Origin of the sequence: Pseudomonas sp. BN414, assembly GCF_029871275.1 — a bacterium.
GTDB lineage: Bacteria > Pseudomonadota > Gammaproteobacteria > Pseudomonadales > Pseudomonadaceae > Metapseudomonas > Metapseudomonas resinovorans_C.
Genome location: NZ_SSOL01000065.1, coordinates 57,672 through 168,256 on the forward strand (window position 1 = coordinate 57,672; position 110,585 = coordinate 168,256).

The following is a 110,585-nucleotide window of genomic DNA, read 5'->3' on the forward strand; positions in this document are numbered from 1 at the left end:
GGTAGGCGCAGCGCACCACGCCGCCGGTGGTGCCACGACGGCTTTCCAGCAGGCGGTTGCCGCGGTGCTGGCAGACGTTGTGGAAGGCGCGAATCTCGCCCTTCATGCTGCGCGCCACCACCACGCTCTGGTCGAACAGGTCCACGACCACGTACTGGCCCGGCTCGCGGAACTCGCTCTTGTGCCCGGCCACGTGCCAGGAGCGCATGAAGATGCGGTCACGCTCGGCCTTGAACAGGCTCTCATCGATGAAGTAGCGCGACGGCAGGGTGAAGGCGGTTTCGGGGTCCTGTTCGGCCCAGCCTTCGATGGAGGTTTGCAGTTTGATGGCTTCGACGGATTGCATGATCGGTACTCCTCCCAGGTGTTGTTCGTGCGGCTCGGCGGCCTGCTTTGGGAGCCAATCTAGGGGAGCGAAAATGGGCGGAATTGACGTCAAGCGACGAGTTGCCAGCGCAAAATATCAACACCCTCCCCCGCCGTTCCTGGCTGCGGCAGAAGATGTCGTTTCCCATCAAGTCGCCGGTTTTACCCCTCCTATCCTCGGGCAGGCGAAGGGGCCTGAAGAGCCCCACAGCATCCCGCTGACTTCTGCCGTAGCCGCCCGATAGGAGCGTCAACCATGTCGAAGAAAGTCCTGTGCCTGCTCGCTGCATCCCTGCTCACCAGCCACTCGCTCAGCGCCCTGGCGGCCGAGCCCGCCAGCTGCAAGACCGTGCGCATGGCGGAGGTCGGCTGGGCCGATATCTCCGCCACCACTGGCCTGGCCAGCACCTTGCTCAAGGGGCTGGGCTACAAGCCGCAGACCCAGCTGGCGTCCATTCCCATGGCCTACATGGGCATGGAGAAGAACAACATCGATGTCTATCTGGGCGCCTGGATGCCCTCGATGGAAGTGATCGCCAAGCCCTTCCTGGAGAAAGGCAGTGTGGAGAAAGTGCGCACCAATCTGCTAGGCGCCAAGTACACGCTGGCGGTGCCGGAATACACCTTCGATGCCGGGCTGAAGGACTTCAAGGACATCGGCCGCTTCCGCCAGCAACTGGAGGGGCACATCTACGGCATCGAACCCGGCAATGACGGCAACCTGCTGATTCAGGGGTTGATCGACAAGGGCCAGTTCGGCCTCAACGGCTTCAAGCTGGTGGAGTCCAGCGAGGCCGGCATGCTGGTGCAGGTACGCCGCGCCATGCAGGCACAGAAGCCCGTGGTGTTCCTGGCCTGGGAGCCGCACCCGATGAACACGAAGTTCGCCATTCGCTACCTCAGCGGCGGTGACGCCAGCTTCGGCCCCAACTTCGGCAGCGCAGTAGTGGATACCCACACGCGCAAGGGCTACAGCGCGGAGTGCGGCAATGTCGGCGCCCTGCTGAAGAACCTGGAGTTCAGCCTGGCCATGGAGAACCAGATCATGGGTGCCATCCTCGACGACAAGGAACAACCCGAAGCGGCGGCCAAGGCCTGGTTGAAGGCCAATCCGCAGGTGCTGGAACAGTGGCTGGCGGGGGTGACGACCTATGACGGGGCGGCGGCGCTGCCGGCGGTGAAAGGAAGTCTCGGGTTGTAGGTAGGACTCCGTAGGTTGGGCTGAGCGCAGCGAAGCCCAATAATCCGAGCACCGTTGGGCTTCGCGTAGCTCAGCCACAACCTACAGGTTCGCCCCGCCTGTGCCCGCGCCGCCGTCTAGACTGCTTCCATTCCCACCGAAAGGAAGCGCCATGCCTGACGCCACGGAAGTCCTGCTCGATTTCGCCAGCGCCCTTGCCGTCGGCTTGTTGATAGGCGCCGAGCGCGGCTGGCGCGAGCGCAACAAGGAAGCGCTGCGACTGGTTGCCGGCATCCGCTCGTTCGGCCTCACCGGGCTGCTCGGCGGATTCGCCTCCTTCCTTGGCGAGCAGTTCGGCACGGCGGTGTGGGTGGCGATCTTCGCCTGCTTCGCCGTGCTGGTCATCGCCTCCTACTTTGGCGAGCTGGTGTATATCGGCGACCTCGGGCTCTCCACCGAACTGGCGTTGCTGATCACCTTCCTCCTCGGCAGCCTGGCGGTTGCCGGCCACCACGTGCTGTCCGGCGCCGGTGCCGTAGTGGTCGCGCTGTTGCTGAGTCTCAAGGACGCCCTGAACCACGCCCTGCAACGGCTCAGTGAGGAGGAGCTGCTGGCCGCCCTCAAGCTGCTGTTCATCTCGGTGGTGCTGCTGCCGATCCTGCCCAACAAGGGTTACGGCCCGTGGGAGGTGTTCAATCCCTACGCCACCTGGTGGATGGTGGTGCTGATCGCCGCACTGGGCTTCGCCGCCTACTTCGCCATCCGCCTGGTGGGCACCCAGCGCGGGTTGCTGCTGACCGCCTTGCTCGGCGGCACCGTGTCCTCCACCGCCATGACCATCACCCTGTCCCACCTGCAGGAACACCGTGCCCTGCGCCCGCTGCTGGCGGCGGGCCTTCTGGCGACATCGGCGCTGATGTTTCCCCGCGTACTGCTTGAGGTAGGGCTGGTGAACCCGGCCCTGCTGTCGCGCCTGGCCTGGCCGCTGGGTATCGCGGCGCTGGTCTATGCAGCGGGGGCACTGTTTTTCTGGCGAGTCGCGGCCAACCGCGAATCGCCCAACGCCGAGCCGCCGCTGAAGAACCCCTTCGAGTTGGGCCCTGCCCTGCGCTTCGCTGCCCTGCTGGCGCTGATCCTGCTTCTAGTGGAGGCCGCCCGGCGTTACCTGGGAGACGTGGGCGTCTACCTGGTCTCGCTGCTCTCGGGCCTGACGGACGTCGACGCCATCACCCTGTCCCTGGCACGGGGCGCCAACCGTGAACTGGGGGCGGAAGTGGCCGTGCGCGGCATCTTCCTGGCGGTGCTGAGCAACAGCCTGGTCAAGGCCGGATTGATTGCGGTGATCGGCGGCAAAGGGCTGGCGCTGCGCACCTTCCCCTTCATCGGTGGCGGCCTGCTGGCGGGTACGGTGGCCTTGCTGATGGTTTAGGGATTCAGCGCTTCAGGAAGCCCTTCAGCAGCTCGCCAACACGCTCGCCCAGTTCCTGGTTGGCCGAGAGTTGCAGCCCTCGCGCCAGCTCGCTGTCCACCACCTGCTCCACCAACGGACGCAGCGCCAGCAATTGGCGATTGAGTTCGTCCAGTTCGCTTACATGGGGCAGGCTGTTGGAGAGCAGCGGGTTGACCAGGTGCTCGACGATCATCCGCACGATGCCGGCGGACACCGGCTCCACCTGGCGACGGATAGCGACGAATTGGACCAGCAGCACGTCCAGCGGAATCCCGGAGCGGTAGAGCTGCACACCCGCGCCGAACACCCGTGGATTGAGCACCCGCAAGTGATCACCGGCGAACTCGATCAGGCCCAGCTCGCGAGCGCGGTCCATGTTGTCGTCGGTGAGGTCGGCGCCGAACAGCGCCTGCACTTCGTCGAAGCCCAGCCGCGTGGGCTCCACCAGGTTCCAGGCGCCGACTATGGCCTGCTCCAGTCCCAGCACGTGAGCTAGGTCCTGGCCCTGCTCCCAGGCGTCCAGCAGCTCGCGGATGCTGGCGATGCTGTAGCCGCGCTCCAGCAACTGGCCGATCAGCCGCAGCCGGGCGAGGTGCTCGCCGTTGTAGATGCCCACCCTTCCACGCCGCTCCGGTGGCGGCAGCAGGCCGCGGTCCTGATAGGCGCGCAGGTTGCGTACCGTGGTTCCGGCCTCAAGGGCCAGTTCGTCCACCGTGTATTCGGCGTCCGGCACTACCGGAGGCTCGCCGGCCTGGTTGAGGAGTTTGCTGAGAAAGGAGGGGACATTTTTCATGGGCCGGATCATATCGCCGCCCCTCTTCCCCCAACAACAGCGTCCGGAATGGCCCAACCATTGGCTGGACTTGCCATGCCGAACTGCGCCGCATAGCGCCATAACCCTCCCGAAACCGCTCTGATCCGGGCATCTCCAGCATCAGGTAACGCGGTAACAGCCCTTTCGATGACTGCGGCCAGTCTCTGGCCAGGGGCGGATTGGCTGTTCAAGAATTACCGTGACATCAAGTGATGTAACAGTCATGACACGGAGACCCCCATGCCAGTCCTCATTGCCCAAGACCGCGCCGAGCCCTTCTGGCAGGTGACCCTATGAATGCCCCATTGCTGGAGCCCCAACGCTTCACCGTAATGGGCGACGGCGTTGAACTGGCCGCTTACCGCTGGGGCAATGCCAGCGGCCCGACCCTGCTGCTGGTGCATGGCTACCCCGACAATCATGCCGTCTGGTTGCCGCTGATCCGCGAGTTGGCAGTGGATCACCAGATCATCGCCTATGACGTGCGCGGCGCCGGTGCCTCGGACATCCCGCGCAAGACCCGGGACTATCGACTGGCCAGGCTGGCCAATGACCTGGAGGCCGTCGTCAGGGTCGCCAGCCCGGATCGCCCGGTGCACCTCGTGGCCCATGACTGGGGCTCGATCCAGTCCTGGGAAGCGGTGACCGAACCTCGTATCCAGCCGCTGCTGGCTTCCTACACGACCATCTCCGGCCCTTGCCTCGACCATGTCGGCCACTGGATGCGTGCACGCTTGAAAGAGCGGCGCGTGAGTGCGCTCGGCCGGGTGATCGGGCAACTGGTCAGCTCCTGGTACATCGGTTTCTTCCACACCCCGCTGGTACCGGAACTGCTCTGGCGCGCCGGACTCGCCCGCGCCTGGCCGACACTGCTGCAGCGGCTGGAAGGGGTGCGCGAATCGCGCCCCAATCCGACCCAGGCGTCCGATGGGCAGCATGGGGTCAAGCTCTACCGCGCCAACTTCATCACCAGCCTGTTCCGCCCGCGCCTGCGTCGCACCGATCTGCCGGTGCAACTGATCGTGCCCACCCGCGACCGTTTCGTGCGCCCGCAGCTCTTCCAGGACCTGCAGCATTGGGCGCCCCGGTTGTGGCGTCGCGAAGTGGCCGCCGGGCACTGGCAACTGATGGCCGACCCCACTCGCCTGGCAGGTTGGCTCCGTGAATTCGTCAGCCACCTGGAAAGTGGTGACACCAGCCGCGTCGTGCAGCTGGGCCTGCCCGCCTGAGGAGCCGTCCGTGAACCCACCGCATCATCGCCTCGAACAGCGCAAGGTGCGCTTCGATTTCGTCGACACGCCGCTGCACTGGGTGCCGAACGAGCCGGAGGCCTCGCACATCATGAACACCCTGCACCTGATCCTTCCGGCGGGGGAGTTCTGGTTCTGCCGGGTCTACAACAAGGCCCTGCCGCTGATTACCGATGAGCAGCTACGCGAGGACGTGCGCGGCTTCGTGCGCCAGGAAGCGCAGCACGCCCGCGCCCACGACAGTGCGCTGGCGCCTTATCTGGAACGCCACGGCATCGACCCAACGCCCTTCACCCGAGGCATCTACTGGCTGTTCGAGAAGGTGCTGTGCGATTACCCCCTGGGCGAAAACGCCATCACCCGCTGGCTGCAACCCTGGTGGCTGCGCCAACGGGTCGGACTGATTGCCGCGGTGGAACATTTCACCTGCGTGCTGGGCAACTGGATCATCACCACCCGCAGCCTGGATGCTGCCGACCCGGTGATGCTCGACCTGTTGCGCTGGCACGGCGCCGAGGAAGTGGAGCACCGCTGCGTGGCCCACGACCTGCACGTGCATCTCGAGGGCAGCCTGCTGATGCGCTGGTTCTACATGCTGGTGGCCAGCGGCGCGCTGATCTTCCTGTTCAGCCGCTCCATGCGCACGCTGATGCGCCAGGACCCGACCACTCGCAACCACCGCGGCTTCCTGCGTCTCTGGCGCAGCCTGGGCAAGCGCGACATGCTGCCGCCGATGGGCAGCATCGGCGTGGCGGTGCTGCGCTACTTCCGGCCGGACTTCCACCCCCGCACCGAAGGGGACCTGCAGGTGGCGCTGGATTACCTGGCGAGTTCGACGGCGGCGCGAAGGGCGGCGGCGGAGGCGGGTTGAACTTGTGGGAAGTTCCGTGTGGGAATCCACTACCCTCTCCCCCGGCCCCTCTCCCTGAAGAGGAGAGGGGTGACTCGCTCTGGCAGCTCAGTGCCATCCGGCAGACACCTTTCCTGTGGGAGCGAATTCATTCGCGAATCGTAGGTTGTGGCTGAGCTACGCGAAGCCCAACAGTCGGGCCCCGTGAGGTCTCACCCCTCGAACTGCTCATCCAGCAACGGCAAACCGGCCGCCCTTTCCAGCAGATCATTGGGAATGCTCTTGCTGGCGCGGGCGCCGAGCAGCTTGAGGTTTTCCACGCGGCTGATCAGGTTGCCGCGGCCATCCACCAGCTTGTTGCGCGCATTGGCGTAAGCCTTGTCGAGCTGTTGCAGGCGGCTGCCCATTTCGTCCAGGTCCTGGACGAAGGCGACGAACTTGTCATACAGCGCCCCTGCGCGCTCGGCGATCTCGCGGGCGTTCTGGCTTTGCCGCTCCTGGCGCCACAGGCTGTCGATCACCCGCAGGGTGGCCAGCAAGGTGGTCGGGCTGACAATCACGATGTGTTGCTCGAAGGCTTCCTGGAACAGGCCCGGATCAGCCTGCAAGGCGGCGGCGAAGGCCGCTTCGATGGGCACGAATAGCAGCACGAAGTCGAGGCTGTGCAGGCCCTCCAGGCGCTGGTAATCCTTCACCGACAAACCTTTCAGGTGACTGCGCAAAGACAGCACGTGCTGCTTCAGCGCCAGGCTGCGGGTCGCTTCGTCTTCGGCGGCGATCAGGGCCTGGTAGGCAGTCAGGCTGACTTTCGCGTCCACGACGACCTGCTTGTCCCCCGGCAGCTGGATCAACACGTCGGGCTGGAAGCGTTCGCCCTCGGCGCTCTTCAGGCTGACCTGGGTCTGGTACTCACGTCCCTTCTCCAGGCCGGCGTGTTCCAGCACCCGTTCCAGCACCAGTTCGCCCCAGTTGCCCTGGGTCTTCTGGCCCTTAAGGGCGCGGGTGAGGTTGGTGGCTTCATCGCCCAGGCGCTGGTTGAGCTGTTGCAGGCGCTCCAGTTCCTTGCCAAGGGAGAATCGCTCTCGGGCCTCCTGTTGATAGCTTTCTTCCACCCGCTTCTCGAAGGCCTGGATGCGCTCCTTGAGTGGATCGAGCAACTGGCCGAGACGCTGCTGGCTGGTTTCGGCGAAACGCTGTTCGCGTTCGTCGAAGATCTTCCCGGCCAGTTCCGCGAACTGTGCGCGCAGGTCGTCGCGAGCCGCCTGCAAGTCGCCAAGGCGCTGCTCATGGGCTTCGCGCTGTTCGCGCAGTTCGGCCTCCAGGCCCGCGCGGTCGGCATCCAGGCGACGCAACTCGGCATCTTTGCGTTCGCGCTCCTGGTTCCAGGCCAGCAGCGCTTCCCGGGCACTCTGGCGTTCCACACCGAGCAATTCGGCCTCTCGCCGCAGCGCCGCCAGCTCGGCCTGCTGGGCGGCATTCAGGTGGTTGAGCTCGCGGTTCTCGTCGCGACTGTCATCCAGTTGCACGGCGAGGCCATCCTGGGCCAGTTGGGCATTGGCCAGGCGCTCTTCAAGCAGCGTCTGCTCGGTTTGCAGGGCAGTGAGCTTGCGTTGTTGCTGCCAGACCAGGCCCAGCAGGGGCACGGCGGCAGCCAACAGGCCGATCAACAGGTTGGGGATATCTAGGGGCATGAGCGGCTCCGCGCTGGAATGCCGGGAGTATACCCAGCGGCGCGGGGCGCGATCAGGGCAGTGCGATCAGGGTTAAAGCGAGAGGCTGCCGAGCAGGCGTTTGGCTTCGTGGGAACCCTGGGCGGCGGCCTGTTCCAGCCAGTGGCGGGCCTGTTCCGGCTCGTTGATGCGTGGCTGGCTGCACAGGCGACCCAGTTCGAGTTGCGCGCGGCGGTCACCGGCGCGGGCGGCCTGGCGCAGCAGGTCCAGGCCGATGCGGCGGTCACGCTGGTTGCCGCAATCGCGGCAGAGCATCTGTCCCAGACGGCTCTGCGCCGCGACCACGCCTTCTCGTGCCGGTTGCTTGAGCAGGTTGCCGGCGATGCGTTTCACGCTTGGTGCCTGGCCCAGGCGCGGGCTGTCCAGCAACCAGAGGGCGACGCGGGTCGGCAGGGTTTGCTGGTTGGAAACGGTTTGGGCGGGGACGCGGTACTTCATGAAACGGGGCAGGGTGGCCGGAAAGGCGCGCAACTCTACTCCTTTTTTTTGGCAGGTAAAGTCTTGCAATTGCCGCAGGTCGCGTTCTAGAGCAACTGCTCGGGACAATCCACAGAACCTGTGGATAACTCTGTGAAGAAGATGCTCGAAACGTCACCAAGTGCTCATGGATCGTGGGCTCCGTTCAAACTGATGATTTTTTCACCAATTATAAAATTCCTTATTTTTCATGTAGTTACGAATAGATCACTGAGAATCAAGCGCTTACGGAGCTTTTCGAGTGGGTTTTGCGAGGCTGCTTCCCGACTGTGCACAACTTGAACCTGTCAATACCTGGCTTGCCCCGTTGCGGGGCATTTCCGTCTGAAATGCGCCTGGAGCCGGTGTTGCACGGGCGTTCCAGGCAGCGACGAATGGCACGAAAAAGGGTCTGTGGGGCCCCTTTCCCAAGCTGGTACGGACGTACTTCTGCGCCAACTCTGTGCACAAGTTCGTCCCTGACTTGTACGGACCCTTTCCCGCAGCCCCATGAAGGCTCTTAGAATGCTCAGCCTCCCCTTCGAACGCGCCTGCCCATGGACAAGATCCGCATTCACCGTCTGATCCTCGACAAGCTCGCCGTCGACCTGCAGCTGCTGCAACGCGCGGCGCAGGCCGCCTACGAGGCGGCGACCCACGAGGAAAACATCGCCGAGAACAAGTACGACACCCTCGGCCTCGAGGCTTCCTACCTGGCCACCGGGCAGGCGCGCCGTGCCGCCGAGATCAAACAGGCGCTGGGCCTGTTCGAGAACCTCAGCCTGCGCCCGTTCGACCCAGCGCGCGGTATCCAGCTCAGCGCCCTCGTGCTGCTGGCTGCGGAGGACGGGAGCGAGCAACGGCTGTTCCTCGGTCCCGAGGCGGCGGGCCTGAAGGTGGTGGACGCGGGCGAGGAAATCACGGTGATCAGTCCACGCTCTCCGCTGGGACAGGCCTTGCTGGGCAAGGTCGAAGGCGCGGAGGTGACCCTGACCATCGGCAATAGCCAGCAGACCTTCGAGGTGCTGGAGGTACACTGATTCCTGCCGCCCAACGCTTCGGAGGCTCCATGTCTCGCCCACGTCGCATCCTGCGCATCAGTTTCAATCCGCTGGTCCTGACCCTCAGTGTCGCCCTTGGCGTCTGGCTCGGTTTCATCGCAATCGGCCTGACCACCTACCTGGGCTACCAGCTCTACATGGCCGATAACGAGGCCCCGGCAGCCCAGGTGTTCACGCCGCCGCCCGCCCCGCCGCAACCTGCCCCCGAACCTGCGCCAGTGCCGCAAGGCTCGGGTGAAGAGCGCCTGCAGAAGTACGAGGAGAACTACAACGCCACCCAGCGCGCGGACAACGAGCGCCTGGAACGGCTGGAGGAGCAGCGCCGGCTGAACGACGCCAAGTGCCAGTTCTGGACCGAGCAGTACCGCAACGCACCGACCGCCAAGGCCAAGCGCAACATGGACCAGGAGTGCGGGTAGGCGTCTCGTCCGGTTCCCGGGTTCAAGCCGACCAAAGGCAGCCTGGTTCAAGCGGCCGTCACATTGGCCCGGCTAGACTCAGGGCGTGCGCTCTCCACTTTGGCGCCAGAGGCGGTTTGCAATGGGTCCCGAAATCTTCATAGCCCTGATGATCATGGGTTGGCTGCTGGCAGCGGTCGCGCTGCTGTGGGCCATGCTCAGAATTTCCCACCATCACCACCACCATCACATCCGGCCTTCGCCGCCCCACTCCACCCGCTCGTTCCGACGGCAGAAGGCGAAGCACACGCCGGTTACTCCGCACTGAACTTCTTGCAACGCCAAGGGGGCGCAACGCGCCCTTGGCGAATGAATTCGCCCCTACAAAATCCACCAATGCGTCGGTATTTTCTGCGAATTGAGCGTTTGTAGGATGGGTTGAGCTTGCGATACCCATCGCCTTTCCCCGGTGGGAGCGATTTCAATCGCGAATGAATTCGCCCCCACAAAAGAATGGCCTGCAGAACACCCCGTTGTAGGGGCGATTTCAATCGCCATGGGCAGCGCAGCTGCCCCAAAGAGGTCAAGGCCGGACCTGCGGCCCGGTTGGCGAATGAATTCGCCCCTACAGAAAAGCGGCGACCTCGATGGTCAGCTCAAAGGCAAATCGCTCCCACAGAAATGTTCGGGATCAGGCAGCGATCTGCATCGATCTAGTGAAAATCCCGACTCCTGATATCGAGCCCGCTGAGCAAGGGGGTCAGGTCGCTCAGGCGACGGGCGATGAGGTGGCGAACGCCGTCCACCGATTCCAGCCGGCCTTCCACCTGCAGGAGTTGCGAGCTCAGCAGCACCCGGCGCTGGCGCTCGGCGAGGTCGTGCCAGACCACCACATTGACCATGCCGAACTCGTCTTCCAGGGTCACGAAGATCACCCCGCTGGCGGTCTGCGGACGCTGGCGTCCGACCGCCAGACCGGCAACGCGGGTGTTCCGTCCATGCTCCAGCGCCAGCAGCTCCCGCGAGCTGCGGCAACGTCGTTTGCGCAGTTCGCCCCGTAGCAGGGCCATGGGGTGCGGTCCGAGGGTGGTGCCCAGCGTGGCGTAGTCGGTCAGCATGTCTTCACCGACGCTGGGCAGCGGCAAGGGCACCTGGGTTTCCTCCTGCTCCGGCAGATCGGCGAAGAGCGGCGCCTGCACCTCCACCCCGGCTACCGCCCAGCGCGCCCGATGGCGGTGTCCGGCCAGGCCGCACAGAGCACCGGAATCGGCCAGCAGTTCGCGGGCGCGGGCATCCAGACGGACGCGCTGGATAAGGTCGCCCACGCTGATGAACGCCCTCGCCTGCCGCACCTCTTCGATACGCCGCGCATCGTCTTCACGAAAACCACGCACCATCCGCAGGCCGAGGCGAATGGCCAGTTCGCTCCCCTGCCCCGTGGGCTCCAGGGAACAATCCCAATCGGAATGCCGCACATCCACCGGGCGCACTTCGAGGCCATGGCGGCGGGCGTCCTGCAGCACCTGGTCCGGGCTGTAGAAACCCATGGGCCAGCTGTTGATCAGGGCACAGGCATAGGCGGCCGGCTCATGGCATTTCAACCAGCAACTGGCGTAGGTGAGCAGCGCGAAGCTGGCGGCGTGGGACTCGGGGAAGCCATAGCTGCCAAAGCCTTTGATCTGCTCGAAGATCTGATCGATGAACGCCTGTTCATAGCCCTTGGCGCGCATCCGCGACGTCAGCCGCTGGCGATGGTGCTCCAGGCCGCCGTGACGCTTCCAGGCGGCCATGTTGCGGCGCAGCTCATCCGCCTCGCCGGGGCTGTAGTCGGCGGCGACCATGGCCAGTTGCATCACCTGCTCCTGGAACAGCGGCACGCCCAGGGTTCGCTCGAAAACGGGGATGAGTTCCTCCTTGGGATAGGTCACCTTTTCCTCGCCCTTCCGCCTGCGCAGGTAGGGATGGACCATGTTGCCCTGGATGGGCCCCGGCCGGACGATGGCGACCTGGATCACCAGGTCATAGAAGGTCTCGGGTTTCAGGCGCGGCAGCATGGACATCTGTGCCCGCGACTCGATCTGGAATACACCGATGGTGTCGGCGCGGCCGATCATCTCGTAGGTGGCCGGGTCTTCCTTGGGCAAGGTGGCCAGGGTCCAGCGGGTGCCGCGGTAGTGCTCGATCAGGCCGAAGCAACGACGCAGGGCACTGAGCATGCCGAGGGCCAGCACATCCACCTTGAGCAGGCCCACCAGGTCGAGGTCATCCTTGTCCCACTGGATGACGGTGCGCTCGGCCATGGTGGCATTCTCCACGGGCACCAGGCTGGCCAGCGGCGCTTCGGATATCACGAAGCCGCCGGGGTGCTGCGAGAGGTGACGGGGAAAGCCAATCAGCTCGTTGGTCAACGCCACCACCCGGAGCAGCACCGGGCTCTCCGGATCGAAGCCGACCTCTCGCAGGCGCTCCGCCGACGGAGGCTTGTCGCTCCAGCCGCCACAACAGTCAGCCAGCGCGTTGACCTGGTCCGGTGGCAGGCCGAGGGCCTTGGCCACATCACGCACGGCGCCCGCGCCGTGGTAGGTGTTGACCACGGCGGTGAGCGCCGCCCTGCCCCGGCCATAGCGGTTGAACAGGTACTGGATGACTTCTTCGCGACGCTCGTGTTCGAAGTCGACGTCGATATCCGGAGGCTCGTTGCGCTCCCGTGACATGAAGCGCTCGAACAGGAGTTCGGTGAAGACGCAGAGGTCCAGTTCGGTTATCCCCAGGGCGAAGCACACCACCGAGTTGGCCGCTGAGCCCCGGCCCTGGCAGAGGATGTGCCGGCTGCGAGCGAACTCGACGATGTCGTACACCGTGAGGAAGTAGCTCTCGTAACCCAGCTCGACAATCAGTGCGAGTTCCTTCTCCACCAGCGTTCGCGCCTTCTGCGGGACACCGTCCGGCCAGCGCCTGAGCATGCCCTTCTCCGTTTCCGCGCGAAGCCAACTGCCTGGGCTGTGGCCTTCCGGCACCAGCTCGCGGGGGTACTGGTAATTCAGTTGCCCGAGGTTGAACACGCAGCGACGGGCGATGCGTATCGACTCGGCCAGCAGGGGGTCCGGGTAGAGGCCGGCCAGCACGTTGCGAGGACGCAGGTGCCGCTCGCCATTGGGAAACAACCGGTACCCGGCCTCCGCCACCGTGCAGTGGTGGCGCACGGCGGTCATGCAATCCTGCAGGGCTCGGCGACCACGGGCATGCATGTGCACATCGCCCGTCGCCACGGGCGGAATACCGAGACGCTCGGCCAGGGCCAACAGGTTCGTCAGGCGGTTAGCGTCGTCCGCGCCCTGGTGCAGTTCCACCGCCAGCCACAGCCGGTCGGGGAAGCACTGCTGCAACCAGAGTCCATCGCGATCATCGTTTTCACGTTCGGGTATCCAAAGGGCCAGCAGACCGTCCATGGGTTCGGCCAGGTCATCCCGCAGCAGGCGGTATTCCCCCTTCTTCGCCCGTCGCCGGGCCTGGGTGATGAGACGACAGAGGTGCTGGTAACCCGTCAGGTCTTCCACCAGCAGCACCAGCCTGGGGCCGCCGTCGACGCGCATTTCGCTGCCGATCACCAGGGGCACTCCGGTTTCCTTCGAGGCCTGCCAGGCCCGGACGATGCCGGCCAGGGTGCATTCGTCGGTGATCGCCAATGCCTCGTAGCCATGCTTCTTGGCGCGCTGGAACAGCTCACTGGCGCTGGAGGCCCCGCGCTGGAAGCTGAAGTTGGACAGGCAGTGCAGCTCGGCATAGGCGCTCATGCGAACCAGCCCTGCAACAGCAGCGGCCCCTCCCCGTTCACCCTGCGGAAGGCCCAGCCGCGCTGGCCGTTGCGGGTTTCCACCAGGTAGTAGTCGCGGCGCACATCGCCACCATCCCACCAGCCGGATTCGATCCGCTCGGGACCGGCGAGAATACGCACGGACGACTCCCGCAGGACCTGCGGTTCGCGCAGCAGCCAGCCGGGGCGCGGCGGACTGGACGGTAGCGACGTCGACAGCACGTCGGCATCCAGTTGCCAGGCGCATTCGGGACGGTGATCGGCGCGGGCCGCCAGGCTATGCACCGCATCGTCCCCGAGACGTGCCCGCAGGCGTTCACGCAGTTGTTCCCAAGGCAGGGATTGCTGCGGGCGCTCGTCGAACAGCTCACGCCGTTCCGGCACGAAAGCCGGCAAGTCCCGCGCCTGCAGGCGGAAGGCGCGCACCGGGGCCGGCACCTGCAACTGCTCCAGGCGTCCACGTGCCAGCTCGAAGAGCATGGCCGCCTCACGCTCGGCACTGAGCAACCCCACCGGCACCAGGGTATCGGCGAGATCACGGTGCTCCAGGGAGAGCGTGAATCGCTGCACACCGCTGTCGCGCCCGGCGAGGAAGGCGGCCAGGTCAGCGGTGAGACGGCGCAGGGGGAAGAGCAGCGCCTGATGGGACTCCACTTCGAAGTTCAGCTCGATGCGCAGGTCGAACTCATCCGGCGGCCGGTAGTACTCCAGCGCCAGCGGACGCTCGCCGAGCAGGGTGTCGAGGTGCTGCAGCACGTCTCCCGGGAAGCGGCGGGCCACCGTATCCCGTGGCAGCGCCAGCACCTGTTCCAGGTTGCGCAGCCCCATGCGGGAAAAGGCGGTGGAGGTCTCCCGCGCCAGCCCGGCGCGATCCACCGGCATGCGCCCAAGCGCCTCGCGCAGATCATCCTGGCTCGTCACCGCCAGGCCATCGTAGGCATTGGCCAGCATCCGCGCCGCCGCCGGATTGGGCGCAGCGACGATGCGATGGCGAAAACCAAGCGCCGCCAGCTCCCGTCGCAGCCGTGCCTCGAAGCGTGGCCAGGGACCGAACAGGGCGAAGCTGGATTCCACCTCCAGCAGCAGGCAGCGCGGGTAGCGCAGGCTGACCTGGGAACTGAAGCGATAGGCCCAGGCGGCGAGCAACTGTTGCCAGCGCTCGACCTCTGCCGGGTCGTACTCGACCAGGGTGAAATCGCGGGTCAGGGCATGGGCGGCGGTGAGTGACTGGCCAGGGCGCAAACCCAGTGCCCTGGCCTTGAGATTGAGGGCGCGCAGCACGCGACGCTGCGGGGTGCCGGTCACCAGCGCCAGGGGCGCTTCGGGGTCGGGGTGGCCGCGCAGTACGCCATCCAGCGCCAACTGCGGCAGCAATATGCAAGCCCAGCGCATGCGTCATCGGGCCAGGGCGATGGGGGCCGCGGGTGGCAGGCCGCCCCGGCACTTGAGCACCCGCAATTGCGCCGGCCATCCATCGACGGCGATGCGCACGGCCGCCGGCGACGGGTTCAGGGCGGCTTCCAGAGGACGATAGGCGAAGGCCAGTGTCTGCCCGGTTTCCGCGGCCACCTGCAAACGGCGCAGGGCGCGATCATCGACCTGCTGCGGCCAGCAGAGCACCGCGCCGCAGCTGCCGGAACGCAGGCATTGCTCGGCCGCCCAGAGGGCATCGCGACCGTTCGCCTCCACCAGCGCCAGCCAGCGCAGGTCCACCCCAGCCGCCTGCCAGGCCTGGGGATAAGGGATATGCGGCGGCGCCACCAGCACCACGCGCTCGGCGCTGGCGGTCAGCCGCGCCAGGGTGGGCCAGAGCAGGCGCAGTTCACCCAGGCCCGTGGCTGGGGTGAGGATTTCGCTGAGTGCGGCTTCGGGCCAGCCACCGCCGGGCAAGACCCGGTCCAGGGCGGCCAGGCCAGTGGGTTGCTCGCTGCTGGACGGCAATGCGCCGGGCTGGCCTTTCCAGACCCGCCGCTCATTGAGCAGGGCATCGAGGGCAACGACAGCGCCCATCAGTCCCGCTCACTGCCAGAAGAGAAAAACGGCAGCCCCGGGGCGGGGCTGCCGAAAGGGCCAGGAACAATCATCAAGGCCATTGGGGGAAATCCTACGAATACTGTATTTATATACAGTAAATCGCAGAGATTTCCCACGGTCAATTCAGATAAGACAGAAGGCCTGCGAAAGCACGAATGTCCCGCAGGCCAGACGCCTCTCCGTCATTTCACGTAGTGATTACCCCAGCGCTCGGCCTGGCGCACCGACTGCTGACGCAGGGTGGTAGCGCCTTTCGCCTGTTCGGCGGCCGCAGCGATCTCGTCGTCGATGATCTTCGTCGACAGCGACAGCCAGCTGGTGGCGAACGCCATGGCGTCGCCATTGATCTCCAGGGCGTTCAGGTCGATGTTGGCGGTGGTGTCGCAGCCCTGGTGGTAGCACGGGTCGAAGGGTTGGCCGGCAGCGCCGCCATACCTTTGTGCCTGCTCCTCGCTCTTGATGTCTTCGGCGCCCGTGAACAGGCCACCGAAGGGAATGCCCACCTCGAAGAACTGCGCATAGTCGGAACGGAAGTCGATCTGGGTACCTTCGAACGGCTCGCTGCGAAGCGTGAAGTAGGCTTCGAACAGGCGCTCGATGGCAGCCGAACCGGCCGGGCCCTGCAGGCCAAAGGAAGAGCCGTCACCGTCATAGATGAAGTTGCCGAAGTTCGGCGAACCGATCATGTCGAAGTTCAGGTACGCCTTGATCTTCTTCCGTTCCTCATCGCTCAGGCTGTTGACGTAGAAGGTCGAGCCCACCAGCCCCGATTCTTCAGCGCCCCACCAGGCGAAGCGCACCTTGTTCTGCGGGTGCGCCTTGCGTAGGAGTACGGCCATTTCCAGCAAGGCCGCGCTGCCCGAGCCGTTGTCGTTGATGCCCGGCCCTTCGAATACCGAGTCCAGGTGAGCGCCGGCCATCACCACGTTCTTCGGATCGCCACGCCGGGTCTCCGCCACGAGGTTGAAGGTCTGCGTCTTCTCGCGAATCACATCCGCCACCATGTGCAGCTGCAGTCCAGGGGTCTGGGACCAGGCCACGCCGTTGTCATAGGTGGCGAACAGCACCGGAATGCCACCCTCGTACGTGTCGCCCAGGGTGACGTTCTCCAGGCCCTTGCGGTCCTCGGTGTTGCCCTGGTTGAAGATGATCACGCCCGCTGCACCCGCGGCGGCGGCGTTCTCCGCCTTCACTTCGAAGCTGCAGCTGCCACGCTGGACCAGGGCGATGGCGCCACTGGGGAAGCCGGCGAAATCTTCCACCTCGCAGCCGCTGGTGGAGGTGTTGCCGGCCCCGAGGGACAGGTCAACCGGCACGACCTGGGCGCTAATGTCACCGGGGTCCGTCTGCGACAGGTAGTTGAAGTCCTCCTCCCAGACGTAGTCGATCGGCTGCGGCGCCAGGGCTTGCAGGGTGCCCGGTCCCTTGGGGAAGAAGGCAGTGAAGGGGAAGGGTTGAACCTGAACCTGGTAGCCGGCGCGCTCCAGGGTCTTTTTCACGTAGTCGACCGACGCCTGGTAGCCCGGCAGGCCGGCGGCGCGGTTGCCATCGTTCAAGGTGGCGAGGTCCTGCAGCTCCTGCAGGCGGTGCATCACATTGCCCGCCTCCAGGCACCGCGGCAGGCCCAGGGGCGTGCCGACCAGCAACGGCGATTTGCAAATGGCGGGGTTGGGTTTACCGGGACTCCAGAACTCGCCAAAGGCGTCGCCATCAGACGCCGGCGCAGCAAGAGTGGAGGTGGAAGCAGCAAGAACGAGGGAACCAACAACACGTCTGACGTTGTACTTGTGGGTCATGACTTCAATCCTTGTGAAGTGGTTGTAGGTGGCCTGCCATGGCGTTGCGCCACTGTCCTGTACGGCTTCCTCTGGGGCAGACCTAGGAGAACAGACTGGTGCAAGGTCATTCGGTTCTTACTGTTTCGTGCCGAAAACGTGCACTTTGTCGCCTTTTTAACGAAAGATCGCCGGAGATAGGCCATCACTTGGCCACTAGATCGCCATCCACCTCACATCACCCGCGCCATAGAGAGCTCCCCACAACCTCTATGCTGTAACCAGTTCGAGCACAGGACCCCGCCATGTGTGGACGCTATGTCAGCCCTTCCGAGCGCGCCATCGAAGACTATTGGCACATCGGCGCCCGGGACTCAGGGCGCTGGATCCAGAGCTTCAACGTGGCCCCTACCACCCGCGTGCCGGTACTGCGGTTCGACAGGCAGGGCGAACTGGAGCTGATAGATGCCCGCTGGGGGTTGATACCGTCCTGGTGGAAAGAGGAAAAGCCACCGCTTCATGCCTTCTTCGCCCGCAGTGAAGAAGCCGCCGGCAAGCCACTGTGGCGCCAGGCCCTGCGCAGCCAGCGCTGCCTGATGCCCGCCCAGGGCTGGTATGAATGGAACCCGCAAGAGCAGGTACGCAATGCGAGCGGTCGCCTGGTCCATCAGCCCTACTACCTCTACAGCCCGAATGACCCGGTGCTGGCGATCGCCGCCATCTGGGCCTCCTGGATAGGGCCGGATGGTCAGGAAGTCACCTCCTGCGCCCTCCTCACCCGAGACGCCGCGCCCTCCATCAGCGCCATCCACCACCGCATGCCCGTGATACTCCCCCCGGAACAATTCAGGTCGTGGCTCGCGCCCGGCACAGCGCAAGAACAGGTGCAGCACGCCATCGGCCAGGCGCGGGGAGACTTCACCGGGCACGCGGTTTCCACACGCGTGAACAGTGCCCAGAACGATGATGATGAGGGATTGATCGAGGCGATTACCGAGCCGGAGTCCTGAGGGGGCGTTATTCGCCAACCACCAGGCGCAATCGCGCGGGCTCCGCTGTTCGGCTGTCGATGTATGAATAGAGTGTCGCGTATGCGCTGATCGCAATACGTTCGCACAGAATGAGCCGCTCGAATTCCACCATCTGGTCATCCGACCAAGGGACTACGGCTTCTTCCAGGAAGGCCACCATGGCGATGTGCGCGGCAGATACGTTGAGCGAGAGCTGACGTAGCTCCGTCCAGTAAACCGGTTCGATCACGAATCGCTCCTGGTGCATCACATAATCAGATGCACTTGATTAGCAATAGCGCAGCTGGCACCGATGTGCCAGGAAGCCGGCGAAATTCTGACGGAGCGTCACGTCCTTCAAAATCACACGCTTTCCCTCCGTCGCCCAAGGAAAAACGGGAATACACTTATCCGGGACAGGCAGTGGCCACCTGGGCGAAGGATGCCCTCTCCTGTCGTGGCCTCCGCTCCAGGCGCCCTGCCTATACGGCCAGCCAGCAACGCGCCGACTGGCCAATTGCACCAGCCTGGAGCAACAGCCATGAACCACACATCCCCTGGTTTCTGTTCAGCATCCATTCGTAGCGGCAGCATCCTGATACTTTCCACCCTGCTGATTGCAACAGGCTGTAGCACTCACAACCCCGACATCAGATCCAGCCGAGACGGAACCTCCGGCGTCACCAGCAAGGCGAGCCCCGACTACCTGAACTGTGTGAAAGGCGAAATCCGAACGGACGCCCAAACCTTCACGTCGGAAGAAAACGGCAAGACTCTGCTGTTTGTAGGCAACACCGACCCCGCCAAAGCCTCCGGCCTGGTCGAACTCTCCAGTGGCCAGGGCCAGAACCAGTACTCCGTCTTCCAGCGCAATGCCTGGCAGGACAAAGGCCGGCTGATCAACGCCGCGCGCATGTGCTCCAGTGCGTGACGGCGTTTTTTCAAGAGCAAAAGCAGAAGCCCCGCAGGCCAGAGGTCTGCGGGTTTTTTATTTATGGGGCTACAACTGCCAGAGCGGGTCGTTCGCCATCAATGCCGCCGCCCAGTCGGCGAATGCCCGCACCCGGGCCGACAGATGCCGTGAGTAGGGATACACGAGACTGATCGGCATGCTGCCCAGTGCCCAGCCAGGCAGCACCTCGACCAACCTTCCTGCCTGAAGGTGGGCACTGGCTTCCGCAAGCGGCACTGAAACGATGCCAAGCCCTGCCAATCCCGCCGTCCGGTACGCACCTCCATGGTTGAAACGCATCGCCGGCAACTGCTCGACCGTGAAGCTTTCGTCGCCCCGCCGAAGGACAGGGGTCATTTGCTTGCCCGAGCCTGGGAAGGTGAAACCGAGATACCGGTGCTGCAGCAAATCGACCGGGTCGAGTATCGGCGCCGAGTCGCTCAGGTAATCCGGTGACGCACAAAGGCAGAACCGCATCTGCCCTACGGGGCGGCACACCAGCCCCTGATCGGTGACCGGCCCGCCCCGGAACGCGCAGTCGATGCCTTCCTGCACGAGGTCGATCACGCGCTCGCTGCAACCGATGTCCAGCTGGATCTGTGGATGCAGCGTGGCGAAGTCCGGCAGCGACGGGATGATGAGAGACGTACCGACCGGCGAAGGCATCTCCACCCTCACCCTCCCCCGCGCCACGCTCCGGCTCTGCGCAACCGAGGCTTCCAAGTCGTCGAGGTCATCCAGAACCACACGCGCGCGCTCATAGTAGGCGGCGCCATCGGTGGTCGGCGCCACCCTTCTGGTGGTTCTGTGCAGGAGCTTCACGCCCAGAAGCGATTCGAGTCCCTGGATCTGCCCGGAAATCGTCGTCTTCGCCACGCTCAGCGACTCCGCTGCGCCCGTGAAGCTTCCCACTTCGACGATGCGGCAGAACGCGCGCATCGCCTCCAATCGATCAAACGCCATAACTGTCCGACTTTCCGCACAATGAAAACGATATTGACCAGTTTATCCAGGCAATATCCGCCAATAAAGTCACTCCAACACCGAAGTCCTTCGGTCACCTGGAGAATGAAAAATGAGCTCGAAACGCCTCAACTATTACCAAGCCGCTCCTCAAGCCATGAAAGCCATGATGGGCCTGGAGAAAGCTGCTTCCGAATCCATCCTCCCGCGCTCCTTGCGCGAGCTTGTGCGTATCCGGGCCTCGCAAATCAACGGCTGCGCCTACTGCGTCGACATGCACACCACTGACGCAAGCAAGGAGGGAGAAACCCTTCGGCGCCTGATGGCAGTGAGCACCTGGAAGGAAACGCCGTTCTTCGACGAGCGCGAGCGTGCCGCCCTGCTGTGGACCGAGACGTTGACCCTGGTTGCAACCGCCCATGCACCGGATGAGATCTACGAAGAAGTGGCCGCCGTGTTCAGTGACCAGGAGTTGGCGGAACTGACTTTCGTCATCGCCGCAATCAATGCCTGGAACCGTTTTGGTGTGGGTTTCGCAATGCAGCCGGAGTCTTGAAGCGGGGCTTTGGTTGGCTGAGCTAGCGCCCCAATCAACAGCTCGCAAGCGTTCGAGACAGGCAAAAAAGAAAAAGCCCCGCAGGCATTCGACTGCGGGGCTTTTCTGGATATGGCGGAAGATAGGGATTTGAATCATCCCGAGGGCTGGCAGTACGTCGCAGCCCAGCTCAATTCGGGGTTTCCAGCCATCTGCCCGTGTCGATTTTCGACAGTTTGTGGCTGTGATTTCGACAGTTCTTCGACACCTGCCGTCAAAACCAAGTGCTAAGATGGTTTGGCAAATTTTGCCAAAAGGTGGGTTCCCATGAGCACCATGAACATCTCCCTGCCCGACGCCCTCAAGAGCTTTGTCGATGACCAGGTCAGCCAGCGCGGCTACGGCACCAGTAGCGAGTATGTCCGCGAACTGATCCGCAAGGACCAGGACCGTCAGCGCCTGCGCAATCTGCTCCTGGAAGGCGCCGCCTCCTCCCCTGCCGCCCCGGCCGATGACAACTACTTCGAAGCACTGCGCAACCGGGTACGGAACGCCAAGGCATGAAGGCCAAGCCCATCATCCCCCGGGCACTGACCAATCAGGATATCAACGACACCATCAGCTACTACCTGAGCGAGGCAACCGAGCAAGCCGCTCTCGGCTTCATCGACGCCCTGGAGCGAGCCTATAAGCACATCAGCCGGCATCCTGAATCAGGGTCATCGCGATATGCCCATGAGCTCGATCTGCCGGGACTGCGCTCCTGGACGTTGAAGCGCTATCCCTACCAGGTCTTCTATATCGAGCGTGATGATCACATTGATGTGTGGCGCGTATTGCATGGGATGAGGGATATCCCGGTTTGGATGCAAGAGTGACAAAAAATAACCCGTCTACAAATAAATCCGTCCCCCTTCTCTAAATAGTCCCCTTCTCTAGTCCTTTTCTATGCATGCGCAGGCAGACCGGGAGAGGCCTGCAGCAGGTCGACGGTGCCTGCGCAGCCGAGGATGACGCCCAGGCGCTCCAGCTGGCGCACCCGCTCCAGACCGGGCGAGGGATAAGGTCGGCTCGTCGAGCGGAATGACCTGCAGCACCCGGGCCCCGCCCTAAGTGTCATCCTGGCGCGGGATCTATACTGCCTTGACCCCTCCGGGGGCCTCCGTATACGGATCCCAGCTTGCAGCCTGCATAGGTAGCCGTCGCCTCCGCTGCATCCAGTCCGCTTCCCCGGAGGCAGCAATGGCCGCTATGCAAGGAGGAAAAGACGTGATGCCCACCAACCACCAACGGTTCGAGAATGCGATGGCCGACATGGATGCGGTCGAGATCAAGGTCACGATACGTCCCGATCAGGAACTGCTCGCGGAGCGGGCGATGGCACTCAACGAAGACACTGCGGAAGTCCGAGAGCTTTACTTTTACGATACCCCCCAGCTCGATCTGTTCGAGGCCGGGGTTGCGTTGCGCACCCGCCTCGTCAAGGGGGACGCCGATGATTCCACCGTCAAGTTCCGGGAGGTGGAGGCCACGAACATCGCCGAGTACTGGAAGCAACAGCCGGGCTTCAAACTGGAGGCCGATTGTGTCGGCGACCGGGTGGTCTGCTCGGCATCGCTTACGGTTCGGCAGAAACGTGACGAAATAGATGCTGTCGCGAAGGGCAAGCGGCCAATCGAGAAGCTCTTCTCCAAGGAGCAGGAACGGCTCCTCGGCGAACTCTATAAAGGCACAGTTGACTTCGGTGCTCTGCGCGTTCTCGGTCCGATTCGCGTGTTGCGTTGGAAGCTCAAGGAAAAGGGCTTTGCCTACGAATTGACACTTGAGGAATGGCGGCTCCCGAATGGCGAAGATCTTGTCGAGGTTTCGATCAAGACGCCGCCGGGAGAGGCACTCCAGGCCAGGATGGCCTTCGAGCAGCACTTGCGCGAACTCGGCCTCGATCCGATGGGGGCGCAGGAGACCAAGACGCGCACTGCCCTGAACTACTTTGCCAAGGCGCAGGGCTAAGCGAAATGGCAGCACGCACCTCGTGACGAGCCGCGCATCCGCCGCGCCCGTAGCGACAGGACCAGGACTTGAGAGCAGGATTCTACGATGACCACGATCATTCCACGCTGGGAGTGGCGAACTTTCGGTCGCCGGTTCGGCATTGCGGAGACCCGGTTCGCCGGACTGCAACCGACGGCTGTCCAGGACAGCGACGAGCTTTATCTGCTCGCCGGAAGCGCCGACAACGTCAAGATCCGGGACGCCTTGATGGACATCAAGGTGCTGCGCGAGGTCGCCCCGAATGGTCTGGAGCGCTGGGAGCCGGTGATGAAGCAGGGCTTCCCGCTGGCGGCGGCCGACATGCGAAACGTGATCGCCGCACTCAATCTTCCAGCGTCCCCGCTCGAGCGAGATGCCTATACGCTCGACCAGTTCCTCGCCGAACTGGTCGTGCCAAGCGGCGCGCTGCGCCCGCTGACCGTCCACAAGCACCGGGTGCGCTATAAGGTCGGCGGCTGTACTGCGGAAGTCACCGAGATCACGGCGGAGGGCAAGGCCACGCGGTCAATTGCAATCGAGTCGGAGGATGCCGCCGCGGTCATCGCGGCGGTCGCATCGGTCGGTCTAGCCGATTACTGCAACATGAGCTACACCCGCGGCTTGCGGGCCTTGCTGGATGCGGCGCCAGAGCGCTATGCGGTGATCGACGCAGGCACGAACTCGATCAAGTTCCACATCGCCGAGCGTGCTGCCGACGGCAGCATGCGCACGGTGGTCGATCGGGCCGAAATGACGCGCCTCGGTGAGGGGCTCGAGGAACGTGGCGAGATCGGGCACGACGCAATCGAGCGAACCGTGAGAGCGATTGAGCAGATGGTTGAGGAGGCGAAGCAGAACGGCGTCCTGGCAATCGCGGCCGTGGGCACAGCCGGTTTGCGCATGGCGCGCAACGGGGCCGCCGTGATCGCGACGATCCGCGCGCGCACCGGGGTAGCGATCGAAGTCATCTCCGGTGAGGAGGAAGGTCGCCTGGCCTATCTTGCCGTAAAGGCTGGGCTGGACCTTCCCGAGGGCTCGCTGGTCGTGTTCGACACCGGCGGTGGCAGTTCGCAGTTCACTTTCGGCCGTGGGGCGCGCGTCGACGAGCGCTTCAGCGTCGACGTGGGAGCGGTTCGTTACACCGAACGCTTCGGGCTCGACAACGTCGTCTCCCCCGAGGTGCTCGGTGACGCACTTGCCGCCATCGCCGCGGATCTGGCGCGAATCGAGGGGCGGCCGGCGCCCGACCTGCTCGTGGCGATGGGTGGCGCGATCACCAACCTCGCCGCAGTGAAGCACGCTCTGAAGACCTACGACCCTGATATCGTGCAGGGCACTGTCCTCGATCGCGCCGAGATCGATCGCCAGATCGAACTGTACCGCTCCCGCAGTGCGGCGGAGCGTCGTACGATCGTCGGCCTTCAGCCGAAACGCGCGGATGTCATCTTGGCTGGTGCCTGCATCGTCAGGACCGTGATGGACAAGCTCCGCCAGAACGCACTGCGGGTCAGCGATCGCGGCCTGCGACATGGCCTGCTCGTCGAGCGTTTCGGCAATTGACCTCCCGCCTCGGCGCGGATGGCTGGCGGCTCCTCGAGTCTCGGGCGTGCGGGCAAAAACGGGACAGATTTATTTTCTCTACTCTAGAACCGGCTGAGCGATCTGGATTAGAGCAATTAAATAAATCTGTTCCCTTTTCTAATTTTTCAACCTTGCTCAGTTCAGGCTTTCCAGCGATTCGTCCGTGTCGATTTCGACAGTTCATGCCTGTGATTTCGGCACTTTCTTCGACACTCTCGTCGCTCTCGTAGGGCTAGCCAACATCGAAAACAGAGCTTCGATACCCGCCTGAAGCACACTGCTAAATATCAGAATAGAAACCATAGTTTCGTTTTACGGAGAAAAAGAGTGTTGTTCTCCAGAAGTGAAACCATGGTTTCGATTCGGCTTGACTGCGCCTTGCTGCTTCCTACAATCGAAACCATAGCTTCGAAACGGACATTCCAAATGGATCAGCACTCGTACGTCCCCGTTTGCACACCGGAAGATCTCGGAAAGGTCGTTCGCGAGGCACGGAAAAAGCAGCACATTCGCCAGGAGGACATGGCAATGCTGCTTGGTAAAAGCCACGTGCATTTGCGTGATATCGAAAAGGGCAAGCCAACAGTCTCCCTCGGGAGCGTTCTGCAACTGCTCGATGAGTTGGGCATTCGGGTTTATCTGGACGTACCGAAGCCATGAGGGGGTTGGAAGTCACCATAAACAACGAGCATGTCGGCAGCCTGATCGACCAGAACGGTGTATGGGCGCTCGAGTATTCATCTGACTGGCTGAATAACCCCCGATCATTCGACCTCTCACCCACACTTCCCCGCTCTGCAGGGCGGGTCGTGGATGGCTCTACGGAACGTCCTGTTCAGTGGTTCTTCGACAACCTGCTGCCAGAAGAGCAAGCCCGTCAGTTGCTGGCCAGCGACGCGAAAATCGAGTTTGCAGATGCCTTCGGTCTCCTCGGTTACTACGGTGCTGAATCGGCAGGAGCCATCACGCTTCTACCAGGACTCGAACCGATACCCGATGGCGGACTCCAGCCACTCCCTGACGACGTACTCAGCCAGCGAATCAGGAACCTCCCCCGGGTATCGCTGACCACCGGAGCACCCAAGCGAATGTCGCTTGCAGGCGCCCAACACAAGTTGCCTGTCGTGGTCCTGGACGGCGTGTTGTACGAGCCAATCGGCAGCCGGCCATCAACTCACATCCTCAAGCCGAACCACCCGGAAACAGATCAGTACGACAACAGCGTGGCCAATGAATGGTTTGTTATGTCTGTCGCCCAAATGGCCAGGCTAAACACTGCTCCCGTCGCTATTCACCGCGTCCCAGAGCCGGTTTATCTGATTGAGCGTTTTGACAGGCAAGTAATCGATGGCCAACTGAAACGCCTGCATGTCCTGGACGGCTGCCAGTTACTGGGACTGGATCGCCAGTTCAAATACCAACAGGCCTCGATGAAGACGCTTCAGCACATCGTCAGTCTCTGTCGTCGGAAAGCCGAGGCACGAATCCAGCTATTCAATTGGCTGGTTTTCAACATCCTGGTCGGCAACAACGACGCCCACCTGAAGAACCTCTCTTTTTACGTCACATCGGACGGCGTTGACCTTGCGCCTCACTACGACCTGCTCTGCACAGCGATATATACCGCAAGCAAGGAATCGGCCCCCTGGCTGGATGCTGAGCTGGTCTGGAAGGTGGAAGGCATGCGAACACACGCCGAAGTGACCAGGGAGCATGTGCTCCTCATGGGCAGCCACCTCGGACTACCGAACAGGATTGCCGCCAAGCTGATGGATGAGCTTGTGAAGGCAACCCTGGAGGCTGCGGATCATCTCCTGCAGAGCCTGCCAGAGCACTTCCTTCCCGGAGAGAGATACCTGCTGCGTCGAATTGTGCATGGCGTTATGCGAGACATGGCTGCAAAGCTGCGTACGCCCTGACTCACGAGGAACGCCAAGGCATGAAGACCTAGCCCGTTATCCCCCGAGCTCTGGCCCACCTGAGTGAAGCGACTGAGCAAGCCGTACTGGGGTTTTCGACTCTCTGGAGCGAGCCCAAAAGCAAAAACCCCCGAAACTCTAAGAATTTCAGGGGTTTAGGCTATTGAATATGGCGGGAAGATAGGGATTTGAACCCTAGGTGCCATTGCTGACACAACGGATTTCGAATCCGTCCCGTTCGGCCACTCCGGCATCTTCCCGAACGGCGCGCATGATACCAGCTGATTGGCCATTGGCGAAGCCCATGGCGCGTTTTTTTCGCGTGGTTTCAGATGGTTGCGATGCCAGTGGGATCGCTACGCGATCTTTGGCGAATGAATTCGCCCCTACAAGGTGAGGGGCGAGTTCGGGCAAAGCAGGTCAGGAAGTCAGCTTGGTCAGGGCTTCGCGGTACTTGTCGGCGGTTTTCTGGGCGACGTCCGCAGGTACGGCCGGGGCCGGCGGTTCCTTGTTCCAGCCGGTAGATTCCAGCCAGTCGCGCACGAACTGTTTGTCAAAGCTCGGCGGGTTCTTGCCTTCGACGTAGCTTTCCACCGGCCAGAAACGGCTGGAGTCGGGGGTCAGCACCTCGTCCATCAGGGTCAGGGTGCCGTCTTCGTCGATGCCGAACTCGAACTTGGTGTCGGCGATGATGATGCCGCGGGTGGCGGCGTACTCGACGGCGGTGCTGTACAGGGCGATGGCGGTGTCGCGGACCTTGGCGGCCAGTTCCTTGCCGATGATGGCTTCGCACTGTTCGAAGGAGATGTTCTCGTCGTGGTCGCCGACAGCGGCCTTGGTCGAGGGGGTGAAGATGGGTTGCGGCAGCTTGGAGGCTTCCTTCAGGCCGGCCGGCAGCTGGATGCCGCAGACGGTGCCGGTCTTCTGGTATTCCTTCCAGCCCGAGCCGACGATGTAGCCACGCACGATGGCTTCCACAGCGACGGGTTTGAGGCGCTTGGCGACTACGGCACGGCCTTCCACCAGGGGCAGTTCAGCGGCGGGAACGACATCTTCCACCTTGTCGCCGGTGAAGTGGTTGGGGACGACGTCGGACAACTTGTCGAACCAGAAGTTGGAGATGGCGGTCAGGATCTTGCCCTTCTCCGGAATCGGCTGGTCTAGGATCACGTCGAACGCGGAAAGGCGGTCAGTAGCGACCATCAGCATGCGCTTGTCGTCGATTTCGTAGAGGTCGCGAACCTTCCCCGAGTAGATCTTCTTCAGGCTGAGGGTGGTGGGTGTGCTCATGTCGTTTTCCGCCTTTATCAAACGAAACAGGCGAAACCCGGGGGTTTCGCCTTGTTGTTTCCACGATCCGCCGCCGGGCGGCGTACCTCTTGCTCTTAGCCGAGGTTTTCCTGGATCAGGGTCAACACGCGGCGCGCCACATCGGCGGGGGCCACGGTGTTGATGTCCTTCTCCACGGTCACCTGAACGGTATCGCCAACGCGGGTCAGGCGGACCTGGTAGCGTTCGGCACGGGCTTCGATTTCTTCTGCACTGGAGTCGCTGCCCCAGAGGCTGCTGAAGAAGCCGGGTTTCTCGTCTTTCTTCTCGGCGCCTTCGGCGAGGTTGATGTAGTACACACCCAGACTGCGGTTGATGTCGTCGACGCGGACATCACCGGTTTCCAGGGCGCGACCGACGCTGGACCAGGAACGGTCGAAGTCGGCGCCGAGGCTGAGCATGGGGTTGCCGTTGCCGTCTTCGGAAAGGGTCACACGGCTCGGCGCGTCGAAGTCGCGGGCGGCGAGCAACGACACGGACCCGCCCTGCTCGGAGCTGCGGGCCATGCTGGCAAGCATTTCGTCCAGCAGAGCGGCTTCCAGGCTCGCGTTGTCGGAACGGCTCGGCCAGCCAGTATCGGCGGTGCTGCCAGCCGGACGGCTGACAGTGGTCACGAAGATTTCGCTGGTGTTGCGCTGCACGCCTGGCTCGATACGTACGCGAGCACGGACTTCGCTGTCCGGCTCGACGCCGCTCACGCGGCTACCCAGGCGACGGGCCAGGGAACCGGAAAGCTGGTCGAGACGCTGCCAGTCGGTGCTGAACTCGCCGGTCTGCGGACGCTCGTCGGCAATGCGGAAACCACCGTTCTCGAAGAACTGGCGGGCCACAGGCCAGACCTCAGCCGGGACACGCTGGGCAACCACCCAACGGGAGTCGCCGCTCTTCTGCAGGCTGTAGTCGCTGACTTCACCCTTGCCCTGCAGGGCCTGCGGACGGGGTACTTCGTACTCACCTTCAGCGCGGGTGTCGGCAACGTTCATCGGTACCGGCAGCAGCGGGTCGAGCGGCTTGGCATCAACGTCCGGCGGAAGCTGCATGGGAGCCGTCTGGCGAGATTCCAGGTAATCGCTGCCGCGATCACGGAAATAGCCATCTTTGCCCCAGAGCCAGCCGCAACCGCTGGTGCTGGAAATGATCAGGGCGAGAGCGGAGAGTCCGGCCAGTCGCTTCATGCGGAATGTTTCCTTGGATTAGGCAAGTACGCCGGACTGGCGCATGGCTTGGCGCAGAGGCTCGTGGCAACGCGGGCTGAGCCAGGTCAACGGCAGGCGAATGCCGTCGGGCATCAGGCCCATTTCGTGCAGGGCGAACTTCACCGGAATCGGGTTGGATTCGATGAACAGTGCCTTGTGCAGCGGCATCAGCTTGTCGTTGATGGCGCGAGCGACTTCGGCATCGCCACGCATGGCGGCAGCGCAGAGGTCGGCCATGGCGCGCGGGGCAACGTTGGCGGTAACCGAGATATTGCCCTTGCCGCCCATCAGCATCAGTTCGACGGCAGTGGCGTCGTCACCGGAGTAGACGAGGAAATCCTTGCTGACGCGATTCAGTACTTCCTGGCCGCGCTGCAGGTCGCCAGTGGCTTCCTTGATACCGATGATGTTGCTGATCTTCGACAGGCGCTCAACGGTTTCCGGGAGCATGTCGCAGACGGTGCGGCCCGGTACGTTGTAGAGGATCTGCGGGATGGCGACGGCTTCGGCGATGTGGCGGAAGTGCTGGTACAGGCCTTCCTGGGTCGGCTTGTTGTAGTACGGGGTCACCAGCAGGCAGGCATCGGCGCCGACCTGCTTGGCAGCGGCGGTCAGCTCGACCGACTCACGGGTGGAATTGCCACCGGTGCCGGCGATGACCGGGATGCGGCCATTGACCTGATCGACGACGCGGCGGATCACTTCGACGTGCTCGTTGACGTCAAGCGTGGCGGACTCGCCCGTGGTGCCGACGGCAACTATGGCGTTGGTGCCCTCTTGAAGATGGAAGTCGACGAGTTTGGAGAGGCTGTCCCAGTCCAATTGACCCTGCGCATCCATGGGCGTAACCAGTGCCACCATACTGCCCGCAATCATGCAACCGCTCCTGCCGGAAAAAGAGAGCCGTAATGGTACTGTCGGCTCTGGCCTTGCACAAGGTGAACGCAAGCGCCGTCAGGCGGTTACAGCATTTCCCTCGGCGACGCTTTTCGCTAACCTTCCCCGTTTGAACAGTGTGGCTCCGGCCGCCCTCCCCTCGCTCTAGGAATGCTGCATGTCCACCACCCCGCCCCGCGAACAATTCCTTTTGATCAGTGCCCTCGGCCGCAACCCGATGGAGCTGACCAACGTGCTGTGCCGCGCCAGCCAGGAAAACCGTTGCGCCGTGGTCAGCAGCCGCTTGACCCGCCACGGCGAATTCAGCGCCCTGGTGCTGCAGGTTTCCGGCAGCTGGGACGGTCTCGCGCGCCTGGAGGCGGGAATGGCCGCACTGTCCAAGCGCCACGGCTTCACCGCCAACGTAACCCGCAGCAGCGCCATGGAAACACGCCCGCAGGCGCTACCCTACGTGGCCTATATCAGCGCCGCCTATCGCCCGGACATCCTCAACGAGCTGTGCCAGTTCTTCATCGATCACCGCGTCGAGCTGGAGAACCTCACCTGTGATACCTATCAGGCGCCTCAGACCGGCGGCACCATGCTCAACGCCACGATCACCGTCACCCTGCCCGCCGGCACCCAGATCAGCTGGCTGCGCGACCAGTTCCTGGACTTCGCCGACGCCCTGAACCTCGACGCCCTGATCGAACCCTGGCGCCCGCAACACCCCTGAGGAGCAAGCAGACATGGCCGTTTCCCTGAATCAATCCGTCGCCGATTTCACCGCCCAGGCCACGAGTGGCCTGGAGGTCAGCCTGTCCTCGCTCAAGGGCAAGCAGGTAGTGCTCTATTTCTATCCGAAGGACAGCACCCCCGGCTGCACCACCGAAGGCCAGGGTTTTCGTGACCAGCATGCCGCCTTCCTGGCTGCGAACACCGCCATCTTCGGTGTCTCCCGCGACGGCATGAAGTCCCACGAGAACTTCAAGTGCAAACAGGAGTTCCCCTTCGAGCTCATCTCCGACAAGGATGAATCGCTCTGCCAGCTCTTCGACGTGATCAAGCTGAAGAAGCTCTACGGCAAGGAATACATGGGCGTTGACCGCAGCACCTTCCTTATCGACAAGAACGGGGTACTGCGCCAGGAATGGCGCGGCGTAAAGGTACCCGGCCACGTCGACGCCGTGCTCGCCGCCGCCCAGGCATTGAACAAGGGCTAATCCCGCCCCAATGAAAAAAGGCCGCAATCGCGGCCTTTTTTCATTTATCCCGATCTAGAAATGCGCTGTCCGGACTCATCCTCACTGCACCACGGCATTTCCAGGGCCAGCCCGAGGCCAGGCATCCAGCACGGCCTTGAACAGGGTTGCCAGAGGAATGGCGAAGAACACACCCCAGAAGCCCCAGAGCCCACCGAACAGGAGCACGGCGCAGATGATCGCCACCGGATGCAGGTTCACCGCTTCGGAGAACAGCAGCGGCACGAGCACGTTGCCGTCCAGGGTCTGGATCACGGTGTAGACCACCATCAGGTAGATGAACTGGTCGCTCCAGCCCCACTGGAACAGCGCGATCACGGCGACCGGCACGGTCACCACCACGGCACCGATGTAAGGCACGACCACCGAGAGCCCTACCAGCAGGGCCAGCAGCGCCGCATAGTTCAGGCCGAGCCAGACGAACGCCACGTAGGTCACCGCACCACAGATGACGATTTCGATCACCTTGCCGCGGATGTAGTTGGCGATCTGGATGTTCACTTCGTCCCAGACCTGGGTCATCAAGCCGCGTTCGCTGGGCAGATAACCGCTGATCCAACGCCCAATCAGCACCCGATCCTTGAGGAAGAAGAACACCAGGATCGGCACCAGGACCAGGTAGATCATGATGTTGACCAGTAACGGCAGGCTGGACAGGGAGAAGGTCAGCGCCCACTGGCCGAACTTGGCAACTTCGCTGCGGGTGACCTCGATGGCCTTGAGTACCTGCTCATCGGTCACCAGATGGGGATAGCGCTCGGGCAGGAGCAGCAGCAACGACTGCCATTCGCCAAGCATCCCGGGCAGTTCCTGGAACAGCTTGCTCAGCTGTTGCCAGAGCAACGGCACCAGGACACCGATAATCAGGGCCAGTGCACCGATGAACAGGGCGAAGACGATCCAGACCGCCAGGGACTGTGGCAGTCGCAGGCGCTCCAGCAGGTTGACCAGGCCCTGCATGAGAAAAGCCAGGACCATTCCCGCCAGGACGGGCGCCAGCATGTTGCCGAGGGTAAGGACGACGGTGAAGCCGAGAACGAGGACCACAGCCAGCACAACGGCTTCTTCGTCAGAGAAGTAGCGCTGGACCCAGTCGCGAAGCACCTTGAGCATCAGAATTCCTTGAATGGCCCGCCGGAGCGGGCCAGGGTCAGGCCTTGCGCAACCAGTAGCGGAAGACGCCGTCTTCGACCTCTTCGCGCAGCAACTGGTGCCCGGCCAACTGCGCGAACGCACGGAAATCACGCTGGGACCCGGCGTCGGTAGCGATCACCTTGAGCACTGCGCCACTGGCAAGGCGATTGAGCTCGAGCTTGGCCTTGAGCAGGGGCAAGGGGCAGTTCAGGCCGCTGGCATCCAGCTCGACGTCGAAATCGTCGGTTCGACTGGAGGTGTCAGTCATGGTGAGTCTCCGGGAAGGCGCCTGGCGGGTCGTTCGGGAAGGTCGCGGGGCGGAAATACTTGAGCGGGCGGTTAGGATACCGAAGGCAGAGCGCCGCTGGCCAGCCAGCCGCGCTGGAGGCTACAGTTAGGCCTTTGCCGCCAACGAGCCCAGTGCATGAATCTTCTGCGCCCCACTCTGCTGACGCTTGCCTGTTTTCTCGCTCCACCGCTCATCGCCGATGATCTGCCATCGCTGGGGGATTCCAGCTCTTCCATCGTATCCCCGGAACAGGAACATCAACTGGGTCGCGCCTGGCTGAGCCTGCTCCGCGGCCAGGTGCCGCAACTCAATGACCCGCAATTGAAGGACTACGTGGAGTCCAGCGTCTATCGACTGGCCGAAACCAGCCAATTGCAGGATCGCCGCCTGGAGTTCGTCCTGCTCAACAGCCCGCAATTGAACGCCTTCGCGGCTCCGGGCGGGATCATCGGCGTCAACGGCGGCCTCTTCATCTATGCGCCTACCGAAGCCGAGTACGCCTCGGTACTGGCCCACGAATTGGCGCACTTGTCGCAACGCCACTTCGCGCGTGGCGTAGAAGCCCAGCAGCGCATGCAGATTCCGGTGATGGCAGCGATGCTTGCAGGTATCGTCGCAGCCGCAGCCGGCGCCGGCGATGCGGGCATGGCGGCAATCATGGGCACCCAGGCCGCGGCCATCCAGGAACAGCGCCGCTTCTCCCGGCAGAACGAACAGGAGGCCGACCGCATCGGCCTGCTCAATCTGGAAAAGGCCGGCTACGACCCTCGCGCGATGCCGCGCATGTTCGAGCGCCTGATGCGCCAGTACCGCTATGACGCCAAGCCGCCGGAATTCCTCCTGACTCACCCGGTGACCGAAAACCGTATCGCCGATACCCGCAACCGCGCTGAACAGCTGCCGCCAGGTGGCGTTGAGAACAGCCTGCGCTACCAGCTGATGCGCGCCCGTGTGCAGCTCATGTTCGAGGAGACCCCAGGCATCGCCGCCAAGCGCTTCCGCGCCCAGCTCGAGGAAGATCCGAAGCTGGACGCCGCCCGCTATGGACTGGCGATTGCTCAGATCAAGGGCGGCCAGCTCAACCAGGCGCGTGACAACCTGGCACCGCTCCTGGCCAAGGCGCCCAACGAGATCGTCTACAACCTGGCGCAGGTGGACCTTGACATCACCGCCAATCGCCTGCCCGATGCCCAGCAACGCGTCGACCGCCTGCTCGCCCAGTACCCCAACAACTACCCACTGAAACAGATGCGCAGTGACCTGCTGATCAAGCAGAACAAGGCGAAGGACGCGGAGAAAGTACTCGACGGACTGCTGAAGAGCCGCCCGAACGATCCGGACGTGTGGTACCAGGTGGCGGAGGTACGCGGACTGGCCGGCAACACTATCGGCTTGCACCAGGCCCGTGCCGAGTACTTCGCTCTGGTGGGCGACTACGACCAGGCCATCGAGCAGCTGGACTTCGCCAAACGTCGTGCCGGCGGCAACTTCCCCCTCGCTGCGCGCATCGATGCCCGCCAACAGGAAATGGCCGATCAGCAGAGGATGCTCAAACAGATGATGCGTTGATCGAGGCTGCTCCCTCGATTGGCCCAGACACAAAAAAGCCCGGACAAGTCCGGGCTTTTTCATGGGACGGAATCAGGCGTTACCGGCCTGCTTCATGCGCGCGGCCTGGGTGAAGTCCAGCATGCGCTTCAGCGGCTTGATCGCCTTCGGAATCAGCGCCGGATCGACGAAGATTTCGTTCGTGCCTTCGCGCAGGCACTGCAGGGTGCGTTCCAGGGTGTTCATGGCCATCCACGGGCAGTGGGCGCAACTGCGGCAGGCGGCACCATTGCCGGCGGTCGGGGCCTCGACGAACTGCTTGTCGGGGCACAACTGCTGCATCTTGTAGAAGATGCCGCGATCAGTGGCAACGATGAACATCTTGTTCGGCAGCGTCTGCGCCGCCTTGATCAGTTGGCTGGTGGATCCGACCGCGTCGGCCAGCTCGATCACCGCCTCGGGAGATTCCGGGTGCACCAGCACCGCCGCATCGGGATACAGGGCCTTCATATCCTGCAGCTGCTTGGCCTTGAACTCTTCGTGGACGATGCAGGCACCGTCCCAGAGCAGCATGTCGGCCCCGGTTTCACGCTGGATATATCGGCCCAGGTGCTGATCCGGCGCCCAGATGATCGTTTCGCCGTTGTCCATCAGGCTCTCGACGATTTCCAGTGCGCAACTGGAGGTCACGACCCAGTCGGCACGGGCCTTCACGGCTGCGGAGGTGTTCGCATAGACAACCACGGTGCGCTCCGGATGCTGATCGCAGAACGCCGAGAACTCATCGACGGGGCAACCCAGGTCCAGGGAGCAGGTCGCTTCCAGGGTGGGCATCAGAACGCGTTTTTCCGGATTAAGGATCTTCGCGGTCTCGCCCATGAAGCGCACACCGGCAACGACCACGGTCTTTGCCGGGTGCTGGTTGCCGAAGCGGGCCATCTCCAGGGAATCGGAGACGCAGCCACCGGTTTCCTCTGCCAGCGCCTGGATGACCGAGTCGCAGTAATAGTGCGCGACCAGAACCGCGTCACGGGCCTTCAGCTCAGCAGCGATGGCGGCACGGTAGTGCGCCTCCTCCTCGGCCGTCAGCGGTTTGGGCTGCTTGGCGGCAAGATGGGCCTGGACCAGAAAGCGTTCGGAAAGCTGTGTCATGGGAGCGGGACCTGCGAGCGCAACGGCGCGAAGACGATTATACATCCGCCTCTGTAGCCAGGGGCTTCAGGGGGGGGGCGGATGATAACGCAGATTTGGCGGCGCTGGGACAGGGCTGGCAAGCGCCATCCATCAGGTACGCCCGGGGCATTCCACGAGCGACTCAAGGCCCGGGAACGAAAAAGCCCGCCTTGAAAGGCGGGCTTTTGGAAGTTGGTGGGTCGTGTAGGATTCGAACCTACGACCAATTGGTTAAAAGCCAACTGCTCTACCGACTGAGCTAACGACCCAACGCGAGGCGCATGATACTGATTTTATTCAGGAATTCAACACCCCTCGTAAAAAAAATTACTGATAGCGGGTCGGATCCTTTACTCCGGCAGCACTGAAGCCTGCCGCACGCAGCCGGCAGCTGTCGCACTTGCCGCAAGCGCGGCCGTCATCGTCAGCCTGATAGCAAGACACGGTAAGCCCATAGTCGACGCCATGACTCAGGCCTGCCTGGACGATCTCGGCCTTGCTCAGGTTCTGCAACGGCGCCTGGATACGGAAACCATCCCCTTCCACGCCCGCCTTGGTGGCCAGGTTGGCCATACGCTGGAACGCCTCGACGAACTCGGGGCGGCAATCCGGGTAGCCAGAATAGTCCACCGCGTTGACGCCGATGAAGATATCCCGCGCCCCGAGCACCTCGGCCCAACCCAGGGCCAGGGACAGGAATACGGTGTTCCGCGCCGGCACATAGGTCACTGGAATGCCTTCGGTCGGGCTTTCAGGCACATCTATGGAGGTGTCGGTCAGGGCCGAGCCGCCAATGCCGTCCAGGTTGAGGCCGATCACCTTGTGCTCCACCACACCCAGTTGGCGGGCCACACGCTCGGCGGCGTTCAGCTCGGCGCGATGCCGCTGGCCGTAGTCGAAACTCATGGTGTAGCAGGCATAGCCTTCGGCACGGGCCAGCGCGACTACGGTGGCCGAATCCAGACCGCCGGACAGCAGGATGACCGCTTTCTTCTCGCTCATGGGATACCTCTCGAAATCGGCCTGCCCCGCGCGCAAGTCACGGGGAGGCATGGTGCGCAATCGAGCCGGATCAGTGACCCGGTTCGTCGTTCCAGAGAATTTTGTGCAACTGCAGTTGCAGGCGCACGGGCAGGTTGTCGGCGACGATCCAGTCCGCCAGGTCGCGCGCACTGACCTCCTTGTAGCTAGGAGAGAACAGCACCTCGCCGGCCCGCTGCTCCAGGCGATACTCGATCAGCTTGGACACCGCCCAGTCATAGTCCTCGCGGGAGCAGATGACGAACTTCACCTGGTCATTGGCCGTGAGGTGGGCAATGTTTTCGTAGCGGTTGCGGCCGACTTCCGCCGAGCCTGGAGTCTTGAGATCGACGACTTTGCTCACTCGCAGGTCCACAGCGGACACATCGAGCGCACCACTGGTCTCGATCGACACCTCGTAGCCGGCATCGCACAGGCGTTGCAGCAGCGGGATGCAGTTCGGCTGGGCCAGCGGCTCACCGCCGGTGACGCAGATATAGCGCGGCTTGTAGGCGGCGACGCGCTCGAGGATGGTGTCGAGCGTCATGAGCTCACCGCCACTGAAGGCATAGGCGGTGTCACAGTACTGACAACGCAGGGGGCAGCCGGTCAGGCGCACGAAAACCGTCGGCAGGCCGGCGGTACGTGTTTCCCCCTGCAACGAGTAGAAAATCTCGGTAATTCGCAGGGTTTGATGCATATCAGCCACGGGCGTGACGGCGAAACAGGCCATCCGCCTCCGTTGCGGGAATGAAGGTTGGGGGCGGGGATTCTAACGAAAAAACCCGCGACTGGCGCGGGTTTTCGTGATTCGGAGTTTAGGCCTCAGGGCAGGCGCTGGAGATCGCGCTGGGCCAACTGGGCGGCCGAGCTGCCTGGGAACTGGCTGATGACTTGCTGAAGAATGCTCTTGGCCTTGTCGGTATTGCCAAGGCGCTGCTCGACATCCGCCAGCTTGTACATGGAGTCCGGCACTTTCGGGTGCTGCGGATAGGCCTGGCCCACTCGGGCGAAAGCCTGGCTGGCACCTTGCAGATCGCCCTTCGCGAGGTTCACCTCGCCCAACCAGTACTGCGCATTGCCGGCGTACTGGCTGTTCGGATACTTGCGCAGGAATGCGGTGAAGGCCTGGCTGGCCTTGTCGAAATCCTTTGCCTTGATCAGGTCGAAGGCAGCGTCGTAGTAGAGCTTTTCCTTCGCGGGGTCACCCGGCTCGCTGCTGGCAGCCGGTTGCTGCGCGGGAGCGGCGGGAGCGCCGTTGGCAGCGGGGGCGCCAGCGGCAGGGGAATTCGGGGCTGCCGGTGCACCGGCTGCGGCGCCACCGGAAAGACGGCGATCCAGGTCCTGGTATCGCTCCAGGCTTTCCTGTTTCAGGCGCTGGATTTCGTACTGCTGCTCTTCAAGCATGCCACGCAGGCGAGCGATCTCTTCCTGCATCTGCTGCAGCTGCATGAACAGCTCGCCCTGCGCGGAGACGGGAGCTGCGGGAGCCCCCGTTCCTGCGTAGGCGGCACCAGTCGTGCCGTAACCGGCCGGAGGGTAACTGCCGCCGTAACCGGCGTCGTTATCCACAACGGGAACCTCAGCCAGCGCCACAAACGGCAGGCTGGAGAGGGCCAGGATGGTCAGAGCACGACTGGACTTGCGCATCGCGAATTACTTACGCAGTTCTACGCGGCGGTTTTGCGCCCAGGACTGCTCGTCGTTGCCAGTGGCAACCGGACGCTCTTCGCCGTAGGAAACCAGTTCAGCCTGAGCCGGGGAAACGCCCTGCAGAACCAGGTAGCGCTGAACGGCCTTGGCACGACGCTCGCCCAGAGCCATGTTGTACTCGCGGGTACCGCGCTCGTCGGTGTGGCCTTCCAGGACAACGCGGTTGCCGTTGGCTTTCAGGTCCTTGGCGTGTACGTCCAGAGCGCGCATGGCTTCCGGCTTCAGGTCGGAGCTGTCGTACTCGAAGTAGAAGGTGGTGATAGCGCGCAGAGCGGCTTCTTCGCTCATGCTGCCGTCTACACCGCTGCCACCGGCGTTGTAGCCCGCGTTCGGGTCAACAGCGCCTTCACCGGTGCCTTCGCCGCCTTTGGACGAGCAACCAACAGCTACGGCCATGGCCAGAGCGAGAGCGGCAAACTTGCCGAATTTCAGCATTTCCATCATGTAACTCCTAATGAACCCCAGGTGTGTTTAGCAAAGGTATTTTTTTAAAGACCGCTTCAGTTCAGGTACGGCGACCAGGAAGGTTCGCGAATGTCGCCCTGAACTGTGGGAATCGGGACTCGTACGCGCCCGTTTGTAGACACGAGCATCAGCACGCCGCCCCCCTGCTGGCGAGTTGCGTAGATTAGCATGGTGCCATTAGGCGCAACAGTGGGCGAGTCGTCCAGGGTGGTGCCTGAAAGGATGCGCGGAGCGCTGCCCGAGCGGGTCAGATCCTGTGCAGCCACCTTGAAGTTGGTGAAGCCATCCTGACGATGGATCATCACCAGCATCTTCTCGTCAGCCGAGAGCTTCGGGTTGGCGTTGTAGTTGCCCACGAAGGTCACGCGCTGCGGCTCGCCGCCGTTGATGTTGGCCTTGTAGATCTGCGGCTTGCCGGCGCGATCCGAGGTGAAATAGATGGTCTGGCCATCAGCACCCCAGAACGGCTCGGTGTCGATGGCCATATTGTTGGTCACGCGACGAATCTGGCGGCTGCCCAGGTCCATCACGTAGATCTCCGGGTTGCCATCACGGGACAGCACGAATGCCAGGCGATTGCCTTCCGGCGACCAGGCCGGCGCACCGTTCAGGCCTTCGAAGTTGGTGATCTGTTCGCGGCGGCCGGTATCGATGTGCTGGATGAAGATACGCGGACGGCGTTGCTCGAAGGACACGTAGGCGATGCGGCGGCCATCCGGTGCATAGCGCGGCGACAGGATGGGCTCGCGGGACTGCAGCAGGGTTACCGCGCGCTGACCGTCGTAGTCGGAGCGCTGCAGGGTGTAGCGGGTGTTGTTCACCGAGAAACGTTCGGCGGTCACGTAGAGCATGCGGGAGGAGAACGCACCCTTGATGCCGGTGAGCTTCTCGAACGACTGGTCGGCGATGTAATGCGCCATGTCGCGCAGCTGGTCGGTCGAGCCGCTGACATTGCCAGCCATGACCTGTTGTTCGGTCGTGACGTTGAACAGCGCGAACTGCACCTGCAGACGGCCACCGGACGGAACGACGCTACCGACCAGCACGTACTGGGCGCCCAGGGCTTTCCAGTCGCGGAAGATCACTTCGCTGGCCTGGGTCGGCAGGCTGATCATGTTCTGCCGCGGGATCGGCTCGAAGTAGCCGGAATTGCGCAGGTCATTGCCGACCACTTCGGAGATGTCGGTGGGCAGCACGGTGCCGCCCTGCCAGCCAAAGGGCACCACGGCGATCGGGGTCGCCCGGTCGGTACCGCTGGTGATGACCAGCGGGTCGGCGGCCTGGACGGAGCCGACCAGCATGGCCACTCCGAGCAGGACGATACGAATGAGGGTATTCACAGACCTAAATCCTCCGGTTTGAAGATGATGCGGCGCTGCCTGTACATCTGGTCAAAGGTAGCGCGATCCAGTTGTTGCATCTCTGGGATACGCCCCACGCTGCGCACGGCACTCACGGCCGAGCTGTCGAAGGGCGCATCACCGCTGGAGCGGGTGACACTGGCGTTGGTGATGGTGCCGTCCGGCAGCATCTCGATCATTACCTCTACGCTCATGCCGTTACGTGCCGATGGCGGGCGACGCCACTGCTCGCTGACCAGCTTGATGATCAGGTCGTCGAGACTGCCCGCGACCTGGTCACCGACTTCGTCGGCCAGCGCCTGCTGGTGGCCCACATCCTCGGATAGGAGTTCAGCCAGGGCGGCGGCTTTCTTGTCCTCGGCGGCCTTGCGCTTCGCTTGCTCAGCCGCTTTTTTCTTCGCGGCATCGGCGGCGGCCTTTTTCTTGGCATCCTCGGCAGCTTTCTTCTTCGCAGCTTCAGCAGTCGCCTTCTTCTTCGCCTCTTCAGCGGCCTTTTTCTTGGCCTCCTCAGCGGCTTTCTTCTTCGTCTCTTCGGCCGCCTGCTTCTTGGCTTCCTCTTCGGCTTTCTTCTTGGCGAAATCAGCCTGTTTCTTCTCTTCGACCTTCTTCGCGTCTTCGGCTTTCTTGGCTTCGGCTGCCTGCTTGGCTTCCTCGGCCTTCTTCTCCGCCTGCTCGGCCTTTCGAGCTTCCTCGGCTTTCTTTTGTTCCGATGCCTTGGCCGCAGCCGCTACCTTCTGTTCCTCGGCCTTCTTCTGCTCCAGTTGCTCGGTCTCATACTGAGGAGCAGTGGTCTGCTTCTTCTCACCAGCGATTTTCTGGTTGGTCTGAGTAGTGGCCTGGCTCTGGGATTTGAGCTGGTACAGGGTGGCCTGCACGATCGGTCGGGACGGTGGCAGTTCCGGGGTGAAGGCGAAGCTGACGAACAACATGCCGAACATCAGGACGTGCAGAGACACGGCCCAGACGGTCGGCCAGAAGTAACTTTCCGAGGAGGAGCGTTCGCTCTGCTGCTGCATCAGGGCGCCTCGGTGATCAGCCCGACGTTGGCCACGCCGGCCTTCTGCAGGCCGCCCATCACCGCCATCACGGCGCCGTAGTCGACCGTCTTGTCACCACGGACGAAGACCTGGACCGTCTTACCCTGGCGGCTGTTCTCGGCCATGATGCCGGAGGCTGCCTGGACCAATGCATCCAGGGAGACCGAGGTCTCGCTCTTGCGGGTCTGGTCGGTCTCTACTTCTTCACCCATGTTCCAGTAGTAGGACTTGTCGGCCTTGATCGAGATGGTCAGGACGCGGGCATTGTTGTCCTGCGGCAGGGCCTCGCTGGAAACCTTCGGCAGGTCGACCTTGACGCCCTGGTTGAGCATGGGCGCGGTGACCATGAAGATCACCAGCAGCACGAGCATGACGTCGATGTAAGGCACGACGTTCATCTCGGCGACCGGTTTGCGTTTTTGGCGGATTCTGGCCATGGCTTGAAACCTTTCCTCTCAGGGGCCCGGCGACTTACTCGTCGCTGGTGTGCACTTTGCGGTGCAGGATGGCCTGGAACTCGTCGGCGAAGGTGTAGTAGCGACCGATCAGGGTCTCGCCACGAGCGGAGAAGCGGTTGTAGGCGATGACCGCCGGGATCGCGGCGAACAGGCCGATCGCGGTGGCGATCAGGGCCTCGGCAATACCGGGCGCCACGGTTGCCAGGGTCGCCTGCTGCACCTGGGCCAGGCCGCGGAAGGAGTTCATGATGCCCCACACGGTACCGAACAGGCCGATGTACGGACTGGTGGAACCCACGGTGGCGAGGAATGGCAGGCTCTGCTCGAGCTTCTCTTCCTCACGGGAAATGGCGACGCGCATGGCGCGGGCCACACCTTCCATCACGGCGTCCGGGTCCACACCGGCTTGCTGGCGCAGACGGGAGAATTCCTTGAAGCCGGCGCGGAAGATCTGCTCGACGCCGCAGTCCGGGTCCGGGTTGCTGCCGGCCTGGCGGTACAGCTTGGACAGGTCGATACCCGACCAGAAACGCTCTTCGAAGGTTTCCAGCGACTTCTTGGCGGCGCGCAGCATGTTGCTGCGCTGGAAAATCATGATCCAGGAGGTGACCGATGCGGCCACCAGGATCAGCATGACCAGCTGCACCACGATACTGGCGTTGCTGATCAGGCTCCACATGGAGGTATGGTCGACGACGTTGGCTTCCACGCTTAATCTCCTGCTGGGAATAGACCCGGGTCGGCGGCGAAGGCTTCACGCAGCGCTTCGGGGATCGCCCGGGGTTTCAAACTGTCGGCACGTACACAGGCAATCAGGAACTGCCCTTCGCATAGCAATGCGTTATCGGTGGCTCGCCTGACCTGTTGACGAAAACGCAGGCTGGCACGGTTCAACTCCATGACCTCGGCACTGACGTCCAGTACGTCGTCCAGCTTCGCGGGCGCCAAATAGCGCGCTTCGGCCGAATGAACGACGAACAGCAGGTTCTCCCCGGCCAGCTCGGACTGGGCAAAGCCCAGACTGCGCAGACGCTCGGTTCGAGCCCGCTCCATGAACTTGAGGTAATTGACGTAGTAGACGATGCCGCCGGCGTCGGTGTCTTCGTAATACACACGACAACGATGCTGAAACGGCTGGGCCCCATTTTGCGCGCGCATACTCTAGTGCTTACTCCTAAGGTTGCCAATCCGGCCAGGCAACTGTTTTTTCATGGCTACCCTTTGCCGAGCGCTTCGACCACAAAAGCGCCTATTCGTCACCCGAGCCGAAAAGATCGGCGGTCGGATTGTCCGCCATGCGTTTGGGCAGGTTCAGGCCGAAGTGTAAGTAGGCGTGACGGGTCACCACCCTCCCCCTCGGCGTGCGCATGATGTAGCCCTGCTGGATCAGGTAGGGCTCGAGAACGTCCTCGATCGTGTGGCGTTCTTCGCTGATGGCTGCCGCCAGGTTGTCGATCCCGACCGGTCCGCCATCGAATTTGTCGATCATGGTCAGCAGTAGACGCCGGTCCTGGTGGTCGAAGCCACGCTCGTCGACGTCCAGCAGGTTCAGAGCCTTGTCGGCGATGACGCAGGTGATCTCGCCCTGACCACGCACTTCAGCGAAATCACGCACTCGGCGCAGCAGCCGGTTGGCGATACGCGGGGTGCCTCGCGCACGACGCGCGATCTCGAACGCACCCTCCGGCTCGATATGCAGACCAAGGATGCCGGCGGAACGCGCAACGATGGTGGCCAGGTCCTGGGTGTTGTAGAACTCCAGTCGCTGGACGATACCGAAGCGATCGCGCAGCGGGTTGGTCAGCATGCCGGCCCGCGTGGTGGCGCCGACCAGCGTGAACGGCGGCAGATCCAGCTTGATCGAACGGGCCGCTGGGCCTTCGCCGATCATGATGTCCAGCTGGAAATCTTCCATCGCGGGATAAAGCACTTCTTCCACAATGGGCGAGAGGCGATGGATCTCGTCCACGAAGAGCACGTCGCCCGCCTCCAGGTTGGTCAGCAGCGCTGCCAGATCGCCCGGCCGCTCCAGCACGGGGCCGGACGTACTCTTGATGGCAACGCCCATCTCGCTGGCGATGATGTTCGCCAGGGTAGTCTTGCCAAGGCCAGGCGGGCCGAAGATCAGGGTATGGTCGAGGGCCTCGCTCCGCCCCTTTGCAGCCTGGATGAAGAGCTCCATCTGCTCACGCACGACCGGCTGACCGATGTAGTCGGCAAGCTTCAGCGGGCGAATCGCACGATCCAGCTGCTCGTCGCGATCGCGGCTGCTGGCGGTGATGAGGCGGTCGGCTTCGATCATTCGGACTTACACCATTCCTTTCAGGGCGCGGCGGATCATTTCTTCGCTGGACAGTCCTTCTTCCTTGATCGCGGACACCGCTCGACTGGCCTCTTGAGGCTTGAATCCCAGGGCGATAAGCGCGGCGAGCGCATCATTCTCCGCGCTGGAGACTGCCACGCCAACCCGGGGTTCGACCACCAGGGTAGCGATGGCCGGCATGGTTTCCCAAGCCTTGAAGCGGTCCTTGAGCTCCACCAGCAGGCGCTCGGCGGTTTTCTTGCCCACGCCAGGAATCTTCACCAGCGTGGAGGTGTCCTGGGCCTGTACACAGCGCACCAGCTCATCCACCTCCAGGCCAGACATCAGCGCCAGGGCCAGCTTCGGGCCGACGCCGTTCAAGCGGATCAGCTCACGAAACAGCTCTCGCTCGCGTTTCTCGAAGAAACCATAGAGCAGGTGAGCGTCTTCGCGCACGACCAGATGAGTGTGCAGCGTCACCGGCTCGCCCACCGAAGGCAGGCGATAGAGGGTGGTCATTGGGACTTCCAGCTCGTAACCCACGCCGTTGACGTCGAGGATCAGATGCGGCGGTTGTTTCTCCGCCAGGTTGCCGCGCAAGCGTCCAATCACGAATTGCGTCCTTTGAATTGATTACAGACGAAGACGACCGCCCCGCCGTTTGGCGGTAGCCAGGCCATGGGGAATCAGGCTTTGTCGGTGGTGTGCATGGCACAGGGCGATGGCCAGGGCATCGGATGCGTCGATCTGCGGCTTCTGCACCAGCTTGAGCAGATGCATGACCATCATCTGTACCTGCTGCTTGTCGGCGCCGCCGGTTCCGGCGATAGCCTGCTTGACCTGGCTGGCGGTGTACTCGGCGATTTCCAGTCCAGCCTCGGCGGCAGCGACTATGGCCGCACCACGAGCCTGGCCGAGCTTGAGTGCGGAATCGGCGTTACGCGCCATGAACACCTGCTCGATGCCCATGGTCACCGGCTCGTAGGAGCGGATGACCTCGCTCACGCCGCGAAAGACGATCTGCAGGCGCTCGTGCAACACGCCAGCGCCGGTACGGATGCAGCCCGAGGCAACGTATTCGCAGCCGCGCCCTGTATCGCGAACCACACCGTAACCGGTGATACGCGAACCGGGGTCGATACCAAGAATCAGGGTCATGCCGCCGCAAGCTCCACGGAGCCGACCCAAGGCCGGCACACTGTCTATTTATCCAGCCGCGAGTATACGGAGTGGCCCGCCAACAAAAAAGCCGGAAGCGCGCGGGGCGACTTCCGGCTTCCGGATCACGCAGCACTCGAACCTGGTCACGATCTTGCGAGCTAGAGCCATGCAAGGCAAAAACAGGAGAGGAAGCGGAGTTTACGAGCTGTAAATGAGCATTCCGAGCCTGTTCTTAACGCCGCAGGGCCGACGCGCAGCTGATCGTGATCAGGTTCTCAGCCGAGCTGCTCCATGATCTCGTCCGGGATCTCAGCGTTGTGGTAGACGTTCTGGACGTCGTCCAGGTCTTCCAGCATGTCGATCAACTTCAAGACCTTCTGCGCAGTCTCCAGGTCGGAGATGGGGGCGGCGATCGACGGGATCATCGCCACTTCCGCCTCGTCGCCCTTGAAGCCGGCGGCGGTCAGCGCTTCGTTCACCGAAAGGAAGTCGGCGAACGTGGTGTAGACCTCGACGGACCCGTCTTCTTCAGCCACGACGTCATCGGCGCCCGCTTCCAGGGCCGCTTCCATCAGGGCGTCTTCGTTCACGCCGGGCGCGAAGCTGATCTGGCCCTTGCGGTCGAACATGTAGGCGACCGAACCGTCGGTGCCCAGGTTACCGCCGCACTTGCTGAAGGCATGACGCACTTCGGCCGCGGTGCGGTTGCGGTTGTCGGTCATGGCTTCGATGATGATGGCCACGCCACTCGGCGCATAACCTTCGTAGCTCAGCTCGACCATGTTGTCGGCTTCGTTCGAGCCAGCGCCGCGCGCAATCGCACGATCAATGGTGTCGCGGGTCATGTTCGCAGTCAGCGCCTTGTCTACGGCCAGACGCAAACGCGGGTTGTCCGCCGGGTTGCCACCGCCATGCTTGGCGGCGACAGTCAGCTCACGAATGAGCTTGGTGAAAATCTTGCCGCGCTTGGCGTCCTGACGTTCTTTGCGGTGCTTGATGTTGGCCCATTTGGAATGACCAGCCATAACTCACTCCGTACTTTCTGAACGGACGGCGCCGTCTGGCGCCGCCTCGGGTTGGTTCTGATTACTCGGCCTTGGCCTGCTCGCGCAGACGGATGTTCAGCTCGCGCAGGGCCTTGGCATCCACGGTGCCCGGCGCCTGGGTCATGACGTCGCCGGCGCTCTGGGTTTTCGGGAAGGCGATCACTTCGCGGATCGACGCTGCGCCGGTCATCAGCATCACCAGACGGTCCAGGCCGAAGGCCAGACCACCGTGCGGCGGCGCACCGTACTTGAGCGCATCGAGGAGGAAGCCGAACTTCTCTTCCTGCTCCGCATCGTCGATGCCGAGCACGCGGAACACCGCCTGCTGCATGGACTTGTCGTGGATACGGATGGAACCGCCGCCCAGTTCGGTGCCGTTCAGCACCATGTCATAGGCACGGGACAGGGCGTCGGCCGGGTTGGCCTCCAGCTCCGCCGGGCTGCACTTAGGCGAGGTGAACGGGTGGTGCAGCGAAGTCAGGCTGCCGTCGTCGTTCTCTTCGAACATCGGGAAGTCCACGACCCACATCGGCGCCCACTCCTTGGTGAGCAGCTTGAGATCATGGCCAACCTTGATACGCAGGGCGCCCAGCGCGTCGCAGACGATCTTTGCCTTGTCGGCGCCAAAGAACACGATGTCGCCATCAACCGCGCCGACGCGGTCGAGGATCACATTGAGGTTCTCTTCGGGGATGAATTTGACGATGGGCGACTGCAGGCCCTCAACGCCCTTGGCGCGCTCGTTGACCTTGATGTAGGCCAGGCCCTTGGCACCGTAGATACCGACGAACTTCGTGTAGTCGTCGATCTGGCTGCGCGGCATGGAAGCGGCGCCCGGCACGCGCAGGGCGGCGACGCGGCCTTTCGGATCGTTGGCCGGACCGGAGAAGACTTTGAATTCCACGCCTTTCAGTTGGTCGGCAACGTCAACCAGTTCCAGCGGGATACGCAGGTCGGGCTTGTCGGAGCCGTAACGGCGCATGGCCTCTTCGAACGGCATATGCGGGAATTCGTCGAACTCGACATCCAGCACTTCCTTGAACAGCTGGCGCACCATCTTCTCGGTAATGCCGATGATGTCGCTCTCGTCCAGGAAGCTGGTTTCGATGTCGATCTGGGTGAATTCCGGCTGGCGGTCGGCACGCAGGTCTTCGTCGCGGAAGCACTTGGCGATCTGGTAGTAGCGGTCGAAGCCGGCCACCATCAGCAGTTGCTTGAACAGCTGCGGCGACTGCGGCAGGGCGAAGAAGTGGCCCGGGTAGGTGCGGCTCGGCACCAGGTAGTCGCGGGCGCCTTCCGGAGTCGGGCGACCCAGGATCGGGGTTTCCACGTCGAGGAAGCCGTTCTCGTCCAGGTAGCGACGGATGCTGCTGGTGATGCGCGCACGCAGCTTCAGCTTGGCGGCCATTTCCGGACGACGCAGGTCGATGAAGCGGTAGCGCAGGCGGGTTTCCTCGCCGACGTCGGAGTATTCGTCCAGCGGGAACGGCGGGGTCTCGGCCTGGTTCAGCACTTCCAGCTCGTAGCCCAGCACTTCGATGGCACCCGACGCCATGTTGGAGTTACGCGCGCCTTCCGGACGCAGGCGGACCTTGCCGGTGATCTTGACCACGAACTCGCTGCGGACGCGGTCGGCGCGGGCGAAGGTTTCTTCGCGATCCGGGTCGAATACCACCTGGGCCAGGCCTTCGCGGTCACGGATATCGAGGAAAATGACCCCGCCGTGGTCGCGGCGGCGGTGTACCCAACCGCAGAGGGTGATTTCCTGGCCGTCCAGGCTCTCGTTCAGTTGGCCGCAATAGTGGCTGCGCATCATGGTCGTGTTTCGCTTCTCTTGAGTCGTGAATTCGTCCGTCCGCCAAAGGGCGTCGGAGCATCCGGCGGAGGTGCAACCCCCTGCCGGACAGGCCGGGGTTCGCGGCAAAGAGCGGGATTATATAGCGTAAATTGCTACCGTGCAGCCGCCCTCCCCGCCACCCCGCGAGCCCTGATCGGGAGCGGGTTCCCTTGCTGGGCCACTGGGCAGTGTCTAAGCTCGCCAGCACTCGCCCGACGGACGGACGCGAAGCACACAAGGAAGGAGTGAAGATGCAGTCGCTTGCTGGAAAAGTTGCAGTCATCACGGGCGCGGGTTCCGGCATCGGCCGCGCACTGGCCAGCGAGCTTGCCGCACTGGGTTGCCACCTTGCACTTGCCGATGTCGATGCCGATGGCCTGGAGGCCACGGCCTCGACCCTGCGTCGAGACGGCCTTCAGCTCTCAACCCATAGCCTGGATGTCTCCAACCGGGAAGCCGTGCATGCCTTCGCCGATAGCGTCCTGACCCAACACGGTCAGGCGCACCTGGTGATCAACAATGCCGGCGTCGCCGTTTCGCAAACCATCGCAGAACTTCGCTACGACGACTTCGAATGGCTGATGGGCATCAACTTCTGGGGCGTCGTCCACGGCACCAAGGCCTTTCTTCCCCATCTGCTGGCCCGGGGCGAGGGCCACATCGTCAACGTGTCGAGCATCTTCGGCATCGTCAGCATGCCCACCCAGGGCGCCTACAACGCCAGCAAGTTCGCAGTGAGAGGCTTTACCGAGGCACTGCGCCAGGAGCTTTGCGGCACGGCCATCAAGGTGAGCTGCGTGCATCCCGGCGGTATTCGCACGAACATCGCCCGCTCGGCGCGCTTCTACCAGGGCATCGACGGCAAGACAGATGCTTCGAAGGCGGCAGCCCGCTTCGACAAACTGGCACGTACCTCGGCGGAACAGGCTGCGCAACAGATCATCAAGGGCATACGGACCGGCCAGCCCCGTATCCTGATCGGCGCCGATGCTCGCCTGCTCGACCATATCCAGCGCCTCATGCCCGCCAGCTACCCCCGCCTGCTGGCCAAGTTGTTGAAGAAGGCGTGAACCCTGCGCAGACCAATGATTTCTGAGCATGGCTTTCATTGATAGAAGACAAGACTGCCCCATGACCGCCCCGTGCTAGGCTTTGCCGACCACGTGCCCGGTCCGGGCCGCAAGCTACCGAGAGGAGAACTGGCATGGAAATCAACATCGGAATCGCCGAACAGGATCGCGCAGCCATCGCCGAGGGCCTGTCCCGCCTGCTCGCCGACACCTACACCCTCTATCTCAAGACCCACAACTTCCACTGGAACGTGACAGGGCCGATGTTCAACACCCTGCACCTCATGTTCGAAGGCCAGTACAACGAGCTGGCACTGGCTGTGGACGCCGTAGCCGAACGAATTCGCGCCCTGGGCTTCCCGGCTCCCGGCACCTACGCTGCTTACGCACGACTCTCCTCCATCAAGGAAGAGGAAGGCGTGCCGTCTGCCGAGGACATGATCAAGCAGCTCGTGCAGGGCCAGGAAGCGGTGGTACGCACCGCCCGCGGCATCTTCCCGCTGTTGGACAAGGTCAGCGACGAGCCGACCGCCGACCTGCTGACCCAGCGCATGCAAGTTCACGAAAAGACTGCGTGGATGCTCCGCAGCCTGCTCGCCGCCTGACCTCCAGGCAGATCAAAAAGGCCCGGGAAACCGGGCCTTTCGCTATGCGCGAAAGCCCGCCTGCTCTATGCTCTGGCAATTCGACATCTCCCCACAGTGAAGTGCATGAGCCAGCCTCCGAAATCGCCGTCGCTGCTTGAGCTTTTCCCCGAAGAAACCCGTGAGGCGGCTGACCTGCTGAAGCAGGCGGTACCGCACATGGTGCGCCATGCGATTCCGCCGAATCCGATGCACTACGCGCTCTGGTACACCTACAGCAAGGGTGTGCAGCCGGACCTCAATCGCCGCCTGGACAAGATCACCAAGGACTTCGACGTCTTCCCGCCGGAATCGGCCCTCAAGCTGTTTCGCGAATACATCATTCGTGGCGAACTCGAAGAGGCCCGGCAGGGACAGCAACAGGTCATCGATCTGGTCGACGATATCGAGGGCGATGTCAGCCGCAGTGTCAGCGGCAGCCACGCCTATCAGAACAGCCTGGCAGCAGGCCTGGCTGCGTTGCACGAACCCATAATCGATGACCTGCCCAGCGTCCTGAACCATCTTCAGGAAAGCACCCAGTTGATGCAGGAACAGCAGGAACAGTTCCTCTATCGCCTGCAAGCCGCCCAGGCGGAAATCCAGCAACTGCGCAATCAACTGGAACGCGCCCAGCTGGCCGCCACCCTGGATGGCCTGACCCAGGTATTCAATCGCCAGGCATTCACCCGCCTGCTGGAGCAGTCACTGAAAAGTGACCAGGAAGGCCTGGCGCTGGTCATGCTGGATATCGACCACTTCAAGCAGTTCAACGACCAGTTCGGCCACCCACTGGGAGATCGTGTGCTCCAGCACGTGGGCCAATTGCTTCGGGAACTATTGCCGCCGCGCGCCATGGCGGGCCGTTACGGCGGCGAAGAATTCTGCGTCGTACTGCGCGACTGCAAGGGACTGGATGCTGCGCGCACCTTCGCAGAACAATTGCGCAGCAAGATGCAGGCGCTGCGCGTGAAAGTCCGTCGCACGGACCAGGTGCTCGACACTATTACCGCCAGCTTCGGCCTGGCCCTGGCGGAACCGGGCGATACCCTGGAGAGTCTCATCACCCGAGCTGACGACGCCCTCTACCAGGCCAAACGCAATGGCCGTAATCAAGTGCATCCGCCAGCGTCTGAAGCAGCGCTAACCGCTTGATTTGAGTAGCCCTCTCCTTTGCTGTTAAATACAGCCGGTGCCGCGCGTCGATCCAGAGACCTGCGGCATAGGCCGATGCCCATGCCTTTTTCATCCCGCATGGCCCGGCTCTTCCGTTAGAGATTCCGTTTCCAAGGTGAATCCATTGAACATCCTGAAAATCGTCCATCTGTTGACGGGCGCTGCCGCTTTGCTGCTGTCCTTCATTCCCAGTCTGCGCGCCGAAGCCCTGCCCTACCTGCAACAACCCGAGGCTCTCTACCTGGCCTTCTGCGGCCTGCTCAACCTTCTGCTGGCTCCGGTGGTTCCGGCCTGGGCAAAAGGCCTGCGTAACCAGCTGCAAAGCCTGGTTTCCGCCCTTCTGGTATTGGCGGTCGTCCTGCAAACCCTGATTCTCCTGGCGCCCCTCCCGGTAATCGGCGAGCAACCCGCAATTCTCATCAGCCTCCTGGCTGTGATCGTCGCCGTTGCACTGCACCTCTGCATCAACCTGCGCAAAGTCACCCAGGCACCGCTACTGCCCCAGGACATGTCCAATCGTGAAACCGGAACAGTGAAGTGGTTCAACACTTCCAAGGGCTTCGGTTTCATCTCCCGGGATTCCGGCGATGACATCTTCGTCCACTTCCGCGCCATTCGCGGTGAAGGCCACCGCGTCCTGATCGAGGGTCAACGCGTGGAGTTCTCGGTCATCCAGCGGGACAAGGGCCTGCAGGCCGAAGACGTGATTGCCGCGCTTCCCAGCAGACGCTGAAGCAGAAATGAAAAAGCCCGCCAATTGGCGGGCTTTTTATTGGCTGATCAGTAATGCGGCGGCGGCGCCTCATCTTCACCTGGGCCGTACTGACTGAGCAGCTCTTCCTGGCGTTTGGCCAGTGCCGCTACCTGTAGTTGCAAGCGATCCACCAGTCGCTGCTGCTCAACCAGAACATCGTTCAGCGTCTGGATGGTGTCATCCTGGAAAGCGAGTCGGCTCTCCAGGTCAGCGATGCGCATTTCAAGCGTCATGACTCACTCCCCACGAACTGGAAATCATCCGCCAGGACCAAACGAAGCTTGGCGCGAATGGCCGCTACCTGCTCGGCCGAGTAGGCCACGGCCGGCTGACGCCCCCAGACTGGCGCAGGCCAGGCAGCATCTTCACGACGACGCACGATCACATGCATGTGCAGCTGGCTGACCACATTGCCCAGGGTCGCCACATTCATCTTGTCAGCGCCGAAGGTGTCCTTGAGGGTTTCCGCCAGGAAGGTGGTTTCCTGCCAGAGCTGCCGTTGCTCGTCGACACCGAGCTGGAACAGCTCGCTGACTTCTTCGCGTCGCGGCACGAGGATGAACCAGGGGTACTGTGCATCATTCATCAACAGCAGCCGGCACAGGGGAAAATCACCGATGGGCAGGGTGTCCTGCTGAAGTCTTGGGTCCAGGGCGAACATACTGGCCTCTCCTGTTCGACTGTAGGAAGTTCGAGATTAACACCACGCCCCGGTCAGCGACCGAAACGCGGCCGCGCAGCATAGCCAAGGCTCACGCCGAGCGGAACTCACCCTACCTTCCTGCCTATATAAAGGAAGGGGGCGTCACCACACGCACCATAAGTGCTCACAACCTGCATTTGCGTTACTTCTCGCCACACCCCGGTTACGCCCAACCACTGAAAACAAGGAGCACGCACTCTTCAGCCCAGCGCACAACTGCCTGTCAAGAGCCACCCACCATGCAGAATGCTTCATTTAAGGGCACGTCCTTTTGGTAGCGATCACATAAGGATCAGGGGTTAGCGGAGCTGGAACGAGCGCACCAGCTGGGCGAAGGGATTTTTCTCTCCACCATCTACGTTTTGTGCACGTTTGTTGCTTGTGAGGTGCCAGGTCACACGCGAGGCCGGGAACTACGCCACGGGCGCCCGCTCGCAAAGTGCCCCGGATACATAGGGGATGAAGGGATGCAAGAACGAACCTATAGATATGCGACACAGGTCTTTTCGATTTGCGACAGCACTGTGAAGAAATCGTAAGGACCCGGTTTCAACTATCGCCAATATTGTCGCCGTGCTATAAGTTAGCGCCGACACAAAAAGAAAGAACCGCCTTCAATCAATAAAGAAAGCGGCGAGAATCTTCAAAACCAAAGGAGCAATCACAATGCAAGTGATGAAGTGGAGCGCACTGGCTCTGGCCGTGACCGCCGGTAGCATGCAGTTGGCTTTTGCCAGCGCCCAGGAAGAGTCCAAGGGCTTCGTAGAAGACAGCAACCTGACTCTTCTGAACAAGAACTTCTTCTTCTACCGCGACTTCCGTAACAACCCCAACACCAGCCAGAACTACCGTAAAGAATGGGCCCATGGCATCAGCGCCATGTACGAGTCCGGCTTCACTCAAGGTACCGTTGGCTTCGGTGTTGACGCCCACGGCATGCTGGGTCTGAAACTGGACAGCGGCAACGGCACCAATGGCACCGGCCTGCTGCCGACTGGCTCCGACGGCCGTTCCCAGGATGACTACTCCTACGCTGGCGGCTCCGTTAAAGCCCAGATCTCCAACACCCAGCTGAAGTACGGCAACCTGTTCCCGACCGCTCCGGTATTCGCCACCGGTACCGCTCGCCTGTTCCCGGGCTCCGCTGAAGGCTTCCAGCTGACCAGCAGCGAACTGGAAGGCCTGAACATCGACGCCGGCCACTTCACCTCCATTCGCGACGGCAGCGCCTCCACCAACCGTCACGGTGAAATCACCACTACCTACACCGGTCTGGCCAGCAACAGCGCCGACTACGTAGGCGGCTCCTACTCCTTCACCGACAACGTCAGCGCCAGCCTGTACGGTGCCGAGCTGGAAGACATCTGGCGCCAGTACTACGGCAACCTGAACTGGAACATTCCGTTCACTGACACTCAGGCCCTGAACCTGGACTTCAACGTCTACCGCACCACCGACAAGGGCGACGCCATCGCTGGCGACCTGGATACCACCGCCTGGTCCGCTGCCGCCGCCTACTCCATCGGCGCTCACAAATTCACCCTGGCCTACCAGAAAGTGAACGGCGACGAGCCCTTCGACTACATCTCGATGGACGGCCAGAACTCCGGCGACTCCATCTTCCTGGCCAACTCGGTCCAGTACTCCGACTTCAACGGCCCGAACGAGAAGTCCATCCAGGCTCGCTACGACCTGAACATGGCTGAGTTCGGCATCCCCGGCCTGAGCTTCATGGCTCGCTACATCACCGGTGATGACGTTGACGGCACCAAGGCTGACCCGAACGGCGCCTTCGCTGGTGCAATCGGCGAAGACGGCAAGGAATGGGAACGCGACATCGAAGCCAAGTACGTGGTTCAGGAAGGCGCTGCCAAAGACCTGTCCATCCGCATCCGTCACGCCAGCTGGCGTGCCAACAGCGACATGGCCTTCTTCGGCTCCGCTGGCGGTACCGCGAACGACGAAATCCGCGTAATCACCGAGTACCCGCTGGATATCCTGTAATATCCTCTGCGTACACGTAAGTGATAGAAGAAACCCGGCCTAGGCCGGGTTTCTTTTTTTTGGGTGGAGGAACTTGACTCCGGAGTTGATCAAATCGCCACCAAGCGATTGCTCAAACTTTAATCAAGTAGTGGTAGGGCGTAAGTACCTGTCACGTGAGCGACAAGATCATCTTCCGCGCCCAATGAATAAAGTGACACTTCACACACCGCTTGACGTCGACCAAGTTTAAGTATCCGCGCCTCGGCAAATAGATCCACCGGCCTGGGCCTGGACAGGAAGTTGATGTTCAAGTTGGACGTCACCGCCATTTCAACTTTCCCCAGTCTGCCCAGTACTACTGCGTACATGGCGGCATCAGCCAGCGCCATGATGGTGGGACCGGACAAGGTTCCACCCGGACGCACCAATCTGGACTGGAACGGCACCCTGGCCAACGCTCCCTGATCGTCCATCCGCTCGATCCGCAGATCGATCTCGTCCGCCATCGGCACTCCATTGCGTATCAGCGCCTGGACCTCTGTCGCTGTCAGACTCACTACGTCGCCCTCCTCGCTCAACCGGACCGCAATCCTGTACGCCACTTGATCAGCGCCGTACAATGCCGAGCCATTCAAATCCATCGCAACCGACAAAACGGCCAAACATGCGTACCAGTCAGTACCTGCTGTCTACCCTCAAGGAAACCCCCGCCGATGCCGTGGTGATCAGCCATCAGCTGCTGCTGCGCGCTGGCATGATCCGCAAGCTTGCCTCCGGCCTCTACACCTGGCTGCCAATGGGCCTGCGAGTACTGCGCAAGGTCGAGACGGTGGTGCGCGAAGAGATGAACGCCGCTGGTGCGCTGGAAGTATTGATGCCCGCCGTCCAGCCTGCCGAGCTGTGGCAGGAGTCCGGTCGCTGGCAGCAGTACGGCCCGGAACTGCTGCGCCTGAAGGACCGCCATGAGCGCGACTTCTGCGTCGGCCCGACCCACGAAGAGGTCATCACCGACATGGCGCGCAACGAGCTGAACAGCTACAAGCAGCTGCCGCTCAACTTCTACCAGATCCAGACCAAGTTCCGTGACGAGATCCGTCCGCGCTTCGGCCTGATGCGCGGCCGCGAGTTCATCATGAAGGACGCCTACTCCTTCCACATGAACCAGGAGTCGCTGCAAGAAACCTACGATCGCATGCACCAGGCGTACTGCAATGTGTTCAGCCGCCTGGGCCTGGACTTCCGCCCCGTATTGGCGGACACCGGCTCCATCGGCGGCACCGGCTCCCATGAATTCCATGTGCTGGCCGAATCCGGTGAAGACGACATCGCCTTCAGCGACAGCTCCGATTACGCAGCCAACGTCGAGAAAGCCGAAGCCCTGCCGCGCGAGACCGAACGTCACGCCCCGAGCCAGGAAATGAAGCTGGTCGACACCCCGAATACCAAGACCATCGCCGACCTGGTGGAAAACTTCGACCTGCCGATCGAGAAGACCATCAAGACCCTGGTCGTCCACGGTGCCGAAGAAGGCAAACTGATCGCCCTGATCGTTCGCGGCGACCACGAACTGAACGAAATCAAGGCAGCCAACCTGGCCCAAGTCGCCAGCCCGCTGGTGTTCGCCAGCGAAGCCGAACTGCGCCAGGCCATCGGTGCCGGCGCCGGCTCGCTTGGCCCGCTGAACCTGCCGCTGCCCTGCGTGATCGACCGCTCCGTTGCCCTGATGAGCGACTTCGCCATCGGCGCCAACATCGACGACAAGCACTACTTCGGCGTGAACTGGGAGCGCGACCTGCCGCTGCCGGAAGTCGCTGACCTGCGCAACGTGCTTGTCGGCGACCCGAGCCCGGACGGCAAGGGCACGCTGGTGATCAAGCGCGGCATCGAGGTCGGCCACATCTTCCAGCTGGGTACCAAGTACAGCGAAGCCATGAAGCTGAACGTGCTGAGCGAACAAGGCAAACCGGTGACCCTGATCATGGGCTGCTACGGCATCGGCGTATCCCGCGTGGTGGCTGCCGCCATCGAGCAGAATTACGACGAGCGCGGCATCCTCTGGCCGGAAGCCCTGGCACCGTTCCAGGTCGCCCTGGTGCCGCTCAAGTACGAGACCCCGGCCGTCAAGGAAGCCACTGACAAGCTCTACGCCGAACTGCGCGCAGCGGGCGTCGACGTACTGCTGGATGACCGTGACAAGAAAACCAGCCCCGGCGTCAAATTCGCCGACATGGAGCTGATCGGCATTCCGCACCGCATCGTCGTGAGCGAACGTGGCCTGACCGAAGGCAGCCTGGAATACAAGAACCGCCGTGAAACCGACAACCAGAACGTGCCGGTCTCCGAAGTTCTGTCCTTCATTACCGCCCGCGTGAATCGCTGATCCAAGATATGTCCAAGCGTAGTTCCCATTACCTCGTCGGCGCCGCCCTGTGCGGCGCCCTCTTCGTCAGCGGCTGTGCCAATCACTTGCCACAGCGCAGCGAGCACGAGGAGCGCGTCGAGCGCAAACTGCTCAACCACAGCCTGCAGATCGATGTCGGTGATCCACAGGTACTGGAACTACCGCAGCGACGCATCCGCATCAACGAGCAGAAGACCTTCGAAGTCACCGAATTCGAGGTCAGCCGTCACTACGACCGTTACACGCCCTATCAACCCTGGCGGGAACTCTACGAAGTTCCGCTGGGTGCGGTGGCGGTGGTCGCAGGCGTCGGCGCGAACGTGGTGAACGTGGTGCTGCTCGGCAGCCTGCCGGACACCGCCACCAAGGACTGGATCAGCTACGGCTTCGCCGGCCTCAACCCCGCGATGAACGTCGAGTCCAATGGTCGCTCCGAGCAGAACCTGGCCAGCATCGACGAGAAGCAGCTGGACAAGCGCATGGAGTATTCGAGCCTGCCCTGGGCCGAGCGCCCGGTGCTGGTCAAACTGGGCAACCACACCCATGAGCTGGCGACCGACCGCAACGGAATCCTGCGCCTGAACTTGCTGGATGGGCCATTCGCCGACCAGGACGTAAGCCGCATCGGCAAACTCCAACTGAGCGTCGAAGACCCCCTGGACAACGCCCGTGGCGATACCACCCTGGGCATCAGCCATACCCTGCGCGGCAAGTTGGTGGAAGCCCATGCACTGATCTTCGAAGACCTCGAAGACGACGAAGTCCCGCAGTGGGTCCACCGGGTCAAGCGCCTGTCGGAACTGGGCATGGAAGAAGAAGCCAGCGAACTGGAGCAGAGCCTGATCGAGCTGACCCGCAACGATCCGGAGCTGCAGCAGGAATTTCTCCACTCGCTGATGAAAGATGCCGGTCGACTGGCTGCCGATCCCGGCGATTCGGACTGATTACCTCAGGGAGCGAGCCTGGCTCGCTCCCGCATTGCGGCGTCAACGCCGCACGATGAAGCCGGTGATGCCCTGCACTGGCTGCTGCTGAAGCTCGACGCCAGTCACCTTTGCATCGGCAGGCCCCTGTTCCAGCCAGGCAGCCATCGAGCGAACGGCATCCTCCTCACCCTCAAGCAGCACTTCTACCCGGCCATCCGCCACGTTGCGCACCCAGCCGTCCAGCTCCAGCTGGTCAGCCTGCTCCTGGGTCGACTGGCGGTAATAAACACCCTGCACCTTGCCACTTACGTAGCCGTGCAAACAGATTCGCGCCATTGCCCTAGCCCCCCTTGCGCAGTTCGTCCAGACGCTCGGTCAGGCCTGCAGCGCTCTGCTCACCCAGCAGCCGCTCCCGCATCTTGCCCTGAGCATCGATGATGTAAGTGACCGGCAATGCTTCGCTGCGCGGCAAGTCGTAACGCTTCGAAGGGTCTTCCGCCAGCACGGTGAACTGAATGCCCATTTTTTGCGCGGCATCGCCGAGTTCGTCGCCCTGGAGCCCATCGAAATTGACTCCCAGCACTTTCACGCCCTTGTCCCGCTGCTGTTCAGCGAAGGCGTTCAGCTCGGGGATTTCCGTGCGGCAGGGCGCACACCATTCCGCCCAGTAATTGATGACCAGCCACTGGCCTTCGAGGCGCTCAACCGCTACCTTCTGTCCATGCTGATCGACACCGACGTCGTCTGAGCAACCGGCCAGGAACAGGCCGGCGCCCATCATTGCGAATACCCCTATTACAGCCTGGAGTCGCGATCCCATGCATTCGGTCCTCGTTTACGCGGGGTTGATATGACGCTGGATGCCCTGCGCTTGGAAGTGCCGGACATCCTGGAGGAAAACAGCACTCCACTGGCAAGTGTCCCGACGCTTCTCGCAGAAGCGCGCCAACTCCCTCAGGATAGTGCCCTGCAGCAGGTCCTGGGGCATTTGTTCAGGCTCAACCGCAGCGCACTGACCTTACTCGAAAGGCAACGCGTGCTGCAAAGCTTCAGCGAGGAGTTTCGCCACTACACCCAGGCCTACCACGACCGGACTGCGCCGCCCACGCTGTTCGTCAAGCTATGCGACGAACTGGCCTGCGGTTTCAAGCGCCTGCTGCTGCAGATCCTCCAGGGTCACCAGCCATCGCGCCCGCATCTGGCCTGGTGCCTGTACATGGCCCAGCATTTCCTCGCCCAGACCCAACTGCGTCACTACCAGCTTTACCAGGAGCCGAACCCGCGACTGTGGCGCGACAGCCACCTGCTCTACTGGATAGGAGAGCACCAGGGCTGCCTCGACGAACCGGTTGCAGCGGCATTCCGCCCCACACCTGCCAATACCTTGCGCGGGCTCTACCAGCAGATGCTGCTGCTCGCGCTGAGCAACCCCTTCCATCTGAGCGAAGGCGAATGTCCCCTGCTCTTCGGCGCCCTGGCGCCCCTTGCCAGCCTGGGGAGGCTGTTGCCCTGGGATGAAGAGGACGACAACGGCAGTCCGACCGTGGACCTGACCGAATCCCAACCCTGCCTGCCATTGGACCAGCGCCCGGATGGCGCCAACGGCTATCTGCGCCGCTTCGAGCTGGGCGCCCTGCTGATCGCCGTGCATGAACCCGCGCCCCTGCGTAGCGAAATCGAACGCCAGCTCCTGGAACGGGTTCGCCAGCACTGGCTGGGACGCCAGCAGCGCCGACATCCGCGCACCGAACAATCGGGAAGCTGCCAATTGATCGTGGGCCTGCCCGCGATCCATGCCGATCTGCTGGCACAGCATCCCGGCCGCTGCGATGCACAGCTGCTGGACGCCAGTCCTGGCGGTGCCCGGCTGCTCTGTCACGGCGACCTGGGCAACCAATTGCCGGTGGGGCAACTCGTCCTGGTGCAAAACCAGAGCACGCCGGTTCTCGGCTTGGTGCGCTGGCGCTATCAGAACGGTGAAGGCCTGCACCTCGGCCTGCGTTACCTCAAAGGCTTGCCGCGCCCGGTCTGGCTGCGCCGCGCACCCAGCGCCCAGACCCATCCCGGTGTCCTGCAGAGCACGCCTGAACCCGGCAACGGCTGGCACCACGGCCTGTGGCTGCCCTGCAAGCAGTTCGTCGAAGGGGAAAACCTCTGGCTGCAACTGGCCAGCGTGAACAACCAGGCCATCGTCCCGCTGCCGGAGCCCAACCTCGTTTCGTCCATGGTGGCGCGCTATCCCCTGCGGCTCGCCTGAGTGATCAAACTGCGAGACGGGTCACGCCCAGCGAGGGCCAGGGCGCACAGATCGCAAGGGAATGGCTGCTTATAATCCAGCCCTATCGGTACGAGCGTACCTTTCCAGCCTGGATGCCCCATGCAACAGCAAGACAGCCTGATCGGCCCTGTCCCTGCCCGAGTCGTCGAAGTCGCGCGCTCCACCGTCACGCCGTTCGAAGGCAAGGTGGCGGATTTCAATGTGGCGGCCTGGCTGCATCTGCCTGGGATGACCGATCTGCCCGTCTCACTGCTGGTGAACTACATGGATGGCGACAAGCGCCGCGAGGTGGCGGTGGATCACGGCAGGCTGAACGCCAAGGGCAAGATCCTGCTGGCCGGCATCGCCCGCGTGCCCTTCAAACAGAGAATCGAGCAGATGCAGGTTCGCCTGCGCTCCGCGGTGCCGATCAAGGGATTGCTGGTGGAAGAACTCTTCGTTCAGGCCGTGGAACTGGCCGAACCGGCAAAAAGCCAGGTTCGCGCCTGAGCCGCAACTCAGCCGGGTAACGCCCGGTTGTTCTCCTGGAGCGGCTGCTCCGCGCTTTCCCAATCCTCCTGCACGACTACCGGTGCCAGCGATTCCGGCCAGTGACGGAATTCCAAGCCGGTCACCCGATTGAGTCCTTCCAGCGCCCGTTGCGGTGCGCGCTCGTGCAGGCGGACCAGTTTGTCGTTCTTGCTACCCATCGCTCTCATCCCCTGGCCATCGGCTGATGGCCTCTTCCCTGTCAGTGCCATAAGCATGCCAATCGCACAGGCCCGCATTCGCACGGGCTGCTGTTGCGTCCAGCAGGCGTTCCCTTGCATGTGACTGACAAATTTCGTCAGTCGTTCCCCGGCTTGAGCCACTGCGCCAGGCTGCCGCCAAACAAGGCCTGCTGCTCTTCCTGAAGCAGCTCGAGGGCCTTGCGTAGCGGCGGATACCATTCCTCGTCCAGGTGCGCGGGCAACTGGGCCAGCCGTGGAAGCGGCCAGGGCATATGAACGAGCAATTGATAGAAACTGTAGCCGCCCAGATCACGGCAAAGCACCCAGGTTCCTCCGCTGGCGCGGCAGACCAGGTGCTGGCTTTCCAGCAGTTCCAGCATCTCCAGCCATTCGTCTTCCGGCAGATGCCAACCGGCCCGCTGCACGTCGAGATGCCGCACCGGCATGCCACGCATCTGTCGGTCATGGAACACCCGCAGGATGCCCAGCAGCACCAGCAGGCGCGGCAATGCGCGGCGTCGCCAGTGCCAGGGCGTCGAAAGGTTACACACCAGCTCGGCGCCAAACAGCACGATCACCCAGGACAGATAGATCCACAGCAGAAACAACGGCACTGTGGCGAAGGCGCCATAAATCAATTGGTAGCCGGGGAAGAAGCTGACATAGAGGCCGAACAGCGCCTTGGCGGCCTCGAACAGCAATGCCGTGAAGACACCGCCTGCCAGCGCATGGCGCACAGGCACACGGGCGTTGGGCACCGCAGCGTAGATCAGCGTGAAAGCGGCGATGCTGGAGAGCAGCGGCATGAAGCCCAGCAGCGTCTTGACGCCGATCAGCGCATCCGGACCGGAGATCAGCGAAAGCGATGTGATGTAGGTGCTGACGGCGAAGCCCGCCCCCAGCAGCAACGGGCCAAGGCTGAGAATTGCCCAATAGAGCAGGAAGCTGGATACGCCGCGCCGAGGCTGGCGCACGCGCCAGATGGTGTTGAAGGCCTTTTCGATGGTTACCAGCATCATGAACGCCGTAACCACCAGCAGCCCCACCCCGACCCATGTCAGGTGCCGGGCCTGCACCGTGAAACCACGCAGGTACTCCTGCAGGGTTTCGCCGGTGGACGGAACGAAATTGCGGAAGATGAAGCTCTGGATCTGCTCGCCCGTCCCCTCGAAGGCCGGGATGGCCGAGAGCATGGTGAAGGTCACCGTCATCATCGGCACTACAGCGAACAGGCTGGTGTAGGTAAGGGCCGCAGCGCTGTTGGTGCCGTGATCGGCAATGAACCTCTGCAGCAGGAAGCGCCAGAATTCGACGACGTCGGTAAGGCGTTGGCGCATTCCATCTCCTTGATTCAGATCGATTCGGCCAGGCTCAGCAGACCGCAAGCGCAGCGCACGGTTCAGACCAGCACCACGACGCGGTTAGAATAGCCGCCTCGACCAAGCCCATGCGACCCCCGACATGACCGAATTGACCCTCTACCACAACCCGCGCTGCTCCAAATCCCGCGGTGCCCTGGAGCTGCTGGAAGCTCGTGGCCTCGCGCCGACCATCGTGCGCTACCTGGAAACCCCGCCCAGCGCCGCCGAACTGCGCGACCTGCTGGCCAAGCTGGGGCTCTCTGCCCGCCAGCTGCTGCGCACCGGCGAGGATGAGTACAAGGCCCTCGGTCTGGACGATGCCAGCCTTTCCGAAGAGCAACTGATCGCCGCCATGACCACTCACCCCAAGCTGATCGAGCGCCCCATCCTGATCGCTGGCGACAAGGCCGTGGTAGGCCGTCCGCCGGAGAAGGTCCTGGAGATCCTTCCTTGAGTACGCCCTACATCCTGGTCCTGTACTACAGCCGCCACGGCGCGACCGCCGAAATGGCCAGGCAGATCGCCCGTGGCGTCGAACTGACTGGCCTGGAGGCGCGAATCCGCACCGTGCCGGCAGTGTCCACCGAGTGCGAAGCAGTGGCCCCGGACATTCCAGCCGACGGCGCCCTCTACGCCACCCTGGACGACTTGCGCCATTGCGCCGGACTGGTCCTGGGCAGCCCCACCCGCTTCGGCAACATGGCGGCCCCGCTCAAGTACTTCCTCGATGGCACCAGCAGCCTGTGGCTCACCGGCGAACTGGTTGGCAAGCCGGCGGCGGTGTTCACCTCGACCGCCAGCCTGCACGGCGGCCAGGAAACCACGCTGCTGTCCATGCTGCTGCCGCTGATGCACCACGGCATGCTGGTCACGGGCCTGCCCTACAGCGAACCGGCGCTGCTGGAAACCCGTGGCGGTGGCACCCCCTACGGCGCCAGTCACCATGCTGGCGCCGATGGCAAGCGCCCGCTGGACGAACACGAAATCACCCTCTGCCGCGCCCTGGGCCAACGCCTGGCGCAGACCGCCCAACGCCTGGAGACTCCGCGTGGCTAAGAAACCCAAGACACTGCCGGAACTGGCGTGGCTGACCCCGCGCATGAACGCCAGCCGCGTTGTCAGCCTGGCGAGCTTCATTGCCCTGGCCGTGCTGCTGGCGGTCAACACCCTGTTCTTCGCCGACCTGCATGGCGCCAGGACCTGGGTAGTCCTGGCCATCCTGCTGGTTCCGCTGGCGTTACTCGCCCCCGGCATGATCCTCGGCAACGCTCGCGCCCACGCCTGGGCGTGCTTCGTGGTGAACCTCTACTTCATCCAGGGCGTACTCGCCGCCATCGACCCGGCGCGCAGCCTGTTCGGCTGGCTGGAAGCCGGTCTCAGCCTGTTGCTGTTCTGCGCCGCCCTGCTCTATACCCGCTGGCGCTTCCAGTACAACCGCAAGCTGGCCGGGGAGTGATTCCCGCCCGGCAATGAAAAAGCCCGGATTCAGATCCGGGCTTTTTATTGGGGAGCATCAGGAAGCGCTGGCTACCAGCCGAAGATTTCCTTGAGGAAGGGAATGGTCAGCTTGCGCTGGGCCTGGAGCGAGGCCTGATCGAGGATATCCAGCAGGTCGAACAGCAGGTTCATGCTGCGCGGACCGCGAGTCAGGATGAACCGCCCGACTTCGTCGGTCAGGTGCAGGCCACGGCGCGAAGCCCGCAACTGCAGCGCGCGCAGCTTGTCCTCGTCGGACAGCGCGTGCAGCTGGAACACCAGCGCCAGGGTCAGACGCGACTTCAGGTCAGGCAGCTTGATCCCCAGTTCGCGAGGCGACTTGCTGGCCGAAAGCAGCAGTTTGCGACCGGCATCGCGCAGGCGGTTGAACAGGTGGAACAGACCCTCTTCCCACTCCGGCCGCCCGGCCAGGGCATGCAGGTCGTCCAGGCAGACGAGTTCACATTGTTCCAGGTTGTCGAAGACTTCCGGCCCGTAATGCACCAGTTCGTCCATGGGCAGGTAGATCGCCTGTTCGTCGTGCTGCTCGAAGCGCAGACAGGCGGCCTGCAGCAAGTGGCTGCGCCCGGCACCTTCGCCCCCCCATAGATAGATCAGGCTTTCGGTCCAGCCGGCGTCGGGCTCGCACAGGCGCTCGACGTAGCCGAGTGCCGCAGCATTGGCGCCGGGATAGAAGTTGGCGAAGGTGGCGTCGTCACGCAGACGCACACTCAGGGGAAGCTGGATCGGTGTCATGCCGTACTGGAAGGGTCGTCTGGACCGCTACTCGACTGTCCGTAAAGGTCGGAAAGTTTATAGAAATCATGCGCATGGCGCAGCAAAACCATGATGATCGCTGCAACCGGCAGGGCCAGGAGCACGCCGGTGAAGCCAAACAGCTGGCCTCCGGCAAGTATCGCAAAGATAACCGCCACCGGGTGAAGGCCGATGCGATCGCCCACCAGCAGTGGCGTCAGCAGCATTCCTTCAAGCAATTGTCCCACGGTGAACACAGTTACGACGCCGAGCAGCGGATAGAGTTCGAAACCGCCGAACTGGAACAGCGCGGCGATCACCGCAGCGCCGAAGCCGACCACGAACCCCATGTAGGGCACGATGCTGGCCAGGCCCGCCAGCAAACCGATCAGCAATCCCAGATCCAGGCCAACCAGCATCAGGCCGGCCGCATAGATGATGCCCAGCGCGAGCATCACCAGCAATTGGCCGCGCAGGAAGGCTCCGAGCACTTCGTGGCATTCACCCACGAGTCCGACCACGAAAGACTCACGGTTGCGCGGCAGCAAGACACGCAGCTTGGCCACCATGAGGTCCCAGTCGCGCAGCAGATAGAAGCCCACCACCGGGATCAGCAGCAGGTTGCCGAACCACGCGAGCACGGCCAGCCCCGAGGCGGTGACGCTGGCCAGCAGGGTGCCGGCGAAATCCGTGGTCTGGCCGAGATGGCCGCTGATCACCGCCTTGAACCTGTCGAAACGCCAGAACTCCCCGGGCAGGCCGAGCTTGATCTGCACCCAGGGCAAAGCCGTCTGCTGCAACCAGTCGATCATCTGTGGCGCCACCTCGTAGAGGCGGAAAAGCTGGCGGCCGAGCATGGGCAATATGACCAGCAGCGCTGCGAGCAGGACCAACCCGAACAGGCCGAACACCAGCACGACGCCCCAGGTACGCGAAAGGCCCAGGCGCTCCAGACGGTCCACCAGTGGGTCACCGAGGTAAGCCAGGAGCATGCCGATCAGGAACGGCGAGAGAACAGGGTGCAGCTGATACAGCAGCCACCCCAGAAACAGAAAGCCACCCAGCCATAGCCAGCGGCGCGAATCGGTCATGTCAGGCCCTCGTCCTTGCGTAGCGATATTTCCGTCCCCAATCCCAGATGTACTGCGCCCCGCTGCATAGCGTCACCAGCATGACCAGCCAGCTCAAGGGCCAGCGCAGTGGGGCCAAAGCCGGAACCAGGCTGAGTTCCAGCAACAGGCACAGTACCAGCAGCATCTGCAGCAATGTGCTCAGCTTGCCCAGCCAACTCGGCGAGAATTCGGCAGGCCCCGCCAGCACCCGGAACAGTCCGGCACCGAGCAGGATCACCAGGTCTCGCAGGAACACCACCAGCGTCAGCCAGAACGGCAGTACCTGGGTCATGGTCAGGCAGATGAAGCTGGTCACCAGCAGCAGCTTGTCGGCCACCGGGTCGAACAGCGAGCCGAAGCGACTGGTCCATCCATAGCGTCGGGCGAGGAAACCATCGAGGCCGTCGGAACAACCCGCCACGGCGAACAACACCAGCGCGTGCACATGCCGATCGGACAGCAGAAGCCCGGCAATGGGAAGAACCAGTGCCAGGCGCAGCAGAGTCAACAGGTTGGGCAACTGGTGCATGGCATCCCCGTCACGGGTAGGCCAGAAGTTTACGCCCGCTACCAGTGGAAGCGCAGCAGGTTGTTGCGCGGTATCACCTGGGGCGCCGGCGCGGCCTGCGGATCAGCGGAGGGGGCCGGTGCGGCCGGTGCTTCGGCCGCCGACTCCTGCAGTCCAGCCAGGGACAGCTGGGCGCGGAGCTGTTCAGGACTGGCGTTGACCCGGTACTCCAGGCGGTCGCCATCCACCTTCAGCAGACGTGCGCCAAACGGTTCCAGCAAACGAGACAGCTCGGCATAACGGGCCAGATTCGCACCCTGCACTTCCAATTCCAGGTTCTGCCCGGCGCCGGGAGCCACCACGAAGCGCGGCGCCAGACGCTGGCTCACTGCGGACATCACGGCATCGGCCAGCGCGGCACTGTCGGCACCTTCGGCGGTGCCCTGTTCGCGGCTGTCACCCAGCCACAGGCGCCACTGGGCCTGCCATTTGCCGTCTGCTTCGCTGGCATCCACCGCCAGCAGGGCATCTGCGCCATAGCGCTCGGACGCCTGGGTCAGCGCACCCGGCTTGGCGGAAGTCAGTTGTTCGGGCGTCGCCAGCAGCTGTTCGTCGAGATCAGCGATCGGCAGGCGCAGCGGCAAACCGCTGTTCTGCGCGGCCTGGCGCAGCGGGGTCGCGGCGTCCTGGCCGTCGCCCACCAGGTTGTTGCTGCCTTCGCCGGAACGATTCAACCACCAGGCCAGGATGGCCGGACGATTGGCACTCCACAGGGGGATACCAGCCTGGCGCAGGGTCCGTTCGGTCGTGACCGGATCGAAGTCGACCACCAGGGTCTGGCCTTCATAGCCGTATTGGCTGATGAGCTGCTGCGGGTCCTTGCGCACGGCCTCCAGCGCGGGGCTCTGGGCGGCCTTGGGATCGCCCGACAAGCGCACTACCAGGGTTTCCAGGGCGCGAACGAGGGCCTGGGTACGCTCCTCCGGCTGCTGTGATGCGACGGGCTCGCGAACCTGGTAGAGGTTCTCGGCCGTTTCGGCGTGGGCGGGCAAGCCCAGCAGCGTGAGGCAAAGCAGGACAGCGGAAGCGATCAGGCGCATGGGGAATTCTCTGTAGGCGAACAGATGCAGCATAGGCCGCAATCGAAGGGCTATACCTTAATCAGCCACTTCCTCCACGGCAACGCAGGCGTTTTCACACTGTTTTATCCCCGGGGCCGACCGCTGCCGATGGCCGCTACGGGGCAAGCCTGATAAAATCGCGCGCCTTCGCAAACCGGCAGCCAGACTTGCCGGTCGATCCTCGAATTTCCCCCTATAGGCCTGGATTTATGAGCAAGCAACCCTCCCTGAGCTACAAGGACGCCGGTGTAGACATCGACGCTGGTGAAGCCCTGGTCGAACGCATCAAAGGCGTGGCCAAGCGCACCGCGCGCCCGGAAGTGATGGGCGGCCTGGGTGGCTTCGGCGCCCTCTGCGAAATCCCGGCAGGCTACAAGCAGCCGGTCCTGGTGTCCGGCACCGACGGCGTCGGCACCAAGCTGCGCCTGGCGTTGAACCTGAACAAGCACGACAGCATCGGCCAGGACCTGGTGGCCATGTGCGTGAACGACCTCGTGGTCTGCGGCGCCGAGCCGCTGTTCTTCCTCGACTACTACGCCACCGGCAAGCTCAACGTTGACGTGGCCGCCACCGTGGTCACCGGCATCGGCGCCGGCTGCGAACTGGCCGGCTGCTCCCTGGTGGGCGGCGAAACTGCCGAAATGCCCGGCATGTACGAAGGTGAAGACTACGACCTGGCCGGCTTCTGCGTCGGCGTGGTGGAAAAAGCCGAGATCATCGACGGCTCCAAGGTCCGCACCGGCGACACCCTGATCGCCCTGCCCTCCTCCGGTCCGCACTCCAACGGCTACTCGCTGATCCGCAAGATCATCGAAGTCAGCGGCGTCGATATCGAGCAGGTCCAGCTCGACGGCAAGCCCCTGGCCGACCTGCTGATGGCCCCGACCCGCATCTACGTCAAGCCGCTGCTGCAGCTGATCAAGGAAACCGGCGCGGTGAAGGCCATGGCCCACATCACTGGTGGCGGCCTGCTGGACAACATTCCGCGCGTCCTGCCGGACAACGCCCAGGCCGTGATCGACGTGGCCAGCTGGCAGCGTCCGGCGGTATTCGACTGGCTGCAGGAACAAGGGAACGTCGACGAGACCGAAATGCACCGCGTGCTGAACTGCGGCGTGGGCATGGTCATCTGCGTTGCGCCGGAGCAGGCCGAAGCCGCGCTCAAGGTCCTGCGTGCCGCTGGCGAACAGCCCTGGGTCATCGGTGAAATCGCTGCGGCCGCCGAAGGTGCCGAACGCGTCGTACTGAACAACCTGAAGAGCCACTGATGGTTGCACGCTGTGATGTGGTGGTGCTGATTTCCGGTTCCGGCAGCAACCTGCAGGCGCTGATCGACAGCATCACCGGCGACGACCATCCGGCACGCATCCGCGCGGTGATCTCCAACCGCGCCGATGCCTTCGGCCTGGAGCGGGCGAAGAAGGCCGGCATCGACACCGGGGTACTCGACCACAAGGCCTACGCCGACCGCGAAGCCTTCGATGCCGCCCTGATCGAAGCCATCGACGCCTACGCTCCGCAACTGGTGGTGCTGGCGGGTTTCATGCGGATTCTCACGCCCGGTTTCGTGCGTCACTACCACGGGCGCCTGCTGAACATTCATCCCTCGCTGTTGCCCAAGTACAAGGGATTGCACACCCACCAGCGCGCGCTGGAAGCCGGCGACTCCGAGCATGGCTGCAGCGTGCACTTCGTCACCGAAGAACTTGATGGTGGCCCTCTGGTAGTGCAGGCCCTGATCCCGGTAGAGTCGGACGACACGCCGGATAGCCTGGCCCAGCGGGTTCATGTACAGGAACACCGCATTTATCCGCTGGCCATGCGCTGGTTTGCCGAAGGCAGACTGCGCCTGGGCCCGAACGGCGCCGAAATGGATGGACAAGCGTTGCCCCCCTCGGGGCAACAATTGCGTAACTAGGAGATTCGCCAATGCGTCGTGCCTTGCTGTTGCTCCTCGCCCTCGTGACCCTGCCCAGCATGGCGGTCGAGCTGAAACCCTTCGAGGCCAGCTACACCGCCGACTGGAAACAGCTACCCGTCAGCGGCACTGCCGGCCGTAGCCTGAAGCAACTCGACAACGGCCGCTGGGAGCTGGACTTCGAAGCTTCCATGCTGGTCGCCAGCCTCAGCGAAGTGAGCACCTTCCGCCTCGAGAACAATGCCTTCCTGCCCCTGACCTACCGCTTCAGCCGCAGCGGTCTGGGCAAGAGCAAGCAGGTGGAGTTCGATTTCGACTGGGCCCAGAAGCAGATCATCGGCAACGACCGCGGCAATCAGGTGCGCCTGCCCCTGAACCGTGGTTTGCAGGACAAATCCACCTACCAGCTGGTGCTCCAGCATGACGTCGCCGACGGCAAGAAGAGCATGAGCTACCAGGTGATCGACGGTGACGAGATCGAAACCTACGACTTCCGCGTACTGGGCGAAGAGCGTGTACCCACCAAGGCCGGCCTGGTGGAGGCGATCAAGGTCGAGCGTGTGCGTGACCCCACCCAGAGCAGCCGCAAGACCGTGCTCTGGTTCGCCAAGGACTGGGATTACCTGCTGGTCCGCCTGCACCAGGTGGAGAAGGACGGCAAGGAATACCAGATCATGCTCAAGGAGGGCACGGTGAACGGCAAGGCGGTAAAAGGCCTGCAGGAGTAACACCCTCCCTCACGAAGAACCGGGCCAGGCGCCCGGTTTTTTTGTGCCCGCAGGAACCCGCCAAACCTTGGTCGGGCCCTCGTTAAGCGAAACAGGCCGATACTGGAAGGAAAGCCATGGCGCGCACACAGTGCCTATGCTGTTCATCCGACATGCCGCAGAGGAAACTGCCATGAACGAGGAATACCTGCCGCTTTCCTGCGACCTCTACGACTACATCGAGATCGCCTGCCTGCATCGCTACCAGTTGCACATCGAGCTGGCCGGCGGCGCGCGCCTGGACGCCCGCGCCATGACCACCCTGACGACCCCGGACAAGGAGGAGTTCCTCGTCGTACAGAACGAAGGGGGTCAGGAGCGCCTGCGACTGGACCAGATCACCGCGATCACCCCACTGACGGAGGGGGCAAGTTTCGGGCGGGTGTTGTTGGGGAACCAGATTTGCTGAAGCGCGGCGCCAGCGCGATAGGGTAGGAGACGCTCCGACCACATTCTGACAATCAGGCATCAGGACGTGGTTTCCCTCGTTCAAATGAAAAACCGGGCCGAGGCCCGGTTTCTTCACATCACCACATCAGGTCGTCCGGCACCTTGTAGGCCGCGTACGGATCATCGGCATCCGGCTCTTCGGTCTGGGTGTTGAGCAGCACCACCCGGCGCGGGTCACGCTCCTGGATGCGCAGGGCGGCATCGCGGGGAATGATCTCGTAGCCACCGCCATGGCGGACGACCGCTAGCGAGCCGCGGCTCAGTTTGTCCCGCAGCATGGCGTTGACGGCGATGCGCTTGACCTTCTTCTCGTCGACGAAGTTGTAGTAATCGTCTGTGGTCAGCTTCGGCAGGCGGGAGCTTTCGATCAGTTGCTTGATCTGCGCTGCCTTGGCCTTCTGGTCGGCCTTTTCCTGCTGCTGGCGATTCAGCTCCTGATCGCGGGCGGCCTTCTCGGCCTGGGCCTGCAAGGTGGCCTGGCGCAGGCTGTCGTCCTTCTCGACCTGGTTCTTCTTCTCCAGGCGCTGTTGTTTCTGTTGCTGCTTGCCGGCCTGTTTGACCTGCTTTTCGTTCACCAGCCCGGCTTTCAGCAGCTGGTCGCGGAGGGAAAGGCTCATAAAGGAATTCAGTCTCTCGAATTTTCAGGCTGTTGAAAAACTACCTGCTAGCAGCCAAGGCTGAGTTTTTCTTGCTTCTTGGCTTCGCCCCAGAGGGCATCCAGTTCTTCCAGGGTGCAATCTTCGATGGGACGACCCGCCTCGCGCAATGCCTGTTCGATAAAACGGAAGCGACGGTCGAATTTTACATTGGCGCCACGCAGGGCGGTCTCGGGATCGACCTTCAGGTGACGGGCCAGATTGACCACCACGAACAACAGGTCACCCACCTCATCGGCGATGGCCTGCGGGTCGTTTTCGCTCATGGCCTCCAGCACTTCGTCCAGCTCTTCGCGGAGCTTGTCGACTACCGGCAGCGCCTCGGGCCAGTCGAAGCCCACCTGGGCCGCGCGTTTCTGCAGCTTGGCGGCACGGCTCAGGGCCGGCAATGCCGTCGGTACGTCGTCCAGCAGTGAAAGCTGCTCGGGCGCGTCAGCCTTCTCCGCGCGCTCCTCGGCCTTGATCTCTTCCCAGCGCTGCTTGATCGCGGCCTCTTCCAGCCGGGCCATGTCCGGCGCGCCGTAAAGGTCGCCGTCGGGGAAGACGTGAGGATGACGACGGACCAGTTTGCGGGTGATGGCATCCACCACACCGGCGAATTCGAAGCGCCCCTCCTCCTTCGCCAACTGGCTGTAATAGACCACCTGGAACAGCAGGTCACCGAGCTCACCCGGCAGATGATCGAAGTCGCCGCGCTCGATGGCGTCAGCCACCTCGTAGGCTTCCTCGATGGTGTGCGGGACGATGCTGGCGTAGTCCTGCTTGAGGTCCCAGGGACAGCCGTACTGCGGGTCGCGTAGACGGGCCATGAGGTGCAGCAGGTCGTTGAGTTGGTACATGAAGGAATCCTGTGGGGATCTTCCGTAGGTTGGCGCAGAGCGGAGCGAAGCCCAACAAAGATGTTGGGCCTCGCTAGCTCGGACCAACCTACGTCAGGCGGCCCGGTTACGGCGCGCTTCGATAATGTTCGGCAGCTGCGAGATACGCGCCAGCAACCGACCCAGCGCATCCAGACCTGGGATCTCGATGGTCAGCATCATGGCGGCAGTGTTGTCTTCCTTGTTGGAGCGGGTATTCACCGCCAGCACGTTGATGCGCTCGTTGAGCAGCACCTGGGAGACGTCGCGCAGCAGGCCGGAACGGTCGTAGGCGCGAATGATGATGTCCACCGGATAGGTCTGTACCGGCACCGGACCCCAGCTCACCTGGATCATCCGCTCGGGCTCGCGGCCGGCCAGTTGCAGCGCCGACGGGCAGTCCTGACGGTGAATGCTGACACCACGGCCGAGGGTGATGTAGCCCACGATGGGATCGCCCGGCAGCGGCTGGCAGCAGCCGGCCATCTGCGTGAGCAGGTTGCCCACGCCCTGGATCTGCACGTCGCCGCGCTTGCCCGGTTTGTACTGGGAAGGCCGGCGCGGGATCAGCTCCAGCTGCTCGCTGTGTCCACGCTCCGGCTCCACCAGCGCCTGGGCGCAGTTGACCACATGGGCCAGGCGCAGGTCGCCCGCGCCCAGCGCCGCGTGCATGTCTTCGGCGGTGCGCAGGTTGCACTTTTCGGCCAGCTTCTCGAAGTCCACCGGCGGCAATGCCAGGCGCGACAATTCGCGCTCGAGCATCGCCTTGCCCGCTGCGACGTTCTGGTCGCGAGCCTGCAGCTTGAACCAGTGGACGATCTTCGCCCGGGCACGGGAGGTGGTGATGTAGCCGAGGTTCGGGTTCAGCCAGTCGCGGCTGGGCGCACCGTGCTTGCCGGTGATGATCTCCACCTGCTCGCCGGTCTGCAGTCCGTAGTTCAGCGGCACGATACGACCGTTGACCTTGGCCCCGCGGCAGTTGTGGCCGATCTCGGTATGCACGCGGTAGGCGAAGTCCAGCGGCGTGGCGCCCTTGGGCAGGTCGATGGCGTGGCCATCCGGGGTGAAGACGTAGACCCGATCCGGCTCGATATCCACCCGCAACTGCTCGGCCAGGCCGCCGATATCGCCCAGTTCCTCGTGCCATTCGAGTACCTGGCGCAGCCAGGCGATCTTTTCTTCGTAGTGGTCCGAACTCGATTTGACGTCCGTGCCTTTGTAGCGCCAGTGGGCGCAGACCCCGAGTTCGGCTTCCTCGTGCATGGCGTGGGTGCGGATCTGCACTTCCAGCACCTTGCCGTCTGGGCCGATCACTGCGGTGTGCAGGGAGCGGTAGCCGTTCTCCTTGGGGTTGGCGATGTAGTCGTCGAATTCCTTGGGAATGTGCCGCCAGAGGGTGTGCACGATGCCGAGTGCGGTGTAGCAGTCGCGCACCTCAGGCACCAGCACGCGCACGGCGCGCACGTCGTAGATCTGGCTGAACTGCAGGCCCTTGCGCTGCATCTTCCGCCAGATGGAATAGATGTGCTTGGCGCGGCCGCTGATGTCGGCCTTGATGCCGGTGGCGGCCAACTCTTCGCGAAGCTGCTTCATCACATCGGCGATGTATTGCTCGCGATCGAGGCGACGCTCATGGAGCAGCTTGGCGATCTGCTTGTATTGCTCCGGCTCCAGGTAGCGGAAGGACAGGTCCTCCAGCTCCCATTTGATGTGACCGATGCCGAGACGGTGGGCGAGCGGCGCGTAGATGTCGAACACCTCGCGGGCGACGCGATGCCGCTTCTCCTCGTCGGTGTTCTTCACTTCACGAATGGCACAGGTACGCTCGGCCAGCTTGATCAGCGCGACGCGTACGTCATCGACCATGGCCACCAGCATCTTGCGCAGGTTCTCCACCTGCGCCTGGGTGCCGAGGACCATGGATTGCCGAGGATTGAGGCTGGCGCTGATGGCGGCCATGCGCAGCACGCCTTCGATCAGCTTGGCGACCACCGGACCGAAGCGTTGTTGCACGGCCTGCAGCTGGATCTTGCCTTCACGCACGCCACGGTAGATCACCGCGGCCACCAGCGATTCCTGGTCCAACTTCAGGTCAGCGAGGATCTCGGCGATCTCCAGACCCGTCTGGAAACTCGAGTTACCCTCCGCCCAGCTGTTCTGCGCGGCGATGGCCTGTTGTTCGGCGTCGCGGGCGAACTCGCACGCCTCCTTGAGGACCGCGCGGTCGAGCACCGGATCGAGGCTGATGACATGGTCCAGCCATGCCTCGAGGTTGATGCTGCCGTCCGTATTGACCGGCTGTTGCGCTCTCACCTGTACCATCTTGCCTACCTTCCCTACGACGTGAACCCCTCACGTCGAATTGTCGCCAGCCTCTGTCGTGCCGGTCGGATTACGCGGGCTTCCTAGCCCACCTCGAATAACGCCATGGCCTCGACATGGGCCGTTTGAGGAAACATGTCGAGAATCCCGGCCTTCTTCAGCTGGTATCCCTGCTTGACCAGTTCGGCACTGTCACGCGCCAGGGTCGACGGGTTGCAGGATACATAGACCACTCGTTGCGCACCGGTTGCAGCGATCTGCCGAACGGCTTCGTAAGCACCGTCCCGTGGCGGATCGAGCAGCACGGCATCGAAACCCTGCCGCGCCCAGGACGCATCGGCCAGGGGGTTCGACAGGTCGGCCTGGAAGAAGTGCACATTCTCCAGGCCATTGGCCGCGGCATTGCCGCGCGCCCGTTGCACCATGGCCTCCACGCCTTCCACCGCCACCACCTCGCGCACCTGGCGCGCCAGCGGCAGGGCGAAGTTGCCGAGCCCACAGAACAGATCCAGCACCCGGTCGCCCGGCTGCGGCTTCATCCAGTCTAGCGCCTGCGCCACCATTGCCTCGTTGACCCCTTCATTCACCTGGACGAAATCGCCGGGGCGATATTCAAGCTCCAGGTTCCAACGGTCCAGGCGATAGCCCAGGTGCGCAGCGGGCTGATCCGGCTGGGGTTCGCCCTCACCGTGCAGCCAGAGCTGCGCCTGGTGCGCCGCGCAAAACTCACGCAGTCGCTGCAGGTCGACCTCGCCCAACGGCTGGGTATGACGCAGCAGCAATGCCGATGCGGTGCCATGGAAAAGCTCCACATGCCCGATCGCCTGGGGTTTCTCCAGGCGTCGGAGCAGGTCAGGCAATGCCCGCATCAACGGTGGCAAGGGCTGTACCAGCACCTGGCAATCCTTGATTCCGACTATCGCCTGGCTGGAAGCCGCGCGGAATCCGACTTCCAGCTGACGCGCCTTGGCGTCCCAGCGCACGGCGATGCGAGCGCGGCGCCGATAACCGAATTCGGTCCCCACAAGTGGGGCCACCCATTCCTGTGGCTGAAGGTCGGCGAAACGCGCCAGCTGTTCAGCCAGCGTGCGCTGTTTCAGGGCGAGCTGTTCGGCATGGGGCATGTGTTGCAGCGTGCAACCGCCGCACTGGCCGGCATGGGCACAAGGCGGCACCAGGCGCATCGGGCTGGCGCTGAATACGCGCTCTGCACGAGCCTCCACAACCTGGCTGCGGGCGGCAAGCACACGGGCTTCCACCTCTTCCTCCGGCAGCGCGCCAGAAACGAACCAGGTACGACCCTCGACGAAGGCGATGCCTCGTCCGTCGTTGGAAAGGCGCTCGATGACCAAACGCTGCTTCTTGCCAACCGGAACTTGCTGGCTCCGCGCTCCGCCGCTGGGCTGGAAGCGCAGGCCGGTGTTACGCCGGGACATTGGGGTCTTCGTAGATGCCGGTGGACAGATAACGATCTCCGCGGTCGCAGATGATCGCCACCATCACGGCGTTCTCGACTTCGCGGGACAGGCGCAGCATCGCGGCCACCGCACCGCCGGAGGAGACGCCGCAGAAGATGCCTTCTTCGCGGGCCAGGCGGCGCATGGTTTCTTCGGCTTCGATCTGGGCCATGTCGACCACGCGATCGACACGGTCGGCCTGGTAGATCTTCGGCAGGTATTCCTGCGGCCAGCGGCGGATGCCGGGGATGGCCGAACCTTCCTGTGGCTGCAGGCCGACGATCTCGATATTCGGGTTCTGCTCCTTGAGGTAACGCGACACGCCCATGATGGTGCCGGTGGTGCCCATGGAGCTGACGAAATGGGTGATGGTGCCCTGGGTCTGCTGCCAGATTTCCGGACCGGTGCCGACGTAGTGGGCTTCCGGGTTATCGCCGTTGGCGAACTGGTCCAGTACCTTGCCACGGCCACCGCGCTGCAGGCTTTCGGCGAGGTCGCGAGCCCCTTCCATGCCCTCTTCGCGGCTTACCAGGATCAGCTCGGCGCCGTAGGCAGTCATGGCGGCCTTGCGTTCGGCGCTCATGTTGTCCGGCATGATCAGCATCATCTTGTAGCCCTTGATGGCCGCAGCCATGGCGAGGGCGATACCGGTGTTGCCGGAGGTGGCCTCGATCAGGGTATCGCCGGGCTGGATGTCACCGCGCAGTTCCGCGCGAGTGATCATCGACAGCGCCGGACGGTCCTTGACGGAACCGGCGGGGTTGTTGCCTTCGAGCTTGACCAGGAGGGTATTGCTGGTTTCGCCAGCCAGGCGCTGCAAACGCACCAGCGGAGTGTGGCCGATGCAATCGGCGATTGTGGGGTACTGCAGGGTCATGGCGGGTTTCGCAATCCAGACGCAGGGGGTGCATATGATAGCGGCAAACCGTGCAACTCCATATCGCGCGTGCGTTTCGGCTTATGGCGTGCAGCTATATATATGTAGCGGAAAGGCATTTCCCATTCCCCGAAAAGCGAAAGCCCCGGCGGGTTTCCCGGCCGGGGCTTCTGCTTGCTTCTCTTAGAAGTGCACGCTGGTGGTGAGCAGCGCGGTACGGCCAGCCGCCTGGTTGGCGAAGTGGGCCGAATAGGCCTTGTCGTAGTAGACCTCGTCGGTGAGGTTCTGCACGTTCAGCTGCAGGTCGACGTTCTTCGTCAGCTTGTAGCTGGCCATGGCGTCGTAGCGCCAGTAGGACGGCACGTACAGCGTGTTGTTGGTATCGCCGAAGACGTCGTCTACATAGAAGGCACCGCCCCCGATGGTCAGGTCCGGCAGCACTTCATAGGTGGTCCACAGGCTGAAGCTGTTCTTCGGCGTATTGGGCAATTCGTTGCCCTTGGCCGGGTTGATGCTGCTGGTCACTACGCCGCTGCGGTTGCCTACCGCGCCCGGATCGACCACTTCGCTGTCGAGGTAGCTGTAACCGGCGAAGACCTGCCACTTGTCGGTGAGCTTGCCGCTGGCGGTCAGCTCGATACCGTCGACGCGGGTCTTGCCGGCGTTCTCATAGGTGTAGTTGCTGACCAGGACGCGGGTGTTGTCCTTCTCGGTTCGGAAGATCGCCGCGGTCAGCGACAGGCGCTGGTCCAGCAGGTCCCACTTGGTGCCTAGCTCGTAGTTGGTGGTTTCTTCCGGCTCCAGGTCGCTGACGATGCTGGTCGGGGTGCCGACGGAAGTGTCCAGCGGGTTACCTTCCTGGCCCTCGCCGAGCATGGTGCCGGGCGGAGTCGCGGAAGTGGCGTAGGACGCGTAGACGCTGCCGTTCTCGGTGGGTTTCCAGACCAGGCCGATCTGCCCGTTGACGAACTCGCTGGTATCCGAGGTCTTGAAGGTGGTGGCGCCCTCGGCGGACTTGGTCTTGGAGTCGGTCTGGAAGTTGTCGTAGCGCAGGCCCAGGTTCAGCAGCCATTGCGGGTCCAACTCGATGGTGTCGAAGGCGTAGAGGGCACGGGTATCGCCGGTGGACTCGGTGCTGGCGTAGTTGCGCGCGATGCTGCCGGACCAGGGATCGTTCGGGTTCGGGTTGGCCAACGAGGTGCAGTTGTAGCCGCTCGGCGCGCCGATGGTTGCCGGGGTGCAGTTGGTGGTGGCGGCTGCGGTTGCCGGCGTGGTGTCGGTGTTCACCGTGTAAGAAGAACGATCGCCTTCTTCGCGCGTGAGTTCGATGCCGGTGGAGAAGCTGTGCTTGAGGCCGGCCAGTTGGAACTCACCGAACAGATCGGTCTGGTTGGTGGTGGTCGTCGTGTTGCTCACACGGGTGTTGACGCGACGCCAGACGGTGCCATTGCGCACGTTGCCCTGACTGTCGTCCGGCTGGGTGAGGATGTAGTCCTGCATGCTGCTGCCGTGACGCAGGGTGTTCTTGATGGTCAGGGCGTCGTTGAAATCATGCTCGAAGCTGATGGTGGCGATGTCCGCACGGGTCTTGCGGAAGTCGCGGTTGGTCAGGCCGTAGAAGTTGCTGCTGTCGCCGCCGTCGACCGGCTTGTCCGGATTGGCGGCGGTGTGAGTGGTGCCCACCGAGTAGCCATAGGGAACGCCCGAGTCCGGCAGGTCGTTGCTTTCCATATGGTAGAAGTCGAGGTTCAGACGGGTGTCGGTGCCCAGGCCGAACGCCAGGGACGGCGCCACGCCCCAACGGTCGTAGTTCACTTCGTCACGGCCAGCGACATTGCTCTCGTGGCTCATCAGGTTGAGGCGGAATGCGGCGTTGTCGAGGAACTGGCGGTTGATGTCGGCGGTGTAGCGCTGGGTCTGGTCGGAGCCCCAGGTGAAGCCGCCGTTGGTGAAGTCGCCGAGACGCGCTTTCTTGGTCACCAGGTTGATGCTGCCGCCGGCCGAACCACGGCCGCCGAAGGAGGAGTTCGGGCCCTTGCTGACTTCGATGGACTCGATGTCGAAGATCTCGCGAGTCTGGGAGCCGGTGTCACGCACACCGTCGAGGTAAGTGTCGCTCTGGGCGTCGAAACCACGAATGAACGGACGGTCGCCCTGGGGGTTGCCACCCTCCCCCGCGCCCATGGTGATGCCCGGCACGGTGCGCAGGGCATCCTGCAGGGAAACGGCGGCGGTGTCCTTGATGACCTGCTGCGGTACCACGGTCACCGAACGTGGCGTGTTCACCAGCGGCGCAGTGTACTTCTGGGAAGAGGCGCGCTCGACCTGGTAGCTGGTGTCCTCGGACTTCTCACCCACCACCGACGTGGCATCCAGGGAGACGACGCCGTCGCTCTCCTTCTTCGTCTCGGCCGCTTGCAGTACGGGCGCGGCGGACATGGCGCCGATGGCCACGCCAATGGCGGACGCCAGCAGGCGTTGAGTCGAGATGGTGGGTTCCACAGCATGACGCGACATCGTTTTCCCTCCCCAGGGATTTCAGAGGCCGCGAAATTTATTTCAAATAATTAACAGCAACAATTGGCATAGATTCTCATTCGCGTCTTTTTTACAACATTTACAAAGTCGCCACCGAACGCGAAATCGCCCTCCAGCGCCTCGGTTTTACAGGCTGAATGAAAATAAATACTATTCGCCTCCCACTCAGATCACCCGGTGTACCGCCATGCTCCTGCACATTCCCGGCATCTTCACGACAGAAGAGGCAACGCGTATCCGCGAGGCCCTGGAGCAGGCAGACTGGGCAGACGGCAAGGCCACGGCGGGGTACCAGTCAGCCAAGGCCAAGCAGAATGAGCAGCTGGCCGAAGGTGATCCGCTGGCGCGCGAAATCAGCACCGCCATGCTGCAACGTCTGTGGAACCACCCCTTGTTCGTATCGGCGGTCCTGCCGAACAAGGTCTATCCGCCCCTGTTCAATCGCTACCGGGGCGGCGGCACCTTCGGCTACCACATCGACAACGCCGTGCGCCCGATCAAGGGCAGCCCCGAACAAGTCCGCACCGATGTCTCCGCCACGCTGTTCTTCAGCGAGCCGGACGCCTACGACGGCGGTGACCTGGTGATCCAGGACACCTACGGCGCCCACCGCGTGAAACTGGCCGCCGGCGACCTGGTGATCTACCCCGCCAGCAGCCTGCACCAGGTGGAGCCGGTCACCCGTGGGGAGCGCATCGCCTCGTTCTTCTGGATTCAGAGCATGATCCGCGAGGACAGCCAGCGGACCTTGCTGTTCGAAATGGACCAGGCCATCCAGAGCCTTGCGCGCGACGTGCCGGACCACCCCGCGCTGGTCCAGCTCACCGGCAACTACCACAACCTCCTGCGCCGTTGGGTCGAGGTCTAGGCATGAGCTTCACCCTGACCCGCACCGAAACCCTCAGCAGCGAAGAACTACGCCAACGTCTGGCCAGCGACCCGCGCCAGGCCGCCCGCACCATCCTGGGCGCCGCGCGGGATGGCATGACCGAAGCACAAACGCTGCTCGGCCAGATTCTCCTGGACGGCCAGGGTATCGAGCAGGACGCCGCGCTGGCGCGCACCTGGTTCCAGATCGCCGCCGAGCGCGGCGACGCCATGGCCCGGAACATGCTCGGGCGCTGCCTGGAACAGGGCTGGGGTGGCTCGATCGACCTGCCGGGTGCCGCCAGCCAATTTCGCACGGCTGCCGCCGCAGGACTCGACTGGGGGATGTACAACTACGCGGGCCTGCTGGCCACCGGACGCGGTGTCCAGCGCGACCAGCGCCAGGCACTGGCGCTCTATCTGCGCGCGGCGCAACTGGGCCACGCCAAGTCAATGAACCTCGTGGGTCGCTATTACGAGGAAGGCATCGCTGTGGAGCCCGCTCCCGAGGTTGCCTTCGACTGGTATCGCCGCTCCGCCGAGGCGGGCGACTTCCGGGGCCAGTTCAGCCTCGCCGCGGTGCTGGCTGCCCTAGGTGAGGTGGATGAAGCCCTCGTCTGGATGGAGCGCGCCTTGGCAGAAGGCAATCTCAACTTCCTGCGCGCCAGTCGCGCCAGCCTGACGGAAGCACCAGAACCCCGCATCCAGGCGCTGGCCCTGTCCTATCACCAGCGCGCTGCCGAACTGGGCGATGACAGCGACGGCGAGGCGCTACAGAAATATCTGTTAACAGCGCACCCGTAAACCAAACGTAAAACAGTTTCTTTTGCGAAAAACTCTCATCTAGCTTCCCCCGATTCATTCACATGGGGAGAACTCAGATGAGCACCTACACATCCACGGGCGCGCCTCAGCCTTCGGCAAACCTTTCCAGCTCCGCGGTCGGCCTCGCCCTTGCGTCCTGCGCAACCGTCAGCCTCGCTGCGGAAAACCGCCAGGACGAACAACCTCCGGCTGCACCTTCCGCCATCGAACTGGGCAGCACGGACGTCCGTTCGACCCATGTCGAAGGCTACAAGGTCGATCAGGCCTCCTCACCCAAGTTCACCGCGCCACTGCGTGACACGCCCAAGTCCGTGACGGTGATTACCGAAGACCTGATCAAGGAACGCGGTGCCAGCTCGCTCAAGGACGTACTGCGCACGACACCGGGCATCACCCTCGGTGCTGGCGAAGGCGGCACTCCGGTGGGCGATCGCCCCTTCATCCGCGGCTACGAAGCGTCCACCGACATCATGATCGACGGCGTTCGCGACGTCGGCCGCAATGCCCACGAAGCCTTCAACCTGGAGCGCGTGGAAATCATCAAGGGGCCGGGCTCCGCCTACACCGGCAGGGGCGCCACGGGCGGCAGCATCAACCTGGTGAGCAAGGTCGCCCAGACCGAGGACTTCACCGCCGGCAGCCTGACCTTGGGCACTGACCAGCTGTGGCGCACGACCCTGGACGTCAACCGATTCGTCGCCGAGCAAGGCATGGCCTTCCGGCTCAATGCCATGAAGCACGAAGCCGACACGCCCGGCCGCGAAGATGTGGACGTGAAGCGCTGGGGCATTGCGCCGACCGTGACCTTCGGCCTGCACACCCCGACGCGCGCCACCTTCAGCTATTACCACCTGGAAACCGACGACATGTCGGACCTGGGGCACCCAGTGTCCAACATCACCGGCAAACCGGTGAAGGTGGATCGCGACAACTTCTATGGACTGGTGGACCGCGACTTCAGCAAAACCAGCGCGGACATCGCCAGCATCGTCCTGGAACACGATTTCAGCGAAGCCCTGTCCCTGCGCAACACCACGCGCGGCGGTCGCACCCTGCTCGACTACGTGATGACCCGGCCAAGCTTTGGCAACACCAATACCCCCGCGCAACTGAATGCCGCGATCAACCGCGAGCTCAATGGTGAGGTGATCCGTGATGGCCGTGCGCGCAACAGCGTGACCAAGACCCTGGTCAACCAGACCGACATCTTCGGCGAGTTCTTCACCGGCGGCCTGCAGCACAGCTATTCCGCCGGCCTGGAATTCAGCCGCGAGACCATCGACCAGAAGGATCGCTACAGCGTCCGTGCCGGCTCCAACGCTGACCTGGAAAGCCCCAATCCCCACGATCCGTTCCCGCCGGTGACCCGTGGGACGGGTTCGGTCAGCGAAACCAAGCAGGACGTGCGTGCGGCCTATGTGTTCGACACGCTGAAACTGCACGAGCAGTGGGACTTGAACCTGGGCCTGCGCTACGACGATTACTACGTCACCAACGGCAGCGCCTCCAACTCCAGCGAATTGTTGAATTACCAGGTTGGCCTGGTGTTCAAGCCCTTGCCCAACGGCAGCATCTATCTGACCTACGCGACCAGCTCCAACCCGGCCGGAGAAACTGTCGGTCAGGCCGGTGGCGCGGATGGTGCCGCCGGCGGGGCAGCCGTCAACAACCTCGACCCGGAGAAGAACCGCAGCCTGGAACTGGGCACCAAGTGGGACGTGCTCAACGAACAGCTCTCGCTGACCGCGGCACTGTTCCGCATCGAGAAAACCGATGGCCGCTCCCAGGACCCGGTCACCGGTGATGTCACCCTCTCCGGCGACAGCCGCGTGGACGGATTCGAGCTGGGCGCAACCGGTCGCATCAGCGATGCCTGGCAGATCTGGGCCGGCTACACCTACCTCGACCCGACCACCCGCAAGTACCGAAGCGGTGGCGTGGACTACGCCGGCAACCAGATGAAGTTCATCGCCCCGGAAAGCTTCAGCCTGTGGACCACCTATGCGCTGGACGACAAGTGGACCATCGGTGGTGGCGCGAACTACATGGACGAGCGCTACCTGGACGACGCCAACACGCGCAAGCTGGAGTCCTACTGGCGCTACGACGCGATGCTCGGCTACAAGGTCAACCGCAACCTGGACCTGCAGCTGAACATCCTCAACCTGGCGGACGAGACCATCTACGATGCCTCCCACGTCGGCGTGTTCGCCAACGTCGCACCGGGCCGTTCGGCCGAATTGACCGCCAACTTCAGGTTCTGACCTGTGGCAGGGCAGCTCAGCCCGGGCTGCCCTGCCAGGCCGGCAGACGAAGGTACATGCCCAGGCCGGGATCGAGGTTGCGCGCCCAGACCGCCCCACCCTGCAGGACGATCGCGCTGCGGGCGATGCTCAGGCCCAGGCCGAAACCGCCGTCTCCCGGACGCGCCTGATTGAGCCGGGCGAAGGGTTCGAACATCAGTTCCAGCTGTTCTTCGGGTACGCCAGGGCCTTCATCGCGCAGGTTCAGGCACCAGAAATCGCCTTCGCGCTGGCCGGACAAAGTGATCCGGCCCGTTTCCGGCGAGTGGCGGATGGCATTGCGCAGCATGTTCTCCAGCGCCTTTGCCAGGTCATTGAGGTTGGCCCTGACGGTGCAATCCTCGTCCAGTTCGAAATGCAGGCGCTCCTTCGGCCAGCCCGTCTCGAAGCTGGCATCTTCGGACAGTACGTCCCATAGCGGACGCAGGTGCACCGCCTCCTGGGCGAATCGCGGTCGTTCCGAATCCAGCCAGGCCAGCTCCAGTGTGTTCTCCACCAGTTGCTGCATCACGCCGACTTCCCGCTCCAGCCGCTGCCGAAGGCTGTCCAGGCTCTCCTCCCGCTCACTGGCCGCTCGCAGCCGGCTCAACGGTGTACGCAACTCGTGGGACAGATCGCTGAGCAGGCGCCGCTGATACGTCACCGTGCCTTGCAGGCGCCCGGCCATGTGGTCGAACGCGCGCGCCAGCTCGCCCAACTCGTCGCGACGGTCGGCCAGCGGTGCCCCGAGGCGGGCGCTGAGGTCATCGGCACTGAGCGCGTTGGCCTGCTCGCGCAAGCGCGCCAAGGGTGCGATCAGCAGGCGGAAGAGAACGACGCAGAGCGCCAGCGCGAGGATGACCGGTGCCACCCGGTAGGCGAGGAAATACAGCAGCGGCCGCGGTCCCCAGGGACTGAATCGTTGCGGCAACTGCATCACCAGCTGGCCGTCACCGCCCTTGAAGGGAATGCTGAGGATACGCGGCTGCGACGTTTGTCGGCCCATGCCCCAGTGCAGCTGGCGCATGAAGCTCAGGTGCTCGCGCTGGTCAGCGGTCATCACACGGGTACCCAGGGGGAACAGGTGCGGGTCCAGCACCAGCACCCAGCCGCCCTCGGCAGCCTCCAGTTCAGCCTGCACGGCATCGACCGCGCTCGCTCCGCCCTGGCGCCAAGCCGACTCGGCACGATCCGCGTAACCGCTCAGGACGGTCTTCGCCTCATCCGAGAGATAGGAAGTCTGCTCGCCGATGCGCTGCCCCCAGGAAAGGGTCAGGGCGATCATCGCCAAGCAGAAACCGGCCAGCAGGATCGCCAGCTTCCAGAACAGCGAGTTGCGCCCCGGCATCATTTTTCCCTGCTGGTCATCACGTAGCCCTTGCCCCAGATGGTTTCCAGGCGACTACCGGTGTAGCTCAGACGCTGCAGCTTGCGGCGAATGTGGCTGACGTGCATGTCCAGGCTGCGGTCATGCTGCGAGTAGGCCCGGTGCAGCACGTGCTGATAAAGGAAGGCCTTGCTCAGTGCCTCCTCCATATGCCGCGAGAATGTCACCAGCAGACGGTATTCGGTCGGTGTGAGTTCGGCCCATTGCCCCGCATAGGCAACATCCGCGCGGCCTTCGTCGAAATTCAGCTCCAGGCCTTCGCCCGGGGTCTCCGGTTCACCGCGTTCATAGGCCACCCGCCGCAGAACGGCCTCGATGCGCACTTCCATCTCCCCCATGCTGAACGGCTTGGGCAAGTAGTCGTCGGCACCCTGGCTGAATCCGGCGATGCGGTCCTGCTCGGCGCCGAGGGCGGACATCAGGATCACCGGCACCTTGCGCTCGCGGCGCAGGTTGGCCAGCACCTCCAGGCCATTGCGGCCGGGCAGCAGGATGTCCATGAGAATCAGGTCGAAGTCTTCATCGCGCGCATGGCCCAGGCCTTCCTCGCCATCCTGGCGGAGGGTGACGTCGAAACCGCGGCCCTGCAGATGGTCGTGCAGATGGGCCGCCAGCAGCGGATCGTCCTCGATGGCAAGGATGCGAGCGGGGGTGCGAGGAGTGGCCAACATGGAATCACCTGCAAATGCTAACTATTGCCGAATGCGAATTCTGACAAAACTGCCGCAAGATTCCCATGCAATTGGTCGCTACACTGCGCGGAAAGCGCATGGGGAGAGGATGGGCGTGTACAAGGATCTGGGTATCAAGGGCCGCGTGCTCATGCTGACGCTGCTGCCCACCAGCCTGCTGGCACTGGTACTGGGCGGCTACTTCACCTGGGTGCAGCAGGCCGACATGCAGGCCCAGCTGCTGCAACGCGGTCAGATGATCGCCGAACACCTGGCGCCCCTCGCCGCTCCCGCCCTGATTCGCGGAGACGCCGTGCTGCTGGAGCGCATCGCCGACCACGCGCTGGACCAGGCCGACGTGCGCGCAGTGAGCTTCATCGGCGCCAACCACAAGCGCCTCGCCCATGCCGGACCGCGCATGCTCAACGAGAGCCCGGACGGAGAAGGCAACAACCTTTCGCTGACGAGCAACACCGAGGCCACGCGCTTCCTGCAACCGGTGTTCGAACGCCATCGGGTGCTTTCCGGCGGCAAGACGCCACTGCCTAACGACAACCTGTTGGGTTGGGTCGAACTGGAAATGTCCCACCAGGGCACCTTGCTGCGGGGCTATCGCAGCCTGCTGGCCAGCCTGCTGCTGATTACCACGGGCCTCGGCGTCACCGCCCTGCTGGCGCTGCGCATGAGCCGCGCGATCAACGATCCGCTGCGGCGCATCAAGCAAGGGGTGGCGCAGCTCAAGGAAGGACGTCTGGAAACCCGCCTACCCCCCCTGGGCAGCCATGAACTGGATGAACTGGCCTCGGGCATCAACCGCATGGCCGAAGCCCTGCAGACCGCCCAGGAAGAGTTGCAACACAACATCGATCAGGCCACCGAAGACGTCCGCCAGAACCTCGAGACCATCGAGATCCAGAACATCGAGCTGGACCTGGCACGCAAGGAGGCCCTGGAGGCCAGCCGCATCAAGTCCGAGTTCCTTGCCAACATGAGCCACGAGATCCGCACCCCGCTCAATGGCATCCTCGGCTTCACCAACCTGCTGAAGAAAAGCGACCTCACCTCGCGCCAGCAGGACTACCTGGCCACCATCGAGAAATCCGCCGACAGCCTGTTGGGCATCATCAACGAGGTACTCGATTTCTCGAAGATCGAGGCCGGCAAGCTGGTCCTGGAGAACATCCCCTTCAACCTTCGTGACCTGATCCAGGACACGCTCACCATCCTCGCCCCGGCCGCCCACGAGAAGCACCTGGAACTGGTCAGCCTGGTCTACCGGGATACCCCGCTGCACCTGATGGGCGATCCGATGCGCCTCAAGCAGGTGCTGACCAACCTGGTGAGCAACGCCATCAAGTTCACCCGCGAAGGCAGCATTGCCGTACGCGCCATGCTCGAAGACGACAGCGACGACGAACTGGCGCAATTGCGCATCAGCGTGCAGGACACAGGTATCGGCCTCACCGACACCGACTTGCGCGCCCTGTTCCAGGCCTTCACCCAGGCCGACAACTCCCTCTCGCGCCAGGCCGGCGGCACCGGTCTCGGTCTGGTGATTTCCAAACGCCTGATCGAACAGATGGGCGGCGAAATCGGCGTCAGCAGTACACCGGGTGTCGGCTCGGAATTCTGGATCACCCTCAGCCTGCCCAAGTCGCTGGACGAGATGGACAGCGGCGTACAAGCCCATCTGGAAGGGCGTCGCGTGGCCGTCCTGGAACCGCAGGAACTGACGCGCCAGTCGCTGCATCACCAACTGGAAGATTGCGGCCTGGAAGTGCTGGACTATCCGAGCATCGGCACCCTGGTGGACGACGTCGCCGCGCGCCGCCTGAGCAAGCGCCCGATCGGCCTCGCCGTGATCGGCGCCGATGTGCAGGCGCTTTCGCCGGAACAACTCAGCCAACGGGTGTGGGACCTCGAGCAGCTCGGCTGCAAAAGTCTGGTGCTCTGCCCCACCACCGAACAGGCGCTCTACCACCGCGCCCTGCCCGAAGCCCATAGCCAGCTGCAGGCCAAGCCCACCTGCACACTCAAGCTGCAACAGGCCCTGAGCGGCCTGGTCATCCCCCGCCAAACGCGCGTCGAGCCGCCGCAACCGAACAACAGCCGTGCGCCGCGCCTGCTCTGCGTCGACGACAATCCCGCCAACCTGCTGCTGGTGCAGACCCTGCTGACGGACATGGGCGCCGACGTACGTGCGGTCGACAGCGGTTTCGACGCCATCGAAGCCGTGCAACGTGAGCGCTTCGACCTGATCCTCATGGATGTACAGATGCCCGGCATGGACGGCACCCAGGCCACCGAAGCGATCCGCCGCTGGGAAAGCGACCAGCGCATCGACCCGGTGCCCATCGTCGCCCTCACCGCCCATGCCCTGGCCAACGAAAAACGCGCGCTGCTCCAGGGCGGCATGGACGACTACCTGACCAAGCCCATTGGCGAACGCCAACTGGCCCAGGTGGTGCTCAAGTGGACCGGTCTCAGCCTCGGTAGCCAGCCCATCCAGCGCCCAGGTCGCGAAGGCCGGGTCCATGATGGCCTGGACGTGCTGGACCCGGAGGAAGGATTGCGCCTGGCCGCCGGCAAGGCGGACCTGGCCGCGGACATGCTGTCCATGTTGCTGGCCTCACTCGACGCCGACCGCGAAGCCATCCAGCTTGCCGCTCGCAGCGGCGACCGCACCACTTTGCTGGAACGCGTCCACCGTCTGCACGGTGCCACTCGCTACTGTGGCGTGCCGCAACTACGCGCCGCCTGCCAGCGCAGCGAAACCCTGCTCAAACAGAACGACCCCAGCGCCCCGCAAGCGCTGGAGGAACTGGACGCAGCCATCACGCGCCTGGCCGAGGTGGCGCGAATGGAGGCCTGACCCACAGCAACGTGCAGTGGCCAGACGCCAGCTATGCTGCTGGGCAACCAAGGAGATCCCATGCGCACCATTCTGTTCAGCAGCCAGGCCTATGACCGTGAGAGCTTTCTCGGCGCCAGTCCCAACTTCGAGCTGCACTTCCAGCAGACGCGGCTGACACTCGACACCACGGCGCTGGCCTATGGCTTCGACGTGGTCTGCGCCTTCATCAACGACGACTTGTCCGCCCCCGTGCTGGAGCGCCTGGCCAGCGGCGGCACGCGGCTGATCGCTCTCCGCTCGGCCGGCTACAACCATGTGGACCTGGCTGCCGCCAAGCGTCTTGGCCTGACCGTTGTGCGGGTGCCAGCCTACTCGCCCCATGCGGTGGCCGAGCACGCTGTTGCACTGATCCTCGCGCTCAATCGCCGCCTGCACCGTGCCTACAACCGCACCCGGGAAGGCGACTTCACCCTCCATGGCCTGACCGGTTTCGACCTGGTCGGCAAGACCGTTGGCGTGGTCGGCACTGGCCAGATCGGCGCCACCTTCGCGCGCATCATGGCCGGCTTCGGCTGCGGCCTGCTGGCCTTCGATCCGCAACGCAATCCCAGTGTTGAAGCGATGGGGGCGGTCTATGTCGAACTGCCGGAATTGCTGGCCGAGAGCGACATCATCAGCCTGCATTGCCCGCTCAACGACGCTACCCGGCATCTGGTCAACGCCCGCAGTCTGGAGCAGATGAAACCCGGCGCCATGCTGATCAACACCGGGCGCGGTGCCCTGGTGGATACGCCGGCGCTGATCGACGCGCTGAAATCCGGCCAGCTCGGCTACCTGGGCCTGGATGTCTATGAAGAAGAAGCCAACCTGTTCTTCGAGGACCGTTCCGACCTGCCCTTGCAGGACGACGTGCTGGCGCGGCTGCTCACCTTCCCCAACGTGATCATCACCGCCCACCAGGCCTTCCTTACCCGCGAAGCCTTGGCCGCCATCGCCCGCACCACCCTGGACAACATCCTCGCCTGGGCCGCCGGACGACCGTGCAATCAGGTGGACGCCTAGGCCGTGTTAGCATGCGCGGCGCTTCCGGAGGACCTATGGCCGAACACGATTTCCGTTACAACCTGCTCAACCCCGCCCACACCCTGAACGAATGCCGCGCCCTCTCCCCGGGCCTCTACCAGGTCACGGGTACCGGCGGCTCGATCAAGAGCGGCGACACCCTGCTGGTGACCCTCAAAGGCAGCCGCGACCTCAGCATGCGCCTGACCGTGGACAAGGTCCGCCACCTGATCAACCCGCCCGGCCAATGGCTGGCGGTGGCCAAGGGCCCGGTCTTCAAGGAACTCTCGATCCACAACTGGCAAGTGGACTGCGACGCCTGCGGCGCGCACCTGGACTTCGAGTTCGCCGTCGACGGCGGCCTCGGCAAGCAGGCCCAGGCACCCGCGGCCGAAGCACGTATCGCGGAGCTGGGCTGGCGTGGCCAGGCTGGCAAGCATTACTGCCCGAACTGCCGTCAGGAGGACACTCAATGACCCGAAAGGCCCTGCTGCTGACTGCAGTGGCCGTAGCCCTCACCGGTTGCGCCACCGATCGTCCGCAACTGGAAACCGGCACGACCTATCAGGTGGAGTGGATCGGCGAACGCCCGCTGATCGACCGCAGCCACCTGACCATCACGCTGGGCGACGACAACCGCGCCTACGGCAACGCCGGCTGCAACCACTGGTTCGCGTCCTACACCCTGGAAGGCGACAAACTCACCTTTGGCATGCCCGGCAGTACCCGCAAGATGTGCGCCCCGGCGTTGATGGAGCAGGAACAGCGTTTCCTCGATTCGCTGGGCAAGGTGCAACGCTGGGACATCTCCCCCATCGACCAACTGCGCCTGTGGCCCGCCGAGGGCAAGCCGATCCGGCTTTGGCCGGTGGAAGGCTGAGCTTCGCCGCGTCGATCCCCTCTCTTGTAGGGGCGAATTCATTCGCCAAGGGCAGCAACGCTGCCCCTCTCGGCGTCGAAGGGCAGACCTTCGGCCTGCTTGGCGAATGAATTCGCCCCCACAGGTAAAAGCAGGTCGTGCCTTAAAAGAGATTCAGCTGCTCGACCGCGCCACGCAGATCCTGCAGCCTCACCCCCACTCCGATCAGGCGCACCGGCTTGTCGCCACGGGCAAATGCCGTGCTGAGCAGTTGCCGATAGCTGTCCAGGTCTCGACGGGCGCCCGACTGTTCCAGGGTGGTCTGCGTGAAATCGTGGAATTTCAGCTTCACGAAGGGTTTATCCGGCTTGTAGCTGGCATCCAGCCGCGCCATGCGCCCCCGCAGCTCGTCGAGCAGGGCGGGTAGCTGTTCCAGGCAGGCGTCCAGATTCGGCAGATCCTGGTCGTAGGTGTTTTCCACACTGATGGACTGTCGACGGCTGTCCACCTGCACGATGCGGTCGTCCTGGCCACGGGCCAGGTTGTAGAGGCGCTCGCCGAAGCTGCCGAATTCCCGCGCCAGCGCCAGCTTGTTCCAGTCGCGCAGGTCCGCGCAGGTACGAATACCCAGGCGCGCGAGCTTCTCCGCCGTCACCTTGCCCACCCCATGCAGCTTGCTCACCGGCAACGCAGCGACGAACTCGTCCACCTGGTCCGGCGTGACTACGAACAAGCCATCCGGCTTGCGCCAGTCACTGGCGATCTTGGCGATGAACTTGTTGGGGGCGACACCGGCGGACACCGTGATGTGCAGTTCCGCTGCCACTCGCCGGCGAATTTCCTGGGCGATGCGCGTGGCGCTGCCGTTGAAATGCGGGCTGTCGGAGACATCCAGGTAAGCCTCGTCCAGGGACAGCGGCTCGATGATCTCGGTGTAGTCGCGGAAAATCTGGTGGATCTGCCGCGACACTGATTTATAGACATCCATCCGTGGCCGGACGATGTTCAGGTCCGGACACAGCTTGACCGCCGTGCGCATCGGCATGGCCGAACGTATCCCGTAGGCGCGGGCGTCGTAATTGCAGGTGGCCACGACCCCGCGCTTGTCCGGGGAGCCGCCCACTGCAAGGGGTTTACCCGCCAGTGCCGGGTCATCGCGCATTTCGATCGCGGCATAAAAGCAGTCGCAGTCAATGTGGATGATCTTTCGTTGCGGCATGGCGGGCTGGTGACGCGCAGAGGGTTCAGGTAACCGGCGATGATACAGCAGCCGGCACTCTCTCCGGCCGCTCTAGCGCAGTAGTGAGCCAGCCTTCGTGATCATCACGATTTGCTAAATATTTGAGGGAAAAAGAATTTTTCTGAGAAATCGTTTGACAGCCCTCCGCAGAACTGTAGAATTGCCGCCGCGGGATGGAGCAGTCTGGTAGCTCGTCGGGCTCATAACCCGAAGGTCGTTGGTTCAAATCCAGCTCCCGCAACCAACATTAGAAAAAGGCCACTCTTCGGAGTGGCCTTTTTCGTTTGGGTTCGAATTAAGTATTTGATTTAAAAAGCAGAAATCGTTTGACAGCCTCCCGCCGATCTGTAGAATTGCCGGCGCGGGATGGAGCAGTCTGGTAGCTCGTCGGGCTCATAACCCGAAGGTCGTTGGTTCAAATCCAGCTCCCGCAACCAACATTAGGAAAAGGCCACTCTTCGGAGTGGCCTTTTTCGTTTCCGCCTCCCCGTCCGTCCAGGCTGTTCGTCAGCCGACCGACCGGACAAGACCCGGCCTCTATACTTCAAGCGCACCCATCCACCAGATGGAGGTTGGCCATGGCCGACTACTGCGCCTCCAGCGAGGAAGTCGAATACCTCAACCGCGCCCTGCGCACGGTGAGCGGCTGCAATCGCGCCCTGTTGCGTGCCGAGGACCCCTGCTTCCTGTTCAAGGAAATCTGCCGGGTGGTGGTGGAAGAAGGCGGCTACCGCATGGCCTGGGTCGGCCGCGCCGAACATGATGAAGCGCAAACGGTAACGCCCCTGGCCCATGTCGGGCTCGACCGCGCCTATATCGATTCGCTGAACATCACCTGGTCCGACAGCGAACGCGGACACGGCACCACCGGCACCGCCATTCGCACCGGCAAACCGAACATCACACGCGATATCCTCACCGACCCCAGGCTCAGCCCATGGCGGGAAAGCGCCGTCACCCACGGCATCGCCTCGATCCTCTCCCTTCCCCTGCGGGTGGACGGCCAGATCTTCGGCGCCCTGGCCATCTGCGCCAAGGAGCCCGACGCCTTTGGCGAACGCGAACTGGAACTGCTCAGCGAAGCCGCCGATGACATGGCGTTCGGCCTTCAGGCCCTGCGTAGCAAGGCGCGCCGCCGTCAGGCCGAACTCCAGGTGGAATCCCTCAATCGCGCGCTGGCCACTCGCGTAGCGGTCAACCATGCGGTGATCCACGCCACCAGCGAAATCCCGCTGCTGGCAGACATATGCCGCGTCCTGGTGGACGAATGCGGCTACTGCCAGGCCTGGGTCGACTACCGCCAGGACGATTCGGCACATCCTTACAAGGTGATGGCCTGCCACGCGGCCAATGGCATCTGCCAGGGCTGGGGCGCCGGCAGTCATGACCGGACCTTCCACGGCGAACTGGAGCAGGCGCTGCTCGCCGGTAATCCGCTGGTAATGCGCGACCTGCTCGGCGACTCCGCCGCCGCACTGCATGAAGAAGCTGTCGAACTGGGGTTCTCCGGTGCCCTGGCACTCCCGCTGCAAGTTGAAGGAAACCTCATCGGCATGCTGGTGATCATGGCCACCAGTGCCGACGCCTTCGATGAAAAGGAAGTGGAATTGCTGCTGGCCATGGCCAACGACCTGGGTTTCGGCATCGCCACGTTGCGCACCCGGTCCCGCGCCCTGGAAGCCGAAGCGACCATTCGCAGGATGGCCTATGAAGATGCGCTGACCGGCCTGCCCAACCGGGTACGCCTGCACGAGTTGCTGGATAGCGCCATCGCCACCGCCCGCCAGGAACGCCGCCCGCTCGGCCTGCTGCACCTGGAAATCGCCCGCAACCAGGAAATCAACGAAACCCTCGGCTACCGCGAAGGCGACCGCCTGCAGATCGAGATCGCCTCCCGCCTGAAGCAGGTGGTAGGGCCGGAACGTACCGTGGCGAGGATGGGCGAGTGCGAATTCGCCGTGCTCATGCCCAACAGCGGCGCCGAGCATGCCTCACAGTTGGCCAAGCAGATTCTCACCGCGCTGTACGACCCGGTGGAGCTTTCCGGGCTCTATCTGGAAGCCCGCGCCAGCATCGGCATTGCGCTCTATCCCGGCCACGGCACGGCGCCGGAAGCGTTGATCCGCCGCTCCGGCAGCGCCATGGAGCAAGCCAAGCGTTCCAATGCGGGCTTCGCGGTGTTCCAGGGTGGACTCGACCAGGAATGCGCCCAGCACCTGACCCTGATGGGTGACCTGCGCCGCGCCATCGACCGCAACGAACTGCTGCTCTACTACCAACCCAAAGTGGATATCGCCAGCAACCGTGTTTGCGGCACCGAGGCCCTGGTGCGTTGGCGCCATCCGCAGCACGGCATGTTGCCCCCGGACGAGTTCGTCCGCCTGGCGGAGAACACCGGACTGATCACCCCGCTGACCCTCTGGGTCCTGGATACCGCCCTGGGCCAGCGTTACGCCTGGCATGAGGAGGGTGATGAACGCCCCATCTCGGTCAATCTCTCCGCCCACGACCTGCGCGACCCACGCCTGCTGGAGCGTATCCAGGGCTCTTTCGCCACCTGGGGAGCCAAACCCCATTGGATCGAGTTCGAGCTGACCGAAAGCGCACTGATGGAAGACCCGGTTGCCTCGATGCAGACCCTCAGCGCGCTCAAGGAACTGGACGCCCACCTGACCATCGATGATTTCGGCACCGGTTACTCCTCCCTTGCGTATTTACAGCGGTTGCCGGTGGATTCGCTGAAAATCGACCAGTCTTTCGTGAGCGCCATGACCAGCAACGATGGCTCGGCGAAGATCGTTCGCTCCATCATCGAACTGGCCCATAACCTGGATCTGACGGTGGTCGCCGAAGGGGTCGAAGACCAGTTGACCCTCACTCAGCTCGGCCAATACGGCTGCGATATCGCCCAGGGCTACAAGATCAGCCAGCCGATCCCCGCCGACCAATTCCGCGATTGGGAGACCCGCTCGGTCTGGCATTGACCGGCGGGCCTGGCCGCGACAAATTGCCGCTCGCCTCCTGCCGCCCCCGACTCCCCGCGACAGCCGCTCCCCTGCACTCGCCTAGACTTGGCGCTAACCCGGCCGTTCCCCGTGCTTCCGCATGGCCGTGCCGGCGAAGAAAAAAGTTCTGCCCGGCACTTGGAACTTGCCGTCGTTGCCCACACACAGTGGCGCACATTGCCTAGAGGTGCTTGATGCGCGCCAACACTCCGCCAGCGGAAAACCCGGTCAACGGCCAACTCAACGAAGAACCCGCCCCGCTACGCTGGCTGGACGGCCTCACGGCTTATCGGCAGTGGATCGTCGTTGCATTCACCTTGCTGGTCTTCGTCCTCGGCCTGCTGGCCTGCTGGCACCTGCTGCGGGAACTGGACCCCAATGCATTGCGCGCCGCCATCCATGACGTCCCTGGCAGCAGCCTGCTCCTGGCCCTGGGCGCCACCGCGGTCAGCTTCATCGCCTACGTCGGCTACGAGTGGTCCGGCTGCCGGTTCGCCGGCGTGCACCTGCCTTTGCCGCGCATGGCCCTTGGGAGCTTCTGTGCGTCGGGAATCGGCAATGCCGTCGGCCTGTCCATGCTCACCGGCGGTTCGGTGCGTTTCCGCCTCTACGGACGCAATGACCTGGGCGCCGGCGACATCGCCCGCATCACGCTGTTCGCCAGCCTGGCCCTGGGCTCGGCGCTGCCGCCGCTGGCCGCCCTGGCTGCACTGAGCGCCCCGGCCGCCGCCTCCATTGCCCTGGGCCTGCCGGAAAGTCTGGTGATCATCCTTGCACTGGGCGTATTGCTGGCCGGTGGTGGGCTCGTCTTCTGGATTTCGCGTCAGCGTGCGGCCGAGCCGCCAGTGCCCGGCTGCATCGACCTGCCCCTGGGCAACCGCAGCGTGCGACTGCCGGGCCTGCGCCTGTCGGCACTGCAACTGCTGATCACCGTGGTGGACGTCTGCGCCGCGGCCTGCGTGCTCTATGTCCTGCTGCCGGAAGCACCGCCCCTTGGCGCCTTCCTGCTGGTCTACATGCTGGCCCTGGCCGCCGGCGTGCTCAGCCATGTACCCGGCGGCGTTGGCGTATTCGAGGCCGTGTTGCTGGCGGCCTTCGCCGGCCAGCTGGGGGCCGCGCCGCTGGCGGCCGCACTGCTCCTCTACCGCCTGATCTACGTCGGCCTGCCACTGGTGCTGGCCTGCCTGTTGCTGCTCGCCAACGAAGCCCAGCGCCTGTTCCCCGCCGGCCGCCAGGCCCTGCGTGCCGCCTCCGGCCTTGCTGCACCGGTGCTGTCGCTGCTGGTGTTCCTCAGCGGCGTGGTACTCCTGTTTTCCGGCGTCACTCCAGCTGCGGATGTCCGCCTGGAGCACCTGAGTTTTCTCATTCCCCACCGTCTGATCGATGCCTCGCACCTGGTCGCCAGCTTGGTCGGCGTGCTCTGCCTGTTGCTGGCCCACGGGCTGCGTCATCGCCTGTCGGCGGCCTGGGCGCTGACCGTGGTGCTGCTGCTCGCGGGTGCCGGGATGTCCTTGCTCAAGGGCTTTGACTGGGAAGAGGCGAGCCTGCTGACCATGACGGCCGTGCTGCTGGCCATCTTCCGTGCGGCCTTCTACCGCCCCAGCCGCCTGTTGGAGATGCCCTTCTCGCCGCTCAACCTGGCGGCCAGTGCCTGCGTCCTGCTGGCGGCGATCTGGGTGATGTTCTTCGCCTTCCAGGACGTGCCCTACAGCCATGAGCTCTGGTGGCAGTTCGAGGTAGACGGCGATGCGCCCCGCGCACTGCGCGCCTCCCTGGCCAGCGGCGTCCTGCTCGCCGGTATCGCGTTGGCCTGGCTGCTACGCCCGGTGCCGCCGACCATCCACGAGCCGACTGACGACGAACTGCAGCGCGCCTCCGCGGTAATCCGCGCCTCCGATCAGCCCGACGGCGGCCTGGTGCTGACCGGCGACAAGGCGTTGCTGTTCCATGCGCAGGGCGACGCGTTCCTCATGTATGCCCGGCGCGGCCGCAGCCTGGTCGCCCTGTTCGACCCCATTGGCCCGGCCTATCGACGCGCCGAACTGATATGGCAGTTCCGCGATCTGTGCGACCACCACCATGCGCGACCGGTGTTCTACCAGGTCCGTGCGGAAAACCTGCCCTATTACATGGACATTGGTCTGTCGGCCCTGAAGCTGGGCGAGGAAGCCCGCGTCGACCTGACCCGCTTCGATCTGGACGCCAAGAACAAGGCCATGAAGGACCTGCGCTATACCCTGAGCCGTGGCCAGCGCGACGGTCTCAACCTGCAGATCTACGAAGCCGGCACCGCGCCGCTGGACCAGTTGCAGGCCATTTCCGAAGCCTGGATGCAGGGCAAGCAGGCACGGGAGAAAGGCTTCTCCCTCGGCCGCTTCGACCCGGACTACCTGAGCCACTTCCGCATCGCCACCATCCAGTTCGAGGGCAAGCCGGTGGCCTTCGCGAACCTCCTGGAAACCGAAGGCAACGTCCTTTCCAGCATCGACCTGATGCGCGTCCATCCCCACGCGCCAAAGCTGACCATGGAGTTCCTCATGCTCAGCCTGCTGCTGCACTACAAGGAGCGCGGCCATGCCCGCTTCAGCCTGGGCATGGTGCCGCTGGCCGGCCTTCAGCCGCGCCGGGGCGCGCCCCTGACCCAGCGCCTCGGCGCGCTCATTTTCCGCCGTGGCGAGCAGTTCTATAACTTCCAGGGCCTGCGCCGCTTCAAGGAAAAGTTCCAGCCCGACTGGGAGCCGCGCTACATGGCCGTGCCCGCTGGCCTCGACCCGCTGGTGGCACTGGCCGATACCGCAGCCCTGATCGCAGGCGGCTTCACCGGACTGGTAAAACGCTGAGGTGCTCATGCTCAAACGCAACTGGCGACGCCTGCTGCTGATCCTGATCCTGACCCTGGTCGGCGCAGCCCTGCTGATCTGGAGCCGCCCGGCGCCCCAGGCCCGACTGGATCACCCTAAATCGCCGGATGGCAGCGCCATGACCCTGGCCAGTCCGGCTGGCGCCGTGCAGCACCGCGTGCTGTTGTTGGCCAGCGGCGACCAACGCCTGGCAGACGCCGACCTGCTGGCGCTGGCACGCAGCGGCAATGCACGCCTGCTTCAGCTGGACCTGCCGGAAAAGGACTGCGCGGCACAGCAGCAACACCTGCAACTGGCCCGTGACACCCTCGGCGGCGAGCCTGGGCTGGTAGCCGGCATCGGCCCGGGCGCGTCCTTTGCGTGGCGCTGGCTGGCAGGGCAAGACAACGATAACGCCCAGGCCCTGTCCATCGACTTCAGCCTCGATACCCCGGACTGCCCCGCTGCCCTGCCGCAACGGGCTCCCCACGGCCACTGGCTAGCGGCGTGGAACGACAACCCGGACGACCCCAGCGCCGCATTCGCGCGCAACCAGGCCAACGCCGAAACCCTGATCAGCGACTACGACACGAGTCTCGTGCAACTGCTCCAGCAGCGCCTCGCGAGCCTTCTGCAGGGCCAGGGCGAGCCTCTGCCGGTGGTGGAAGTGCCGGCGGCCAAACCCGTCGAAACCGTCACCCTGTTCTATTCCGGGGACGGAGGCTGGCGTGACCTGGACCGCGCCGTGGCGGACGAGATGGCCAAGCGTGAGCATCCAGTGGTCGGCATCGACGCGCTGCGCTACTTCTGGCAGCACAAGAGTCCTGAACAGGGTGCCGCCGATCTCAGTCGGCTAATGAAGCAGTACCGTGAAAAGTGGGGCGCCAAGCGTTTCGTGCTGGCCGGCTACTCCTTTGGCGCCGACGTGCTGCCCGCCTTTTACAACCGACTGCCCAAGGCCGACCAGGACCAGGTGGACGCGATCCTGCTGCTGGCCCTCGCGCGTAGCGGCAGCTTCGAGATCGAAGTGCAGGGCTGGCTTGGCAAATCCGGCCAGGAAGCCGCCACCGGCCCCGAACTAACCAGACTGCCGCCCGCCAAGGTGCTATGCGTGTTCGGCAAGGAAGAAGCCAACGAAAGCGGCTGCACCCAACCGGGGGCCGTCGGGGAAAACCTGGAGCTGCCGGGGGGCCACCATTACGACGAGAACTATCCGGCATTGGCGGAGAAACTGCTGGCAGCAGTGGAGAAACGGCAGGCATCGCTGGCAAGGGATTGATCTGGGTTCAGATTCGCTTAAGACAAAGCGGCTATCCTCTCCGGCCGTTTCGATAACGAGAAAGAGGAACCGTGATGATTCTCAAGAACGCACCTGCCCGCTACGGAAGTCTGTCCATCGCCCTGCACTGGCTGATGCTGGTCCTGATCGCTGCCGTGTATGCCTGCATCGAGCTGAAGGGCAACTTCCCCAAAGGCAGCGAAACCCGCGAACTGCTCAAGCACTGGCATTTCATGCTCGGCCTGGCCGTGTTCTTCCTGGTTGGGCTGCGCCTGATCGGGCGGATGATGTCGCCAACTCCGGCCATCCAGCCCGCGCCGTCAAGCTGGCAGAACGCCCTCGCCAAGCTCATGCACCTGGCGCTCTACGCCCTGATGATCGGCGCGCCCCTGGCCGGCTGGCTGATCCTCAGCGCCGCTGGCAAGCCCATCCCCTTCTTCGGCCTGGAACTGCCCGCGCTGATCGGCCCGAACAAGGAACTGGCCGGCCAGATCAAGGAACTCCACGAACTGGCCGGCACCGCGGGTTACTGGCTCATTGGCCTGCATGCGGTGGCCGCGCTGTTCCACCACTACGTGAGCCGGGACAACACCCTGGTGCGGATGCTGCCGGGGCGCAACTGACCCCTCGTGACATCGGACGCGTTGGTTCGCCCTTGTAGGTTGGGCTGAGCGAAGCGAAGCCCAACGTAGGATGCCGACATCCGCCTCGTGGGGCGTTGCAGACCTGTAGCGCCCCCCTCAAATCTCTACCTGCGTTCCCAGCTCGATCACCCGGTTCAGCGGCAGGTTGAAGTACTTCAGGTTGCTGTTGGCGTTCTTCAGCAGGAAGGCGAACAAGGCCTCCCGCCAACGCGCCATGCCGATGCGTTTGGTGGGGATCACCGTCTCGCGGCTGAGGAAGTAGGTGGTGCTCATCGGGCTGAAATCCAGTTCATTGAGGTGGCAGAGCTTGAGCGCCGCCGGGACGTCCGGCTCCTCGATGAAACCGAAGTGCAGGATCACCCGGAAGAACCCATCGCCGTAGGCATCCACTTCGAAACGCCGATCCGTTGCCACCCGTGGCGTGTCCTCGCTGATAACCGTCAGCAACACCACCTGCTCGTGCAGTACCTGGTTATGCAGCAGGTTGTGCAACAGTGCATGGGGCACGGCGTCCGTCCGCGCGGTGAGGAATACGGCTGTGCCCTGCACCCGATGCGGCGGCTGCGAACGGATGCTGGCGATGAACAGCGGCAATGGCAGCGCGGATTCGTCCAGGCGCTCGACCACGATCTGCTTGCCACGCTTCCAGGTGGTCATCAGGACGAACAACGCGGTACCGGCAATCACCGGGAATGCGCCACCCTGGAGGATCTTTGGCACGTTGGCGGCGAAGAACAGGCTGTCGACGAAGAGAAAGCCCAGCAGCACCGGAACCGCCAGCCACCAGGGCGTTTTCCACAGCAGCAGCATTACGACCGACACCAGCAACGTCGTGATAAACATGGTGCCCGTCACCGCCACGCCGTAGGCCGAGGCCAACGCGCCGGACGATTCGAAGCCCAGCACCAGCAGCACGACGCCCACCATCAACGACCAATTCACCGCGCCGATGTAGATCTGCCCCTGCTCCTGCTGCGATGTGTGCTGCACGAACATGCGTGGGATGTAGCCCAGTTGCATGGCCTGGTGAGTCAGGGAGAAAGCGCCGGAAATCACCGCCTGGGACGCAATCACGGTGGCCATGGTAGAGAGCAGCACCATCGGCAACAGCGCCCAGCCCGGTGCCAATAGATAGAAGGGATTTCGCGCCGCGTTGGCATCAGCGAGGATCGCCGCGCCCTGGCCGAAGTAGTTCAGCACCAGCGCCGGCAGCACCAGGAAGAACCAGGCACGGGCGATGGGTTTGCGGCCAAAGTGGCCCATATCGGCGTACAGCGCCTCGGCCCCGGTCAGGGCCAGCACCACCGCCCCGAGAATCGCCACGCCCACACCCGGATGGGTAATGAAGAAATGCAGGCACCAGTACGGATTTATCGCCTTGAGCACTTCGGGCTGCTGGAGAACCCCGTAGACCCCGAGGGCACCCAGCACACTGAACCACAGCACCATGATCGGCCCGAAGAAAATCCCGATTCGCGCGGTGCCGTGTTTCTGGATCAGGAACAGCCCCACCAGCACGATCAACGACAGGGGCACCACCCAGTGGCTGATGCCGTCGAATGCCAGATCGAGACCTTCGATAGCCGAAAGCACCGAGATTGCTGGGGTGATCATGCTGTCGCCGTAGAACAGCGCCGTGCCGAACAGGCCGAGCAGCACCACCGTTAGCTTCAGCCTGGGGTAGGACTTGGCAGCGCGCTGAGCCAGGGCGGTCAACGCCATGGCGCCGCCTTCCCCGTCGTTATCGGCGCGCAACACGAACAGCATGTACTTGATCGAGACCACCCAGATGAGCGACCAGAAGATCAGCGAAAGAACCCCCAGGACCCCGTCATGGTTGACCTGGACCCCGTACTGTTCGGAAAACACTTCCTTGAGGGTGTACAGCGGGCTGGTGCCGATATCGCCGTAGACCACCCCGGCTGCGGCGACCAGCATGCCGAGGCCGGAAGCCGCGTGTCCGGTGTGCTGCTCGGCAGGTTGCGAGATGCTTCCGCTCATCTAAACCTTCCTGTTGATGACTGTTGCCGCGCATCAATTCGAGAAGCCTTCCCTGCAATGAGAAGCATCCCACTCATTCCTCACCAGCTTCCTACAGGCTAGCCGCGAAATGACAACAGATGAGGGTGGAAATGGCTGACGCCTGCCGCTAGAATTGCGCACTTTTTGATCAGAGGCGCCCTCCCGAGCGCCCATCGAGGTTAGCCGCAATGTCCACCGCTACTCCCAAAGTCGGATTCGTCAGCCTGGGTTGCCCGAAGGCCACTGTCGACTCCGAACGCATCCTCACCCAGCTGCGCATGGAAGGCTACGAGATCGTGCCGACCTACCAGGATGCCGACGTAGTCGTGGTCAACACCTGCGGTTTCATCGACAGCGCCAAGGCCGAATCCCTGGACGCCATCGGCGAAGCCATCGCCGAGAACGGCAAGGTGATCGTCACCGGTTGCATGGGCGTGTCCGAAGACTCCATCCGTGACGTGCACCCCAGCGTGCTGGCCGTGACCGGTCCGCAGCAGTACGAGCAAGTGGTCAGTGCCGTGCACGAAGTGGTCCCGCCGAAGGCCGACCACGACCCCTTCGTCGACCTGGTACCGCCGCAGGGCATCAAGCTGACCCCGCGTCATTACGCCTACCTGAAGATTTCCGAAGGCTGCAACCACAGCTGCAGCTTCTGCATCATCCCCTCCATGCGCGGCAAGTTGGTCAGCCGCCCGGTAGGCGATGTGCTGTCCGAGGCCGAGCGCCTGGTCAAGGCCGGTGTGAAGGAGCTGCTGGTGATCTCCCAGGACACCAGCGCCTACGGAGTCGACCTCAAGTACAAACTGGACTTCTGGAACGGCCAGCCGGTGAAAACCCGCATGCTGGAGCTCTGCGAAGCCCTGTCCGCCATGGGCGTGTGGGTCCGCCTGCACTACGTCTACCCGTACCCCAACGTGGACGACGTGATCCCGCTGATGGCCGAAGGCAAACTGCTGCCGTACCTGGACATCCCCTTCCAGCACGCCAGCCCGAAAGTGCTCAAGTCCATGAAGCGCCCGGCCTTCGAGGACAAGACCCTGGCGCGCATCAAGAAGTGGCGCGAGATCTGCCCGGACCTGACCATCCGTTCTACCTTCATCGTCGGCTTCCCCGGCGAGACCGAAGAAGACTTCCAGTACCTGCTGGACTGGCTGACCGAAGCCCAACTGGACCGCGTCGGCTGCTTCCAGTACTCCCCCGTGGAAGGCGCCCCGGCCAACGACCTGGGCCTGGAACCGGTGCCGGACGATGTGAAACAGGACCGCTGGGAGCGTTTCATGGCGCACCAGCAGGCCATTTCCACCGCTCGCCTGCAGCTGAAGATCGGCCGCGAAATGGACGTGCTGATCGATGAAGTCGACGACGAAGGCGCCGTGGCCCGCTCCTGGGCGGACGCACCGGAGATCGATGGCAGCGTGTTCATCGAGTCCACCAGCGTGAAGCCGGGCGACAAGGTGCGCGTGCGCATCGTCGACGCCGACGAGTACGACATGTGGGCCGAGCTGGTCTGAGTCGATAGCTGAATGGAAGAGCCCCGCTGATGCGGGGCTTTTTCTTTTGGGGCACACTCATGCGCCCTCTTGGTCGTAGGATGTGGTGGAGCGTAGCGATACCCATCACTGGAGCCTGAGCATGCTCAAGGTCTTCTACGACGGCGCCTGCCCGCGCTGTATTGCCGACCGTCGCTGGTACGATTCCCTCCCCCGCGCCGCCGCAGGCGTGGAATGGATCGACATCACCGGCCGCGACGGAGAACTGCGCGCCCTTGGCATCGATCCGTACCTCGCCCTCACCGAACTCCATGTCCAGGATGAAGCCGGCCGCATTCACCGCGAGCTGGATGCCTATATCCTCCTGCTTGCCCGTGTTCCGAGGCTGGCGCCGCTGGCCTGGATGATCGGCCTGCCGCTCATCAAACCGCTCCTGTCTCTGGCCTATCGCCGCTGGGTACTGCGCCGCCTGCGCCGGGACGGCAGGCTCTAGGGGCAAGGTCTAGACTCGCTTCATCCATGGACCACGCGGAACCAGAACAATGACTACCGAGAACCGCCAGGTAACCCTCTACCACTGCCCCTATACCCGATCCACGGGGGCGTTGACCCTGCTGGAGGAATTGGGCGTGGAGTACAACCTCCACGTGATGAATATGAAGCTCGGCGAGCAGCGCAAGCCCGAGTTCCTCGCCATCAACCCCATGGGCAAGGTGCCCACCCTCACCCACGGCGATGCGGTTGTCACTGAGCAGGTATCGGTCTACCTCTACCTCGCCGATCTCTACCCCGAAGCCAAACTGGCACCGCCGCTGGGCGATCCCCTGCGCGGACCGTACCTGCGCTGGATGGTGTTCTACGGCTCCTGTTTCGAACCGGCCGTGGTGGATCGCGTGCAGAAGCGCGAGCCAATCCCCGAATCGCGCTCGCCCTACGGCGATTTCGACAGCGTCATGAAGACCCTGCTCGGCCAGTTCAAGGAAGGTCCCTGGCTGCTTGGCGAGCGGTTCACTGCCGCCGACGTGCTCTGGGGCAGCGCGCTGAACTGGACGACCCAGTTCGGACTGATTCCGGAAGTCCCAGCGATCAAGGACTACATCGCACGCTTCATCGAACGCCCGGCCTACAAGCGCGCCCTGGCCAAGGATGCCGAGCTGGCGGCTTCCCAGGCGGCTCCGGCGTGACAATGCCGCTGCATTCCGCACCTCGATAATGCCCCCGCCCCGACTATGCCGGGGCTAGGGTATGGGCCTTTCCCGGCTCACTCGCGAGGTTCGCAATGCACACTTATTTCAGTCTTCAGGGCCGCACAGCCCTGGTCACCGGTGGTACCCGCGGCATCGGCCGAATGATCGCCCAGGGCTTTCTCGAAGCCGGCGCCCGCGTATTCATCTGCGCCCGCGACGCCGAAGCCTGTCGTGAAACTGCAGCCGAACTCTCTGTCTTCGGCCAATGCGAAGGCCTGGCTGCGGACCTATCCAGTGAAGAAGGCGCCAGGAACCTGGCCGAAGCGCTGGCGCAACGCACGGAACAGTTGGACATCCTGGTGAACAACGCCGGTACCACCTGGGGCGCGCCCCTGGAAAGTTATCCGGCGAAAGGCTGGGAGAAGGTCATGCAGCTCAACGTCACGTCGGTATTCAGTTGCATCCAGCAGTTGCTGCCGTTGCTGCGCAAGGCCGGCAGTGAAGCGAGCCCGGCACGGGTGATCAATATCGGCTCCGTGGCGGGCATTACTTCTCATGGCGAGGAAGCGTACGCCTATGGCCCGAGCAAGGCCGCGCTGCATCAGCTGTCGCGGATGCTGGCTCGGGAACTGGTGGCCGAACACATCAACGTCAACGTGATCGCCCCCGGCCGCTTCCCCAGTAAGATGACCCGCTTCATCGCCAACGACCCGGAAGCCATGGCACGCGATACCGCGCTGATCCCGATGAAGCGCTGGGGACGGGGTGAAGAGATGGCCGCACTGGCCATCAGCCTGGCCAGCACCGCGGGGGCCTACATGACCGGCGCCATCATTCCCATCGACGGTGGTTTCCACCTGTAGCCGGTCTATTGCGCGGCGCCCGGAGCGGCGCTAGGGTAGCCGCGCACTTCACCGGAATGACCCCATGCGCCTCACCCTCCTCACCCTGCTGCTGACCCTGGCCATCCCGAGCTTCGCCGCGCCGGTCCCGTTCTTCATCTGGCAAAGCAAGCTGGACGGCGCGCTGACGTGTGCCCAGACCAGCCCGGGCGAGGGTTGGCTGCGCCTGGGTGGGGCATTCCGCGACGCCGGCTGCCGCGTTCCCTACTGATATGCAGCACGTCATCTCGCCGGTCGGCTACGTCCGCTCCTGCTTCAAGGAAAAATTCGCCATCCCGCGCCAGCCGCATCTGGCTCCAGCCGCCCGCGGCGTGCTGGAACTGGTGCCGCCCTTCGACACAGGCGAAGCCGTGGCAGGTCTGGAGCAGGTCAGCCACGTCTGGCTGCTGTTTCTCTTCCACCAGGCGCTGGAAGACAAGCCGCGCCTGAAGGTGCGTCCGCCGCGCCTGGGCGGGAACCAGTCCATCGGCGTGTTCGCCAGCCGCTCCACTCACCGTCCCAACGGCATCGGTCAGTCAGTGGTGAAGCTGGAAAAGGTAGAGGCCGGCCGACTCTGGCTATCCGGCATCGACCTGCTGGACGGCACTCCAGTGATCGACATCAAACCCTATGTGCCCTACGCCGATCGCCAGGATGGGGCGCTGAATGCCATTGCCGATGCTGCGCCAGACCTGATTCCCGTGGACTGGGAACCAAGTGCCCTGCTCCAGGCCCATGAGCATGGCCAGCGCTTGGGCGAGCCCCTGGCCGAACTGGTCGAACAGTGCCTCGCGCAAGACCCGCGCCCGGCCTATCAGAAGCCCGAGCCCGAGCGCCGCTATGGCGCGCGGTTGTGGGATGTGGATGTGCGCTGGCACTACCCCGAACCGGGGCGGATTCGGGTGCTGGAGATTGCGCGGGGCTGAGTTTTCCGGGGCAGCGATTTCAATCGCGAGTAAATATCCACGATCCTGGAGCGTGGATTTGCTTTTGCTGGCGCATGATCCCTGCGCCTTGCTCATCGCCGAACCTACAAAAAAGAGCCGCTGTTCAGCGGGCCGGGTTGAGCGCCAGGGAGTCGGCTTCGATGCAATCCTGCTCGAGTATCAGCGGCTCCACCAGCGGCCGGCTGGCGAGGAAGTGCGGGGTCAGCATATGTGCCTCGAATGCGGCTTCGTCGGTATAGACCTCATAGAGCCATACCAGGTTGGGATCGCTGCGATCCTGAAGCACATCGAACACCAGGCAGCCGGGCTCATCGCGCACCGAGGCGGCGGCATTGATACGCATGGCATCCATAAATGCGTCCAGGCTACCAGGACGCAGACGGGTCTTGAGGAGAAGGCAGTACACGTTTAACTCCGTTTTGTCTTATATTTCCTGAAAATTGTATACAAAAACGGAGTCAAAGAAATGCCCAGCCGTCCAAGCCGTCTCAATGGCCTGCGCCATATCGCCATCGTCGTGTCCAATCTGGAGGAATGCGAGCGCTTCTACGTGGATGTGCTGGGCATGGAAGTCCTCAATCGCGCCAACGAGGACCTGGTCTACCTCACCTGCGGTAACGACAATCTCTCCCTCGGTCGCGCCTTTGCCCCCAGCAGCGGCGCGCAGGCAGTGGATCACTACGGCTTCGTGGTGGACAGTCTTGACGAGCTGGAGGCCTGGTACACCTACCTCAAGGCCCAGGGCGTGACCATGCTCGACCGTCCCTTCGCCCATGGCGACGGCGCCCACAGCTTCCACGTGCTGGACCCGGCCGGGAACAAGATCCAGCCGATCTACCACCCGGCGATCTCCGGGCAACGCTTCAGCTCTCCGGTCTGACTCCCTGGAAACGACAAAGCCCGCCAATTGGCGGGCTTTGTGTTGGAGCTTTCGAGGCTTACTTCTCTACGAAGGCGCGCTCGATCAGGTAGTCACCCGGCTCGCGCATACGCGCGGAGATCTTCAGGCCGAAGCTGTCGAGCACTTCGCTGGTCTCGTCGAGCATGCTCGGGCTGCCGCAGATCATCGCGCGGTCATCCTGAGGATTGATCGGCGGCAGGCCGATGTCCTCGAACAGCTTGCCGCTGCGCATCAGGTCGGTCAGACGACCCTGATTCTCGAACGGTTCGCGGGTCACGGTGGGGTAGTAGATCAGCTTGTCTTTCACGGCCTCACCGAAGAATTCGTTCTTCGGCAGGTGGTCGGTGATGAACTCGCGGTAGGCGACTTCGTTCACGTAGCGTACGCCGTGGACCAGGATGACCTTCTCGAAACGCTCGTAGGTTTCCGGGTCCTGGATCACGCTCATGAAAGGTGCGAGGCCCGTGCCAGTGCTCAGCAGGTACAGGTGCTTGCCGGGATTCAGGTCGTCGAGGACCAGGGTGCCGGTGGGCTTCTTGCTGATGATGATCTCGTCGCCTTCCTTGAGGTGCTGCAGCTGGGAGGTCAGCGGACCATCCGGCACCTTGATGCTGAAGAACTCGAGGTGCTCTTCCCAATTCGGGCTGGCGATGGAATAGGCGCGCATCAGCGGACGGCCGCTGGGCTGTTGCAGGCCGATCATGACGAACTGGCCATTCTCGAAGCGCAGGCCCGGATCGCGGGTGCACTTGAAGCTGAACAGCGTGTCGTTCCAGTGATGAACGCTGAGGATGCGCTCGGAGTTCATGTTGCTCATTTACGGGGCTCCGAAAGTTTGGGAATTCGCCAGCGCCGCACAGGTCAGGGGGCGCAATTGCGCGACATTGTAATGACCGCCACAATATCTGTTAACTGAATTATCAAGATATAGGTTATCGGTTATATAGATATGCGATTTACTCTCAGACAAATGCAGGTTTATGTCGCCGTCGCACAGCAGGAAAGCGTTTCCCGCGCTGCGGAGCAGTTGTCGCTGTCGCAATCGGCGACCAGTACTTCACTGACCGAACTGGAGCGCCAATCCGGCTGCCAGCTATTCGACCGGGCGGGCAAGCGTCTCAGTCTCAGCGCCCTCGGTCGCCAGTTGCTGCCCCAGGCCGTGGCTCTGCTGGACCAGGCGCGCGAGATCGAGGATCTGCTCAATGGCAAGACGGGCTTCGGCTCTCTTGATGTCGGCGCCACACTCACTGTGGGCAACTATCTAGCGACCCTCTTGATCGGCGCCTTCATGCAACGCCACCCGGAATGCCAAGTAAGCCTGCATGTGCAGAACACGGCGAATATCGTCCAGCAGATCGCTCTGTACGAACTTGATCTGGGTCTAATCGAAGGCGACTGCCAGCACCCGGATATCGAAGTCGTGCCCTGGGTGGAAGATGAACTGGTGGTGTTCTGTGCACCCCGGCACCCGCTGGCGGCCAAGGGCCAGGCGAGCATGGAGGAGCTGAGCCGCGAGGCCTGGATCCTTCGCGAGCGGGGTTCCGGCACACGGCTGACCTTCGACCAGGCCATGCGTCATCACCCTACTCCGCTGAACATCCGGCTGGAGCTCGAGCACACCGAGGCAATCAAGCGTGCGGTGGAGTCGGGCCTGGGCATCAGTTGCATCTCGCGCCTGGCGCTGCGCGATGCCTTCCGCCGCGGCAGCCTGGTGCCGCTGGAAACCCCGGACATCGATTTGCGTCGGCAGTTCTACTTCATCTGGCACCGGCAGAAATTCCAGACGGCAGCCATGCGCGAGTTTCTCGAACAGTGCCGGGAGCTGACCGCAGGCGTTAACCGCAGCGACGAGATCGTGCTACCGCCGATTGCCTGAGGATTAGCCGAGGAGAATGGTGGCCCAGACCGCCGTGATCAGGGTCAGTGCGGTGAACTGCGCTGCACTGCCCATGTCCTTGGCATTCTTCGACAGCGGATGGCGTTCGAGGGAAATGCGGTCGATGGCCGCCTCTACCGCCGAGTTCAGCAGTTCTACGATCAACGCCAGGAGGCAGGCGCCGATCATCAGTGCGCGTTCGCCACGACTGACATCAAGGAAGAACGACAGCGGAATCAGCACCACATTGAGCAGCACCAATTGGCGGAAGGCGGCTTCGCCGGTGAAGGCGGCACGCAGGCCGTCGAACGAATAGCCTGCGGCATTGAAGATGCGTTTGAGGCCGGTCTGGCCTTTGAATGGCGACATAGAAGAAGGGGCTTTTGAAAGGAGCGCGCAGCCTAACGCAACGCGCTTCAAATTTGCGTGAAATGCCCGGGCTCAGGCCGACGGAATCGATTCCATCTGTTGCAGCAGCAGCGCGGCCTGGGTGCGGGTACGAACGTTGAGCTTGCGGAAGATGGCCGTTACGTGAGCCTTCACGGTGGCTTCGGAGACATGCAGCTCGAACGCGATCTGCTTGTTCAGCAGCCCTTCGCAGACCATCGTCAGTACGCGGAACTGCTGGGGCGTCAGGCTGGCGAGTCCTTCGCTGGCGGCCTTGGCTTCGTCGGACAGGGCCTGGGCTTCCTGCAGCTGCGGCGGCCACCAGGTGTCGCCATCGAGTACCGCGCGCACCGCGCTCTGGATCACTTCCAGCGGGCTGGATTTGGGAATGAAACCACTTGCGCCGAACTCGCGGGAGCGTGCGACGACCGCCGCTTCTTCCTGTGCGGAGATCATCACGACGGGAATCTGCGGGTACTGGCCACGCAGCAGCACCAGTCCGGAGAAGCCGTAGGCGCCAGGCATGTTCAGATCGAGCAGGACCAGATCCCAGTCGGCACGCTCAGCCAGCCGGCTCTCGAGTTCGGCGATGCTCGCCGCTTCCACCAGTCGCACCTCAGGCCCGAGGCCCAGGGTCAGGGCTTGCTGCAGGGCGCTGCGGAACAGCGGGTGGTCATCGGCGATGAGAATTTCGTATGAGGCCATGGGCATGTCCTTTTTGTAATGGGCCCAGACACGCCTCTCTGGGGTGTGGAGAGGCATTTCGGCACAACGGGATACGCTGACCAGGACCCGAAGCTTGATACGGGCAGGCCGTAAAGCGGCGCCCAGAATGCCGAGCCGGGACGGGGTGGTCAAGTCGAACGCTTTGCGGCAAAGTTCTCGGCTTTTCCCGTCGAGAAACACCATGCGAAGCCAAGCGTTGCGCGCCGATATCCTGATGCTGATCACTGCCGCCATCTGGGGCGCAGCTTTCGTCGCCCAACGCCTGGGCATGGATGCGATCGGCCCCTTCCTCTATACCGGCCTGCGCTTCGCCCTTGGCGCACTGATTCTCTTGCCCTTGCTGCTGATACTGCCCAAGCCGGCGGTCAAGCAACCGCTCAATCGCGGCATGCTGCTCGGCGGACTGTTGATGGGTCTGGCGCTATCGCTCGGAATCAACCTGCAGCAGGTGGGCCTGCTCTTCACCAGCGTCACCAACTCCGGATTCATCACCGGCCTCTACGTCATCATCGTGCCGCTGCTGGGACTCTTCCTCGGCCATCGGACCGGCATGGGAACCTGGTTGGGGGCCAGCCTGGCGGTCATCGGCATGTTCCTGCTCAGCGTCGGTGAGGGGTTCCACGTGGCATCCGGTGACTGGCTGCAACTGGCGGGGGCCTGCGTCTGGGGTGTGCATGTGCTGCTGGTCGGTTTCTTCGCCAGCCGCTACGACCCGATCCGCCTTTCCATCCTGCAGTTCGCCGTGTGCGCGGTGGTCAGCCTGGTGCTGGCTGTCGTGTTCGAAGAAATCCGGTTCGACGCCATCCTCCAGGCCGGACCGGCCATCCTCTATGGCGGCGTCATCGCCGTCGCCATCGGCTACACCCTGCAGGTGGTTGCGCAGCGCCACGCCATCGCTTCTCACGCCGCCATCATCCTGTCCCTGGAAGCGGTGTTCGCCGCCATCGCAGGCGCCCTGCTGCTGGATGAATCCCTGCACACGCGCGGTTACTTCGGCTGTGCCCTGATGTTCACCGGCATGCTGGTGGCTCAGCTCTGGCCACAGAAACGCGAAGCCGAGACGACTCCGGCCAAGGCCGAAGCCTGATCAGAGAAAGACGCTGAGCGCCAGGTGCGCCGGGCTTGCCTCGTCCAGGGGCAGCTTGTGCTTGGCGCCCAGGTAACGCTCGGTGAACACATCCAGATAGGCGTTCAGCGCGCCCCCGGCCTGCTCATCACCCGCCAGCTCCAGGCACAGCGCGCCGACTTCGGCGGTGCATAGGTGCTCTTCGTTCTTCCTGCGGCGCAACTGATAGCGGGAAATCTGCTCCGGCGTCAGGCTGAGCACCGGAAAGCGGTCCAGATAAGGGCTCTTGCGGAACATTTTGCGCGCTTCGGTCCAGGTGGCATCGAGCAGGATGAACAGAGGCCTCTTGCCCTCCGCCACTTCGACGCTGTCCACCACGCGATCAGGCGCCGCGTACTCACCGGGGAACACCAGATAAGGCTGCCACTGCGGGTCTTCCAGCAAGCCGAGCAACGCCTCGTCCACCTCGGTACGCGACCAGCCGAACGCCCAGGTGTCAGGCACGAGGTCAGCGATCAGCCAGCCGGTGTTGCTCGGCTTCATCGGCTCGGAGTAGTACATCATCAGGCACACACCGGAACGCACTGGGACCTTGGGACGCCATGCGCAGAAGCAATATTCGAAGGCAACCCTGCATCCTGGGCAGCGCGGCGAACGCGACCCACGGGCCACGAAGGGACGGGTGCTGCGCGCAAGGCAATCGGCGCGCAGGCGGAAAACGGCGTGACTCATCGAAGCAGATTCCAGTACAGCAGCTGATCGACCCGCATACCGGAAGGCGGCCTGCGCGTCAGAATGGTCGGAAAGGATCGAACGATTCTACCAGAGGCGCCGTGGCGCGACCGGCTGCGACAGATTTTCCACGCGACAAGCCCTGCCTGCGAACGCACAATTGCCGCGCTGGTCAAACAGCTACTTTTCGTTAGGAGATTTCCATGCTGCGCCTCACCGCCCTCGCCCTCTGCGCGACCCTGCCCTTGTTCGCCCAGGCCGCCTCTCTGAAGGACTTCGAGCTCAGCAAGATGCTCGAGCAAGTGGCCAAGGAGAGCAGCGCCGGCACGCCCCGCGCAATCAACGAGGACATTCTCGACCAGGGCTACACGGTGGA

At 63.3% G+C, this 110,585-nt stretch carries 112 protein-coding genes, 4 tRNA genes and 1 pseudogene (2 of these 117 cut by a window edge); 59 read left to right on the forward strand and 58 right to left on the reverse strand.

Features of this window, described 5'->3' with window-relative positions; translation table 11 throughout:
- Positions 1-346: the 5' portion of an aromatic ring-hydroxylating dioxygenase subunit alpha gene (locus tag E8E95_RS13270; RefSeq protein ID WP_280350844.1), read on the reverse strand. 824 nt of this gene lie to the left of the window's left edge; only the first 346 of its 1,170 coding nucleotides appear in the window; the start codon lies at positions 344-346; its stop codon lies off the left edge, out of view.
- Between the two features lie 276 nt (positions 347-622).
- Between E8E95_RS13270 and E8E95_RS13275 the strand changes: the two genes are divergently transcribed.
- Positions 623-1,567, forward strand: a complete 945-nt coding sequence (locus E8E95_RS13275; protein ID WP_280350846.1) for a choline ABC transporter substrate-binding protein — start codon at positions 623-625, stop codon at positions 1,565-1,567.
- A 151-nt stretch (positions 1,568-1,718) separates the two neighbouring features.
- The gene (locus E8E95_RS13280) at positions 1,719-2,975 is read left to right on the forward strand and encodes an MgtC/SapB family protein (protein ID WP_280350848.1); all 1,257 of its coding nucleotides are present in this window, start codon (positions 1,719-1,721) and stop codon (positions 2,973-2,975) included.
- Between the two features lie 4 nt (positions 2,976-2,979).
- On the opposite strand, the gene E8E95_RS13285 is transcribed toward E8E95_RS13280, so the two are convergent.
- Positions 2,980-3,789 (reverse strand): MerR family transcriptional regulator, encoded by an 810-nt coding sequence (locus E8E95_RS13285; RefSeq protein ID WP_280350850.1) that lies wholly within the window; start codon positions 3,787-3,789, stop codon positions 2,980-2,982.
- Between the two features lie 314 nt (positions 3,790-4,103).
- On the opposite strand from E8E95_RS13285, the gene E8E95_RS13290 reads away from it, so the two are divergent.
- Both E8E95_RS13290 and E8E95_RS13295 read left to right on the forward strand, forming a co-directional pair.
- Entirely contained in the window at positions 4,104-5,039 is a 936-nt protein-coding gene (locus E8E95_RS13290) for an alpha/beta fold hydrolase (protein WP_280350852.1), read from the forward strand.
- 10 nt (positions 5,040-5,049) lie between these two features.
- On the forward strand, positions 5,050-5,931 hold the full coding sequence (locus tag E8E95_RS13295; RefSeq protein WP_280350854.1) for a metal-dependent hydrolase: 882 nt from the start codon (positions 5,050-5,052) through the stop codon (positions 5,929-5,931).
- Positions 5,932-6,122: 191 nt separating this feature from the next.
- On the opposite strand, the gene rmuC is transcribed toward E8E95_RS13295, so the two are convergent.
- Together rmuC and E8E95_RS13305 are read right to left on the reverse strand one after the other, a co-directional pair.
- A complete protein-coding gene (gene rmuC / locus E8E95_RS13300) occupies positions 6,123-7,487 on the reverse strand; it encodes a DNA recombination protein RmuC (protein ID WP_199824514.1) in 1,365 nt (454 codons plus the stop codon).
- Between the two features lie 186 nt (positions 7,488-7,673).
- On the reverse strand, positions 7,674-8,078 hold the full coding sequence (locus tag E8E95_RS13305) for an SEL1-like repeat protein (protein ID WP_179060550.1): 405 nt from the start codon (positions 8,076-8,078) through the stop codon (positions 7,674-7,676).
- A 575-nt stretch (positions 8,079-8,653) separates the two neighbouring features.
- Between E8E95_RS13305 and E8E95_RS13310 the strand changes: the two genes are divergently transcribed.
- The 3 genes from E8E95_RS13310 (at position 8,654) to E8E95_RS13320 (ending at position 9,883) form a co-directional block, all read left to right on the forward strand.
- Positions 8,654-9,136 carry a GreA/GreB family elongation factor gene (locus tag E8E95_RS13310; RefSeq protein ID WP_280350856.1) on the forward strand — a complete coding sequence of 161 codons (483 nt, stop codon included), beginning with the start codon at positions 8,654-8,656 and terminating at the stop codon, positions 9,134-9,136.
- A gap of 29 nt (positions 9,137-9,165) precedes the next feature.
- Positions 9,166-9,576: a hypothetical protein gene (locus tag E8E95_RS13315; RefSeq protein WP_280350858.1), complete on the forward strand. Its 411-nt coding sequence runs from the start codon at positions 9,166-9,168 to the stop codon at positions 9,574-9,576.
- Between the two features lie 121 nt (positions 9,577-9,697).
- Positions 9,698-9,883, forward strand: coding sequence for a hypothetical protein (locus tag E8E95_RS13320; RefSeq protein ID WP_280350860.1), 186 nt, complete (start codon positions 9,698-9,700; stop codon positions 9,881-9,883).
- A gap of 385 nt (positions 9,884-10,268) precedes the next feature.
- On the opposite strand, the gene E8E95_RS13325 is transcribed toward E8E95_RS13320, so the two are convergent.
- The 4 genes from E8E95_RS13325 to E8E95_RS13340 form a co-directional block, all read right to left on the reverse strand.
- On the reverse strand, positions 10,269-13,349 hold the full coding sequence (locus E8E95_RS13325; protein ID WP_280350862.1) for an error-prone DNA polymerase: 3,081 nt from the start codon (positions 13,347-13,349) through the stop codon (positions 10,269-10,271).
- Positions 13,346-14,761 (reverse strand): DNA polymerase Y family protein, encoded by a 1,416-nt coding sequence (locus E8E95_RS13330; RefSeq protein WP_280350864.1) that lies wholly within the window; start codon positions 14,759-14,761, stop codon positions 13,346-13,348. The genes E8E95_RS13325 and E8E95_RS13330 overlap by 4 nt, the downstream gene beginning before the upstream one ends.
- A 3-nt stretch (positions 14,762-14,764) precedes the next feature.
- Positions 14,765-15,379, reverse strand: a complete 615-nt coding sequence (gene imuA / locus E8E95_RS13335) for a translesion DNA synthesis-associated protein ImuA (RefSeq protein ID WP_280350867.1) — start codon at positions 15,377-15,379, stop codon at positions 14,765-14,767.
- 206 nt (positions 15,380-15,585) lie between these two features.
- The gene (locus tag E8E95_RS13340) at positions 15,586-17,199 is read right to left on the reverse strand and encodes a M28 family metallopeptidase (protein WP_280350869.1); all 1,614 of its coding nucleotides are present in this window, start codon (positions 17,197-17,199) and stop codon (positions 15,586-15,588) included.
- Positions 17,200-17,483: 284 nt separating this feature from the next.
- On the opposite strand from E8E95_RS13340, the gene E8E95_RS13345 reads away from it, so the two are divergent.
- A complete protein-coding gene (locus E8E95_RS13345; RefSeq protein ID WP_280350871.1) occupies positions 17,484-18,188 on the forward strand; it encodes an SOS response-associated peptidase in 705 nt (234 codons plus the stop codon).
- Between the two features lie 7 nt (positions 18,189-18,195).
- On the opposite strand, the gene E8E95_RS13350 is transcribed toward E8E95_RS13345, so the two are convergent.
- The gene (locus E8E95_RS13350) at positions 18,196-18,438 is read right to left on the reverse strand and encodes a hypothetical protein (protein ID WP_280350873.1); all 243 of its coding nucleotides are present in this window, start codon (positions 18,436-18,438) and stop codon (positions 18,196-18,198) included.
- Positions 18,439-18,729: 291 nt separating this feature from the next.
- Here E8E95_RS13350 and E8E95_RS13355 point away from each other — a divergent pair, with 291 nt between their 5' ends.
- Positions 18,730-19,119, forward strand: a complete 390-nt coding sequence (locus E8E95_RS13355; protein ID WP_179060190.1) for a hypothetical protein — start codon at positions 18,730-18,732, stop codon at positions 19,117-19,119.
- A gap of 69 nt (positions 19,120-19,188) precedes the next feature.
- Here the strand turns inward: E8E95_RS13355 and E8E95_RS13360 are convergent, their stop codons facing one another.
- Positions 19,189-20,103: a LysR family transcriptional regulator gene (locus tag E8E95_RS13360; RefSeq protein ID WP_280350876.1), complete on the reverse strand. Its 915-nt coding sequence runs from the start codon at positions 20,101-20,103 to the stop codon at positions 19,189-19,191.
- Positions 20,104-20,215: 112 nt separating this feature from the next.
- Here E8E95_RS13360 and E8E95_RS13365 point away from each other — a divergent pair, with 112 nt between their 5' ends.
- The 7 genes from E8E95_RS13365 to E8E95_RS13395 all read left to right on the forward strand — a co-directional run bounded on the left by E8E95_RS13365 (position 20,216) and on the right by E8E95_RS13395 (position 26,169).
- On the forward strand, positions 20,216-20,659 hold the full coding sequence (locus tag E8E95_RS13365) for a carboxymuconolactone decarboxylase family protein (protein WP_280350878.1): 444 nt from the start codon (positions 20,216-20,218) through the stop codon (positions 20,657-20,659).
- 306 nt (positions 20,660-20,965) lie between these two features.
- A complete protein-coding gene (locus E8E95_RS13370; protein ID WP_137821134.1) occupies positions 20,966-21,202 on the forward strand; it encodes a type II toxin-antitoxin system ParD family antitoxin in 237 nt (78 codons plus the stop codon).
- Positions 21,199-21,516, forward strand: a complete 318-nt coding sequence (locus tag E8E95_RS13375; protein ID WP_280350880.1) for a type II toxin-antitoxin system RelE/ParE family toxin — start codon at positions 21,199-21,201, stop codon at positions 21,514-21,516. The genes E8E95_RS13370 and E8E95_RS13375 overlap by 4 nt, the downstream gene beginning before the upstream one ends.
- Before the next feature lie 394 nt (positions 21,517-21,910).
- Entirely contained in the window at positions 21,911-22,648 is a 738-nt protein-coding gene (locus E8E95_RS13380; protein ID WP_280350882.1) for a CYTH domain-containing protein, read from the forward strand.
- Between the two features lie 87 nt (positions 22,649-22,735).
- A complete protein-coding gene (locus tag E8E95_RS13385; protein WP_280350884.1) occupies positions 22,736-24,229 on the forward strand; it encodes a Ppx/GppA family phosphatase in 1,494 nt (497 codons plus the stop codon).
- Between the two features lie 447 nt (positions 24,230-24,676).
- Positions 24,677-24,910, forward strand: a complete 234-nt coding sequence (locus tag E8E95_RS13390) for a helix-turn-helix domain-containing protein (protein ID WP_280350886.1) — start codon at positions 24,677-24,679, stop codon at positions 24,908-24,910.
- Between the two features lie 5 nt (positions 24,911-24,915).
- Positions 24,916-26,169 carry a HipA domain-containing protein gene (locus tag E8E95_RS13395; RefSeq protein WP_280350888.1) on the forward strand — a complete coding sequence of 418 codons (1,254 nt, stop codon included), beginning with the start codon at positions 24,916-24,918 and terminating at the stop codon, positions 26,167-26,169.
- Between the two features lie 170 nt (positions 26,170-26,339).
- Here the strand turns inward: E8E95_RS13395 and E8E95_RS13400 are convergent.
- From E8E95_RS13400 to dapA, 4 genes are all read right to left on the reverse strand, one after another.
- Positions 26,340-26,429, reverse strand: a tRNA-Ser gene (locus E8E95_RS13400).
- A 160-nt stretch (positions 26,430-26,589) separates the two neighbouring features.
- Positions 26,590-27,459, reverse strand: a complete 870-nt coding sequence (locus E8E95_RS13405) for a phosphoribosylaminoimidazolesuccinocarboxamide synthase (RefSeq protein WP_077524002.1) — start codon at positions 27,457-27,459, stop codon at positions 26,590-26,592.
- A gap of 95 nt (positions 27,460-27,554) precedes the next feature.
- Positions 27,555-28,673 carry an outer membrane protein assembly factor BamC gene (gene bamC, locus E8E95_RS13410; protein ID WP_280350890.1) on the reverse strand — a complete coding sequence of 373 codons (1,119 nt, stop codon included), beginning with the start codon at positions 28,671-28,673 and terminating at the stop codon, positions 27,555-27,557.
- 18 nt (positions 28,674-28,691) lie between these two features.
- A complete protein-coding gene (dapA, locus tag E8E95_RS13415) occupies positions 28,692-29,570 on the reverse strand; it encodes a 4-hydroxy-tetrahydrodipicolinate synthase (RefSeq protein ID WP_280350891.1) in 879 nt (292 codons plus the stop codon).
- Positions 29,571-29,748: 178 nt separating this feature from the next.
- On the opposite strand from dapA, the gene E8E95_RS13420 reads away from it, so the two are divergent.
- Both E8E95_RS13420 and E8E95_RS13425 read left to right on the forward strand, forming a co-directional pair.
- Positions 29,749-30,306, forward strand: a complete 558-nt coding sequence (locus E8E95_RS13420; RefSeq protein ID WP_077524005.1) for a glycine cleavage system protein R — start codon at positions 29,749-29,751, stop codon at positions 30,304-30,306.
- A gap of 13 nt (positions 30,307-30,319) precedes the next feature.
- Positions 30,320-30,793 carry a peroxiredoxin gene (locus tag E8E95_RS13425; protein ID WP_280350894.1) on the forward strand — a complete coding sequence of 158 codons (474 nt, stop codon included), beginning with the start codon at positions 30,320-30,322 and terminating at the stop codon, positions 30,791-30,793.
- Positions 30,794-30,874: 81 nt separating this feature from the next.
- Here the strand turns inward: E8E95_RS13425 and E8E95_RS13430 are convergent, their stop codons facing one another.
- Complete coding sequence (locus E8E95_RS13430; protein ID WP_280350896.1) at positions 30,875-31,945, reverse strand: AI-2E family transporter; 1,071 nt, start codon at positions 31,943-31,945, stop codon at positions 30,875-30,877.
- 37 nt (positions 31,946-31,982) lie between these two features.
- Positions 31,983-32,234 (reverse strand): sulfurtransferase TusA family protein, encoded by a 252-nt coding sequence (locus E8E95_RS13435; RefSeq protein WP_280350898.1) that lies wholly within the window; start codon positions 32,232-32,234, stop codon positions 31,983-31,985.
- A gap of 156 nt (positions 32,235-32,390) precedes the next feature.
- Here E8E95_RS13435 and E8E95_RS13440 point away from each other — a divergent pair, with 156 nt between their 5' ends.
- Positions 32,391-33,824 carry a M48 family metalloprotease gene (locus tag E8E95_RS13440; RefSeq protein WP_280350899.1) on the forward strand — a complete coding sequence of 478 codons (1,434 nt, stop codon included), beginning with the start codon at positions 32,391-32,393 and terminating at the stop codon, positions 33,822-33,824.
- Positions 33,825-33,896: 72 nt separating this feature from the next.
- Here E8E95_RS13440 and nadA read toward each other — a convergent pair whose 3' ends face one another.
- From nadA to aspS, 16 genes are all read right to left on the reverse strand, one after another.
- Positions 33,897-34,955, reverse strand: coding sequence for a quinolinate synthase NadA (gene nadA / locus E8E95_RS13445; protein WP_280350901.1), 1,059 nt, complete (start codon positions 34,953-34,955; stop codon positions 33,897-33,899).
- A 214-nt stretch (positions 34,956-35,169) separates the two neighbouring features.
- Positions 35,170-35,245: transfer RNA gene (locus E8E95_RS13450), tRNA-Lys, on the reverse strand.
- A 58-nt stretch (positions 35,246-35,303) separates the two neighbouring features.
- Complete coding sequence (gene queC, locus E8E95_RS13455) at positions 35,304-35,978, reverse strand: 7-cyano-7-deazaguanine synthase QueC (RefSeq protein ID WP_280350903.1); 675 nt, start codon at positions 35,976-35,978, stop codon at positions 35,304-35,306.
- Positions 35,979-36,048: 70 nt separating this feature from the next.
- Positions 36,049-36,696, reverse strand: coding sequence for a 7-carboxy-7-deazaguanine synthase QueE (gene queE / locus E8E95_RS13460; RefSeq protein ID WP_280350905.1), 648 nt, complete (start codon positions 36,694-36,696; stop codon positions 36,049-36,051).
- 125 nt (positions 36,697-36,821) lie between these two features.
- Complete coding sequence (gene ybgF, locus E8E95_RS13465) at positions 36,822-37,646, reverse strand: tol-pal system protein YbgF (protein WP_280350907.1); 825 nt, start codon at positions 37,644-37,646, stop codon at positions 36,822-36,824.
- Positions 37,647-37,652: 6 nt separating this feature from the next.
- The gene (pal, locus tag E8E95_RS13470; protein WP_028627602.1) at positions 37,653-38,150 is read right to left on the reverse strand and encodes a peptidoglycan-associated lipoprotein Pal; all 498 of its coding nucleotides are present in this window, start codon (positions 38,148-38,150) and stop codon (positions 37,653-37,655) included.
- A 59-nt stretch (positions 38,151-38,209) separates the two neighbouring features.
- Positions 38,210-39,514 carry a Tol-Pal system beta propeller repeat protein TolB gene (gene tolB / locus E8E95_RS13475; protein WP_280350908.1) on the reverse strand — a complete coding sequence of 435 codons (1,305 nt, stop codon included), beginning with the start codon at positions 39,512-39,514 and terminating at the stop codon, positions 38,210-38,212.
- Complete coding sequence (gene tolA, locus E8E95_RS13480) at positions 39,511-40,551, reverse strand: cell envelope integrity protein TolA (RefSeq protein WP_077524014.1); 1,041 nt, start codon at positions 40,549-40,551, stop codon at positions 39,511-39,513. Before tolA ends, tolB begins: the two co-directional genes overlap by 4 nt.
- Complete coding sequence (gene tolR / locus E8E95_RS13485) at positions 40,551-41,009, reverse strand: protein TolR (protein WP_077524015.1); 459 nt, start codon at positions 41,007-41,009, stop codon at positions 40,551-40,553. The genes tolA and tolR overlap by 1 nt, the downstream gene beginning before the upstream one ends.
- A gap of 34 nt (positions 41,010-41,043) precedes the next feature.
- Complete coding sequence (gene tolQ, locus E8E95_RS13490) at positions 41,044-41,739, reverse strand: protein TolQ (protein WP_077524016.1); 696 nt, start codon at positions 41,737-41,739, stop codon at positions 41,044-41,046.
- Positions 41,740-41,741: 2 nt separating this feature from the next.
- Complete coding sequence (gene ybgC / locus E8E95_RS13495; protein WP_280350911.1) at positions 41,742-42,188, reverse strand: tol-pal system-associated acyl-CoA thioesterase; 447 nt, start codon at positions 42,186-42,188, stop codon at positions 41,742-41,744.
- Positions 42,189-42,279: 91 nt separating this feature from the next.
- Positions 42,280-43,332: a Holliday junction branch migration DNA helicase RuvB gene (gene ruvB, locus E8E95_RS13500; protein ID WP_280350913.1), complete on the reverse strand. Its 1,053-nt coding sequence runs from the start codon at positions 43,330-43,332 to the stop codon at positions 42,280-42,282.
- A gap of 6 nt (positions 43,333-43,338) precedes the next feature.
- On the reverse strand, positions 43,339-43,944 hold the full coding sequence (gene ruvA, locus E8E95_RS13505; RefSeq protein WP_077524019.1) for a Holliday junction branch migration protein RuvA: 606 nt from the start codon (positions 43,942-43,944) through the stop codon (positions 43,339-43,341).
- A gap of 21 nt (positions 43,945-43,965) precedes the next feature.
- Positions 43,966-44,490, reverse strand: coding sequence for a crossover junction endodeoxyribonuclease RuvC (gene ruvC / locus E8E95_RS13510; RefSeq protein WP_179060210.1), 525 nt, complete (start codon positions 44,488-44,490; stop codon positions 43,966-43,968).
- A 278-nt stretch (positions 44,491-44,768) separates the two neighbouring features.
- Positions 44,769-45,518, reverse strand: coding sequence for a YebC/PmpR family DNA-binding transcriptional regulator (locus tag E8E95_RS13515; RefSeq protein ID WP_280350917.1), 750 nt, complete (start codon positions 45,516-45,518; stop codon positions 44,769-44,771).
- Positions 45,519-45,579: 61 nt separating this feature from the next.
- Positions 45,580-47,355: an aspartate--tRNA ligase gene (gene aspS / locus E8E95_RS13520; protein WP_280350919.1), complete on the reverse strand. Its 1,776-nt coding sequence runs from the start codon at positions 47,353-47,355 to the stop codon at positions 45,580-45,582.
- 272 nt (positions 47,356-47,627) lie between these two features.
- On the opposite strand from aspS, the gene E8E95_RS13525 reads away from it, so the two are divergent.
- The 5 genes and pseudogenes from E8E95_RS13525 to E8E95_RS13545 all read left to right on the forward strand — a co-directional run bounded on the left by E8E95_RS13525 (position 47,628) and on the right by E8E95_RS13545 (position 50,978).
- Positions 47,628-48,446, forward strand: coding sequence for an SDR family NAD(P)-dependent oxidoreductase (locus tag E8E95_RS13525; protein ID WP_280350921.1), 819 nt, complete (start codon positions 47,628-47,630; stop codon positions 48,444-48,446).
- A gap of 134 nt (positions 48,447-48,580) precedes the next feature.
- The gene (locus tag E8E95_RS13530) at positions 48,581-49,051 is read left to right on the forward strand and encodes a Dps family protein (protein ID WP_077524023.1); all 471 of its coding nucleotides are present in this window, start codon (positions 48,581-48,583) and stop codon (positions 49,049-49,051) included.
- A gap of 105 nt (positions 49,052-49,156) precedes the next feature.
- Positions 49,157-50,224 (forward strand): GGDEF domain-containing protein, encoded by a 1,068-nt coding sequence (locus E8E95_RS13535; protein ID WP_280350923.1) that lies wholly within the window; start codon positions 49,157-49,159, stop codon positions 50,222-50,224.
- A 136-nt stretch (positions 50,225-50,360) separates the two neighbouring features.
- A pseudogene (locus E8E95_RS13540) lies at positions 50,361-50,696 on the forward strand (cold shock domain-containing protein membrane protein); the annotation flags it as partial.
- Between the two features lie 57 nt (positions 50,697-50,753).
- Entirely contained in the window at positions 50,754-50,978 is a 225-nt protein-coding gene (locus E8E95_RS13545) for a cold-shock protein (RefSeq protein ID WP_162945915.1), read from the forward strand.
- A 47-nt stretch (positions 50,979-51,025) separates the two neighbouring features.
- Here E8E95_RS13545 and E8E95_RS13550 read toward each other — a convergent pair whose 3' ends face one another.
- Entirely contained in the window at positions 51,026-51,232 is a 207-nt protein-coding gene (locus E8E95_RS13550) for a SlyX family protein (RefSeq protein ID WP_280350925.1), read from the reverse strand.
- Positions 51,229-51,660, reverse strand: a complete 432-nt coding sequence (locus tag E8E95_RS13555) for an HIT domain-containing protein (RefSeq protein WP_280350927.1) — start codon at positions 51,658-51,660, stop codon at positions 51,229-51,231. Before E8E95_RS13555 ends, E8E95_RS13550 begins: the two co-directional genes overlap by 4 nt.
- A 708-nt stretch (positions 51,661-52,368) precedes the next feature.
- Here E8E95_RS13555 and E8E95_RS13560 point away from each other — a divergent pair.
- Positions 52,369-53,706 carry an OprD family porin gene (locus E8E95_RS13560; RefSeq protein WP_280350929.1) on the forward strand — a complete coding sequence of 446 codons (1,338 nt, stop codon included), beginning with the start codon at positions 52,369-52,371 and terminating at the stop codon, positions 53,704-53,706.
- A 119-nt stretch (positions 53,707-53,825) separates the two neighbouring features.
- On the opposite strand, the gene E8E95_RS13565 is transcribed toward E8E95_RS13560, so the two are convergent.
- On the reverse strand, positions 53,826-54,239 hold the full coding sequence (locus tag E8E95_RS13565; RefSeq protein ID WP_280351189.1) for a PaaI family thioesterase: 414 nt from the start codon (positions 54,237-54,239) through the stop codon (positions 53,826-53,828).
- 113 nt (positions 54,240-54,352) lie between these two features.
- Here E8E95_RS13565 and E8E95_RS13570 point away from each other — a divergent pair, with 113 nt between their 5' ends.
- Together E8E95_RS13570 and E8E95_RS13575 are read left to right on the forward strand one after the other, a co-directional pair.
- Entirely contained in the window at positions 54,353-56,068 is a 1,716-nt protein-coding gene (locus tag E8E95_RS13570; protein ID WP_280350931.1) for a proline--tRNA ligase, read from the forward strand.
- Between the two features lie 8 nt (positions 56,069-56,076).
- A complete protein-coding gene (locus E8E95_RS13575) occupies positions 56,077-57,033 on the forward strand; it encodes a hypothetical protein (protein ID WP_280350932.1) in 957 nt (318 codons plus the stop codon).
- Between the two features lie 42 nt (positions 57,034-57,075).
- Here the strand turns inward: E8E95_RS13575 and E8E95_RS13580 are convergent, their stop codons facing one another.
- Together E8E95_RS13580 and E8E95_RS13585 are read right to left on the reverse strand one after the other, a co-directional pair.
- A complete protein-coding gene (locus E8E95_RS13580) occupies positions 57,076-57,351 on the reverse strand; it encodes an acylphosphatase (RefSeq protein ID WP_280350934.1) in 276 nt (91 codons plus the stop codon).
- Positions 57,352-57,355: 4 nt separating this feature from the next.
- Entirely contained in the window at positions 57,356-57,835 is a 480-nt protein-coding gene (locus tag E8E95_RS13585; RefSeq protein WP_077527755.1) for a TlpA disulfide reductase family protein, read from the reverse strand.
- A gap of 30 nt (positions 57,836-57,865) precedes the next feature.
- Between E8E95_RS13585 and E8E95_RS13590 the strand changes: the two genes are divergently transcribed.
- Together E8E95_RS13590 and E8E95_RS13595 are read left to right on the forward strand one after the other, a co-directional pair.
- On the forward strand, positions 57,866-59,272 hold the full coding sequence (locus E8E95_RS13590) for a PilZ domain-containing protein (protein WP_280350938.1): 1,407 nt from the start codon (positions 57,866-57,868) through the stop codon (positions 59,270-59,272).
- A gap of 120 nt (positions 59,273-59,392) precedes the next feature.
- A complete protein-coding gene (locus E8E95_RS13595) occupies positions 59,393-59,782 on the forward strand; it encodes a hypothetical protein (RefSeq protein ID WP_280350940.1) in 390 nt (129 codons plus the stop codon).
- A gap of 8 nt (positions 59,783-59,790) precedes the next feature.
- Here E8E95_RS13595 and E8E95_RS13600 read toward each other — a convergent pair whose 3' ends face one another.
- Together E8E95_RS13600 and E8E95_RS13605 are read right to left on the reverse strand one after the other, a co-directional pair.
- Positions 59,791-59,982 carry a hypothetical protein gene (locus E8E95_RS13600; protein ID WP_280350942.1) on the reverse strand — a complete coding sequence of 64 codons (192 nt, stop codon included), beginning with the start codon at positions 59,980-59,982 and terminating at the stop codon, positions 59,791-59,793.
- Between the two features lie 137 nt (positions 59,983-60,119).
- Complete coding sequence (locus tag E8E95_RS13605; protein ID WP_280350944.1) at positions 60,120-61,340, reverse strand: virulence factor BrkB family protein; 1,221 nt, start codon at positions 61,338-61,340, stop codon at positions 60,120-60,122.
- A 124-nt stretch (positions 61,341-61,464) separates the two neighbouring features.
- On the opposite strand from E8E95_RS13605, the gene arsC reads away from it, so the two are divergent.
- Genes arsC through E8E95_RS13620 form a run of 3 tightly spaced genes read left to right on the forward strand, consistent with a single transcriptional unit; the run spans position 61,465 to position 62,820 of the window.
- Positions 61,465-61,818 carry an arsenate reductase (glutaredoxin) gene (gene arsC / locus E8E95_RS13610; RefSeq protein WP_280350946.1) on the forward strand — a complete coding sequence of 118 codons (354 nt, stop codon included), beginning with the start codon at positions 61,465-61,467 and terminating at the stop codon, positions 61,816-61,818.
- Complete coding sequence (gene wrbA / locus E8E95_RS13615; protein WP_280350947.1) at positions 61,815-62,420, forward strand: NAD(P)H:quinone oxidoreductase; 606 nt, start codon at positions 61,815-61,817, stop codon at positions 62,418-62,420. Before arsC ends, wrbA begins: the two co-directional genes overlap by 4 nt.
- Positions 62,413-62,820 (forward strand): DUF2069 domain-containing protein, encoded by a 408-nt coding sequence (locus E8E95_RS13620; protein WP_280350948.1) that lies wholly within the window; start codon positions 62,413-62,415, stop codon positions 62,818-62,820. Before wrbA ends, E8E95_RS13620 begins: the two co-directional genes overlap by 8 nt.
- Positions 62,821-62,891: 71 nt before the next feature.
- Here the strand turns inward: E8E95_RS13620 and hda are convergent, their stop codons facing one another.
- The 4 genes from hda to E8E95_RS13640 are packed head-to-tail and all read right to left on the reverse strand — an operon-like array spanning position 62,892 to position 66,316.
- Positions 62,892-63,596 carry a DnaA regulatory inactivator Hda gene (gene hda, locus E8E95_RS13625; RefSeq protein ID WP_077527748.1) on the reverse strand — a complete coding sequence of 235 codons (705 nt, stop codon included), beginning with the start codon at positions 63,594-63,596 and terminating at the stop codon, positions 62,892-62,894.
- Complete coding sequence (locus E8E95_RS13630; protein WP_280350949.1) at positions 63,593-64,687, reverse strand: AI-2E family transporter; 1,095 nt, start codon at positions 64,685-64,687, stop codon at positions 63,593-63,595. The genes hda and E8E95_RS13630 overlap by 4 nt, the downstream gene beginning before the upstream one ends.
- Before the next feature lies 1 nt (position 64,688).
- Positions 64,689-65,237, reverse strand: a complete 549-nt coding sequence (gene pgsA / locus E8E95_RS13635; protein WP_280350950.1) for a CDP-diacylglycerol--glycerol-3-phosphate 3-phosphatidyltransferase — start codon at positions 65,235-65,237, stop codon at positions 64,689-64,691.
- 38 nt (positions 65,238-65,275) lie between these two features.
- Positions 65,276-66,316 carry a DUF2066 domain-containing protein gene (locus tag E8E95_RS13640; protein ID WP_280350951.1) on the reverse strand — a complete coding sequence of 347 codons (1,041 nt, stop codon included), beginning with the start codon at positions 66,314-66,316 and terminating at the stop codon, positions 65,276-65,278.
- Positions 66,317-66,546: 230 nt separating this feature from the next.
- Here E8E95_RS13640 and purM point away from each other — a divergent pair, with 230 nt between their 5' ends.
- The 4 genes from purM to E8E95_RS13660 all read left to right on the forward strand — a co-directional run bounded on the left by purM (position 66,547) and on the right by E8E95_RS13660 (position 69,431).
- A complete protein-coding gene (purM, locus tag E8E95_RS13645; RefSeq protein ID WP_280350952.1) occupies positions 66,547-67,605 on the forward strand; it encodes a phosphoribosylformylglycinamidine cyclo-ligase in 1,059 nt (352 codons plus the stop codon).
- Positions 67,605-68,255, forward strand: a complete 651-nt coding sequence (gene purN / locus E8E95_RS13650; protein WP_280350953.1) for a phosphoribosylglycinamide formyltransferase — start codon at positions 67,605-67,607, stop codon at positions 68,253-68,255. The genes purM and purN overlap by 1 nt, the downstream gene beginning before the upstream one ends.
- Before the next feature lie 11 nt (positions 68,256-68,266).
- Positions 68,267-68,983, forward strand: coding sequence for a DUF3108 domain-containing protein (locus E8E95_RS13655; RefSeq protein WP_280350954.1), 717 nt, complete (start codon positions 68,267-68,269; stop codon positions 68,981-68,983).
- 172 nt (positions 68,984-69,155) lie between these two features.
- Positions 69,156-69,431, forward strand: a complete 276-nt coding sequence (locus E8E95_RS13660; RefSeq protein ID WP_280350955.1) for a Rho-binding antiterminator — start codon at positions 69,156-69,158, stop codon at positions 69,429-69,431.
- Positions 69,432-69,549: 118 nt separating this feature from the next.
- On the opposite strand, the gene E8E95_RS13665 is transcribed toward E8E95_RS13660, so the two are convergent.
- From E8E95_RS13665 to E8E95_RS13690, 6 genes are all read right to left on the reverse strand, one after another.
- Entirely contained in the window at positions 69,550-70,089 is a 540-nt protein-coding gene (locus tag E8E95_RS13665) for a DUF2058 domain-containing protein (protein ID WP_179060234.1), read from the reverse strand.
- Positions 70,090-70,136: 47 nt separating this feature from the next.
- On the reverse strand, positions 70,137-70,967 hold the full coding sequence (gene mazG / locus E8E95_RS13670; protein WP_280350956.1) for a nucleoside triphosphate pyrophosphohydrolase: 831 nt from the start codon (positions 70,965-70,967) through the stop codon (positions 70,137-70,139).
- 93 nt (positions 70,968-71,060) lie between these two features.
- Positions 71,061-73,307, reverse strand: coding sequence for a GTP diphosphokinase (gene relA, locus E8E95_RS13675; protein WP_280350957.1), 2,247 nt, complete (start codon positions 73,305-73,307; stop codon positions 71,061-71,063).
- 83 nt (positions 73,308-73,390) lie between these two features.
- Entirely contained in the window at positions 73,391-74,743 is a 1,353-nt protein-coding gene (gene rlmD, locus E8E95_RS13680; protein WP_280350958.1) for a 23S rRNA (uracil(1939)-C(5))-methyltransferase RlmD, read from the reverse strand.
- The gene (gene cysM / locus E8E95_RS13685) at positions 74,730-75,641 is read right to left on the reverse strand and encodes a cysteine synthase CysM (RefSeq protein ID WP_280350959.1); all 912 of its coding nucleotides are present in this window, start codon (positions 75,639-75,641) and stop codon (positions 74,730-74,732) included. Before cysM ends, rlmD begins: the two co-directional genes overlap by 14 nt.
- Before the next feature lie 183 nt (positions 75,642-75,824).
- Positions 75,825-78,158, reverse strand: coding sequence for a TonB-dependent siderophore receptor (locus tag E8E95_RS13690; RefSeq protein ID WP_280350960.1), 2,334 nt, complete (start codon positions 78,156-78,158; stop codon positions 75,825-75,827).
- A 208-nt stretch (positions 78,159-78,366) separates the two neighbouring features.
- Between E8E95_RS13690 and E8E95_RS13695 the strand changes: the two genes are divergently transcribed.
- The 3 genes from E8E95_RS13695 (at position 78,367) to E8E95_RS13705 (ending at position 82,135) form a co-directional block, all read left to right on the forward strand.
- On the forward strand, positions 78,367-79,047 hold the full coding sequence (locus tag E8E95_RS13695; RefSeq protein WP_280350961.1) for a Fe2+-dependent dioxygenase: 681 nt from the start codon (positions 78,367-78,369) through the stop codon (positions 79,045-79,047).
- Positions 79,048-79,049: 2 nt separating this feature from the next.
- Complete coding sequence (locus E8E95_RS13700; protein WP_280350962.1) at positions 79,050-79,850, forward strand: tetratricopeptide repeat protein; 801 nt, start codon at positions 79,050-79,052, stop codon at positions 79,848-79,850.
- 77 nt (positions 79,851-79,927) lie between these two features.
- Entirely contained in the window at positions 79,928-82,135 is a 2,208-nt protein-coding gene (locus tag E8E95_RS13705; RefSeq protein ID WP_280350963.1) for a TonB-dependent siderophore receptor, read from the forward strand.
- A gap of 16 nt (positions 82,136-82,151) precedes the next feature.
- Here E8E95_RS13705 and E8E95_RS13710 read toward each other — a convergent pair whose 3' ends face one another.
- Entirely contained in the window at positions 82,152-83,501 is a 1,350-nt protein-coding gene (locus E8E95_RS13710) for a sensor histidine kinase (RefSeq protein ID WP_280350964.1), read from the reverse strand.
- A complete protein-coding gene (locus E8E95_RS13715; protein ID WP_280350965.1) occupies positions 83,501-84,211 on the reverse strand; it encodes a response regulator transcription factor in 711 nt (236 codons plus the stop codon). Before E8E95_RS13715 ends, E8E95_RS13710 begins: the two co-directional genes overlap by 1 nt.
- Positions 84,212-84,326: 115 nt before the next feature.
- Here E8E95_RS13715 and E8E95_RS13720 point away from each other — a divergent pair, with 115 nt between their 5' ends.
- Genes E8E95_RS13720 through E8E95_RS13735 form a run of 4 tightly spaced genes read left to right on the forward strand, consistent with a single transcriptional unit; the run spans position 84,327 to position 89,007 of the window.
- A complete protein-coding gene (locus E8E95_RS13720) occupies positions 84,327-87,083 on the forward strand; it encodes an ATP-binding protein (RefSeq protein ID WP_280350966.1) in 2,757 nt (918 codons plus the stop codon).
- A 60-nt stretch (positions 87,084-87,143) separates the two neighbouring features.
- Positions 87,144-88,127 carry a 2-hydroxyacid dehydrogenase gene (locus tag E8E95_RS13725; RefSeq protein WP_280350967.1) on the forward strand — a complete coding sequence of 328 codons (984 nt, stop codon included), beginning with the start codon at positions 87,144-87,146 and terminating at the stop codon, positions 88,125-88,127.
- A gap of 35 nt (positions 88,128-88,162) precedes the next feature.
- On the forward strand, positions 88,163-88,603 hold the full coding sequence (locus E8E95_RS13730; RefSeq protein ID WP_179060245.1) for a hypothetical protein: 441 nt from the start codon (positions 88,163-88,165) through the stop codon (positions 88,601-88,603).
- Positions 88,600-89,007, forward strand: coding sequence for an META domain-containing protein (locus E8E95_RS13735; protein ID WP_280350968.1), 408 nt, complete (start codon positions 88,600-88,602; stop codon positions 89,005-89,007). The genes E8E95_RS13730 and E8E95_RS13735 overlap by 4 nt, the downstream gene beginning before the upstream one ends.
- A 142-nt stretch (positions 89,008-89,149) precedes the next feature.
- Here the strand turns inward: E8E95_RS13735 and dinB are convergent, their stop codons facing one another.
- On the reverse strand, positions 89,150-90,205 hold the full coding sequence (gene dinB, locus E8E95_RS13740) for a DNA polymerase IV (protein WP_280350970.1): 1,056 nt from the start codon (positions 90,203-90,205) through the stop codon (positions 89,150-89,152).
- Between the two features lie 188 nt (positions 90,206-90,393).
- Here dinB and E8E95_RS13745 point away from each other — a divergent pair.
- From E8E95_RS13745 to E8E95_RS13770, 6 genes are all read left to right on the forward strand, one after another.
- Positions 90,394-90,470, forward strand: a tRNA-Met gene (locus tag E8E95_RS13745).
- 116 nt (positions 90,471-90,586) lie between these two features.
- A tRNA-Met gene (locus E8E95_RS13750) sits at positions 90,587-90,663 on the forward strand.
- A 141-nt stretch (positions 90,664-90,804) separates the two neighbouring features.
- Entirely contained in the window at positions 90,805-93,210 is a 2,406-nt protein-coding gene (locus tag E8E95_RS13755; protein ID WP_280350972.1) for a GGDEF domain-containing protein, read from the forward strand.
- 215 nt (positions 93,211-93,425) lie between these two features.
- Positions 93,426-96,071, forward strand: coding sequence for a bifunctional lysylphosphatidylglycerol flippase/synthetase MprF (gene mprF, locus E8E95_RS13760; RefSeq protein ID WP_280350974.1), 2,646 nt, complete (start codon positions 93,426-93,428; stop codon positions 96,069-96,071).
- A gap of 7 nt (positions 96,072-96,078) precedes the next feature.
- Entirely contained in the window at positions 96,079-97,350 is a 1,272-nt protein-coding gene (locus E8E95_RS13765; protein WP_280350975.1) for an AcvB/VirJ family lysyl-phosphatidylglycerol hydrolase, read from the forward strand.
- A 74-nt stretch (positions 97,351-97,424) separates the two neighbouring features.
- On the forward strand, positions 97,425-97,973 hold the full coding sequence (locus E8E95_RS13770) for a cytochrome b (protein WP_280350977.1): 549 nt from the start codon (positions 97,425-97,427) through the stop codon (positions 97,971-97,973).
- Positions 97,974-98,090: 117 nt separating this feature from the next.
- Here E8E95_RS13770 and E8E95_RS13775 read toward each other — a convergent pair whose 3' ends face one another.
- Positions 98,091-99,995 carry a potassium transporter Kup gene (locus tag E8E95_RS13775; RefSeq protein WP_280350979.1) on the reverse strand — a complete coding sequence of 635 codons (1,905 nt, stop codon included), beginning with the start codon at positions 99,993-99,995 and terminating at the stop codon, positions 98,091-98,093.
- A gap of 209 nt (positions 99,996-100,204) precedes the next feature.
- On the opposite strand from E8E95_RS13775, the gene rimO reads away from it, so the two are divergent.
- From rimO to tsaA, 6 genes are all read left to right on the forward strand, one after another.
- On the forward strand, positions 100,205-101,527 hold the full coding sequence (rimO, locus tag E8E95_RS13780) for a 30S ribosomal protein S12 methylthiotransferase RimO (protein ID WP_280350981.1): 1,323 nt from the start codon (positions 100,205-100,207) through the stop codon (positions 101,525-101,527).
- Positions 101,528-101,648: 121 nt separating this feature from the next.
- On the forward strand, positions 101,649-101,999 hold the full coding sequence (locus E8E95_RS13785) for a DUF393 domain-containing protein (RefSeq protein ID WP_280350983.1): 351 nt from the start codon (positions 101,649-101,651) through the stop codon (positions 101,997-101,999).
- A gap of 49 nt (positions 102,000-102,048) precedes the next feature.
- Complete coding sequence (locus tag E8E95_RS13790) at positions 102,049-102,690, forward strand: glutathione S-transferase family protein (protein WP_077527719.1); 642 nt, start codon at positions 102,049-102,051, stop codon at positions 102,688-102,690.
- A gap of 95 nt (positions 102,691-102,785) precedes the next feature.
- Positions 102,786-103,556 carry an SDR family oxidoreductase gene (locus tag E8E95_RS13795; RefSeq protein WP_280350986.1) on the forward strand — a complete coding sequence of 257 codons (771 nt, stop codon included), beginning with the start codon at positions 102,786-102,788 and terminating at the stop codon, positions 103,554-103,556.
- 64 nt (positions 103,557-103,620) lie between these two features.
- Positions 103,621-103,806, forward strand: coding sequence for a hypothetical protein (locus tag E8E95_RS13800; protein WP_077527717.1), 186 nt, complete (start codon positions 103,621-103,623; stop codon positions 103,804-103,806).
- Position 103,807: 1 nt separating this feature from the next.
- Positions 103,808-104,500: a tRNA (N6-threonylcarbamoyladenosine(37)-N6)-methyltransferase TrmO gene (gene tsaA, locus E8E95_RS13805; protein ID WP_280350989.1), complete on the forward strand. Its 693-nt coding sequence runs from the start codon at positions 103,808-103,810 to the stop codon at positions 104,498-104,500.
- Positions 104,501-104,624: 124 nt separating this feature from the next.
- On the opposite strand, the gene E8E95_RS13810 is transcribed toward tsaA, so the two are convergent.
- A complete protein-coding gene (locus E8E95_RS13810; RefSeq protein ID WP_077527715.1) occupies positions 104,625-104,927 on the reverse strand; it encodes a putative quinol monooxygenase in 303 nt (100 codons plus the stop codon).
- A 60-nt stretch (positions 104,928-104,987) separates the two neighbouring features.
- Between E8E95_RS13810 and E8E95_RS13815 the strand changes: the two genes are divergently transcribed.
- A complete protein-coding gene (locus tag E8E95_RS13815; RefSeq protein WP_280350992.1) occupies positions 104,988-105,401 on the forward strand; it encodes a VOC family protein in 414 nt (137 codons plus the stop codon).
- 58 nt (positions 105,402-105,459) lie between these two features.
- Here E8E95_RS13815 and fpr read toward each other — a convergent pair whose 3' ends face one another.
- On the reverse strand, positions 105,460-106,239 hold the full coding sequence (gene fpr / locus E8E95_RS13820) for a ferredoxin-NADP reductase (protein WP_077527713.1): 780 nt from the start codon (positions 106,237-106,239) through the stop codon (positions 105,460-105,462).
- Positions 106,240-106,371: 132 nt separating this feature from the next.
- Here fpr and E8E95_RS13825 point away from each other — a divergent pair, with 132 nt between their 5' ends.
- Positions 106,372-107,298, forward strand: a complete 927-nt coding sequence (locus tag E8E95_RS13825; RefSeq protein WP_077527712.1) for a LysR family transcriptional regulator — start codon at positions 106,372-106,374, stop codon at positions 107,296-107,298.
- Positions 107,299-107,301: 3 nt separating this feature from the next.
- On the opposite strand, the gene E8E95_RS13830 is transcribed toward E8E95_RS13825, so the two are convergent.
- Complete coding sequence (locus E8E95_RS13830) at positions 107,302-107,667, reverse strand: diacylglycerol kinase (RefSeq protein ID WP_179060259.1); 366 nt, start codon at positions 107,665-107,667, stop codon at positions 107,302-107,304.
- A gap of 72 nt (positions 107,668-107,739) precedes the next feature.
- The gene (erdR, locus tag E8E95_RS13835) at positions 107,740-108,390 is read right to left on the reverse strand and encodes a response regulator transcription factor ErdR (protein WP_280350995.1); all 651 of its coding nucleotides are present in this window, start codon (positions 108,388-108,390) and stop codon (positions 107,740-107,742) included.
- A 202-nt stretch (positions 108,391-108,592) separates the two neighbouring features.
- On the opposite strand from erdR, the gene E8E95_RS13840 reads away from it, so the two are divergent.
- Positions 108,593-109,498, forward strand: coding sequence for a DMT family transporter (locus tag E8E95_RS13840; protein WP_280350997.1), 906 nt, complete (start codon positions 108,593-108,595; stop codon positions 109,496-109,498).
- On the opposite strand, the gene E8E95_RS13845 is transcribed toward E8E95_RS13840, so the two are convergent.
- Positions 109,499-110,209: a tRNA-uridine aminocarboxypropyltransferase gene (locus E8E95_RS13845; RefSeq protein WP_280350999.1), complete on the reverse strand. Its 711-nt coding sequence runs from the start codon at positions 110,207-110,209 to the stop codon at positions 109,499-109,501.
- 203 nt (positions 110,210-110,412) lie between these two features.
- On the opposite strand from E8E95_RS13845, the gene E8E95_RS13850 reads away from it, so the two are divergent.
- Positions 110,413-110,585, forward strand: the beginning of a protein-coding gene (locus E8E95_RS13850; RefSeq protein WP_280351001.1) for a quorum-sensing-regulated virulence factor family protein. It continues 241 nt past the right edge of the window; 173 of the gene's 414 nt are visible here — the first part of the coding sequence; the start codon lies at positions 110,413-110,415; its stop codon lies off the right edge, out of view.

Bases quoted from the DNA above. Each gene is read 5' to 3' on its own strand.
- E8E95_RS13275 (WP_280350846.1), top strand. From the start codon at position 623: ATGTCGAAGAAAGTCCTGTGCCTGCTCGCTGCATCCCTGCTCACCAGC.
- E8E95_RS13280 (WP_280350848.1), top strand. From the start codon at position 1,719: ATGCCTGACGCCACGGAAGTCCTGCTCGATTTCGCCAGCGCCCTTGCC.
- E8E95_RS13285 (WP_280350850.1), bottom strand. From the start codon at position 3,789: ATGAAAAATGTCCCCTCCTTTCTCAGCAAACTCCTCAACCAGGCCGGC.
- E8E95_RS13290 (WP_280350852.1), top strand. From the start codon at position 4,104: ATGAATGCCCCATTGCTGGAGCCCCAACGCTTCACCGTAATGGGCGAC.
- E8E95_RS13305 (WP_179060550.1), bottom strand. From the start codon at position 8,078: ATGAAGTACCGCGTCCCCGCCCAAACCGTTTCCAACCAGCAAACCCTG.
- E8E95_RS13310 (WP_280350856.1), top strand. From the start codon at position 8,654: ATGGACAAGATCCGCATTCACCGTCTGATCCTCGACAAGCTCGCCGTC.
- E8E95_RS13315 (WP_280350858.1), top strand. From the start codon at position 9,166: ATGTCTCGCCCACGTCGCATCCTGCGCATCAGTTTCAATCCGCTGGTC.
- E8E95_RS13320 (WP_280350860.1), top strand. From the start codon at position 9,698: ATGGGTCCCGAAATCTTCATAGCCCTGATGATCATGGGTTGGCTGCTG.
- E8E95_RS13325 (WP_280350862.1), bottom strand. From the start codon at position 13,349: ATGAGCGCCTATGCCGAGCTGCACTGCCTGTCCAACTTCAGCTTCCAG.
- E8E95_RS13330 (WP_280350864.1), bottom strand. From the start codon at position 14,761: ATGCGCTGGGCTTGCATATTGCTGCCGCAGTTGGCGCTGGATGGCGTA.
- imuA (WP_280350867.1), bottom strand. From the start codon at position 15,379: ATGGGCGCTGTCGTTGCCCTCGATGCCCTGCTCAATGAGCGGCGGGTC.
- E8E95_RS13340 (WP_280350869.1), bottom strand. From the start codon at position 17,199: ATGACCCACAAGTACAACGTCAGACGTGTTGTTGGTTCCCTCGTTCTT.
- E8E95_RS13345 (WP_280350871.1), top strand. From the start codon at position 17,484: ATGTGTGGACGCTATGTCAGCCCTTCCGAGCGCGCCATCGAAGACTAT.
- E8E95_RS13355 (WP_179060190.1), top strand. From the start codon at position 18,730: ATGAACCACACATCCCCTGGTTTCTGTTCAGCATCCATTCGTAGCGGC.
- E8E95_RS13360 (WP_280350876.1), bottom strand. From the start codon at position 20,103: ATGGCGTTTGATCGATTGGAGGCGATGCGCGCGTTCTGCCGCATCGTC.
- E8E95_RS13365 (WP_280350878.1), top strand. From the start codon at position 20,216: ATGAGCTCGAAACGCCTCAACTATTACCAAGCCGCTCCTCAAGCCATG.
- E8E95_RS13370 (WP_137821134.1), top strand. From the start codon at position 20,966: ATGAGCACCATGAACATCTCCCTGCCCGACGCCCTCAAGAGCTTTGTC.
- E8E95_RS13375 (WP_280350880.1), top strand. From the start codon at position 21,199: ATGAAGGCCAAGCCCATCATCCCCCGGGCACTGACCAATCAGGATATC.
- E8E95_RS13380 (WP_280350882.1), top strand. From the start codon at position 21,911: ATGCCCACCAACCACCAACGGTTCGAGAATGCGATGGCCGACATGGAT.
- E8E95_RS13385 (WP_280350884.1), top strand. From the start codon at position 22,736: ATGACCACGATCATTCCACGCTGGGAGTGGCGAACTTTCGGTCGCCGG.
- E8E95_RS13390 (WP_280350886.1), top strand. From the start codon at position 24,677: ATGGATCAGCACTCGTACGTCCCCGTTTGCACACCGGAAGATCTCGGA.
- E8E95_RS13405 (WP_077524002.1), bottom strand. From the start codon at position 27,459: ATGAGCACACCCACCACCCTCAGCCTGAAGAAGATCTACTCGGGGAAG.
- bamC (WP_280350890.1), bottom strand. From the start codon at position 28,673: ATGAAGCGACTGGCCGGACTCTCCGCTCTCGCCCTGATCATTTCCAGC.
- dapA (WP_280350891.1), bottom strand. From the start codon at position 29,570: ATGATTGCGGGCAGTATGGTGGCACTGGTTACGCCCATGGATGCGCAG.
- E8E95_RS13420 (WP_077524005.1), top strand. From the start codon at position 29,749: ATGTCCACCACCCCGCCCCGCGAACAATTCCTTTTGATCAGTGCCCTC.
- E8E95_RS13425 (WP_280350894.1), top strand. From the start codon at position 30,320: ATGGCCGTTTCCCTGAATCAATCCGTCGCCGATTTCACCGCCCAGGCC.
- E8E95_RS13430 (WP_280350896.1), bottom strand. From the start codon at position 31,945: ATGCTCAAGGTGCTTCGCGACTGGGTCCAGCGCTACTTCTCTGACGAA.
- E8E95_RS13435 (WP_280350898.1), bottom strand. From the start codon at position 32,234: ATGACTGACACCTCCAGTCGAACCGACGATTTCGACGTCGAGCTGGAT.
- E8E95_RS13440 (WP_280350899.1), top strand. From the start codon at position 32,391: ATGAATCTTCTGCGCCCCACTCTGCTGACGCTTGCCTGTTTTCTCGCT.
- nadA (WP_280350901.1), bottom strand. From the start codon at position 34,955: ATGACACAGCTTTCCGAACGCTTTCTGGTCCAGGCCCATCTTGCCGCC.
- queC (WP_280350903.1), bottom strand. From the start codon at position 35,978: ATGAGCGAGAAGAAAGCGGTCATCCTGCTGTCCGGCGGTCTGGATTCG.
- queE (WP_280350905.1), bottom strand. From the start codon at position 36,696: ATGCATCAAACCCTGCGAATTACCGAGATTTTCTACTCGTTGCAGGGG.
- ybgF (WP_280350907.1), bottom strand. From the start codon at position 37,646: ATGCGCAAGTCCAGTCGTGCTCTGACCATCCTGGCCCTCTCCAGCCTG.
- pal (WP_028627602.1), bottom strand. From the start codon at position 38,150: ATGGAAATGCTGAAATTCGGCAAGTTTGCCGCTCTCGCTCTGGCCATG.
- tolA (WP_077524014.1), bottom strand. From the start codon at position 40,551: ATGCAGCAGCAGAGCGAACGCTCCTCCTCGGAAAGTTACTTCTGGCCG.
- tolR (WP_077524015.1), bottom strand. From the start codon at position 41,009: ATGGCCAGAATCCGCCAAAAACGCAAACCGGTCGCCGAGATGAACGTC.
- ybgC (WP_280350911.1), bottom strand. From the start codon at position 42,188: ATGCGCGCGCAAAATGGGGCCCAGCCGTTTCAGCATCGTTGTCGTGTG.
- ruvB (WP_280350913.1), bottom strand. From the start codon at position 43,332: ATGATCGAAGCCGACCGCCTCATCACCGCCAGCAGCCGCGATCGCGAC.
- ruvC (WP_179060210.1), bottom strand. From the start codon at position 44,490: ATGACCCTGATTCTTGGTATCGACCCCGGTTCGCGTATCACCGGTTAC.
- E8E95_RS13515 (WP_280350917.1), bottom strand. From the start codon at position 45,518: ATGGCTGGTCATTCCAAATGGGCCAACATCAAGCACCGCAAAGAACGT.
- aspS (WP_280350919.1), bottom strand. From the start codon at position 47,355: ATGATGCGCAGCCACTATTGCGGCCAACTGAACGAGAGCCTGGACGGC.
- E8E95_RS13525 (WP_280350921.1), top strand. From the start codon at position 47,628: ATGCAGTCGCTTGCTGGAAAAGTTGCAGTCATCACGGGCGCGGGTTCC.
- E8E95_RS13530 (WP_077524023.1), top strand. From the start codon at position 48,581: ATGGAAATCAACATCGGAATCGCCGAACAGGATCGCGCAGCCATCGCC.
- E8E95_RS13535 (WP_280350923.1), top strand. From the start codon at position 49,157: ATGAGCCAGCCTCCGAAATCGCCGTCGCTGCTTGAGCTTTTCCCCGAA.
- E8E95_RS13545 (WP_162945915.1), top strand. From the start codon at position 50,754: ATGTCCAATCGTGAAACCGGAACAGTGAAGTGGTTCAACACTTCCAAG.
- E8E95_RS13550 (WP_280350925.1), bottom strand. From the start codon at position 51,232: ATGACGCTTGAAATGCGCATCGCTGACCTGGAGAGCCGACTCGCTTTC.
- E8E95_RS13555 (WP_280350927.1), bottom strand. From the start codon at position 51,660: ATGTTCGCCCTGGACCCAAGACTTCAGCAGGACACCCTGCCCATCGGT.
- E8E95_RS13560 (WP_280350929.1), top strand. From the start codon at position 52,369: ATGCAAGTGATGAAGTGGAGCGCACTGGCTCTGGCCGTGACCGCCGGT.
- E8E95_RS13570 (WP_280350931.1), top strand. From the start codon at position 54,353: ATGCGTACCAGTCAGTACCTGCTGTCTACCCTCAAGGAAACCCCCGCC.
- E8E95_RS13575 (WP_280350932.1), top strand. From the start codon at position 56,077: ATGTCCAAGCGTAGTTCCCATTACCTCGTCGGCGCCGCCCTGTGCGGC.
- E8E95_RS13580 (WP_280350934.1), bottom strand. From the start codon at position 57,351: ATGGCGCGAATCTGTTTGCACGGCTACGTAAGTGGCAAGGTGCAGGGT.
- E8E95_RS13585 (WP_077527755.1), bottom strand. From the start codon at position 57,835: ATGGGATCGCGACTCCAGGCTGTAATAGGGGTATTCGCAATGATGGGC.
- E8E95_RS13590 (WP_280350938.1), top strand. From the start codon at position 57,866: ATGACGCTGGATGCCCTGCGCTTGGAAGTGCCGGACATCCTGGAGGAA.
- E8E95_RS13595 (WP_280350940.1), top strand. From the start codon at position 59,393: ATGCAACAGCAAGACAGCCTGATCGGCCCTGTCCCTGCCCGAGTCGTC.
- E8E95_RS13600 (WP_280350942.1), bottom strand. From the start codon at position 59,982: ATGGGTAGCAAGAACGACAAACTGGTCCGCCTGCACGAGCGCGCACCG.
- E8E95_RS13605 (WP_280350944.1), bottom strand. From the start codon at position 61,340: ATGCGCCAACGCCTTACCGACGTCGTCGAATTCTGGCGCTTCCTGCTG.
- arsC (WP_280350946.1), top strand. From the start codon at position 61,465: ATGACCGAATTGACCCTCTACCACAACCCGCGCTGCTCCAAATCCCGC.
- hda (WP_077527748.1), bottom strand. From the start codon at position 63,596: ATGACACCGATCCAGCTTCCCCTGAGTGTGCGTCTGCGTGACGACGCC.
- E8E95_RS13630 (WP_280350949.1), bottom strand. From the start codon at position 64,687: ATGACCGATTCGCGCCGCTGGCTATGGCTGGGTGGCTTTCTGTTTCTG.
- pgsA (WP_280350950.1), bottom strand. From the start codon at position 65,237: ATGCACCAGTTGCCCAACCTGTTGACTCTGCTGCGCCTGGCACTGGTT.
- E8E95_RS13640 (WP_280350951.1), bottom strand. From the start codon at position 66,316: ATGCGCCTGATCGCTTCCGCTGTCCTGCTTTGCCTCACGCTGCTGGGC.
- purM (WP_280350952.1), top strand. From the start codon at position 66,547: ATGAGCAAGCAACCCTCCCTGAGCTACAAGGACGCCGGTGTAGACATC.
- purN (WP_280350953.1), top strand. From the start codon at position 67,605: ATGGTTGCACGCTGTGATGTGGTGGTGCTGATTTCCGGTTCCGGCAGC.
- E8E95_RS13655 (WP_280350954.1), top strand. From the start codon at position 68,267: ATGCGTCGTGCCTTGCTGTTGCTCCTCGCCCTCGTGACCCTGCCCAGC.
- E8E95_RS13660 (WP_280350955.1), top strand. From the start codon at position 69,156: ATGAACGAGGAATACCTGCCGCTTTCCTGCGACCTCTACGACTACATC.
- E8E95_RS13665 (WP_179060234.1), bottom strand. From the start codon at position 70,089: ATGAGCCTTTCCCTCCGCGACCAGCTGCTGAAAGCCGGGCTGGTGAAC.
- mazG (WP_280350956.1), bottom strand. From the start codon at position 70,967: ATGTACCAACTCAACGACCTGCTGCACCTCATGGCCCGTCTACGCGAC.
- relA (WP_280350957.1), bottom strand. From the start codon at position 73,307: ATGGTACAGGTGAGAGCGCAACAGCCGGTCAATACGGACGGCAGCATC.
- rlmD (WP_280350958.1), bottom strand. From the start codon at position 74,743: ATGTCCCGGCGTAACACCGGCCTGCGCTTCCAGCCCAGCGGCGGAGCG.
- cysM (WP_280350959.1), bottom strand. From the start codon at position 75,641: ATGACCCTGCAGTACCCCACAATCGCCGATTGCATCGGCCACACTCCG.
- E8E95_RS13690 (WP_280350960.1), bottom strand. From the start codon at position 78,158: ATGTCGCGTCATGCTGTGGAACCCACCATCTCGACTCAACGCCTGCTG.
- E8E95_RS13695 (WP_280350961.1), top strand. From the start codon at position 78,367: ATGCTCCTGCACATTCCCGGCATCTTCACGACAGAAGAGGCAACGCGT.
- E8E95_RS13700 (WP_280350962.1), top strand. From the start codon at position 79,050: ATGAGCTTCACCCTGACCCGCACCGAAACCCTCAGCAGCGAAGAACTA.
- E8E95_RS13705 (WP_280350963.1), top strand. From the start codon at position 79,928: ATGAGCACCTACACATCCACGGGCGCGCCTCAGCCTTCGGCAAACCTT.
- E8E95_RS13710 (WP_280350964.1), bottom strand. From the start codon at position 83,501: ATGCCGGGGCGCAACTCGCTGTTCTGGAAGCTGGCGATCCTGCTGGCC.
- E8E95_RS13715 (WP_280350965.1), bottom strand. From the start codon at position 84,211: ATGTTGGCCACTCCTCGCACCCCCGCTCGCATCCTTGCCATCGAGGAC.
- E8E95_RS13725 (WP_280350967.1), top strand. From the start codon at position 87,144: ATGCGCACCATTCTGTTCAGCAGCCAGGCCTATGACCGTGAGAGCTTT.
- E8E95_RS13730 (WP_179060245.1), top strand. From the start codon at position 88,163: ATGGCCGAACACGATTTCCGTTACAACCTGCTCAACCCCGCCCACACC.
- E8E95_RS13735 (WP_280350968.1), top strand. From the start codon at position 88,600: ATGACCCGAAAGGCCCTGCTGCTGACTGCAGTGGCCGTAGCCCTCACC.
- dinB (WP_280350970.1), bottom strand. From the start codon at position 90,205: ATGCCGCAACGAAAGATCATCCACATTGACTGCGACTGCTTTTATGCC.
- E8E95_RS13755 (WP_280350972.1), top strand. From the start codon at position 90,805: ATGGCCGACTACTGCGCCTCCAGCGAGGAAGTCGAATACCTCAACCGC.
- mprF (WP_280350974.1), top strand. From the start codon at position 93,426: ATGCGCGCCAACACTCCGCCAGCGGAAAACCCGGTCAACGGCCAACTC.
- E8E95_RS13765 (WP_280350975.1), top strand. From the start codon at position 96,079: ATGCTCAAACGCAACTGGCGACGCCTGCTGCTGATCCTGATCCTGACC.
- E8E95_RS13770 (WP_280350977.1), top strand. From the start codon at position 97,425: ATGATTCTCAAGAACGCACCTGCCCGCTACGGAAGTCTGTCCATCGCC.
- E8E95_RS13775 (WP_280350979.1), bottom strand. From the start codon at position 99,995: ATGAGCGGAAGCATCTCGCAACCTGCCGAGCAGCACACCGGACACGCG.
- rimO (WP_280350981.1), top strand. From the start codon at position 100,205: ATGTCCACCGCTACTCCCAAAGTCGGATTCGTCAGCCTGGGTTGCCCG.
- E8E95_RS13785 (WP_280350983.1), top strand. From the start codon at position 101,649: ATGCTCAAGGTCTTCTACGACGGCGCCTGCCCGCGCTGTATTGCCGAC.
- E8E95_RS13790 (WP_077527719.1), top strand. From the start codon at position 102,049: ATGACTACCGAGAACCGCCAGGTAACCCTCTACCACTGCCCCTATACC.
- E8E95_RS13795 (WP_280350986.1), top strand. From the start codon at position 102,786: ATGCACACTTATTTCAGTCTTCAGGGCCGCACAGCCCTGGTCACCGGT.
- E8E95_RS13800 (WP_077527717.1), top strand. From the start codon at position 103,621: ATGCGCCTCACCCTCCTCACCCTGCTGCTGACCCTGGCCATCCCGAGC.
- tsaA (WP_280350989.1), top strand. From the start codon at position 103,808: ATGCAGCACGTCATCTCGCCGGTCGGCTACGTCCGCTCCTGCTTCAAG.
- E8E95_RS13815 (WP_280350992.1), top strand. From the start codon at position 104,988: ATGCCCAGCCGTCCAAGCCGTCTCAATGGCCTGCGCCATATCGCCATC.
- fpr (WP_077527713.1), bottom strand. From the start codon at position 106,239: ATGAGCAACATGAACTCCGAGCGCATCCTCAGCGTTCATCACTGGAAC.
- E8E95_RS13825 (WP_077527712.1), top strand. From the start codon at position 106,372: ATGCGATTTACTCTCAGACAAATGCAGGTTTATGTCGCCGTCGCACAG.
- E8E95_RS13830 (WP_179060259.1), bottom strand. From the start codon at position 107,667: ATGTCGCCATTCAAAGGCCAGACCGGCCTCAAACGCATCTTCAATGCC.
- erdR (WP_280350995.1), bottom strand. From the start codon at position 108,390: ATGGCCTCATACGAAATTCTCATCGCCGATGACCACCCGCTGTTCCGC.
- E8E95_RS13840 (WP_280350997.1), top strand. From the start codon at position 108,593: ATGCGAAGCCAAGCGTTGCGCGCCGATATCCTGATGCTGATCACTGCC.
- E8E95_RS13845 (WP_280350999.1), bottom strand. From the start codon at position 110,209: ATGAGTCACGCCGTTTTCCGCCTGCGCGCCGATTGCCTTGCGCGCAGC.